This window comes from Pseudooceanicola sp. NS-SX8 (genome assembly GCF_057380755.1).
Map to the genome: position 1 here is coordinate 3,776,160 of NZ_CM170819.1, position 114,647 is coordinate 3,890,806.

Sequence of the window (114,647 nt, forward strand, 5' to 3'; positions counted from 1 at the left end):
CAGAAGGCGCCGCATGACCAGAGCGATCATGATCCAGGGGACGGGATCCAACGTGGGCAAGTCCATGTTGGTGGCAGGGCTTGCACGTGCCTTTGCCCGCCGCGGCCTGGCCGTGAGGCCCTTCAAGCCCCAGAACATGTCGAACAATGCCGCCGTCACCCCGGATGGCGGAGAGATCGGGCGCGCCCAGGCCCTGCAGGCCAGGGCCTGCGGCGTGTCGCCCTCAGTTCACATGAACCCGGTCCTGCTGAAGCCTGAAAGCGAGCGCGGCGCGCAGGTGATCATCCAGGGCCAGCTGGCGGGCAGCACGGCGGCAAGCGACTACCCCGCCCTGAAAGCCCAGCTGATGTCCCGCGTGCTGCAAAGCTACCGCCAGGTGCAGCGCGATGCGGACCTGGTCCTGATCGAAGGGGCCGGCAGCCCGGCAGAGATCAACCTGAGGCGCAACGACATCGCCAACATGGGCTTCGCCCAGGCCGCGCGCGTGCCGGTGATCCTGGTCGGCGATATCGACCGGGGCGGCGTCATTGCGCAGCTGGCCGGCACCCACCGGATCCTGCCTGCCGAGGATCTGGCCCTCATCCGCGCCTTCGCCATCAACAAGTTCCGCGGCGATCCCGGCCTTTTCACCGAGGGCTACCAGGCCATCGAGGCATTGACCGGCTGGCCCGGCCTAGGCGTGATCCCCTGGTTTGACGAGGCCTGGCGCCTGCCTGCGGAAGACGTCCTGGATCTGGATCGCCGCCCGCCCCAAGGCGGCGACGCAGCGCTCGAAATCGCCGTACCGCTTCTGCCCCGGATCGCGAACTTCGACGACCTGGACCCACTTGCAGCGGAGCCCGGGGTGCGCCTGACGCTGGTGCAGCCGGGAACGCCCCTACCCGCCTCGGCACGGCTGATCCTGCTGCCCGGTTCGAAATCCACCATCGCCGATCTGGCATTCCTGCGGGCGCAGGGCTGGGATATCGACCTGCTGGCCCATGTAAGGCGCGGCGGTCATGTGCTGGGCCTTTGTGGCGGGTACCAGATGCTAGGCCAGAGCCTGTCTGACCCACAGGGACTTGAGGGCCACCCGACACAGGTCCCGGGGCTGGGCCTGCTGGACATCACGACCGAGATGAGACCGGAAAAGCGGCTCGCGCTAGTCCAGGGCTATCACCCTGCCAGCGGCGCGACGATTTCCGGGTACGAGATCCACCTTGGTCATACGACTGGCCCGGATTGCGGCAATGCATGGCTGCAACTGGACGGCAGGGCCGAGGGGGCCGCCACGGCCGAGGGGCGCGTCAGGGGGAGCTACCTTCACGGGTTGTTTGGCGATGACGCCTTCCGCTCTGCCTTCCTGTCTGACCTCGGCGCACCTGCGACACAGGCCTACGATAGCGGCGTCGAAGCCGCGCTGGATGCGCTCGCCCTGCACCTGGAAACCCACATGGATCTTGATCGTATCTGGGAAATCTCCGCCGAGGCCGGCACCGGCTGATGCCGGCGCCGCTCAGATGTAATCCTGGCTCTGCAGAGCGCGCTGGATCTCCCTGCGGACCAGCTTTCGGACATTGCGGGTGATCCGTTCCCCCAGGGCGCCCTGAAGCTCCTGACGAATGATCTCGGACACGAGCTCCCGCAGCATCGCCTCGTCCATCGTGGCGCCGCTTGCCTCGGCCGCGGGCTCTTCCAGGCTCAGATCGGCGGCTTGCGCCAGCGGCTGAGCGATACTGTCGTCACCCTGCCCTTCGACTGCGGCCATGTCATCCTGTGCATCGACGGCCACTTCTTCGGGATCTTCGTGTTCGGGACTCGGCTCTGCAGCCTCCTCCACGTCGGAGAGGGGGGTGCGGCCGGCATCCTGACGGAAGAGACGCTCGAACGTATCAGCGGCAGAGCTTTCCTCCAGCACCTCAGCGTCCTCGACCTCGGCCCGGAAGCTTTCGACCTCGAATTCCTGTGCGGGCGCGGGATCGAAATCGAGTGAGCTCAGCACGGACTCAAGCTCATCGAAGCGCGCATCTTCGTCCTCTGGGCCTTCGGCAGCCATTTCGGCACCGTCCAGGCTCTCCTCATCCAAGGCAGCCTCACCCAGACCGGTTTCGTCCGGACCAGCCTCTTCGGCCTCGGCCTCTGCCTGCGCCTCGTCGGCGAACTGGGCGGAGGCGAGCGCCTCGGCCGCGCCATCACCCCAGTCGCCGAAATGCTCGGGATCGTCTTCGGGTGCGACGGCTTGCCAATCGGCAGGCGCCTGGGTCGCCGGTTCTTCGGAGAGGTCGTCGCTCAACGCGGCGATGACAGCGTCGATCCCAAGATCGTCGGAGGCGTCATCGGACAGATCGCCGGGCTCCTGCGCCGTGACGAACGGCGCCTCTTCCGCGGGCTCGGTTTCGGGCTCTTGAAACTCAGAGGTATGCGCCCGGAAATCATAAACCTCTGCTTCTTCTGCAAAGGTCTGCTCCGGCGCGGCCTCGAAGGGGGCGGCGAACAGCTCATCCCCCGGATCATCGGCGGCGATGTCGGAAACCTCGTCATCGGCGACCCGAAGGTGCGGCGCCAGGACGAGCTTTTCGACCACGGGCTCTTCCGCCACAGGCTCATCATGCGCAGCCAGATCCTCGGATCCCTGCACGTCCTCGGACGGGTCGGCGTTCACGCGGTCGTCTTCGGCGCGCGTCTGCGCGCGCACTTCTTCAGACACCAGCTTTCGAATGGATGCCAGAACATCCTCGATCTGGATGTTCGATACCGGGTCGGTCATCTGCTCACACTTCTCTTGTCCCTGCCCAAGTCTATCCCGGGCAGGGACATCCGACAATGGATGTGCGGGGTTTTACTCTTTGCCGATGCGGCGCAGCACCGAGTCGAGCTGCCGACCCTGCTTGGAAATCCCGGCGGGCGCGGATTTCACCATGTTGTAGTAGGCCGCCGGATCATAGATTTCGACGTTCAGGCCAAGGTTTTCGGCCGTCAGCAGCCCCATGGTGGAGAGCAGGGTGTAGCGCGCCTCGACCTCGTCCACCTGAGCGGAGAGGTAGCTGACACGCGCATCCAGAAGGTCCTGTTCCTGGGTCAGCACGTCCAGCGTGGTGCGGGAACCAAGGTTGGCCTCTTCGCGGACACCGTCGAAGGCAACCTCTGCGGCACGCACCTGCTCCTTGCCGGAGACCGTCGCCGCCCGAGCGATCTGGATGGCGGAGAAGGCATTGCCCACGTCCAGCGTCACGTCGCTGGTCACCACGCGCAGGTTCGCGACCTGGGCTTCGCGGTTGATCAGCGCCTGGCGACGGCCGGAGGCAACGGCACCGCCGCTGTAGATCGGCGCCGACATGCTGAGCCCGACAGAACCGCCCCGGGTATTGCTGGAGGCGTCCAGGTCACGGCTGAGCGCATAGCTGGCGGACAGGTCGATCGAGGGCTTCATCGCCGCATCGGCCTGGGAGACATAGATGTCGGTCAGGTTCACCTGCCGGCGGGCCACTTCCATGCTGGGATGGGTCTGGATCGCGACATTGATCGCGTCGTTGACGCTGGACGGAATCGTGCCGAGGTTGGATGCCGGGGCCAGATCGCCCGGCTTGTGACCGACAGCCGCCTCATATTCCAGGTTTGCCTGGATCAGGGAGCCCTGGGCGGAGGTCAGGTTGCTGCGGGCCGCGGCCAGGGCGGCCTCTGCCTGCGAGACATCGGTGCGGGTCACCTCACCCACGTCGAACCGGTCCTGCGCGGCGCGCAGTTCCTGGCTCAGCAGGCGAACGTTGGCCTGGCGCAGGTCGACGGTCTGCAGCGCACGGCGCACTTCCATGTAGGCGGTGACGGCACGCAGCAGGATCTGCTGTTCGTAGGCCACCAGCTGCTGACGGGTCAGCAGGACCGTTTCCTTGGCAAGATCGACGTCCAGGTCACTGACCCCGAAATCGAACAGCGTATAGGTGAGCGACAGCGCGAGCGACGCGCTGTTGGAGGAGGTGTTGTAGGTATCGCTGAAGTCATGGTCCGCGCTTGCGGACCACGACAGGACGGGACGCAGGGCGGCAATCGCCTGGGCGGCATCTTCGTCCGCGGCCTTGAGAACCGCGCGGTTCTGCTCCAGCAGGCCGCTGCTGTTGTAGGCGTCCGCCAGGGCCTGGCCCAGCGTTTCGGCGCTGGAAGCGCCGGGCAGCGCGGCAAGAGCCATGGCACAGGCCGCGCTCGACAGCAGCGACTTCGCAACTTTGCCGATCCCGCCTGCTCGTGTTTTGCGGGTCAGCGACTTCGCCAATTCCATCATTGCGATACTTCCTCGTTCCGCCGGTCGCCCCGGCTTGTCATTTTCAAGTCGCGGCGGCCAACCGACCGGAGGGGGTCAGAGCGTGAACGCCGCGTGCCGTTCGAAACCGGGCAGCACGGGGGCCCCGGCATTGAAGGCGAATCGCCAGTTCACCTTACCGTCGATCTTGTAGCCGATACGTACGACACCCAGATGGCCCTCTGCGAAGAGAACGGCGATCCGGCCGCCCTCCTTCAGCTGCTCCAGAATGGCATCGGGAAGGTGTTCGACGGCGCCTTCAATGAGAATCACGTCGTAGGGGCCATGTTCCGGCGCTCCATCGGCAAGTTTTGCCTCATGCAGCACGACATTGTCCGCGCCCAGGTCGCTGAGAACCTGCTGGCTGTCCGCAGAGAGCTCCGCATCTTCCTCGACCGCGATCACGGCCTCGGCCATACGGGCGATGACCGCCGCGGAGTAGCCCTGTGCCGCGCCCAGGTCGAGAACCAGCTCTTCCGGCTGAATATCCAGCGCGTCCAACATCTTGGCAAAGGTCCGCGGCTCCAGCAGGACACGGTTGCCGCCCAGCGGGATGTTTTCTCCCAGGTAGGCCGCTTCCTGGCGTTCCTGGGGGACAAAAAGCTCTCGCGGAACGGAGAGCATCGCCTCGATGATCGGGAACTTGGTCACATCGGAGGGACGGACCTGCGCATCGACCATCATCGTGCGGCGGGCAGCATAGTCGGACATAACTAGACTCGTTCGTTCAGAATCCTCTTGGGACGGTTGTGCCACAGAGAATCCCCGGCAGCAACGACGCGATGCGACGCATTCGCTCATTGCTCCCGCAAAGCCACATTTCCGGGCTAACCCGCAGCAGGCTTGTCAGGATGTTAACCCTCCCTCCCCCATCGTGCCCGGGTCGTCGCCAACCCGGCCGCTCCGGGTGTTCCAGAAGGAGGCCCGCATGCAGGAAATCGATGGCTTGACCGCCTTTCGCCAGACCCTCGCAAACCCCGACCGCCGCTTTCCCGGCCGGGACACAGCCCGCCATGCCGACGGAATGCTGATCCCCGAAACCTGCCCCGGCTTCACCCTGCGACCGGGCGACAGCGTGTTCACCATCGGCTCCTGCTTTGCCCGCAACGTCGAAGATGCCCTGCTGTCCCACGGGCTGGCCGTTCCCACCGCCAGCTTCACCGCGCCGCAGGAGGAGGCACCGGGACGGGCGAACAGGATCCTGAACCAGTACAATCCCGGGACCATGCTGCAGTGCCTGACGATGCTCGACGAGGCGGAAACAGGCGCCAGCCTCTACCCCGTGGCGGAGGAAGAGGTCATGGATTGCCTGCTCGCCACCGGATCGCGCGCCGTCCACCGCGACCGCGCGATGCAAAGGCGGGGCCAGATCAGGTCGCTCTATCTCGACGGGCTGGACGCCGCGGGCGTCGTGGTGGTGACCCTGGGCCTCGTCGAATGCTGGTTTGACCGAGCGACGGAGCTCTACCTGAACGAGGCGCCGACCCGCCGCCTGATCAACGCCGAACCCGCACGGTTCGCCTTCCGCCAGCTCGGCGTCCAGGAAAGCGCCACGATGGTGAACCAGCTGCTCGACCGGCTTTGCGACAATGGGCGTCGCAGGGTGATCCTGACCGTGTCCCCCGTCCCGCTGCAGGTTACCTTCGCCGGAGGAGACGCGGTGCTGTGCAATGGCTACTCCAAGTCCGTGCTGCGCGTCGTGGCAGAGGACGCCGCGCGGCAAAGGGACGATGTGGACTATTTCCCCAGCTACGAAATGGTCCTTTCCATGGGCCTCTCCGCCTTCGGAGAGGATAACGTGCACGTGCGACCAGCGGTGGTGGATCGGGTGATCGCCCGCATGGTCGACCGCTACCTTCTGCCCGAAGCCGCGCAAGGCGCCGCCTGAGACGCCCGCCTTCTGTGCAGGCAGCAGGCAGAAGCGAGGCCGGAACCGGAACCGGCCCAGCCGACTATGGCCAGGACAGACACCGCAAGGCACTCTCCGCCGGGAGTGATCCCCAAAGAAAGTCAGTGCCTTGGACTGGAAGACCTACCTGGAAGAGAACCAGGCTCGTTTCACCGACGAGCTGCTGGACCTTGTCCGCATCCCCTCCGTCTCTGCCGTGCCGGAGCATGCCCCGGACGTGATGCGCGCAGCCGAATGGGTTGCCGCGCGACTGGCGGCCGCCGGTGTCGACGGGGCGGAGATCCTGCCGACGGACGGCCATCCCGTGGTCTGCGCCGAATGGATGGGGGCGGGGCCGGACAAGCCGACGATCCTGGTCTACGGCCATTTCGACGTGCAACCGGCGGAACCCTTCGATCTGTGGATCAGCCCGCCGTTCGAGCCGGAGATCCGCGACGGCAAGGTCTGGGGCCGCGGCGCATCCGACGACAAGGGCGGCATGCTGATCCCGATCCTCGCGGCCGAGGCGATGCTGAAGACGGAGGGACGCCTTCCGGTAAACGTGAAGTTCTTCTTCGAGGGCCAGGAAGAGATCGGATCCCCCGACCTGCCGCCCTTCGTCGCGGCGGAGGCGGAGCGCCTGAAAGCCGACATGATCTTTTCCGCCGACGGGTCGCAGTGGGCGCCCGGCCAACCCCAGATCGTCGAGGCCCTGAAGGGGCTGGTCAGCCTGGAAATCCACGTGAAGGGGGCGAAGGGCGATCTGCACTCCGGCATGCACGGCGGTGGCGTCGCCAACCCCGGCATGGCCCTTGCGCAGATCCTGGCGACGATGAAGGCCACCGACGGGTCGATCACCGTCGAGGGCTTCTACGACGACGTGCTTCCGCTGGACGGGGACACCCGCGCCGCCATCGCCCGCGTGCCCTACGACGAGGCCGAGTACCTGGCTGAAACCGGCGCCCCGGCGACCCATGGCGAGCCGGGATACAGCGTACGCGAACGGCTGTGGGCGCGCCCGACGCTGGAGGTGAACGGGCTGACCTGCGGCTGGCAGGGGGCGGGCACAAAGACGGTGCTGCCGGCAGAGGCGAGTGCCAAGATCACCTGCCGCCTGGTCGCCAACCAGTCGCCTGCCGCGGTGTTCGAGGCGATCCGCGCCCATGTGGAGAAACATTGCCCCGACGGCGTGACCGTCGAAGTGGTGCAAAACCCCGGCCAGGCCGACCCTTTCCAGGTGCCTTCCGGCCACAATGCCACCGGCGTCGCGGCGCAGGTGCTGGAAGAAGTCTACGGTACCGCGCCCTTCCGCACGCGAGTCGGCGGGTCGATCCCCGTCATGACCACCCTGCTGAACGAACTGGGCGTGCATGCCGTGATGTACGGCTTCGGCCACGGCGACGAAAACATCCACGCCCCGAACGAGTTCTTCCGCCTCGAGGCCTTCCACACCGGCCAGGTCGCCTATTGCCGGCTGATGGAAACCCTGGCGCGCGGCGCATGACGATGGGGCGGGCCCGCAAGCCCGCCCTCCCCTGGCCTGCCCTGTACTAACGGGTCAGCCGCCGAAAGGCTGCCAGCGTTCGACATCGACGGGATTTTCCCGGTTGGCGGATACGATCAACGGAAAGCCCGGCGTCGCCGGCGCGTACCCCGGTGTTCCGCCGGCCCAGGCAGCCCCGCCGCATTCCTCGACCACCAGAACCCCCGCCGCGTGATCCCAGGGCTTGACCATGGGCGACAGCATGACGTCCGCATGGCCAAAGGCCATCAACCGGTATTCATGGCAGGAGCAGCGCAAGGTAAAGGTCCTGCCGAAGTCCTGCGACAGTTCGGTCAGCGCCAGCTGTTGCCCGGACGAATAGGCGTAGAGCGGCAGCAGGGCCTGCAATTCGTCCTGCCTCCGTTGGGGCGCGCCGGTCAGCCGCCGCGGCGCCTGATCGGGGCGACAGAACCACGCTCCGCCTCCCTTCGTGGCCATGACCCAATCGTCCAGCACCGGATCGTAGAGCAGGCCGAACACGGTCTGTCCCTTCTCCACCACGGCAAGGATCACCCCGAAGGTCGCCAGGCCGCTGGCGAAGTTCCAGGTCCCGTCAACGGGATCGATGATCACCGCAAGTTCCGCATCGCGAAGCCGGTCGAGGATCGTGGGATCCTCCTCCACCGCTTCCTCTCCCACGACCAGGGCCTCGGGCAGCAGGCGGTTGGCAACGGAGGTCAGGCGGCGCTCGGCCTCCTGGTCGGCCTCGGTCACCAGGTCCTGCGGCCCGGACTTCGTGGCGATCTGATCGGGCGAGAGGTTGCGGAAACGCGGCAGGATTTCCTCCCGCGCGACTTCGCGCACGGCCTCGATCAGGCCGGTGATGATGGTGTCTTCAATTGGCATGGGATCTCCGGCGCTCAGACCAGCGCTTTGAGGGGTTCGAAATGGTGCATGGTCTCGAAGCTGCAGAACTCGACCGCGCCCAGGTTAACGGTTCCGACCGCATCACGGTAGCGTTCCGTCAGCTGGGCCGAAAAATCGACGATTTCGCGGGCAGTTGCCGGAGAGACATAGCTGACAAGGTAGGACAGCGTGACGTGGAACACGTAGTCCTCGAACCCCGGGAGGGTCAGCCCCGTGGCGTCGAGGATCTGGCGACGGATGTCACGCAGGCGCGCTTCCTCGGCCTCGTCCGCGCCGGCCATGGTCAGGCTGTTGCCGCAATACAGATCCACCATGCGCGCCCTGGGCGGGTCGAAACGCAGGGCTTCGGTCTGGGCCAGCATATGCGCGGTCAGCGCATCGCGGGAGGGACGCCCCTCCACCCCCTTGGGCCAGAGGTCGTTTTCCCGGGTCGAGGGGGAGACACCCTGGAAGATCGTCATGTGGAAGGAGGACGGCGGGAGGTAGGTATAGAAGCGTGCAAAGGGGCTCATCTTCACCTGCTCCTGCAGCTCCCGGATCGCGGCATGGGCGGCGGAGGCCGGCGGCACGTGGCAGATGAAGGTATTTCCGGGCCAGCTTTGCACCGTTCCGTCGGTCCAGAATTTTTCGCCCCCCCCGGGCAGGGAAATGCCGTTGGGTTGAGGAGCGCCGGACTTGGTGCCGGTCAGGACGGCAATGGGATCGGGACGTTTGGGGGCCATGGATGGTCTCTTTCTTGGTCTTGGGAAGGGATCACTCGGCCAGCCGGAGGCCGGTTTCGGGATCGAAAAGGTGGATATGTTCGGGCGGGAAACCCAAGGACAGGTCGCTGCCGCCCACGAGTTCCGCCCCGTGGGAGGTCGCGACGTTGATGCGCGGCCCGCCGGGCAGCTGCGCCACGAAGGAGGAGTGCGACCCGAGGTCCTCGCGATAGACGACCTCGGCGGGCAGGCCGCGACCGATGGCGATCTTCTCCGGCCGAATGCCCAGGGTGAAGCGCCCCTGCCGCCGGGTTTCGGCAATGGCCGATCCGTCGGGCAGGAGCAGCAGGCCACCCTGCGCGGACACCTCGAACAGGTTCATCGGCGGTGATCCGATGAAACCTGCCACGAAGGTGGAGGCGGGGCGGTGGTAGATTTCCTGCGGGGTATCGAATTGCTCGATCCGGCCCGCGTTCAGGATCATCACCCGGTCAGCCAGGGTCATGGCTTCGACCTGGTCATGGGTGACGAAGACGGAAGTGGCGCCGATCCGGCGGTGCAGGCCCGCCAGTTCCATCCGCATCCCGTGGCGCAGCTTCGCATCGAGGTTCGACAGCGGCTCGTCAAAGAGAAGCACTTCGGGTTCGCGCACGATCGCGCGGGCAATGGCAACGCGCTGACGCTGGCCGCCCGACAGTTCCGACGGTCGCCGGTCGAGGTAATCCTGCAACTCCACCAGCCGGGCGGCTTCCGCGACACGGGCCTCCCGTGTCGCGCGCGGCACGCGGGCGACCTTCAGCGCATAGCCGATGTTCTGCCCCACCGTCATATGCGGGTAGAGCGCGTAGTTCTGGAACACCATGGCACAGCCGCGATCCTTGGGCTCCCGGTTCTGAACCTCCTGCCCGCCGATAAGGATGCGGCCCGAAGACACGGCCTCAAGCCCGGCGATCATGTTCATCGTGGTGGACTTGCCGCAGCCGGAGGGGCCGAGGATCACGGTGAACTCGCCCGCCCGGATCTCGGCCGAGAGGCCGGGGATGACATCGGTCTTGCCGTAGGATTTCGACACGTCGTCGAAGACGATGGACTTGGCGGTCATGGTCACTTCTCGGTCAGGGTGAAGCCGCGCACGATATGGCGCTGCAGCAGGGCGATGATCGCCAGCGGGATGATGCAGACCATCAGCGCGCCGGCCATGATGGCGGGGTAGTTGGGCACCACGCCCGGATCACCAGGGGACAGCCGGGCCAGGCCGACGACGGCGGTCTGCATTTCCGGGGTGGAGGCCGCGACCAGCGGCCAGAGGTAACCCGTCCAGCCGGACAGGAACATCACGACGAAGAGCGCGGCGAAGGTCGATTTCGACAGCGGCATCAGGATGTCGATCATGAAGCGCACCGGCCCCGCCCCGTCCATCCGTGCGGCCTTGGACAGGTCGGCAGGCATGGTGCGGAAATGCTGGCGGAAGAGAAACGTCCCGGTGCCGTTGGCCAGCGTCGGGGCGACCAGCCCGAAGTAGGTGTTCAGCAGGTTGAGTTCATAGTGCGGATGATGACCCGTCAGCGCCTCGATCACGCGGGCCAGCCCCGTAACCTCCAGCAGGGCGTTCAGCGGCATCATAACGTTGGAGGCGACCTGGTAGGTGGTGATGAAGCGCAGATCGAGTGGCAGCAGGTTCGTGACCAGCACCATGGCGAAGAGAAGCCCGGCATAGCGGATGCGGAAGTAGACGATGGCGAAGGCCGTGCCGAAGGCGATGACGCATTTGATCGAGGCGGTCAGCAGCGCCACGATGAAGGAATTCAGGATCTGGCGGGGCAGCTGCGTTGTTTCCACCACCAGGCGGATGTTGTCGAAAAGGTGCCGGCCCGGCAGGATCGACATGCCGTCACGCACGAAGTCCTCGTAGCTCTGTGTCGCGGTGATCAGGGTCATGACCAGCGGGAACAGGATAAAGGCCAGTCCCGTCAGCAGGATGATATTGGCCGCGCGGTCGATGGAGCGGGTGTTTTCGATCATGGTTCAGCGCTCGTACTTGATCTTGCGTTCGAGGAAGTAGAACTGCACCCCGGCCATGATCAGCACGGTGACGATCAGCAGGGTCGTCTGGGTCGAGGCCCCGGAGAGGTCGTAGCCGCGGAAGCCGTCGTTGTAGATCTTGTAGACCAGCAGAGTCGTGGACCCGCCCGGCCCGCCGCCCGTCATCGCGTCGACCAGCCCGAAGGCGGAGGTGACGCTTTCGGTCAGTTCCAGGACGAAGCAGAGGAACAGCTGCGGCACCAGCAGCGGCAGCTGGATGTCGCGCACCCGCCGCCAGGGGCTGGCCCCGTCCAGGGCGGCGGCCTTGTGCAGCTCCTGCGGGACGGATTGCAGCCCTGCGAGCAGGACGATGAAATTGAAGGGGATGCCGTTCCAGGCATGGGCGACGATCAGCATGACCCAGGCGTCGAACCCGTCGAGGCCCGGGTTCCAGATGCCCGGAAACCAGCTGTTCAGCGGTGCGAGGATGCCGACGAAGGGGTTGAAGATGAAAAGGAACACCACCCCGATGGAGGCCCCGGCGATCCCCTTGGGCCAGACCATGACATTGCGCGCCAACCCCGACAGCCGCACCTTCCGGTCCGCCGCCAGGGCAAGGAAGATGGGCAGCACGACGGCCAGGATCGAGGCCGTCATCATGAAGATCAGCGTCCGCCCGGCGGCCATCCAGAACTCCGGATCCTGCAGCACCCGCGCGTAGTTCTGCAGGCCGACGAATTCGGACCCGCCGCCGAAGGGCCGCTCCAGCGTCAGGGACCAGAAGAAGGCCATGTAGACCGGCACGTAGAAGAAGAGGAATATCACCAGGAGCTGTGGCATCGACAATGCGAGGGGCAGCCACCGGCTCTTGTACTGGGAATTGGACATGGAGGCACTTTCGGGAAGGCGAACCGCAGAAAGGGTGCCGCCCCCGGGGATCCGGGAGGCGGCGGGTTAGGGCGGCCAGGAGCAGGCCGCCCGACCGTTCTGCGCTCAAGGCAGTTCGACACCCTGGTAGGTCTGTTCGAACCGGCGCAGCAGCTGATTGCCGCGCGCGGCGGCGTTATCCAGTGCGGCCTGCATGGTCTGTTTTCCGGCAAAGGCCTTCTGCGTCTCTTCCTGGAAGATGCTGCGGAACTGGACGTAGAAGCCCAGGCGAATGCCGCGGCTGTCCTCGGTCCCGGGCTCGTTGAGAGAGGCGACGCCAAGCTCGGCCGTGGCGAACTCCAGATCCTCGGCCTTGCCGCTTTCCAGCAGGGTCTGCATCGCGGACTGGGTGACAGGCATGTAGCCGGTCATGCGCGTGAACTCGATCTGCTGGTCATCCTGGCGCAGGAAGTTCAGGAAGGCGCGCGCGGCATCGATCTCTGCGTCCGAATGGCCTTTCATGATGTAGATGGAGGCACCACCGATGAAGGTGTTGTGGCGCTCATACCCTTCGTACATCGGCGCCTCGGACAGGGCGACCTTGTCCCCGAGCGAGGCGAAGGCAGCACCATAGGATCCGGTCGATCCTTCCATCATCGCGCATTCGCCGGCGTTGAAGGCGTCGGTGTACTTGCCTGCGCGGGTGTCCTCGTTCAGCTTGACCAGCCCCTCTTCACGCCAGGCGGCGAGGTTGTTCAGGTGGTCGGCAACCGGACCGCTGTTGAAGGTATATTCGGCGTCCAGGCCATCGTAGCCATTGTGATTGGATGCGATCGCCAGCCCATGACGGGCCGAGAACTGCTCCAGCACGCGCCAGGGGTGGGCATCGGTGGTGAAGGGGCAATCCATGCCCGCATCCTTGAGCTTCCGCGCGGTGTCGATGACGGCCTCCCAGGTCTGGGGCACCTCGGTCACGCCGACCTTACCCAGCATTTCCATGTTGGCGTAAAACAGCAGCGTGGAGCCATTGTAGGGCTGGGCGTAAAGCTCCCCCTTGGAGGTTTCGTAGTAGGATCGTGCGCCGACCAGGTAATCGGACCAGTCGACTTCCGGCATGACTTCCTGCACCGGAACCACGGCGTCGGACAGCATCAGGTCCAGGGTGCCGGCATCGAAGAACTGGATCAGGACCGGGTGCTCACCGGAACGATAGGCGGCGATGGCTTTCTGCATGCCGATCTCGTAGCCGCCCTGCCCGACGCAGGTGACATGGTTTTCGGTCTGGCCTTCGTTGAAGGCGGCGCAGGCATTTTCGATCGCCTCGGCGGGGCGGCCGTCATTGCCGTACCAGAATTCGATATCGGCAGCCTGTGCCGCCGGCAGGGCAGAGCAGAGCGCCAGGGCGGAAGCCGCGAAATGAGTGAACTTCATGGGAACCTCTCGGGTGTCGGAATCAGGCGGAACGGGGTGTCCGCGCACTAGTTACACTTTGCGCGTGACAATCATGTTACAGGCTGCCTGTATCTTCCATCCGGGGCGCATTCGGATAGAGTGCGCCGAATGACGACACCCGCGCCCTACGACCCGGTTGCCCTGATCCCCCAGCGTTTTCATCGTGATGCCGGGCACCCCCTGCCCGTTTCCGACAACGAGCGAAGGGTTCTGGCAGAGGTCTGGGATTCACGCGGCCTGACCCGTTCCGCCCTTTCGCACAAGCTGGATCTGACACAGCAGAGCATACACCGGCTGATCGAACAGCTGCGCGATCGCGGCATGCTGCAACTGGGAGAACTTGAGCCGCCCGTCTACAAGGGAAAGCCCAGCCCCCGCCTCGAACTGGCACCACGTCACGCTTGCACCTACGGGATATCCATCAACACGGACACGGCCGGGCTGGCGCTGATGGATTTCTCAGGCGCGGTCACCACGCGCACCCTGGACATCGACGGCATCGCGATGCCGCCCGCGCTCGACATCATAGCGGCCGAGCTGACGCAGATGCGCACCGCCGCGGGCTTCACGCCGGAGCAGGTCTTCGGCATCGGCTTTGCCATTTCCGGCTTCCTGGTCGATGGCACACGCTACAACGCGCCCGAACCCCTTACGGGCTGGTCGGAACTGCAGATGGGCCCCTATCTGGCGGAACGCTTCGCCCTGCCCGTCTGGACGGAAAACGGCGCCAACACCGGCGCCCTGTGCGAACGCATGCTGGGCATCGGCCGGGAGGTGGAGGATTTCGCCTACCTCTCCTTCAACTACGGCTTCGGTGGCGGCATTATCACCGGTGGCAACCTGCTGCGGGGCGGGTTCGGCAACGCAGGGGAGCTCTCGGGCATATTCACGCCCGAGGAGTCGGACAAGCGCCCCGCGCTGCGCTACCTGCTGCAGCGACTGCGGGAGAACGGCATCGACCTTGGCACGATCAACGAGCTGTACCAGCGCTTTGACCTGAACTGGCCGGGGGTATCGGATTGGCTGGACACCGTCGCGCCCTACCACAGCCGGGTCGTGAACGTGCTGAGCGCGACGGTCGACCCGCAGGTCATCGTACTGGGCGGTCAGATCCCGCGCAGGCTGGCGGAGGCCCTGATCGAAAGAACCGAGTTCTGGCAGGTCCCGCGCCACGGCGTGCACCGCCGGGTCCCGACCCTGCAGGTCTCTGGGATAGAGGGCGAAACCTCTGCCATCGGCGCGGCCAGCCTGCCCTTGAAGAACGGGTTCTTCTGAACGCCCTCAGCCACCAAGAGCCTTGCGCAGGGCGGCGGCCAGTTCCGACGGCGGACACGGCTTTTGCAACATCGGTGCCTGCACCGCGCCCATGTCCGCCTCCAGCAGGCCGGAATAGCCTGTCATGTAGATCACCGGCACGTCGGGGCGGCGCTTGCGCACTTCCTTGGCCAGTTCGAAACCGCCGATCCCACCGGGCATCACCACATCGGTCAGCAACAGATCGAAGGTTTCCCCTGCCTCGACAAGGTCAAGCGCCTCGCGGCCCGAATTGGCGGCGACCACATCGTAGTTCAGCGACTTCACGACCTCGGTCACGATGGTCAGCAGGCTGACTTCATCTTCCGCGATGAGGATCTTCTGACCGCTCCCGGATACCATCGGCGCCTTCTTCAGCGGCGCCTCGCGCTGGTTGTCCGGTGTGCCCCGGGGCAGGACCAGGCGGACGGTCGTGCCATGGCCAAGCTCGGAATAGATTCGCATCTCTCCGTTGGATTGCTCGATGAAACCGTAGACCATCGATAGGCCAAGACCGGTCCCGGAATTCTGCCCCTTGGTGGTGAAGAAGGGATCGGTCGCCCTGCGCCGCACTTCCTCCGTCATCCCCGGGCCGTTGTCGGAAACCGAGAATTCGATGTAGCGCTGGCTGTCGTCCCCCTCCCCTTTATAGAGGCTCGAATGCAGGTCGACCTCCGACAGGCTGCGGACGGAAACGGTGATCCGGTTCCCCATGCCCGAGGCCTGTATCGCGTCACGGCTGTTCAGCACGAGGTTCAGAAGCGCGTTTTCCAGCTGGCCCAGCTCACAGAAGACAAAGGCATCCTCCGCCTCGTTCTCGAACCGGAGGTCGATGCTCTTCTCAAGCACGGTGCCACCGAGTTCCCTGAACTCGTTCAGGACCTCCACCGTGGAGACCGAGGATTCCATCCCCGGCTGGCGCTTGGCGAAGGCAAGCAGACGCTTCGTCAGCTCCGCCCCACGACGGACAGAGGTCTGTGCCGTCTTCAGGAACGGCTCCGCCTCGGTTGGCGTGTCGGGCTTTACCAGCTGCAGGGCGTATTCGATCGTCGCAAGGATGTTGTTGAAATCATGCGCAACCCCGCCAGTCAGCTGACCAAGGGCATCCAGCCGGCTGGAACGTTCCATCTGCTGGCGATTGCGCTCCTGCTCCGTGATGTCGTCCAGGATGAAGACGGTCGAAACCTCTTCGCTGGCGGCGCGGTCGAGGGGGGAGCTGGAAACCCGGGCGTAGAAGGGTAGCTTGCTGCCCGTCCGGATCATCGCTGCCGTCTCGCCACGCAGGGCTTCACCCCGCAGGGCGCGTGCAAGGGGCGTGCTGTCGTCACGCACCGCCTGCAGGCGTTCCGGATCAACGAAGGTCAGGGAAGCGGGCCAGTTGAAGGGTGTCGCGACGTCCTCGGCCACGCCCAGCATTTTTCGCGCACTGGGATTGGCTGCGCTGATCTCTCCGGCGGCGTTCAGGCCGATCACGCCACTGTAGGCAGCATCAAGGATCGTGGTCAGGCGGTTGCTGACCGTGCGCGTTTCCGCCGCCAGTTTTTCTGCATTGCGGCGGGCAAGAATATTCTGGATCAGGAAGGCCGCAATGATGGCGATCGAAAGAACGACCACCCCGAGAAGCGCATAGCGCACACGCGCCGGGGTCCAGAAATCCGGTTCGCCCAGCCACTCCTCCCGCAGGGCGAGATATTCTTCGGACCCGAGGTATCCGGGGACAACCGCGTTCAGCTGTTCCCGGACGATGGCCAGGCCCGGGCGCAGGGCGACGGCCCGTTCCGCGTTGTAGAACGGCGGCGTCACCTCCTGCACGTCTTCCGAAAGCTTGAGATCCGCAAGCAGGCCACGCGCGGTCATCGTCGGATAGAGCGCCGCGTCGACGCGTCCGGCAGTCAGGCCGTTCCACATTTCCTTGGCGGTCTGAAAGACCACCAGTTCAAGCCCGCCATGCGCCTCGGCCACCTCTCGTGCCAGGTTTTCTTCGACCACGCCCACGCGCCAGCCCGTCAGATCGTCCAGGTCATGCACTTCCTCGTCGAGGCCCGACCGCAGGAAGATCGAAAACGGCGTCTGCTGCACCGGCAGGGTGAAATCCATCCTCTCGCGACGTTCCGGGCTGATGCTGATCGGCGGAAGGATGTCATAGTCACCGCTGCTAGGTCCCCTGGCCCAGTCGTCGATGGAAATCACCTTGAAGCGGACATCCAGCCCGGCACGCTCGGCCAGGGTCCGCAGGGTCTCCACCCCGAAACCGGTTACTGTGCCGTCCTCTTTCACGACCTGGTAGGGCGGGAAATGCGTCACGCCGACGGTCAGGACATCCGGCACGGGATCGGTCGTGCCAATGCTCCAGTCGGAGCGCAGGGCCTCAAGCACCTTTGTCGCCGCCAGCGTCTGAATTGCCAGGTTGATCCGCGGCAGCAGCTCCGCCCGGCTTTCATGCAGCGCCACATAGTGCAGATCGCGCCGCAATGGCGGACCGGCGACGCGTACCATGTGATCCACCCCGCCCCGACGCAGGGTGTCCGAAGCAATGCGTTGCGCCGTGACGACCCCGTCGACCTCCCGCATCATCAGCGCGCCGAAGGCATCGGGGGCCGTCGCGAAGGTCACCTTCTCATTGGTTTCCGCCAGGTCCCCCAGGTCACTGGCCAACGACCCCACGATTACCCCGATCCGCGCCCCGCTGAGCTGGTCCAGCAGGTAATTATCGACAGAATCGGCCCGCACGTAGAGGTAGGAGGAACTCTCGGTCACCGGGATGGAAAAGACGTTGGAGGCCTGCAGCGCCGGAAGAAGACCCACCCCTGCGAGCATCGTCGCCTCGCCCCGTGCCTGTGCCGCGATAACGGCGGGGATAGACGGATATTCCCTCAGTTCCAGCTGCAGCCCGGCTTCCTCTGCCACCACCCGCGCGAGCTCTGCAAAGTAGCCCGTGATCTCACCATCAGGAGTGCGATCGTAGATCCCCGGGATCGGGGTCCATGCGACCACGACCTTTTCGGAAGGGTCCTGGGCGCTTGCGGCGCCGGTCAGAAGCAGGGTCAGCGCGAGGATACCCCCGCAAATTCGAAGTATCGGGCCGAGCATGGGCACCCCAGGAAAGACACACCGACGATTTCTAGTTGAGTTGTCGTGGATTGCCTACACCGTAAAACAGATCACTCGCCGGAAGGTAGGGTTTTTTCCTGCAAACCCGGCCCCTTGACCGCCAAAGTTACAGTTGGGCAGCCGACGCATTCCGCAAGTCCTGCCTTCCGCATGGTCACCGTTCGACAGAGTGTGGCGCATCCCGCCCGGCAAGGGCCCAGCGAAGGGCGCCGGTTTGGAGCCGAAAATCGCGGCCGCCCCTGCAGCTGCGGAGATCGGCAACCGGCGCGGCACGATGACCAGGCATGCAAAACGCCCGGCAGATTGCTCTGCCGGGCGGTTGCGACGCGTCGGACGCAGATGCTTCAGTCCGTCGTGACGGTGGTCTTGGCATGCAGCGCCGCGATGATGTCCTGGTTGTCGATGCGCCCGCATAGCGCGCCCTTCGCATCCTGGACGCCGATGACCGACGCAGGCCCGGTCAGCAGGCCGATGATCTCCGCCACCGGGGCTTCTTCGGGAACCATGACATCGGGGGCCGCCCCTTCAGGCGCCGACATCACGTCGCAGGCACGCAGCACGTTCAGCGGGTTCATATGCGTCACGAAATCATCCACGTAGTCATTCGCGGGCTTCGCGATGATCTCCTGCGGCGTTCCGGACTGGACGATCCGCCCGCCTTCCATGATGGCGATGCGATTGCCCAGCTTGAAGGCCTCATCCAGATCGTGGCTGACGAAGATGATGGTGCGCTTCAGCTTCTGCTGCAGTTCAAGCAGTTCATCCTGCAGGCGGTTCCGGATCAGCGGATCAAGCGCGCTGAACGGTTCGTCCATGAGCAGGATAGGCGCCTCGGTGGCAAAGGCACGGGCCAGGCCCACGCGCTGCTGCATGCCGCCTGAAAGCTCTCCGACCTTGTTGTCGGCCCAGTCCGTCAGGCCGACAAGGTCAAGCTGCGCGCGGGCGCGCTCTTCCCGTTCCTTGCGGGACAGGCCCGACAGTTCGAGGCCGAGCGCCACGTTGTCCAGCACGTTGCGCCAGGGCAGCAGGCCGAACTGCTGGAAGACCATCGCGACGTTTTCGCGCCGCAACTTCAGCAGATCCGCCTTGGAGCAATTCGTGGGGGAGGTCGTCGTCCCGCCGGCATGCACGCGGACTTCGCCACGCACGACCGGGTTCAGCCCGTTCACGGCGCGCAGAAGCGTGGATTTGCCCGAGCCGGAGAGCCCCATGAGCACGAGGATTTCGCCCTGGTCGACCGAGAGGGAGCAATCGTGCACCCCCAGGACCTGCCCCGTCGCCTGCTGAATCTCGGGCCGCGACTGGCCCTCGTCCATCAGCGGAAGCGCCTGGTCCGGATTGTCGCCGAAGACAATGGAAACGTTCCTGAATTCTACTGCTGGCTTGCTCATTTGCGGCCTCCGATCCTCAGCATCCGGTCAAGGATGATGGCGACGACGACGATCACGAAGCCGGATTCGAAGCCGAGCGAGGTGTTCACCTGGTTCAGCGCCCTGACAACCGGCACGCCCAGACCGTCCGCACCGACAAGCGCGGCAACGACGACCATGGAAAGCGACAGCATGATGGTCTGGTTCAGACCCGCCATGATCTGCGGCAGGGCATAGGGCAGCTCGACCTTGGTGAGCGTCTGCCACTTGGTGCCCCCGAAGGCCTCCGATGCTTCCAGCAGCGGGGTCGGCGTGGACGACACGCCGAGGTAGGTCAGCCGGATCGGGGCCGGGACCACGAAGATCACCGTTGCGATCAGGCCGGGCACCATGCCGATGCCGAAGAAGACGATCGCCGGGATCAGGTAGACAAAGGTCGGCAGCGTCTGCATGAGGTCCAGCACCGGCTGCAGGAACGCATATAGCTTGGGCCTGTGTGCGGCCCATATGCCGATCGGCACCCCGATCGCCATGCAGACGATACAGGAGGAAATGACCAGCGTCAGGCTTTCGGTCGTCGCTTCCCAGTAGTCCTGGTTCAGGATGAACAGGAACCCGAGCGCCACGAAAAGGCAGGTTTTCCAGCTGCGTTGCAGCAGCCAGGTCAGCGCCACGAAGACGGCGATGACCACCAGTTCAGGCGGCTCCTGCAGCACCCAGAGCAACCCGTCGATCAGGTTCTCGGCACCATCAGCCAGGACGTCGACGACGCCTTCGAAGTTGTCCCTCAGCCAGTCGAAGAAATCGCTGGCCCAGTCCCCTACGGGTATCTTGTTATCTGTCAGCCAATCCAAGGCGGACCTCCGTTTTGGAATGCGGCGGTTTCGGCAATAGTCCTAAATGAAAGGCCCGGTCGCGGGGACCGGGCCTCCAACATCTGCGGATCAGAGACCGAAGGCGGCCTTCACCGCTTCGGTGCCATCGGCGCCATCCGCGGTGGTGACGCCGTCCAGCCAGGACATGACAAGATCGCCATGTTCCTTCATCCAGGCCATGGTGGCGTCATCGGCATCTTCGCCGTCGTTAAGGATCTTGCCCATGATCTCGTTTTCCATGGGCAGGGTGAACTTGAGGTTGGTGAGGAAGGTGCCGACGTTCGGGCACTCTTCGGCGTAACCCTTGCGGGTCACGGTGTTGACCACGCCTTCACCGCCGAAGAAATCTTCGCCGCCGGGCAGGTACTTCAGCTCGAAGTTGGCGTTCATGGGGTGGGGCTCCCAGCCCAGGAACACGATGTCTTCCTGCTTGTCGTAGGCGCGGCGCACCATGGAGAGCATGCCCTGTTCGGAGCTTTCGACCACGTCGAAGTCTTCCAGGTCGTACTTGTTCTCCTCGGTCAGGGAGACGAGGTAGGCGTTGCCCTCATTGCCCGGCTCGATGCCGTAGATCTTCTCATCCAGGCTGTCGGCGAACTTGTGGATGTCCGCGTAGGACTGCAGGCCCTTCTCGTAGGTGTAGGCCGGCACGGCCAGGGTGTACTTGGTGCCTTCCAGGTTGGTCACCACGGTCTCGATCTCACCGGACTCGAGGTAGGGACCGATGGCGCCGTTCTGTGCCGGCATCCAGTTGCCCAGGAAGATGTCCACGTCGTCGCTTTCCAGCGACTTGAAGGTCACCGGCACCGACAGGACCTTCACATCGACATCGTAGCCGAGCGCTTCGAGGACCTGCTTCGCCGCGGAGGTGGTGGTGGTGATGTCGGTCCAGCCGACGTCGGAGAAGCTCACGTCACCGCAATCGGCCATCGCGGTGCCTGCGGTGAGCGCAACTGCTGCCGCGCTGGTCATCATCATCTTGAAACGGGTCATGTCGTTTCCTTCCGTTGGACTGAGGGTTGGTTTTTGTTGATTGATGAGTTAATCAAAAAACAACTGGTTCGAAATGTAAAGCATTCAGTCGCGAGGACAACCAAGATGCCAAAGGTCGGGATGGAACCGGTGCGAAAACAGGCGCTGATCGAAGCCTGCATCACCGAAATCGGCCAAGCAGGCACGCTTGACGTGACCGTCAGCCAGATCGCGAAGCGCGCCGGAATGTCCTCTGCCCTCGCCCATCACTACTTCGGATCGAAGGAAAAAATCTTCCTCGCGACCATGCGGCACGTCATGAAACTTTGGGGCGAAACGGTCCGCACCAAGCTTGAAACCGCCCAGACGCCGGTGGAACGCATCCTGGCCATCACCGATTCCTCGTTTGAATCCCACCAGTTCGAGAGAGAGGTCGTGGCCGCCTGGCTGAACTTCTACGTCCGCTCCCTCCACTCGCCGGAAACGCGCCGCCTTCTGAACGTCTACGCCCACCGGCTGCAGTCGAATCTTTTGTATAACCTAAGGAAAATTTTCCCCACCGACATCGCCGTAGAGGTCGCGCAGGGAATCGCTGCGCTGATCGACGGCTTCTACATCCGCTCCGCCCTGCAGGATTCGGTCCCCGGGCGGGATGAGATCAAGGCGACCATCGCCGACTACCTGACCCTCTGGCTCGAAAGGACAACCCGTGACTGACATCGCGGCACAGACCGGGGCGCGCCGCCCCAACATCCTGATTCTCATGGTCGACCAGCTGAACGGGACCCTCTTCCCGGACGGCCCCGCGGACTGGCTCCATGCGCCCAACCTGAAGGCGCTTGCCGCGCGCTCGACCCGCTTTGCCAACACCTACACCGGCTCCCCCCTCTGCGCGCCGGGCCGGGCCAGCTACATGTCCGGCCAGCTGCCGCGCCGTACCAAGGTCTATGACAACGCTGCCGAATTCGGCAGCGACATCCCGACCTATGCCCACCATCTGCGCCGCGCGGGTTACCAGACCTACCTGTCGGGCAAGATGCACTTCGTCGGGCCCGACCAGCTGCATGGCTTCGAAAAGCGCCTGACCACCGACATCTACCCGGCCGACTTCGGCTGGACCCCGGACTATCGCAAGCCGGGCGAGCGAATCGACTGGTGGTATCACAACATGGGCTCCGTCACCGGAGCGGGCGTGGCCGAGATATCCAACCAGATGGAATACGACGACGAGGTCGCCTTCCAGGCCACCGCCAAGGTCCGGCACCTGGGCCGCCGGCTGGATGACCGGCCGTGGATGATGACCGTCAGCTTCACCCATCCGCATGACCCCTACGTCGCACGGAAGAAATACTGGGACCTTTACGAAGACTGCGACCACCTGCTGCCGGAGGTCGCGCCGATCCCCTACGAGGAGCTGGACAACCACTCCAAGCGGATCTTCGACGCCAACGACTGGCGCAACTTCGACATCACCGAAGAAGACGTGAAGCGGTCCCGCCGCGCGTACTTCGCCAATATCTCCTACCTTGACGACAAGATCGGCGAGATCCTGGAGGCGCTCGACAACACCCGCCAGACGGAAGAGACCATCGTCATGCTGGTGTCGGATCACGGCGACATGCTGGGCAACAAGGGTCTGTGGTTCAAGATGACCTTCTTCGAAGGCTCTGCCCGGGTGCCGCTGATGATCGCCGCGCCGCAGATGGCGCCGGGGCTGGTGGAAACGCCGGTGTCGACCATCGACGTGAACCCGACCCTGGCCGACCTGGCCGGCATCGACATTTCCGAAATCGCCCCCTGGACCGATGGCGAAAGCCTGGTGGGCCTGTCGAACGGCACCCCCCGCACCACGCCGGTGCGGATGGAATACGCCGCCGAAGGCAGCTACGCGCCCCTGGTCGGCCTGCGCCAGGGCGACTGGAAGTACATCCGCTGCGCGCTTGATGCGCCGCAGCTGTTCAACCTAGCGCAGGACCCGAACGAGCTGACGAACCTGGCGGGCACCCCGGAGGTGGCCGAGGTCGAAGCGGAATTCGCTGCCATGGCAGACGATTACTGGGACCTGCCCTCCTTCGACGCAGAGGTGCGCGAAAGCCAGGCGCGCCGGCTGATCGTCTACGAGGCGCTGCGCAACGGCGAGTATTTCCCCTGGGACTTCGAGCCGCTGCAGAAAGCCTCCGAACGCTACATGCGCAACCACATGGACCTGAACGTGCTGGAGGAAAACCAGCGCTATCCCCGCGGAGAATGACCATGAAAAACGTACAGCCTGCGGGCTCCCACTACATCGACGGCGCCTATGTGGACGATACCACCGGGCGCGAAATCCCCTGCGTCTATGCCGCGACTGGGGAAACCGTGGCCACCCTGCATGCCGCCACCCCCGCCATCGTGGACGCGGCCCTGGCCTCGGCCATGAAGGCGCAGAAGGAATGGGCCGCCATGGCCCCCGTCGCGCGCGGCCGCATCCTGCGCCGCGCGGCCGACCTCCTGCGGGAACGCAACGAGGAACTGTCGGAGCTGGAAAGCATCGACACCGGTAAGCCGATCCAGGAAACCCTGGTGGCCGACGCGACCTCTGGCGCGGAAGCGCTGGAATACTACGCCGGCCTCGCCGCGACCGTGACGGGCGAAACCGTGCCCCTGGGCGGCGATTTCGTCTACACGATCCGCGAACCCTTGGGCGTCTGCCTGGGCATCGGCGCCTGGAACTACCCCACCCAGATCGCCTGCTGGAAAGCGGCGCCCGCCCTGGCCTGCGGCAATGCCATGGTTTTCAAACCGTCCGAGGTGACGCCCCTGTGCGCGCTGAAGCTGGCAGAGATCTTCGTCGAGGCCGGCGCGCCCGCCGGCCTGTTCAACGTCGTCAACGGCTACGGCGATGCCGCCGCCAGCATGGTCAGCGATCCGCGCGTCGCCAAGGTCTCCCTCACCGGGTCGGTGCCGACCGGCAAGAAGGTCTATGCCGCCGCGGCAGAGGGGCTGCGCCACGTGACGATGGAACTGGGCGGCAAGTCGCCCCTGATCGTCTTCGATGACGCGGACCTGGAAAACGCGATTTCCGCCGCGATCAACGGCAACTTCTACTCCACCGGCCAGATCTGCTCCAACGGGACCCGTGTCTTCGTGCACGAGAACATTGTCGAGGATTTCATCGAACGCCTGGTGGAACGGACCCGCAGCGCCATCACCGGTGATCCGCTGGATCCCGAAACCCAGATCGGCCCGATGATCACCGACGTGCAGCGCCAGAAGGTGCTGAACTACATCCGCATCGGCCAGCAGGAAGGTGCGGAACTGGTGCTGGGCGGCGGCACGCCCGAAGGCCCGGGTTACTTCATCGAACCGACGATCTTCCGCAATGTCACCGACGAGATGACCATCGCCCGCGAAGAGATCTTCGGCCCGGTCATGTCGATCCTGACCTTCCGCGAGGAGGACGAGGTGATCGCCCGCGCCAATGCCACCGAATTCGGCCTGGCTGCCGGGCTCTTCACCCGCGACTTCACCCGCGCGCACCGGGTCGTGGCGCAGCTTGAGGCCGGCACCTGCTGGATCAACGAATACAACCTGACGCCCGTCGAGGCGCCCTTCGGCGGCGTGAAGATGTCCGGCGTCGGGCGTGAGAATTCGAAGGCCGCGATCGAACACTACAGCCAGGTCAAATCGGTCTACGTCGCCATGGGCGATGTGGCTGCGGCCTTCTAAGCCACTGAAAGGACGACCAGATGGAAGCTGACTACGTCATCATCGGCTCCGGCTCGGCCGGCTCTGTCATGGCCGCGCGGCTGTCGGAAGACGGCAAGCACCGGGTGCTGGTGCTGGAATTCGGGGGGACCGACGCCGGTCCCTTCATCCAGATGCCCGCCGCCCTTTCCTACCCGATGAACATGAAGCGCTACGACTGGGGCTTCATGTCGGAGCCGGAGCCGGGCCTGGGCGGGCGCCAGCTGGTCACCCCGCGCGGCAAGGTCGTGGGCGGGTCCTCCTCGATCAACGGGATGGTCTACGTGCGCGGCCACGCCCGCGACTACGACCACTGGGAAGAACAGGGCGCGGCGGGCTGGGCCTATGCCGACGTGCTGCCCTACTTCAAGCGCGCCGAGACCTGGCACGACGGTGGCCACGGCGGTGATCCGGACTGGCGCGGCCAGGACGGCCCGCTGCACGTGACCCGGGGCCCGCGGGAAAACCCCCTCTTCCACGCCTTCGTCGAGGCCGGCCAGCAGGCCGGGTTCGAGGCGACCGCCGATTACAACGGCGAGAAGCAGGAGGGCTTCGGCCCGATGGAACAGACCGTGTGGCAGGGGCGCCGCTGGTCGGCGGCCAATGCCTACCTCAAGCCCGCGCTGAAGCGCGAGAACCTTGAAATGATCCGCTGTTTCGCCCGCCGGGTGGTGATCGAGAACGGTCGCGCCACGGGTGTGGAGATCGAGCGGAACGGCAAGATCGAGGTCGTGCATGCCCGGCGCGAGGTCGTCATCGCGGCCTCCTCGATCAACTCGCCCAAGATCCTGATGCTGTCGGGCGTGGGCCCGGCCGCGCATCTGAAGGAACACGGGATCGAGGTCGTGGCCGATCGCCCCGGCGTTGGCCAGAACCTGCAGGATCACCTGGAGCTGTATATCCAGCAGGCCAGCACGCAGCCGATCACGCTCTACAAGCACTGGAACCTTTGGGGGAAGGCGATTGCCGGGGCGCAGTGGATGCTGACCAAGAAGGGTCTGGGCGCCTCGAACCAGTTCGAAAGCGCGGCCTTCATCCGGTCGAAGGCCGGGGTGGACTACCCCGATATCCAGTTCCACTTCCTGCCCATTGCCGTACGCTACGACGGCAAGGCTGCGGCCGAGGGGCATGGTTTCCAGGCCCACGTGGGGCCGATGCGCTCTGCCTCCCGCGGGGCGGTGACGCTGAAGTCGGGCGATCCGAAAGAGGCGCCGCGGATCTTCTTCAACTACATGTCGGAGCAGTCCGACTGGGAAGATTTCCGTCACTGCATCCGCGTCACGCGGGAGATCTTCGGCCAGAAGGCCTTTGATCCCTATCGCGGCAAGGAGATCCTGCCGGGCGACCACATGCAGACGGATGAAGAGCTGGACCAGCACATCCGCGAGCATGCCGAAAGCGCCTACCACCCCTGCGGCACCGCCCGCATGGGCGCGGCGAGCGATCCGATGGCGGTGGTCGATCCGGAATGCCGGGTGATCGGGGTCGAGGGGCTGCGCCTTGCCGACAGTTCCATCTTCCCGCGGATCACCAACGGCAACCTGAACGGCCCGTCGATCCTGGTGGGCGAAAAGGCGTCCGACCACATCCTGGGCCGGACGCCCCTGGCCCGCGAAAACGTGGAGCCCTGGATCAACCCGCGCTGGCAGGTCAGCGACCGCTGATCCCACCCGCCGGAACGGCCCGAAAATATTTGATGGCGGCCCGTATTAACGGGCCGTTACCCCCGCGCACTGCCCGCCGGAGAGGCGTTTTTCGCGCCCGAGGCCCGCAAAGGGCCCTTGCGACCATGGTCGCGGCCCGGGGAAGTATACAGGGGCTTCCCTGCTGTCGTGGTAGTTTTGTACAGTTTCCTTACAACAAGGTGATCTCCGCGCGCGGAAAGATCATCGCGGGCAGGACCAAGAGCAACCAGGCAACTCCGTGACGGCAGACATGCAGACCCGTTTCCAGCTTCCCGGTGTGGGCGGCGCGCCCGTCCGGACGCAGTACGCGGCGCTGTGCTACCGCGTCGTGAAGGGGAAACCGAAGATCCTGCTGATCACCTCTCGCGGGACGCGGCGCTGGATCCTGCCTAAGGGCTGGCCGATGAAGACCCGCACCCCCGGGCAGGCCGCCCTGCAGGAAGCCTATGAGGAAGCCGGTGTGATCGGCCAGGCCTCCGAGGTGCCCATCGGCGTGTTTTCCTACCGCAAGGTGCTCGACTCCGGGCGGGAGGTGCCCTGCGTCGCCATGATCTACCCGGTGCGGGTCACCATGCTGAAAGCCAACTACCCCGAGGCAGGCCAGCGCAAGCGCGACTGGTTCAGCCGGAAGAAGGCCGCGAAACAGGTGGCCGAACCGGAGCTTGCACGGCTGCTGAAGACCTTCGATCCGCGTCACCTGTCCCAGTGACCGCCTGCGGGGCGGCGGCGCCCCTGCCGCCGGGATCTTGCATCCGCCTGCGATGACACTATTTTCAGAGGATACCTCTTCGGCTTCCCCTGAGACCCCACCGATGATCCGCTTCACCCTGAAATGCACCGAAGGCCACAGCTTCGAAAGCTGGTTCCAGTCCTCCGATGCCTTCGACAAGCTGCTGTCCGCCGGGCATGTGGCCTGTTCGGTCTGCGGTAGCACCGAGGTGGAAAAGGCGCTGATGGCCCCCCGGGTGCAGCCGGCCCGCAGGGCGGCCCCCGCAGCCGAGGGCCAGGCCTCCGAGGAGGGCGGCAAGGGCGCGCTCAGCGCCCCCGGGTCGGAGGCGGAGCAAGCCCTGGCGGATCTGCGCCGCAAGGTGGAGGAAAACGCCACCTATGTCGGCGGCGGCTTTGCCAGGGAGGCCCGCGCGATCCACGAGGGCGAGAAGCCCAATCGCCCCATCTACGGCGAGGCCAAGCCGGAAGAGGCCCGTGCCCTGCTGGAAGACGGCGTGCCCGTTCTGCCCCTGCCCTTCGCCCGCGGCCGCAAGTCGAACTGAGCCTCCGCACCGCCCTTTCGGCGCCCCTGGGGTGCCCCCACGTTGCCCTCTTGGCGGCGGGGCTGTAGCGTCCCGGCAACCAACGGAGGCCCCCATGCACATCCTGATCACCGGCGCGAGCCGCGGCATCGGCGCGGAACTGAAACGCCAGTACGAGTCCCGGGGCGACCGGGTCACCGGCACCTCGACCCGGGGTGGCGGGGACCTTCTGTCGCTGGACCTGGAACAGCCGGGCGCCCCTGCGGCCCTGGCGGCGCAGGTCGCCGATCCGGTCGACCTGCTGATCTGCAATGCCGGGCTCTACCTCGACAAGGGGCAGGCACTGGAGAGCGGGTACGATGCGCAAACCTGGGCGCGGCAGTTGCAGGTCAACATCGCGGGCCCCTTCCTGACAGTGCAGGCCCTGCTGCCGCAGCTGCGCGCGGCAGACGGCGCAAGGATCGCCATCATCGCCTCTGCCATGGGCAGCCAGGAACGGGCGCCGGGTGGCTCCTACATCTACCGCGCCTCCAAGGCGGGTGCGGTGAACCTGGCCCGCAACCTTGCAACTGACCTGAAACCCGAAGGAATTTCCGTCGGGGCCTATCACCCCGGCTGGGTCCGGACCGACATGGGCGGCGCGGGCGCGGATATCGACGCGCCCACCTCTGCCGCCGGGCTGATCGCGCGGTTCGATGAACTGTCGGCCGCCACGACCGGCTGTTTCGAAGGCTATGACGGGACATTGATCCCCTTCTGATCTTGCGAAATCAACGGGTGCGGAAGGCGCAATCCACCTTGCGCCCTGCGCCTTCCATGCGTAAACCACCGCGCAGTTTGTCCCAAAGACGGGGTGGTGAGACGGCATGCCTGTTCTCGTTATGAAATTCGGCGGCACGTCCGTCGCCAACCTGGACCGGATCCGCCGCGCGGCGAAACGCGTGGGCGTGGAAGTTGCCAAGGGCTATGACGTGATCGTCATCGTCTCGGCCATGTCCGGCAAGACCAACGAGCTCGTGGGCTGGGTCAACGAGACCTCTCCGATGTACGACGCGCGGGAATATGACGCCGTGGTGTCGAGCGGGGAGAACGTGACCGCCGGGCTTATGGCCCTGACCCTGCAGGAGATGGACGTGCCCGCACGGTCCTGGCAGGGCTGGCAGGTGCCGCTGATCACCAACAGCGCCCATTCCCAGGCCCGGATCGAAGAGATCCCGAGCGAGAACATCACCGCCAAGTTCGCCGAGGGCATGAAGGTGGCCGTGGTCGCGGGCTTCCAGGGCATCTCGCCCGAGGGCCGCATCACCACCCTGGGCCGGGGCGGGTCGGACACGACCGCCGTGGCCTTTGCCGCCGCCTTCGATGCGGAGCGTTGCGACATCTACACCGACGTGGACGGGGTCTATACCACCGACCCGCGCATCTGCCCCAAGGCCCGCAAGCTGGACAAGATCGCCTTCGAGGAAATGCTCGAACTGGCCTCTCTGGGCGCCAAGGTCCTGCAGACCCGCTCGGTCGAACTGGCGATGCGTTACAATGTCAAACTGCGCGTTCTTTCGAGCTTCGAGGAACAATCCGATACAGCCGGCACCCTGATCTGTGCCGAGGAGGACATCATGGAATCCAACGTTGTCAATGGCATCGCCGCCTCCCGCGAAGAAGCGAAGATGACCCTCGTCACCATCCAGGACAAGCCGGGCATCGCCGCGTCGATCTTCGGGCCGCTTTCGGATGCGGGGGTGAACGTGGATATGATCATCCAGAACGTCTCCGAAGAGGGCGTGACGGACATGACCTTCTCCTGCCCGATCGACCAGGTGAAGCGCGCCGAGAAGGCCCTGAACGACGCCAAGGACGCGGGCGATCTGATGTTCGACGAACTGGCCGTCGATACCGAGGTCTGCAAGGTCTCCGCCGTGGGCATCGGCATGCGCAGCCAGTCCGGCGTCGCCGCCAAGATGTTCAAGGTGCTGTCCGACGAAGGCATCAATATCAAGGTCATAGCCACCTCCGAGATCAAGATCTCCGTCCTGGTGGACCGCAAGTACATGGAGCTGGCCGTGCAGGCGCTGCACGACGCCTTCGAGCTGGAAAAGACCGCCTGAGAGGGGCCCAGCCCCCGCAGGTTAAGCAAATGTTGAAGGGCGGGCCGCAGGCACCGCCCTTTTTGCTGCGAATCGCGAATTCGCACGGGTTAACAAGGCCATGAGCTCGAAATCGCCATGTCGGTAGGACGTCGGTATCACGTCGGTATAGCGTCGGTGCGTATTATTTCCGGAGCCCATGGTTAACGCATCGTGCGCACAGAGGCCTACCCGGGGGCGCCTTGGTCACGACAGCCGGCGCATCTGTGCCGCGATCCCGTCCAGCCAGGCACGGCGACGCGCATCGCTGGCGGGTTTCACCCCGGCAAGGTTGATCCAGCGGCGGCGGGGCACGCCGATCTTCCAGAAGGTGCCCAAAAGCAGCGCCCGCCGGATCGCATCGCCGAAAAGCAGCCGGTAGATCAGCCGGGGCGTGTTCATGGTGGTGATCATCGTCACCCCCGAAAGCCGGGGCAGCCGCAGCGCCATGGCGCGCAGCCCGGACGTGTTGTCGTAGACGAAGCCCGGGAAGACGACCTTGTCGATGAAGCCCTTGGTCAGGGCCGGCATCAGTTCCCACCAGATGGGGAAGATGAAGACCAGGTGATCGGCCTGTTCCAGCCGCGAGATGTAATCGAGCGCCTGGGGGTCGAGCATGGCGGCAGCCGCATTGCGATCCCGCGGGGCGGTGACGAAGGCGCGCAGGTCCTGCGCACGCATGACGGGGTCGAACCCGTCGTGATCAAGGTGGATCAGATCGGCCTGGTGCCCGGCCTCTGCCAGGGAGGCAAGGACGGTGTCGCGGATGGCCGCGCAGTAGCTGCCTTCGTAGGGATGGTTGTAGACGACGAGAACGCGCATGGGGGTCACTCCTGTTTCAGTGTCCCGCCCGATTTGCCGCCTGGCGCGCGCCCCCGCCTTATCCCTTGTTAAGAGCAGGTAGGCTTTTTCGCCGTCCGCCGCTTTTCCACCCCGCGCGCCAGCCGGGCCGGCAGTGCCGCCCTACCCTTCCCGGCCATCCCTTTCAGCCACCTTCCTGGCGATCCGGCTGAGCGAGACCGGCGTCACCCCGAGGAAGGAGGCGATGTAGTGTTTGGGCACGCGTTCGAAGAGCTCCGGCTGGTGGGCCAGAAGGTGGCGGTAGCGCCGTTCGGGACTGTCCATGATGCGGTTGAGGAAGAGCGCCTGGTAATCGGCCATGCGCGCGACAAGCGCCTGCACGAGGAGGGCCTGGATTGAGGAGGACTGAATCGGGGAGGCCTGAATTGGGGAGGCCTGCACATCCCTCCCATCCGGCTGCGCGAGGCGGGCATCGAAGGTGGCGCGATCCATCCGGGACACGGTGCCGGGCAGCACGGCTTCCAATCCGAAAAGGCTGGGCTTGCCGCCAAGGAAGCTTTCGAGCGAGGCGACGAATTCCCCGGCAGGAAGAATTGCACCGTGATGTCGCGGCCATCGTCATTGTGCCAAAGGCGCAGGCAGCCGCTTTCCACCAGGTAGATATGGCGGCTGACATCGCCCTGCAGCAAAAGCGTTTCACGCTTGCGCAGGGTCATCCGGGTCATCAGCGGCCCGAGGGCCGCGCGCATGTCCTGGCTGGTTTTCATGTCGCCTCCGCCCCCCTTCACGTCCCGCCGCCCCCCGTTGCCGCCACGCAGCCTATCGCCCCGCCCATTGCCTGCCAACTGCCCCCGGGCCATCACCCGGTGATCGCAAAGTGCCCACAGGGGACTGGCCTGGTGCTGGCAGGTTCATGCGCGGGAGCCCGCGCCCTTGGCGCGGTTTGGCGTCCTTCTGGCCTAAAGGGTATTTAGGTTCCGGCCCGCCTGTGGTCTATTCGGGCCGATCCGCAGGGAAGGGACCAACCAGGGGATGGCGGAAGAATTTCAGACCGATAGCCGCAGGATGCTTGGCCGCCTGCGCGAGGTCATGGCCGAGGATGGCCACGGCCAGGCCCGACTGGACCGTATCACCAAGCTCATCGCGGGATCCATGCGCACCGAGGTCTGCTCGGTCTACCTGTTCCGCGACGCCGAGACGCTTGAACTTTGTGCAACCGAGGGCCTGAACCCCGAGGCGGTGCATCACACCCGCATGCGCCTGGGCGAGGGCCTGGTGGGCCGGGTGGCGCGCACGGCAAAGATCGTCAATTCGGCCAATGCACCGCAGGAAATCGGGTTCCGCTACATGCCGGAGACCGGGGAGGAGATCTACAGCTCCTTCGCGGGCGTGCCGATCCAGCGCCTGGGGGAAACGCTGGGCGTGCTGGTGGTGCAGTCCAAGGAAGCCCGCAAGTACAACGAGGACGAGATCTACGCGCTGGAAGTGGTGGCGATGGTTCTGGCCGAGATGGCCGAGCTGGGCGCCTTCATCGGTGACAGCGCGGCGCTGTCGGCGCGCCATACCAAGCCGGTGCTGTTCCGGGGCACCTCTGCCCAGGAGGGGTCGGCCGAGGGGCACGTCTGGCTGCATGAACCCAGGGTGGTGATCACCAACCCCATCGCAGACGATCCGGCCAAGGAGACCGAGCGCCTGACCGAGGCGGTGGACCGGCTGCGCATTTCCGTCGACCAGATGCTGGAGGGGGCCGGCGCGGATGCCGAGCACCGGGAGGTGCTGGAGGCCTACCGGATGTTCGCCAATTCCAAGGGCTGGATGCGGCGCATGCTGGCCGACGTGGACAGCGGCCTGTCGGCCGAAGCGGCGGTGGAAAAGGAGCAGACCCAGGCCCGCCTGCGGCTGACCACGGCCACCGACCAGTATCTGCGCGAGCGGCTGCATGACCTTGACGACCTGTCGAACCGGCTGCTGCGCATCCTGACCGGCCAGGGGTCGCAGACCGGCGCCGACATGCCCGCGGATCCGATCCTGGTGGCGCGGAACATCGGCCCGGCCGAGCTGCTGGATTACGGCCGCAACCTGCGCGGCATCGTCCTGGAACAGGGCAGCGTCGGCAGCCATGCCGCCGTGGTGGCCCGGGCGCTGGCGATCCCGCTGGTGATCCACGCCAAGGACATCACCACCGAGGCGCTGAACGGCGATCACATCATGGTCGACGGCGACCAGGGCATCGCCCACCTGCGCCCAGAGGACACGGTGACCACCGCCTTCCGCGACAAGATCGCCATGCAGGCCAAGGCGCAGGAGCGCTATGCCTCCATCCGCGACATGCCGACGGTCACCGCCTGCGGCACGCAGATGAGCCTGACGATGAACGCGGGCCTGATGGCCGACCTGCCCAGCCTGGAGAATTCCGGGGCGGAGGGCGTGGGCCTGTTCCGGACGGAGCTGCAGTTCCTGATCCGCAACAAGATGCCCACCCGGTCGGAGCTGTCGTCGATCTATTCCCACGTGCTGGACAGCGCACAGGGCAAGCGGGTGGTCTTCCGCACGCTGGATATCGGGTCCGACAAGGTGCTGAGCTACATGAAGCCCGCCGACGAGCCGAACCCGGCGCTGGGCTGGCGGGCGATCCGCGTGGGCCTGGACAAGCCGGGCGTCATGCGGATGCAGCTGCAGGCGCTGATCCGGGCGGCCAACGGGCGGCCCCTGACCATCATGTTCCCCTTCGTGGCGCAATATGACGAGTACCGCGCCGCCAAGGCGGAGCTGGACCGCACGGTGGAGCGGGAGCGGATCCTGGGCCATGTCCTGCCCGAGAGGATCGAGGTGGGCGCCATGCTGGAGACCCCAAGCCTGGCCTTCGCCCCCCGGGCCTTCTTCGAGGAGGTGGAGTTCCTGTCGATCGGCGGCAACGACCTGAAACAGTTCTTCTTCGCCGCCGACCGGGAAAATGAACGGGTGCGCAAGCGCTACGACACGCTGAACGTCAGCTTCCTGACCTTCCTGCAACGCATCGTCGAACGCTGCGAGGAGACCGGCACGCCGCTGTCGTTCTGCGGCGAGGATGCGGGGCGCCCGCTGGAGGCCGTCTGCCTGGCGGCCATGGGCCTGAAGGCGCTGTCGATGCGGCCTGCCTCCATCGGGCCGGTGAAATCGCTGCTGCTGCGCACCGACCTGGGCGCGCTGCGCCATGCGATCGAGGATGCCGCCTCCCGCGGGGAGCAGAGCGTGCGCCGGTCCGTCATCGACTTCTTCCGAAACCAACCGACGTGATGCCATGTCCCCCCAGCTGACCGCAGCCGGTGACGCCCTTGCGGCGCGCCTGCGAGAGATCCTGCCCGAGAAGGCCTTCCGGCAGGATACCGACCCCTATGTGACCGAGATGCGCGGCGCCTACCGCGGCCAGGCCGGGCTGGTGGTCGCCCCCGGATCGACCGAGGAGGTTTCGGCGGTGCTGGCCGCGGCCAATGCCGCCCGGGTGCCGGTGGTGCCCTACGGCGGCGGCACCGGCCTGGTGGCGGGCCAGGTGATGCCCGAAGGGCCCGCGCCGCTGATCCTGTCGCTGGAACGGATGACGCGCATCAGGCGGGTCGATCCGGCGGAGAATGTCATCATCGCCGATGCCGGCTGCGTGGTGGAGGAGCTGCAGCGTGCCGCCGAGGGCGTCGACCGCCTGTTCCCGCTGACCTTCGGCGCCCAGGGGTCCGCCCGCATCGGCGGCAGCCTGTCGACCAACGCAGGCGGCGTGAACGTGCTGCGCTACGGCAATACGCGCGAGCTGTGCCTGGGGCTGGAAGTGGTGCTGGCCGACGGCCGGGTGATGAACACCCTGACCCGCCTGCGCAAGGACAACACCGGCTATGACCTGCGCGACCTGATGATTGGCGCCGAGGGCACGCTGGGCGTGATCACCGGCGCGGCGATGAAGCTGTTTTCGCGCCCCACCCGCCGGGCGGTGGCGATGCTGGTCGTGCCCTCCCCCGCGGCCGCGCTGGAGCTGCTGGCGCTGGCGCGCAACCACGCGGGCGAAAGCGTGACCGGGTTCGAGCTGATCTCCGGCCAGAGCTTCGCCTTCCTGGAAGAGAAGCTGCCGGAGATCCGCCGCCCCTTCGATCCCGCCCCCGACTGGGTGGTCCTGACGGAGCTGGGCCTGTTCGGCGATGCCGATGCGGAGGCCGTCATGGCCACGATCCTGGAAGAGGCGATGGAGGCGGAGCTGGTGAGCGACGGGGTGATCGCCCAGTCGGAGGCCCAGGCCGATGCCCTGTGGCACCTGCGCGAGGCGATCCCCGTGGCGAACCGGGCGATCGGCGCGATTTCGTCTCATGACATCTCCGTCCCGCTGTCGGCGGTGCCGGATTTCATCCGCGAAGGCATCGACAAGCTGGCGCAGATGGGCCCCTACCGGCTGAACTGCTTTGGCCACCTGGGCGATGGCAACCTGCATTACAACGTCTTCCCGCCCCGGGGCGAGGACCGCGCGGATCACCTGGGCGCCAAGCGGGCGATCATGGACATGATCCACGACCTGGTGGCGGCGCACGAGGGATCCTTCAGCGCCGAACACGGTGTCGGCCGCCTGAAGGTGGAAGACCTGGAACGCTACGGCGACCCTGTGAAGCTGGAGATGATGCGGGGCATCAAGCAGCTGTTCGACCCCAACGGCATCCTGAACCCCGGCGCCGTGCTGCGCGCCACCTGACGCCCGCCCCCGGGTCGTCGCGACGCGGGGCCAGTTGGCAGGGTATTTGGGCCGGTCTTGGGGCTGGCTCTCCATACAGGTCGTCTGGCCCGCACAGTCTGGCCCGCGCAGTCTGGCCCGCGCAGTCTGGCCCGCGCAGTCTGGCCCGCGCAGTCTGGCCCGCGCAGTCTGGCCCGCGCAGTCTGGCCCGCGCAAGATCAGCGCGGGCCGCCGTTCTTCTGCGTGCTCCCGACCTGCCTTTGCCCTGCTGCCTGATCCCTGCACCCTGCCCCCCCTTGCCCTGAAGCCCGTTGCGGGATGGGTCCCGCATCCACGGGAGCCTCTTCGCAGGTGCAGCCCCATAGTTGCACTAGCAACTAGTTGCTATATAAACGCAGACAGGAGGAGGACCAAATGACCCGAATCGTGTTCAGAACCGCGCAGGGGGAGGAGCATCCGGTGGATGTGCCCGCAGGCACCAGCCTGATGCTGGCCGCCGTGAGCAACGGACTGGAGGGGATCGTCGGCGAATGCGGCGGTTCGGCCATGTGTGCCACCTGCCATGTCTACCTGGCGCAGGACTATGCGCCCCTGTTGCCACCCCGCGCCCCGATCGAGGACGACATGCTGGAAAGCGCCGCGGCGGAGGTGACGGCGCAAAGCCGGCTGGGTTGCCAGATACCGGTCACGCCCGAGATGGAGGGCATGGTGGTGCAGATGCCGGACCGGCAGTACTGACCGGGACGCGGGATCATGATCCGCCAGCGCGCCCCCATGCCCGGCCGCCAATGCCCTGCGCCCGGGGTTCAGCGGCCCATCAGCTCGCGGTCGACGGCTTCGACCTTGGAGAGGTTTTCCGTCATCCGGCGCAGCAGGGCAAAGAGGGCCTCACGCTCCTCGCCCTCTATCCCGTCCAGCAGGGCGGCTTCGCGGCGCAGGGCGATCTGGATGATCTCGTCATGCATTTGTGCGCCCCTGGAGGTGAGCCAGAGCCGCCGCTTGCTGCGTTCCAGCCGGGCCACGACAAGGCCCAGCTCTTCCAGGCGGCGGGTGGAGCGGCTGACGACGGATTTGTTCATCGCCACCATCTCGCTCACCCGGAGGGCCTGGATGCCGGGTTCGTTGCGCAGCGCCGACAGGATCCGCCATTCGTTCAGGCCAAGATCGAAGAGCGACAGGTACAGCTGTGACGCCCCCCAGGAGAGGCGGTTGTTGATGAGGGAGAGGAAGTAGGGCGCATAGGTGTCGGCGTGAACGGACAGCTGCCCCTCGGTGACAAGTCCTTCGTCGGGTCCCTCATCGGGCATGGCGGCGCTCCTGCTGCTGTCGGCCTTGCGGGTTCGGCCGGATGGTTCCGGGACGGGTAGCGGATCCGAGTTTAATTGCAAACTGCATTGGGAGGAAACCATGAAGAAACTGATCAACGAGGTGGCGGATGTCGTGCCGGAGGCCCTTGCCGGCTATGTGCGCAGCCAGCCGGGGCTGCGGCTGATCGCGGGGCAGACCATCGTGCTGCGCGCGGATCTGGAGGCGGTGACCGCTGCGGGCAAGGTGGCGCTGGTTTCCGGCGGGGGATCGGGGCACGAGCCGGCCCATGCGGGATTCGTCGGGCGGGGCATGCTGACGGCGGCGGTGGCGGGGGATGTCTTTGCCTCCCCCTCCACCGATCAGGTTCTGGATGCGATCCGGGCCGTGGCCGGGCCCGGCGGGGTGCTTCTGATCGTGAAGAACTACACCGGGGACCGGCTGAACTTCGGCCTGGCGGCGGAGATCGCCCGGGGCGAGGGCATCGAGACGGAGCTGGTGGTGGTGGATGACGACTGCGCCCTCGGCACGGCGGAGGAAACGGCGGGGCGGCGCGGGATCGCGGGCACGGTCCTGGTGCACAAGGTGGCCGGGGCGGCGGCGGAGGCCGGGAAGAGCCTGGCGGAGGTGCGCGCGGCGGCGGAGGCGGCCATCGCCGCGACGGGGTCGATGGGGGTGGCGCTGTCGCCCTGCACGGTGCCCGCCGCGGGATCGCCCAACTTCGACCTGGGCCCTGCGGAGATCGAGCTGGGCCTGGGCATCCATGGGGAGGCCGGGCTGGAACGGGGGCCCCTGCGGCCCGCGCGCGCCCTGGCGGATGAGCTGATCGGCCGGATCGCCGCGGATCGCGGCCTGGGAGCGGGCGCCCGGGTCGCGCTGCTGGTCAACAACCTGGGCAGCACGCCCCCGATGGAGCTTTCGATCGTGACCGGCAATGCGCTGGACGCTTGCGCGGCGCTGGGGATCGAGGTGGCGCTGGTCCTGTCGGGCACCTACCTGACGGCCATCGACATGGCGGGGGTGTCGCTGTCGCTGATGGCGCTGGACCCGGAGCGGGAGGCGGCGCTGCTGACCCCCGGCAGCGCCCCGGCCTGGACCGGGGCGGTCACGCCCGCCGCCGCCTTCACCCTGCCCGCCCCGACGAACGACGCGGCCCCGGCCCCGGGGTCCGGCCCGACCGGCGCACCGCAGGGCCCCGGCGCGGGGGCCATGCTGGAGGTGACGCTGGCCTGCTGCCGGACGATCATCGCCGCAGAGCCGCAGCTGACCCGGATGGACCAGATCACCGGGGACGGCGACATCGGCCGGTCGCTTGCCTCAGGCGCGGCGGAGATCATCGCCCGGGAGGCGGAGCTGGCAGGCCTTTCGGGCGCCGGGTACTGGCGCCATCTGGGCCTGATCGTACGCCGGGCGACCGGGGGGACGTCCGGCCCGCTCTACGCGATCCTGGCGACCGCGGCGGGCAATGCCCTGGAACAGGCCGCCCCGGACCCTGCAACCGCGCTGGCCCGCGCCTTTGCCGCCGGGGTGCAGGCCCTGCGCGCCCTTGGCGGCGCCGCCCCCGGGGACCGCACGATGGTCGACGCCCTGGAACCCGCCGTCCTGGCGATGGAGGGCGCGCCCACGGTCGGCCAGGCGCTGGAACGCGCGGCCCAGGCCGCCCGGGTCGGCGCCACCGCGACAAAGGACATGTCGCCGAGGCGCGGGCGGTCCAGCTACGTCGGGGACCGGGTGCTGGGCCATGTGGACCCCGGGGCCGAAGCCGTGGCGATCTGGCTGGCCGCCGCCAGCCGGGCCTGCAACGGCACCTGACGCCGAAAAACAAGGGGCGGGCACCAGCCCGTCCGACAAGAGGCCGGCGACAAAACACCCGACCCGCCAGATATAAGTTGCAAATTAAATTTGTTGCATAATAAACTAAAAACAGGAGGAGACCCGGAGATGACACTGACCGACAACAGGCCCGTGCTGGACCTGGACCCGTTCAGCCACGAGAGCCGCGAAAACCCCGATGCCTTCGACCGCGCCCTGCGGGAGGCGGGCCCGGTGGTCTGGCTGCCGCGCTACAGGCTTTGGGCGACGGGCCAGGATACCACGGTGAGAGAGGTCTTTTCGGACTGGCGCCGGTTTTCCTCGGCCATGGGGACGGGGCTGACCAACGTCGTGCGGGAGGAGCCCTGGCGCAAGCCTTCGGTCATCCTGGAGGCCGATCCGCCGGTCCATACGCCCAACCGCAAGGTGCTGGCCCGGGTGCTGTCCCCCGCCGCGCTGCGCAAGCTGGCCACGGGGTTCCAGGCGGAGGCCGAGAGGATGGTCGACGCCCTTGTCGAACGGCGCCGTTTCGACCTTGCGGCCGACCTGGCCTTTGCCTTTCCGTTCAAGGTGCTGCCCGATGCCGCCGGGCTGCGCCCCGAGGGGCGGGAGCATCTGATGCCCTATTCGACCCTCAACTTCAACGCCATGGGTCCCCGCAACGCGCTCTACCAGGAAGCCCGCCGCGTGGTGGAGGAGAACGGCACCTTCGACTACGTGACCGAGCAGATGCGGGAGGAAAACATCCTGCCCGGCAGCTTCGGCGCGGAGATCTATGCCGCAGCCCACGCGGGCGAGATCAGCCTTGAAGACGCGGGCATGCTGGTGCGGGCCTTCATCTCTGCCGGGATCGACACGACGGTCTTCGGGATCGGCATGACCCTGATGGCGCTGATCGAACGACCCACGCAGTGGGACATGCTGCGCGCCGATCCGGCGCTGGCCCGCCCCGCCTTCGAAGAGGGGTTGCGGTTCAACGCCCCCAGCCCGGTCATCGGGCGCACCACCACCGGCGCGACGGAGCTGGCCGGGGTCCACCTTGGCCCGGAGGAGAAGGTCATGATGTGGCTTTCGGCCGCCAACCGCGACCCCGCCCGCTGGCCGGACCCGGACAGCTACGACATCACCCGCCGCCCCGTCGGCCACCTGGCCTTCGGCACCGGCATCCACGGCTGCGTCGGCCAGATGGTCGCCCGGCTGGAAGCCGAAAGCGTGCTGACCGCGCTGGCCGCCCGGGTGCGCCGCATTCACCTGACCGGCACGCCGGAACGGGTGCATATCAACTGGCTGCGCGGCTACCATTCGATCCCGGTGGAGGTGGAGCCCGCCTGATGCCGTGATCACCCGCAGATCAAGCCGCGTCGGAGGAGGGCGCGGCGGTCCGGACCGGACCATGTCAAGGTCATCTATAGGGAGGAGACCCAGATGAAGACGACCCTAGCCCTTGGGGCGATTGCCGCGCTTTGCGCGGGCAGCGCGCTTGCCCAGTCACCGATTTACGGTTCCTGGCCGCCCGCATCGGACTACCTGAACACCGACACCCTGCCCGAAGCCTTCGCCCAGATCGAGGAGGAGACGGGCGGCGCGATCAAGTGGGAGCTGATCGCGGGCGGGCAGCTGGCCGATGGCCGGGGCACCCTGGCCGCCGTCGGCGACAACCTGATGCAGGCGGGCCTGGCCATTCCCGTCTACACGCCCGAAGCGATGCCCTCTCTCACACTGATGTATTCCGTCGTGGTGCCGGGCGATGACCCGGTGGCCGTCGCCGGTGCCGCGGCCGAGACGATCTTCCTCGACTGTCCGGAGTGCCTGGCGGAGGCGCGGGACAACAACGTGCTGCCGCTTGGCGGCTTCGCCTCTGCCTCCTACCGGCTGATGTGCACCAGGCCCGTCGGGACCATGGCGGATTTGAAGGGCATGCGGGTGCGCGCCACCGGCGGCTACGGCGAGATGGCCGCGAAGGGCGGGGCGACGCCGATGTCGGTCACCCTGACCGAGGCGGTCAGCCTGCTGCAACGCGGGGGGCTGGACTGCCTGATGGCCTCTCGCGAGTGGCTGCAGACCTATGGCTACGGCGAATATGCCAAGTATGTCACCGACCTGCCCCTGGGCGTGGCTGCCCCGGCCGTGGGCCTGCTGATGAACCGCGACACCTTCCTGGACATGAGCGCAGGGGAACAGGAGGCCACGCTGAAGGCCTCTGCCCTGATCACCGCGCGCCATACCATCGGCAACTACGTGCTGCGTGACCAGGCCAGCTTCGAGAACCAGCAGGCCGAGATGGGCGTGCAGCTGGTGCCCGCGGGCGCGGATCTGACGGCCATGGTCGACGGCTTCGTCGAGGCCGACCGGGCCCGCCTGCTGGAAAACGGCGCCAAACTGGGGGTCGAGGATCCCGCCGCCCTGATCGACACCTACCTTGCCAATGTCGAGAAATGGCGCGGCTATTCGGCCGAGATCGGCACCGATGTCGACAAGTTCTCCGCCAGGCTGTGGGACGAAGTCTTCTCGAGGGTCTCTCCCGGTTCCCTCTGACCCGTTCGCGGCCTGCCCGGCCGGGGCGCGCGCGTGATGCGTGCCCCGGCCCCCTTCCCTTTCCCATATGCACCCTTCCGGAGGCGCAATGCTTCGCCTGAACCGAACCATGTCGCGGGTGGCGGACGTCCTTTTCTACGTCGCCCTGCTCGCGGGGGCGCTGATGATGACCCATGTCACCGTCGACGTCATAGCCCGTACCGTCTTTCACCACCCCCTGCCCGGCACGGGGGAAATCACCGCCAGCTACTACATGATCGCCGCCGCCTTCCTGCCGCTGGCCTGGGTCACGCGGCGCAACCAGCATGTCAGTGCCGATATCTTCGTCGAGGCCCTGTCACCGCGCATGCGCCGCCTGTCCGAGGTCTTCGTGGACCTGCTGTCGATCCTCTACGTCTCTGCCTTCGTGTGGCAGACCTGGCTTTCCGCCCTGTCGAAGACCCGCCGGTCGGAGGTCTGGGAAATCTTCGGGGGCTACCTGCCGATCTGGCCCACCCGCTGGCTGCTGCCGGTGGCGGGCGCGGCCATGGTGCTGGTGCTGGTCCTGCGGCTGGCAACCCGGCTGACCGACCCCGAGGCTCTGGCCCGGATGGAGGAGGAGTGACATGGACAGCCTGATCTTCGGCCTGGTCACCCTGGCCATCCTGCTGACGCTCATCGGCCTGCGCACGCCCATCGGGGTCGCCCTTGGCGTCGTCTCCGTCTGCGGGCTGGCCTATGTCCGCAACTGGCCCATTGCCCTGTCGATCCTGCGCGAGACGCCGTTTTCCTTCGCGGCCAGCTGGGACCTGACGGCGATCCCGATGTTCCTGCTGATGGGGGCCATCGCCAACCAGACCGGCATTTCCAGCGCCCTGTTCCGCGCCGCGCGCCTGTGGTTCTCGGCCCTGCCGGGGGGGCTGGCGGTGGCGGCCAACATGGCCAGCGCGGGCTTTGCCGCCGCCTGCGGATCCTCCCTCGCCTCCGCCGCCGCCATGGGGCGGCTGGCCATCCCCGAAATGCTGCGCGTGGGCTACGACAAGGGCCTGGCGACCGGCGTCGTTGCCTCTGCCGGGACGCTGTCGGCGCTGATCCCGCCCTCGATCCTGCTGGTGCTCTACGGGGTCTTCGCCGAGGTCTCCATCTCCCAGCTGCTGATCGCCGGGGTCATCCCGGGGCTGCTGACGGGCGGGGCCTACGTGATCATGATCCTGATCCGCTGCCGCCTGAACCCCGCCCTGGCCCCCCGCCTGGACGAGGCCGACCTGGCGACGCTGAAGCGGGACCGGATGTCCTCCCTCAGGGAGACATGGCCGCTGGCGCTGCTGATCCTGGGCATCATCGGCGGGCTTTACGGCGGCATCGTCACCCCGACCGAGGCCGGCGCCGTCGGCGCGGCGCTGGCCCTGGCCATCGCGCTGGTGCAGCGGCGGATGACGCCCCGGCGCTTCCTTGCCGCGCTGCAGGAGACGATGGCGGTCACCGCGCAGATCTTCTTCGTCGGCATGGGCGCGGTGATGTACACCCGCCTGCTGTCACTGACCGGCGTGTCGTCGATGCTGGTGGACATGGTGGGCGGCTGGGCCGCGGACCCGCTGCTGGTGGTGCTGGCCCTGTCGATCATCTTCCTGATCCTGGGCATGTTCCTGGACCCGCTGGGGATCATGCTGATCACCATGCCGGTCTTCCTGCCGATGATGAAGGCGCTGGACCTGGACCTGATCTGGTTCGGCATCATCGTGGTCAAGTACATCGAGATCGGCATGATCACCCCGCCCATGGGGATGAACGTCTTCGTGGTGAAATCCGTGGTCGGCAACGAGGTCGGCATGTGGACGATCTTCCGCGGGGTCGGCTGGTTCCTGGTCTGCGAGGTCTTCGTGATGGCTCTGCTGATCGGCTTCCCCTCCATCACGCTGTTCCTGCCGGGGCTGATGCGATGAGCGGGGTGGTCATCATCGGCAGCGGACAGGCCGGGGTGGACTGCGCCTTTGGCCTGCGCCAGCAGGGCTACGAGGGGCCCGTCACCCTGCTGGGCGACGAGGCGGAGCTTCCCTACCAGCGCCCGCCCCTGTCCAAGGAGGTGCTGAAATCCCGCGGCGCGGCGGGCTGGCTGCCCCTGCGGGGCGAGGCGCTCTATGCCCGGCAGCAGGTCACGCTGCGGCAGGGGATCACGGCCCGGCGGATCCTGCGCGACCGGGCGGAGGTCGCGCTGAGCGACGGCACCACCCTGCCCTATGAACGGCTGGTGCTGGCCACCGGGGCGCGCAACCGCCTGCCCCCGGTCCCGGGGCTGCAGGACGCGCAGCCGCTGGCCCTGCGCAATGCCGCCGACACCCGCCGCCTGATCGCAGCACTCGGGAAGGTGGAGGGCGGAGCCGCCGCCGCAGGCAAGATCACTGGCAAGATCACTGGCAAGACCACTGGCAAGATTGCTGGCAGGACCTCCGGCCCCCCTTGCGGAGGGCGTCTTGCCATCATCGGCGGTGGCTTCATCGGGCTGGAAACCGCCGCCGCCCTGCAGGGTGGCCCCCTGCAGGTGACCCTGTTCGAAGCCGCGCCGCGGCTGATGGGGCGTTCGGTCAGTGCGCAAATGGCGGACTGGGTGCACCGCTACCATGCCGCCCGGGGGACCGATATCCGGCTGGAGGCCCGGATAGAGGCGGTCACGCGACAGTGCCTGCAGTTGTCAGATGGCGAAAGCCATGACTTCGATCTGCTGCTGCTGGCGGCGGGCGTGGTCCCCAACGTGGAACTGGCCCGCGATGCGGGGCTGGAGATCGGCAATGGCATCCGCACCGACGGCACCCATGCCACCAGCGATCCGGCGATCTTCGCCATCGGCGACTGTGCCGAGGCGCCGACGCCCTTTTCCCCCGGACCGGTACGGCTGGAATCCGTGGCCTCTGCCTCTGAACAGGCGCGGCGGGTGGCGGCGATCCTGGCGGGCAGGACGCCGCCGCCCCAGGGCGTGCCCTGGTTCTGGTCCAACCAGGGGGCGGCGCGGTTGCAGATCGCGGGCCTGGCGCGGCCCGGGGACACGGCGGTGGTCACGGCCGGCGACCTGTCGGACCTGTCCGACAATGCCACGCTGGAAATCGCGCGCCACCGCGACGGCAGGCTGGTCGCCGTGGAGACGGTCAACGCGGCCCGCGCCCACATGCAGGCCCGCAAGAGCCTGCAGCCGGAAGGGTGATCGCGCTTCCTGCCCCGCCCCTGCCCCGTCGCTGCCCCTGCCCCGTCGCTGTCCCGTCCTGATCCCGCCCCAGGCCAGATCAAACCAGGCCTTGCGGCCAGGCCGGAACCGCCCCGGCAGCCGCCGCTGGCAGAAACCCGCCCCGCGCCGGGCAGATCCCCGCGATCTTTCTGACATATAGATGACTATGCAAGCTTGCACCGGGCGCGGGCCTCCCCCAAGCTGACCCCGCACAGCGCGTAAGGAGCGCGCTGGATTGGGAGGATAATCCATGTTCAAGCCTTTCGGGCTCGGCGCGCTTGTCGCCGGCACCATCGCCTTTTCCGCCCCGGCCGCAATGGCCACGGAATTCATCAACGTCCTGACCGGCGGCACCTCGGGGGTCTATTACCCGCTGGGCGTGGCCCTGGCGGACATCTACGCCCAGGACATCCCCGACGCGAAGACCCAGGTGCAATCCACCAAGGCCTCGGTCGAGAACCTGAACCTGCTGCAGCAGGGCCGCGGCGAGATCGGTTTCGCCCTGGGTGACTCGGTCAAGGATGCCTTCGAGGGCAACGCCGACGTCGGCTTCTCCAAACCGCTGGACAAGCTGCGCGCCATCGCCGCCATCTACCCGAACTACATCCAGATCGCCGCCACCGCCGCATCGGGCGCCGTGACCGTGACCGACCTGGCAGGCAAGTCCGTCTCCGTCGGGGCGGCCAAGTCCGGGACCGAGGTCAACGCCCGCAAGATCATGGGCGCGCTCGGCATGTCCTATGACGACCTGGGCAAGGTCGAATACCTGCCTTTCGCGGAATCGGTCGAGCTGATGAAGAACCGCCAGCTGGATGCGACGCTGCAATCCTCCGGGCTCGGCTCCGCCGCGCTGAAGGACCTCAGCTCCACCCAGGACGTGACCTATGTCTCCGTACCGCCGGAAGTGGCGGAAACCCTGGGCGCGCCCTATGCGGCAGGCGTGATCCCCGCCGGCACCTACCCCGGCCAGGACGCGGACATCCCGACGCTGGCGATCACCAACATCCTGGTGACTTCCACCGACGTGTCGGATGAGCTGGCCTACCAGATGACCAAGCTGCTGTTCGAGAACCTTGACCACCTGAAGGCGGCCCATGCCGCGGCGGGTGCGATCGACATCGCCAATGCCGTCAAGAACTCTCCGATCCCGCTGCATCCCGGCGCGATCAAGTACTACAAGGAACAGGGCCTGATGTAAGATCAGGTCCACGCGGAGACGGCCCGGGCCCTGCCCGGGCCGTTGCCACGACGGGAGGACATCCATGACCAATGCACCGCAGCCGGCCGCAGCCGCCGGCGATTCCGCCGATCATCACGATCCGCTTGCCGATGGCTTCCCGGTCTCGCTGATCGGGCGCTTCCTGTTCTGGCTCGCCGTGATCTTCTCGGCCTACCAGATCGCCATTGCCGCCCATGTCATCGACCTGCCCAGCCAGGTGATGCGCGCGGTGCACGTGGGCTTCCTGATGGCGCTCGGCTTCCCGATGCTGGCCATCGGGCGCGGCTTCGGCCCGCTGGGCCGCACCCTGTGCTGGCTGCTGGCCGCCGCCGGCGTCGCCGTGGCCGCCTACCAGTGGATCGAATACACGCCGCTGCTGTTCCGCGCGGGCGATCCCAACACCGCCGACCTCGTCTTCGGCTGCCTCGCCGTGGCCTGCGTCTTTGCCGCCGCCTGGATGCTGATGGGCCCCGCCCTGCCGATCATCTGCGGCGTCTTCCTGGCCTATGCCTTCTTCGGGCAATACGCGCCGGGCGCCATGCAGACCCGGGGCTATGCCTTCGAACAGGTGGTCGAGCAGATCGCCTATGGGACCGAGGGCATCTACGGCATCCCGACCTATGTGTCGGCCACCTATATCTTCCTCTTCATCCTCTTCGGGTCCTTCCTGGAAAAGGCGGGGATGATCAAGCTCTTCACCGATGTCTCCCTTGGCGTCGTGGGCCACCGCATGGGCGGGGCCGCCAAGGTCTCGGTCCTGTCCTCCGGCCTGATGGGCACGATCTCCGGCTCGGGCGTGGCCAACGTCGTCACCACGGGGCAGTTCACCATCCCGCTGATGAAGCGCTTCGGCTACCGCAGCGCCTTTGCCGGCGGGGTGGAGGCCACCTCCTCCATGGGCGGGCAGATCATGCCGCCGGTGATGGGCGCCGTGGCCTTCATCATGGCCGAAACCCTGGGCGTGCAGTACATCGAGGTCGTGAAGGCCGCGCTGGTGCCTGCCATCCTCTACTTCGCCGGGGCCTTCTGGATGGTCCACCTGGAGGCCGGCAAGCGCGACCTGCGCGGGCTGAGCGGGGACGAGATGCCTTCCGCCCGCAAGGCGCTGAAGGAGGGCTGGTACCTGATCCTGCCCCTGGCCGTGCTGGTCTGGCTGCTGTTTTCGGGCTACACGCCGCTGTTTGCGGGCACCATCGGGCTGGCGCTGACGGGGCTGCTGATCCTGGGGATGTCCATCGCCATGGGCTTTTCCTCCAACGTGATCCGGGTGGTCTTCTGGATCGCGCTCGGGCTTTGCGCCTCGGCCTTCTTCAAGTTCGGCATCAACGCGCTGCTGCTGGTGATCTTCGTCATGGTGCTGGTTTCGGCCATCACCAAGGGCGGGCGGGAGACGCTGGCCGTCTGTCGCGACAGCCTGGCGGACGGGGCCAAGACCGCCCTGCCGGTCGGCATCGCCTGCGCCCTGGTGGGCGTGATCATCGGCGTGATGACCCTGACGGGGGCGGCCAACACCTTTGGCCAGTTCATCGTCAGCGTGGGGCAGAGCAGCCTCTTCATTTCCCTCATCCTGACGATGATCACCTGCATCATCCTCGGCATGGGGATCCCGACGATCCCCAACTACATCATCACCTCCTCCATCGCGGGGCCGGCGCTGCTGGACCTGGGCGTGCCGCTGATCGTCAGCCACATGTTCGTCTTCTACTTCGGCATCCTGGCGGACCTGACGCCGCCGGTGGCGCTGGCCTGCTTCGCCGCCGCCCCGATCGCCAAGGAAAGCGGGCTGAAGATCAGCTTCGAGGCGATCAAGGTCGCGGCCGCGGGCTTCGTCGTGCCCTTCATGGCGGTCTATACCCCCGCCCTGATGCTGCAGGACGGTGGCGCGCTGGCGGGCGAAATCGGCTACTGGCCGGCTGTCGCCTATGTCATCCTGAAGGCCCTGCTGGCCATCGCGCTCTGGGGTGCCTGCGTCATCGGCTGGCTGGGTCGCCCGCTGGCGATCTGGGAACGGGTGATCGCGGTCGTCGCGGCCTTCACCCTGGTGGCTTCCCTGCCGATCACCGATGAAATCGGCTTTGCCCTGGTGGTGGTCTTCGGCCTGCTGATGTGGCTGCGCCGGACGCAGCCGGTGGCCTCGTGACCGGCTGCGTCCTGGCAGGCGCCATGGTCCTCGCCCTGGCGGGCGGGAACCACTTCACCCTCGAATGGACCCATTCGGTGGAAAAGGAAGACTGGCGCGAAACATGGGAGGTGACCGACGCCGGTCGCCTCCACCTCATCCGGGCCTCGGTCAAGGGATCGGGCGCGGGGATGGAACCGGGGCCCGGCGGCCATTTCGAGGACGGCTGGTGGATCTGGGTCCCCGACCTGCCGCCGGTGCCCGAACTGGTGCTGGCTGCCTCCGGCGAGACACCTTCCGCATGGACGCTCTGCGGGGCCGGATGTACCCTGCTGGGCGCCACATCCGAGGCGCCGATCCATGTCACCCCCTGCCCCGCAGACTGATCCCCGCAGCGCCCTGCTGACCGCCCGCCGGCGGCAGGCCCTGACGCGACGCATGCGCTCCGTCTGGTGGACGAGGCTGGCCGTCGTCTCCTTCTGCGCGCTGCTTTGTGCCGCGCTCAGCTGGCAATGGATGCTGCTGCAGGTGCGCCAGGGGCTGGAACAGACCCTGCAAGTCAGCAGCCACGCCCTTCAGACAGAGGTCGACCGCTTCCGCTACCTGCCGCGCGTCGCGGGCGAGGATGCCCGCATCGCCGAGGCCCTGCGCCACCCCGACGACCCCGCCGTGGTCGATGCCGCCAACCGCTACCTGCAGGCCGTGACCCGGCATTCCGACAGCGGGCAGCTTTACCTGCTGGGGGCCGATGGCGTCACCATCGCCTCCTCCAACTGGCAGGACGCCGAAAGCTATGTCGGTCATGACTACAGCTTCCGCCCCTATTACACCGATGCCCTGGCCACCGGCAGCGGCGCCGTCTACGCCATCGGCGTGACCACCGGGGAGCCGGGGTATTTCATCTCCGCCCGGATTGGCGGGACGATCGGCGGAACGGATGCGGACATGCCCACCGGGGTCATGGTGGTCAAGATCGACATGCGCCCGCTGGAGGCCGCCTGGATCGAAACCACGCAGCGGGTTGCGGTGACCGACCGCGACGGCGTGGTCTTCCTCAGCTCCCTGCCCGATTGGCGCTATCGCCCGCTCTACCCGCTGGCCGATCCGGCGCTGGACCGGCTGCGCGCCTCCCGGCTCTATTTCAACACGCCCCTGGGCAGTGCCGATCCCCTGCTGCCCCCCGGCGGCAGCACCCTGGAGGTGCCGGGCCTGGGCCGTGCCACCGTGCTGCGGTCCACCGCCTTCGAACATGGCTGGCGCCTGATCGCCGCCGCGCCGCTCTGGCCGGCACAGGCAGCGGCGGGGCTGACCTTCGTGCTGGTGCTGCTGACCGCGCTGCTGGGTCTTGGCCTGGCCGACATGCGCCGCCACCGCGCCCGGCTGATCTCCCTCCGGCTGCGCCAGACAGAGGTGATGGAGCGCAAGGTGACGCAGCGCACCGCCGAGCTGGCGCAGGAGATCGAGCGCCGGCGCGAGGTAGAGGCCGACCTGCGCGCGACGCAGGAAAACCTGGTGCAGACGGCGAAGATGGCCGCGCTTGGCCGGATGTCGGCGGCCATCGTGCATGAGGTCAGCCAGCCGCTTGCGGCGATGGAGGCCACGCTGACGGCGGCCGAGTTCAGCCTGTCGCGCGCCCCCGAACAGACCGCGCAGCGCCTGCAATCGGCGCGCGGGCTGATCCGCCGGATGCAGCGGATGACCAGGCACCTGAAGAACTTCTCCCGGCGCGAAGTGGCGCCGCTGAATCCCGTGGCGGTGGTGCCCGTCGCCCGCTCGGCCCTGCAGCTGGTGCAGCCGCGCGCCGATATCGCGGGCGTCGAACCCCGCTTCGAAGCACCGGCCTTCGATCCGGTCGTCATGGCAGGCCAGGTGCGGCTGGAACAGGTGCTGGTGAACCTGCTGGGCAATGCGATCGAGGCGGTGGAGCCGGGCCATGGCGAGGTCACCCTGTCGCTGGCCGAACAGGGCGGAGAGCTCTGGATCACCGTGCGCGACAACGGGCCAGGCATCGACCCGGAGGTCCTGCCGCGCATCACCGAACCCTTCGTGTCGACCAAGATGGGCGGAGAGGGGCTGGGCCTCGGGCTTGCGATCTCCTCCGAGGTGGTCCAGCAATTCGGCGGGCGGCTCGACATCCGCTCCTGCCCGGAGGGGGGCGCGGTGATCTCCGTCGTGCTGCCGCTGCTGGCGGGCAAGGCGGATGCAGGAGATGAAGGACGGGAGGCTGCGGAATGACCGCGCTGATCCACGTGGTGGAGGACGACACCGATCACCGGCTGGCGCTGGTGGACCTGCTGGAGGCGGCGGGCTTCCGTGCGGCGGGCTTTGCCGGGGGCAGCGCCGCGCTGGCCGCGCCCGACCGGCCCGACCTGGTGGTGAGCGACCTGCGCATGCCCGGCATGGATGGCGAGGCGGTGCTTGCCGCCTGCCTCGACCGTGATCCCGATTGCCCGGTGGTGCTGATCTCGGGCCATGGCGACCTGCCGCAGGCGGTGCGGGCGATGCGTGCGGGCGCCGAGGATTTCCTGGAAAAGCCCTATGACGGCATGCACATGGTGACGGTCGTCGAACGTGCCCTGCGCGGCCGGGCGCAGCGGGCGGAAATCACCCGCCTGCAGGACAGCCTGACCCGTGGCGCCGAAGATCACGGGCTGCTAGGCCAGTCCGCCGCCATGCGCGCCCTGCGCGAGCGGATCGCGGTGCTGGCGCCCACCGACCTCGACCTGGTGATCACCGGGGAGACCGGCACCGGCAAGGAGCTGGTGGCGCGCGCCCTGCACGCGGGATCGGCCCGCGCGAAGGGCCCCTTCGTGGCGATCAACTGCGCCGCCCTGCCCGAAACCCTGTTCGAGATCGAATGCTTCGGCCATGTCGCCGGCGCCTTTCCGGGCGCGGGCGACAAGCCTGGCAAGCTGGAGGCCGCCTCGGGCGGCACGCTGGTGCTGGACGAGGTGGAGGCGATGCCCAAGGCCCTGCAGCCCAAGCTGCTGCGCGCGCTGCAGGAACGCCAGGTCGAACGGCTGGGCGAAAACCGGCTGCGCCCGCTGGACCTGCGCATCCTGGCCCTGTCGAAAACCGACCTGCGCCCGCTCACCCTCGACGGCAGCTTCCGCGCCGATCTCTTCTACCGCCTCGCCGGGGCGGAGATCGCGGTGGAGCCTCTGCGCGCCTTGGGCGACGATATCCTGCTGCTCTTCAGCCATTACGCGGGGCTGGCCGCCGCCCGTTACGGCCGCGAGGCGCCCCAGCCCGACTATGCGCTGAAACAGGCCCTGCTGCGCCGTCCCTGGCCCGGCAACGTGCGGGAGCTGAAGGCCCTGGCCGAACGCTTTGCCCTTGGCCTCGACATGCCGGAGGCCCCCGCCAGCCCCGCCGCCCCCGCGACGGAGGCCGAGAGCCTGCCCGACCGCGTCGCGGCCTTCGAGGCCCGCGAAATCCGCCTGGCGCTGGAACGCTGCCGCGGCAACACCGAACGCGCCGCCCGCGCCCTGGGCATCGCGCGACGCACCCTGAACGACAAGATCAGCCGCTACGGCATCCGCGTCTGACCGCCGGCCGTTCACCCTAGCGCCCCCACCCGTCTACGGCATCCTCACGCCTGTCACGGGCGCCCCGCCCCTCCCATTTTTTGGCCAAAAATATCCTGGGGGGAGCCTCCGGCACGGAGGCGGGGGGCAAAGCCCCCCTTCCTTTTCACATTGTCGCCTCCGCCGACGGGCGGACAAAGCCCCCCTTCCTTCTCACATTGCCGCCCTCCGGCGACGGGCGGGCAAAGCCCCTCCCCCTTCACCACCCGCGCAACGAAAAGGCCGCCGGGATCTCTCCCGGCGGCCCTCTTTCCTGGCGGTTGCGGCTGCGGCAACCCGGGCGGTCAGTGCCCGCCCAGGATCCCCGTGCGCACGCCGTAGTCCACGGCAAGCTCGTAATCGGGGTCGTCGTCGCTGTCGACCATCAGGTGCCCCGCCTTCTTCAGCAGCTCATGGCAATCCCGGCTCAGGTGGCGCAGCTGGATCGCCTTGCCCTCCGCCTCGTACTTGGCGGCCACCGTCTCGATCGCCTGCAGGGCGGACTGGTCCACCACGCGGCTGTCGTTGAAGTCGAGGATCACCAGCTCCGGATCGGTCTCCGGCTTGAAGAGCTCGACGAAGCCGTCGGTGGATCCGAAGAAGAGCGGCCCGGTGATCTTGTAGACCTTGCCCTCTGCCGTTTCCTCGGTGCTGGCGGAGATGCGGCGGGCGGCGTTCCAGCTATAGGCCAGGGCCGACACGATGACGCCCGCGACCACGGCGGTGGCCAGGTCCGTCATAACGGTGACGACGGTCACCAGGACGATGACCACGGCATCGGTCATGGGCACGCGCGTCAGGATCTTGAAGCTGTTCCAGGCGAAGGTGCCGATGACGACCATGAACATCACCCCCACCAGCGCCGCCAGCGGGATCTGCTCGATCAGCGGCGAGGCAAAGAGGATGAAGCCCAGCAGGCAGAGCGCGGCAAAGATCCCGGCGATCCGCGTGCGGCCGCCGGATTTCACGTTGATCATCGACTGGCCGATCATGGCGCAGCCGCCCATGCCGCCGAAGAATCCGGTGATGACATTCGCGGTGCCCTGGGCCACGCATTCCTGGCTGGCGCCGCCCTTCTGGCCGGTCATTTCACCCACCAGGTTCAGGGTCAGCAGGCTTTCGATCAGGCCCACGGCGGCCATGATGACCGAATAGGGCAGCACGATCTTCAGGGTTTCCCAGGTGAAGGGCACCATGGGGATGTGGAATTCCGGCAGGCCGCCCTTGATGGAGGCCATGTCCCCCACGCGCGGCACGTCCAGGCCGAAGGCGATGACGATCACGGCGGTCACGAGGATGCCGGCCAGCGGCGCCGGGATGATCTTGGTGACGCGCGGGATGAAGTGGATGACGCCCATGGTCAGCACCACCAGCCCCAGCATCAGCAGAAGCGGCCCGCCGGACAGCCATTCCCCGCCCGAGGTGCCGTGGCCACCGGCCTCGGCCGTGCCGGGCACCTTGAACTGGGTCAGCTGCGCCAGGAAGATCACGATGGCCAGCCCGTTGACGAAGCCCAGCATCACCGGGTGCGGCACCAGCCGGATGAATTTCCCCCATCTCATGAAGCCGACGAAGATCTGGATGATCCCCATCAGGACCACGGCGGCAAAGAGGTACTCGACCCCATGGGTGACCACCAGGGCCACGATGACCACCGCGATGGCCCCCGTCGCGCCGGAAATCATGCCAGGCCGTCCCCCGATGAGCGAGGTCACCAGGCCGATGATGAAGGCGGCGTAAAGCCCCACCAGCGGGTTGACGTTGGCCACGAAGGCAAAGGCCACTGCTTCGGGCACCAGCGCCAGGGCCACGGTGAGGCCCGACAGGAGCTCGATCCGCAGGCGGTCGGGCGACAGGGCGTCGCTCGTCGTCGGGGCGAGGCGCAGGTCGGGCAAGGTGATGCGTTGGGCGAATCTCGCCAGTATGGCTTTGCGCATGGCTGGTCCTGTCCGGGCAGTTGAGAGGGGGCAGTTGAGAGGGGAGGTAGGATTTGGCCCCGGATAGCCGTTTTGCCCCAAGGCGGCAAGCGCGGGGGCCTTGCGGGAAGGCTTTGCAGAGGAAATGCAACACTCCGCCACGCCATACGGCACCGCCCGTCGGCGGCATTGCCAGGCGCGTCTGCGGGCTGTCTTCTGCCCCGTATAGTGACCGCATTTTCAACACGCGCACGATTTCAATACGGGGACGATTTCAATACGGGGACGATTTCAATGCCGATCTGGAGAGAAACCCATCACGCCTGGTTCTGGTACGGGTTCGAACGCAAGGACATTGCCAGCGAGACGCGCAAGTTCAAGAAAGGGATCCACGACATCCACTTCTTCAACCCCAACTTCGAACGGCTGCAGGATGCCGTGCTGGACTTCACCCGCGAAGCCAACCGCATCCAGGCCGAGATCAAGGGCGTCGTCCCCCTCAGCGGATCGGTGGCGGAAACCTACTCCCATGCCGACTGGTACAGCAGCGCCACAGCCAACCATGCCCATGGCTACGGCTGGGGCCTGGGCCATGGCTTCGGCGCCTCCTACACCGGGGGCTTCCTCGTGATCTTCCAGCGCAGCGAGGAGATCACCGGCGAAGAGTTCGACAGCCGCATGGCCGCGCTCGACCAGGCCGACAGGCTGGCAGAGATCGACGGCAGGATCCGGGAGGTCGAGGCGCGCAGGGCGGAGGCCGCAGCCAGGCTCGGCCAGCTGCCGGGCTCCGGCGCGCCCCTGCCCGAGATCCAGGAGAAGAAGCCCCTGATCGGCGGCGTGAAATACCATGTCGGCGACAAGGTCTTCGACGCCCGCTCCACCGCGACGGCCTATATCGACAAGATGACAAAAGAGCCCCTGGCCCTTCAGGAGCAGATCGCGGAATGCGACGCGGAGCTGGCCCGGCTGGCCGACGAACGGCAGGCCGCGAAGGGCCCTTGAACTCCGGCCGGGGGTCCGCCCATAGTCCGCCCATGATCCGCCGACAGTCCTTTGGGGGGCAGCCCCCGAAGGCGCGGCACGAACGGAGAGCATGACATGGTGAAACTGGCAGTGATCGGCGGCTCGGGGATCTACGATATCGAGGGGCTGGAAGACCGCGCCTGGGTCGCCGTGGAGACGCCCTGGGGCGCGCCCTCGGACGAGGTGCTGACGGGCCGGCTGCAGGGGCTGCAGGTCTGCTTCCTGCCCCGCCACGGGCGCGGCCACGTGGAAACCCCGACCTCCGTCCCCTACCGCGCCAATATCGCCGCGCTGAAACAGCTGGGCGTGACCCATGTCCTGTCGGTCTCCGCCGTCGGCTCCTTCCGGGAGGAGATGGCGCCGGGTGATTTCGTCGTGGTGGACCAGTTCATCGACCGCACCTTCGCCCGGGAGAAGAGCTTCTTCGGCCCGGGCCTCGTCGCCCATGTCTCCGTCGCCCACCCGATCTGCGCCGATCTGGCCGCCATGGCGGGCAAGGCCGCGCGCACGGCCGGCGTGACGGTGCACGAGGGCGGCACCTACCTGGCGATGGAGGGGCCGCAGTTCTCCACCCTGGCGGAAAGCCGGATGTACCGCGAAAGCTGGGGCGCCGACGTGATCGGCATGACCAACATGCCCGAGGCAAAGCTCGCCCGGGAGGCGGAACTTCACTATGCCTCGCTCGCCATGGTCACCGATTACGACAGCTGGCACCCCCATCACGGAGAGGTCGACGTGACCGAGATCCGCCGCGTCCTGGCCGCCAACGGCGCCCATGCCCGCGCCACGGTGGCAGCCCTCGCCGCCGCGCTGGCCGCGGCGCCCTTCACCGATTGCAGCACCGGGTGCAACCGCGCGCTCGACTTCGCCATGCTGACCGCGCCCGACAAGCGCGATCCGGACATGGTCGCGAAGATCGAGGCCCTTCTGGGCCGCACGCTGGCCTGAGGCCGGTGGCGAACGGGGGCGGTCGGACGGTGGATTTCATCCACCCTACGCGTCCCAATGACGCCGTAGGGTGGATGCCAATCCACCAATATCCCCCCCCTAATCACCGCCCCCTAATCCCCCATCCTCTCCGCCCGAAACCGCCCCTCTTGCCGGCACCTTCGCGCATGCCCATGGTCCCCCGGCCACACCCGCCCGGCCATCTCGGCCCGTCCCGGGGTTTTCCTTGCCCGGCCACCATGCCCTTGTCAGACCTTGGGCAGACCATGCGCCCGCGCCCCCGAAGGCCCGAAGGAGACCCCGGTGAAGACCGTCAAGGACTACATCCGCACCATCCCCGACTTCCCGCACGAGGGGATCCTGTTCCGCGATGTCACCACGCTCTTCGGTGACCCGCGCGGCCTGCGCCTGGCCATCGACCAGATGCTGCACCCCTACGCCGGTGTGCCGATCGACAAGGTCGTGGGGCTGGAGGCGCGCGGCTTCATCCTCGGCGGCGCCATCGCCCACCAGCTGGGCCTGGGCTTCGTGCCCGTGCGCAAGAAGGGCAAGCTGCCCGCCGCCACCATCGGCGAAAGCTACCAGCTGGAATACGGCGCTGCAGAGGTAGAGATCCACGACGACGCCATCCATCCCGGCGAACGCATCCTGCTGGTCGACGACCTGCTGGCCACCGGCGGCACGGCAGAGGCCGGGATCAAGCTGGTGGAACGGCTGGGCGGCGAAATCGTCTCCTGCGCCTTCCTCGTCGACCTGCCCGAACTCGGCGGCCGCCGCCGGCTGGAAGAGCTGGGCATGGACGTCGTCACGATCTGCGAATTCGAAGGCCTCTGATCCCGTCTGGGTGCGACGGGGTGCGAGAGGGGCGGGTGACCGTCCGACAGGACCCCGCCCCCCAGGACGCGGCCGCGCCGCGCCGCGCACAGGCCCACGGGACATAGGCGGCAGGGAATCTGCAGACAGAATACACTCCGCCAAGGCATCGCTCGGCAAATCAAAGGTCGGCAAGTCACAGGCCTGCAAGTCATAGGCAGGCAAGTCATAGGCAGGCAAGTCACAGGTTCCAACATCTTACCGTTCGGTCCGGGAAAGGTTCCGGTAACATCTTCGCGCTAGGACAGGGGCGTCGGCCCTGGGAAAGCCGGCGCTGCTTGCATCGGTTCCGGAGGGAGCCCCTTCCCCGCGCCCTGTCCGTCCCCCGGCAGGGCGCGTTCACTTTTCCCACCGCCGCGTTTCCACGTCATTACGGCAAGACATTACTGCACCACGTCATTGCCTCCCGCTGTCATTACCTCCCCACATGACCTCCCCGCGTCGCCCCACCGGGATCGTCCACCAAGTTTCGCGACCAGATCAAACGCCACATCCCTCTGCCACATCCCTCTGCCGCGTCCCTCTGCCGCCTCCTCACGCCAATCTCGACGCCAACGCTCCAGCCCCATTCTTCGGCCCCCTTCTTCCGGCCCCTTCCCCGCTCCCACCGGCTCCTTGAGCGCCCGGTTCCCCCGCCCCTGCCCCCGCTCGCCTTTCCTGCCCCCCATTCCACCACCGCCCGGCACCGACGCATGGCGCCTGCCACGCCGAAGGCCCCGCGCAAGACCCTTCGCCCACGGCTCTGCCCCCCTTGCCCCTCTCCCATGTGCACTCACGCCTGCCATCCGGGGATCCCTCCATCCCCGCCCGCACCACGGCCTGCCGCGGCGCGCCCCGCCCCTCCCATTTTTTGGCCAGAAATATCCCGGGGGTCCGGGGGCAGCGCCCCCGGCCTCTCCGCCCTCGCAGCCCCCGGCACGATGCACATCCCGCGCGACCATGCGCCGGCGCTCCGTCATCAAAGATCACATTCCCCCGGCACCTCGGCGGACCCGATCAGGAAAACCCGCGCTGGAAAACCCATGCCGGAAAACCCATCGCGAAGAACGCGCGGTGCGAAACAACCGGCCGGGGCTGCTCCATAATGGCCCCCACTCAGATACACCCCACAGGCACACAGCGCCGTGTCAGGACGTCCATTTCACGAAACCACGTCTGGAAACCGGGTCAGGAAAACCGGGTGACCTCTCCGGCCACACCCGCCCAGGCGCCTTCCTGCAGCTCCAACCCCAGCACCCGGTCGGGGTTGGTGGGCGGCGGCATCACCACGTCCTCCAGCTTCGAGAAGCCGAAGCGCGAGTAATAGGGCGCATCGCCCACCAGCATCACCCGCTCCCAACCTGCATCCCGCGCGGCATGCAGGGAGGCATTGATCAGCAGCCCGCCCAGCCCCTCGCCCTGGTGCGTCGGGTGCACGGCGACGGGGCCCAGGAGCAGCGCACGCTGATCGCCCACGCGGATCGGCCAGTAGCGGATGGCCCCCGCCAGGATGCCTTCGCGGTCCCGCGCCAGCTGGCACAGGCCGGGCACGGGGGCTACGTCATCGCGCAACCGGTAGGAGCTCAGCGCGGTACGCCCCGGCGCGAAGCAGAGGTCGTAGAGCGCCTCGACCTCCCACCAGTCATCCGTGGTTTCCGGGGTCAGCGTGAACATGGGGCTGCTGCTCGTCTGGTCGGTTTTTGGTTGGAAAGGGGCCTAGCACGGGATTAGGTCATCGGCAAACCTATGGAGGCACCCATGTTCTACACCCCCGCCGACGGCCACCCCCTGCCGCACAATCCCTTCAAGGCCATCGTCGCGCCCCGGCCGATCGGCTGGATCTCCACCCGGGGCGCGACGGGGGACAACCTGGCGCCCTATTCCTTCTTCAACGCCGTGGCCGACACCCCGCCGCAGGTCATGTTCGCCTCCACCGGCACCAAGCCCGACCGCGAGGGCAGCAAGGACAGCGTCAGCCAGATCCGCGAAACCGGGGTCTTTTGCTGCAACATCGTCAGCTATGCCCTGCGCGATGCGATGAATGCCTCCTCCGCCAGCCTGCCCGCGACGGAGGATGAATTCGCCACGGCCGGCCTGGAAAAGGGCGAATGCCTGCAGATCGACTGCCCCCGCGTTGCCGCCGCCCCCGCCGCGCTGGAATGCCGGATGACGCAGATCGTGCCCCTGGCGGGCGACAACAACGTCATGGTCATCGGCGAGGTCGTGGGCGTGCATATCGACGACGCGGCGCTGAAGGACGGCATCTTCGACGTCTCCGCCATCGCCACGCTGTCGCGCCTGGGCTACCGCGACTATGCCGCCACGCGGGAGCTCTTCTCGCTCAACCGTCCCGGCCAGAAATGACGCCGCCTTCCGTGACAGGCTGCGCCGTGCTAGGCTGGGCGCCGAAACCGGATCGCAGATGATGGAGGGCGCGATGGACCAGCACCTTTGAAACCCTGAAAATCTCACGTGTTTCGAAGGAGGTTCCATGCCTTTCTCCCTTCCCGATCCGGGCTGCGCCCATCCCATCCGCCTGCCCGATGGCAGCGCCGTCACCGGCACGGCCTACCTCAGGCCGCTGATCACCCATCCGCAGTTCGAGGTGGGCGACTACACCTATGCCTCCGACTTCGATCCGCCCGCCGACGGGGCGGACTGGGCCGGGCGGCTGGCGCCCTACCTCTTCCCCTTCAGCCGCGAAAGGCTGGTGATCGGGCGGTTCTGCCAGATCGCCCACGGGGTGCGCTTTCTCACCTCCTCGGCCAATCACGCGATGACCGGGCCTTCCACCTATCCCTTCCCCGTCTTCGGCGCCGCCGTGCCCGAAGACTACCAGCCCGACCGCCGCGACACGGTGATCGGCAATGACGTCTGGCTGGGCCATGGCGCCACGGTGCTGCCGGGGGCGCGGATCGGGGACGGGGTGATCGTGGGGGCGGGCGCGGTGGTAGGCGGCCGGGTGCCGGACTACGCCGTGGTCACCGGCAACCCCGCCCGCGTCCTGCGCCTGCGCTTTGCCGAGGCGGAGATCGCCGAGCTGAAGCGCCTGGCCTGGTGGACATGGCCGGCAGAGAGCATCGCCGCCGCGCGCGAGGCGCTGGAAACCGGCCGCGTCGCGGACCTGGCAGCCTTCGCCCCCAGCTGACGCAACCGGGCCGACCGCCGCACCCTCCGTCGGTCGGTCAATCCATGGCGTGTCTATCCCAGGCGTGTCTATCCCTGACCGGTCGCCCCCTGCTCTGCACGGTCTTCGGCGATCAGGGTGGCGATCAGCGCCTCCGCCTGCCCGGCGGTGGACTGATTGCCATCGGTCCCCGCCAGCACCTTGGCCGCCTTCCAGAAGGCCCAGCCCCGGGCCCGGGCCCATGCCCCCGCATCCAGGCGCGCATCCCGTTCCAGTGTTGCGCGGAAGGCCTGCCGCGCGGGGCCGTCGAAGCCGGTCCAGGCGATCACCAGGTCGCAGGCCGGATCGCCGAAGGACAGGTTGCCCCAGTCGATCACCGCCGCCAGCCGCCCGTCACGATGCAGCATGTTGTCCGGCGCCAGGTCGCCATGCACGAAAACCGGCGCCGCCGTCCGGCGGGACCCGAGCGCGCGATCGAAGAGCGCCGCCCCCGCCGCTCGGTCAATGCGGCCGGAAAGCCGCGCAAGCGCTTCCTCCACCTCGGCGGCATAGACCGACAGCTCGCCCCCGCGGTGAAAGTTCAGCGCCCCCGGAACCGGCAGCGCCACGCCTTCGGGCGGAGTCGCGGCCTGCAGCCCGGCCAGGAAACCCGCCAGGTCGACCGCGAAACGCACGAGATCCGGCAGCATCTCCATGACCGCGCCGGGGCGCAGGGCCGTGCCCTCGATCCAGCCGGTGATCAGCCAGGACCAGGGATAGCCCAACCCCCGGGTGCCCAGGGCGATCGCATCGGGGATCTTTACCGGCAGCTGCGGCGCCAGCAGCGGCAGCCACAGCTTTTCCCGCGCCGGCAGTTCGCTGTAGCCATGGGCCGTGGGCAGCCGCGCCAGCTTCGACGCCCCCAGGCGGAAGGCGCGGTTCGTCCAGCCGCCCGGCTCGACCGGGGTGACGGGTTCGTGCCGCCATTCGGGGAATTGCGCCGCCACCAGCCGCGCCACGAAGGCGGCGTCAGGCGCGATGCGCCCGTCCCTGTCTGCCTGGAATGCCCCGGTGCCATATCTCATGGGAACATGAGCTAGCGCTCCGGCGTGACGGAGCAAAGACATGACGCTGCGAAAGACGGGCGGCGTGGCGCGATCACCCCGCCGGATCATCCGCCCCCGCCCTACGCCCACACCCTTTCCTTTCGCCCCCGCCGCCCCCATCTCTGTCCTGACGGAGGACCAGATGACCCAGACCGACACCGCCCCCCTGCCCCCGGCCCTGGCCGATGAAATCACCGCCCTCGCCCGCCTGCACCGGCGCGCCGGCGGGCCGGGCCTGCAGGTGCTGACCCTGCTGGGCACCCGGGCCGAAGGCCTGCTGGACAGGCTGCCCGAAGGGGTGCGTGGCCGACTGGACCGGGCCACGGAAACCGCGCTGGAAACGGCGATGAAGGCGGCAGAGGGATCGCGCGGGCTGGTGCGGGATCAGCCGGGCTGGCTCAACCGGGCCGTCACCGCCGGGCTGGGCGCAGCGGGCGGCCTGGGCGGGCTGCCCTCCGCCCTGGCGGAGCTGCCGGTGACGACGACCGTGCTGCTGCGCACGATCCAGGGCGTCGCGGCGGAAGAAGGCTTCGATCCCTCGGCCCGCAACGTGCAGTTCGACTCGATCCGCGTCTTTGCCTCCGCCGGGCCGCTGTCGTCGGACGACGGCGCCGATGCGGCCTTCCTGGCCACCCGGCTGACCCTGACGGGGACGACGCTGCACGGGCTGATATCCTCGGTCGCGCCGCGCCTGGCGGCCTCCCTCGGGCAGAAGCTGGCGGCCCAGACCGTGCCGGTGCTGGGCGCCGCCGCCGGGGCCGCCGTCAACTATGCCTATACCAGCTATTACCAGGACATGGCCCGGGTCCACTTCCGCATCCGTCGCCTCGCGATAGAGGAAGACCGCCGGACCGAGGACCTGATAGAGGCGCTGCGCGCCGAGCTGACCCGCGCGCCTAGCCAGGCACCGCAACCGGAAGACCACAGCTGAACAGCTGCCCCGGCCCCGGCGCGTCGATCCCCGCCAGCCGCATCATGTGCCAGGCCAGGACCTGGTTGGACGACAGGACCGGGATCCCCAGTTCCTCTTCCAGCAGCGGGATCAGCGACAGCGTGCGCAGGTTGGTGCAGCTGAGGAAGATCGCATCCGCCTTGCCCTGCCGGGCCAGCTCTGCCGCGCCGAACAGGATCGACCCGCTGTCGATGCGCACCACCATCGCCTCCCGCGGGACGGAGAAGGTGCCATGCACCCCCACCGACAGGCCCTGCCCCTCCAGCGCCTCCAGCAGCCGGGCGGCGACCTCGGGCTCGTAAGGCGACAGCACGCCAAGTGAGCGTATCTCCAGCGCGGCGCAGGCAGCGACAAGCGCGCTCAGCGGGTTGGTCACGGCCCGTGTCTTCGCCGCGGCGGAGACCAGCGCCTCCACCCGGTCCGCGCCCAGTTCCGCCGTGCCCGAGGTGCAGGCATAGCCCAGGGCGGCAAAGGGCACCCCCGTCGGGAAGAGCGATGTCGCCTGGCTCAGGTGGTTTGCGATCTCTGCCAGGTTGGCGCGCGTCAGATCATCCCCCGCAGGCACCCGCGACACCATCAGCTCCACCTCGCGCGGCAGCAGGTCGCGGAAATCGCGCTCCACCGTCTCGTCGCTTTTCAGAACGACAAGGCCGAACTGGGGGGCATGGACCGGGTCCAGGCGATGCGGGAAGATCTCGTTCATATTTCGGTCATCTCCGGCGATGCAGGGGTCGTCAACCATTCGCTGCCGTCCCCGACGATAACCAGATTTTCCTCGTGCACCAGCATTTTCCCCGGCGACAGCTCTATCCCCGGCTCCAGCGTCAGGACCATGCCCGCTTCCAGCACCCGATCCTCCGCCGCGATGAGCGAGGGTTCCTCCGTCAGCTGCATGCCCAGCCCGTGGCCCAGCCGCCCGGTGTCCGACCCGCCCTTGCCGCCGGTCACGATCCTGTCCATCGCGTGGAACAGATCGCTCACCCGGGCGCCCGGGCGCGCGATGTCGCGGGCTGCGGCACAGGCCTCCACCAGGGCCGCATGCCCCTCCGCCACCGCCCGGTCCGGCGGGCCGAGGCTGAAGTTGCGGTCGAAATCGCAGAAGTAGCCGTCCCACATCAGGCCGGTGTCCAGCATCAGCACGTCCCCCGCCGCCAGCGGTCTTTCCGTCGCGGGGGAGATCACGTCGCCGTACCCACCCGGCGCCGCGGCCCCGGCCAGGTAGGGTACCCAGTCGGCACCCTCCTGCAGGCACAGCCCCTGGAACCGGCGGAACACCTCGTCGAGCGCGAGCCCCGGGCGGGCGATTTCCCCCACCCTGTCGAAGGCCCAGCCGGCAATGGCGCAGGCCGTGCGGATCTTTTCGATCTCCGCCAGGGACTTGACCATGCGCAGCCCGGTCACCAGGCCGCTGTCGCCGGTCACCGCCCGGCCCTGGGCCGTCAGCATCTGTTCCAGCAGGCGGAAATCTTCCAAAGGCATGCGCAGCCAGGTCCCCGTGCCCTCCGGCAGGGCAATGCGCCCGCCGGCCGGAACCAGCTCGCACAGGGTCGACAGCAGCAGCGACACCCCGTCATCCCCGGGCTGCGGCGCCCGCCAGGTACGGATGTCGCGGATCCAGCCCTGCCCCATCAGATGCGCCCCGATGGAAGGGATCACCGCCACCGGGTCCCCCTGCTGCGGCACCACCAGGAACCAGGGCCGCGACGGGCTTTCCCAGAACCGGGTCAGGAAGCCCGAGAAATAGCGCAGCTCCGCCTCGGTGCTGATCAGCAGCGCCGAGAGCCCCGCCCGTGCCAGCCCCGCCTGGGCCCGCGCGACCCGGTCGCGGAATTCATCCTCGGCAAAGCCGCGTTTGGGAGTTCGGAACATCAGGTTGCGGGGCATCACGCGGCCTCCGACAGGATGCAAAGCACCCGCGCACCGCCCCCGGGCGCCAGTGCATGCCCCATCCGCGACAGCGCCAGCACCCCGGCCAGCCCGGCTGCCCCGGAAGCAGAGGTCTCGTACCCCGCCGCCGCCGCCCGCGCCACCGCGGCCTCGGCCTCTTCCTCGGTCACCGTCAGGAACAGATCCGCGTCGCGGGCCAGCCCCTTCAGCGCGATCAGCGAGGGTTCCTTGCAGTCCAGGCGCCCCATGATCGAAACAGGCCCTTCTGCCGCCACCGGCGCGCCGGCCTCGATGGATCCCTGCAGCGCGGGGGCAAAGGCGGGCTCCACCACCGCGATCACCGGCGCCGCACCCCAGCGGGCGCGCACGAAGGCCGCCACGGCCCCGGCCAGGCCACCGACACCGGCCTGCACGAAGACATGGGTCGGCGCATCGGGGATCTCTGCCGCGACCTCGGCCATGAGGGCCAGGTAACCTTCCATCAGCACGTGGGGCCGCTCCATGTAGCCGGGCCAGGAGCTGTCGGACAGAAGATCCAGCCCCTCGGCCTCGGCGGCGCGGGCGGCGGCCTCCATGCTGGCCTCGTAATCGGCCCCCTCCCGGCGGACCTCCGCCCCCTCGGCCCGCAGCCGTTCGGCAAAGCTCTCGGGCACGGTTTCGGCGATGTAGACACGGGCCTGCGCCCCGAAGACGCGCGCCCCTGCGGCCACCGACAACCCGTGGTTTCCGGCGCTGGCGGTCACATAGGTGCGCCCCCGGGCCAGGCCGGCCTCGGCATCGCGGGCAATCACATGGGCCGCGCCCAGGGCCTTGAAGCTGCCCAGCCCCATGCGCGCCCGTTCATCCTTGATCCACAGGCTGCCCACCCCACCGGCCAGCGCCAGTTCCGGCACCGAAACCAGCGGTGTCGGCGCCGCCGCCGGGCAGCGTGCAAGCAGGGCCGTGACCCGGGCGGGATCATCGGCAGGATAGGGAACGGCGTCCAGATCGGGATGCGGCATCCCGGCGGGGCGGAAGGGATTCTGGTTCAAATTCATGACCGTACTGCTGCATGCACCCCGCCCCCGCGTCAATTGTCGCAGCTTACTTACCCAGAGGTAAATTTCACAACGGACCGTCCGCATGATGGACTTTTCCGGACACGCCCATCAAACGGGCGTTAGCGCAATCAACGCAGCCCCGGTCAGGCACCGCCGGCGCCAAACGGCCCCCGTGAGGGTCCGAAGACCCGCCCCGTCACTGCGCCGGATCGCTCAGCGGCCGGGGGCGCAGAACCACCACCGTGGGCCGCTCCGGCAGGTCCCTCAGCGACAGCTCCAGGCTGCTTTCCTCCCGTACCTCGATGGCGAAACTGCCCTGCACCCGGTTCAGGAACAGCTCCAGGCTCGCCCCGGAAAACCAGTGCATCGGCAGCACGACGGAGCTCTTCATCCGCTCCACCACCCGGCTCATGCTCTCCAGGTCCAGCGTCATGCCCCCGTCCACCGGCACCATGACCACGTCCATCCGGCCGATCGCGGCATATTGCTGGTCGTTGGGTTCGTGGTGCAGGTGGCCAAGGTGGCCGATGCACAGGCCCGCGACCTCGAAGATGAAGATCGAATTGCCGTTCTCCTCCACCGTGCCGCGCGACCGGATGTCGGTGGAGACATTGCGGATCAGCATGTCCCCCACCTCCAGCGCGTGATCGGCGGGCATGCCGAAGGTCTCAGACCAGCCCCGCAGCACATGGGGGATCTCCGGGTCGGGGAAGGCGGTGAAATGGCTGGAATGGGCGTGGTTCATGGTGACCACGTCGGGGATGTAGTCGGCGCTGCCGATCCAGCCGGGGTAGTCGGTGACGGCGCCCACGCCGCCGGGCGACTGGATCAGGAAGGCCGAATGGGTCAGGTAGCTGATCCGCACGGTGTAATCGGGCAGCGGATCGCGGAAGCTGGCCAGCTGGACATAGCCCACCCCCGGCGTGTCCCGGGCAATGGCGATGCAATGGCTGACCGGCACCTGCGCCGCGACCGGCGCGGGCGTCGCAAGCAAGACCGGAAGCAGCAGGGGCAATACCGCCGGCACCACCCACGCGACCAGCCGCGCCGGCAACCGGCCATCCCCCAGGCCATTCCCTCGGCCATCCCCCGGGGCAAACGCCTGCCCGAAACGGCAGACAGGGGGCTCATCTCCCGGGTGCGAAGCGTGGCGGCGGGACAGTCTGACAGGCATCATCGGCAGTTCCTCCTGCCCCAGCCTATCACGGGTCCCCCCGCGCCCCGCCCTCACGCCCGCGTGAAACCCTCCCGAAGCGCACCGACCTGCCCCATCTGCCACCCAACGGCCCAAATTCCCGCCAAACCGAAGCCGCCGCGCGCCCCGCCCCTCCCATTTTTTGGCCAAAAATATCCTGGGGGGAGTCTCCGAAGGAGGCGGGGGGCAAAGCCCCCCTCTTCTTCTCATTGACGCCTCCGGCCTCGGGCGGGCAAAGCCCCCCTCTTCCCCTTATTGTCGCCCCCAGCATCGGGCCGGAGACAAAGCCGTCTCACCATCCCCGTAGGGCGGGCAAAGCCCGCCGTCCCAACCCCGCACCGTCCCTACCCCGGACCGCCCCCGCCTACCCGGCCTCGGTCTTGCCGCGCCGGTCCATCCGCAGGGAGGCGTAAAGCACATGGGTCCGCCAGCGGCCGTTGATCTGAAGGTAGCTTTGCGCCACGCCCTCGTACTTGAAGCCGCAGCTTTCCAAGAGCTGGCGCGAGGGGGTGTTCTCGGGCAGGCAGGCGGCCTCGATCCGGCTCAGGTCCATGCGGTGGAAGGCATGGTGCACCACGCCCTGGATCGCCTCGCGCATGTAGCCGCGCCGCTGGAAGCGTTCGCCGATCCAGTAGCCCAGCGTGCCCGACAGCGACGGCCCCCGGCGGATGTTGTCCAGCGTGATCGCCCCCAGCAGCGCGCCGTCCTCCCGCCGTTCCAGGAACAGCGGCAGGGCGGTGCCGCCGGTGATCGACCGCTGAACCCAGTAGACCCGGTTGGTGAAACTGCGGCGCGTCAGGTGATCGGCGGACCAGGCCGGCTCCCAGGGGACGAGAAAGCCGCGGCTCTCGTCCCTGAGCGCGGTCCAGGCGTTGAAATCCGCGTGAACCGGCGGGCGCAGGATCATGCGCTCGGTGTCGATCCGGACCTTCCGCCTGGTCCTCAGCATCAGGCGGCGCGGCGCGCCTGCAGGCCTTCGAAGGCCGGCGCCCCCCCGACGGGTCCGTAAAGCGCCAGCGCCATCGGCGCGCGGGCTGCCATGTCCTCTGCGTGGCGGCGCAGGTCGGCGGCGGTGACACCGTCGATCTTCTCCACCATCTCTTCCAGCGCCGGCACCCGGCCCCAGATGTCGATCATCCGCGCCAGCCGTTCGGCCCGGTTGCTGGCGCCTTCCAGCCCCATCAGCAGCCCGGCCTTCATCTGCGCCCGCGCCCTGTCCGTCTCCGCCACGGTCAGCCCCTCGGCCGCGCGCGCCATCTCGTCCAGGATCAGCCCGGTCAGATCCCCCACCTTGTCGGCAGAGGTCCCGGCGTAGATCGTCATCATCCCGCTGTCGGAATAGGCGCCCGCCTGGCTGAAGACCGTGTAGCACAGGCCCCGCTTCTCCCGCAGTTCCTGGAACAGGCGCGAAGACATGCCCCCGCCAAGCGCCCCGGCATAGATCTGCGCCGCATAGGCATCCTCGGACCGGTAATCCGGCCCCTCGAAGCCGAAGGTCACATGGGCCTGCTCCAGCTCCTTCACCCGGCGGATCTCTCCGCCGACGAAGCGCGCGGGCACCAGCGAGGGCTGCCCCCGGGCCACCATGTCGCCAAAGAGCGCCTCTGCCGCCTTCACGATCTCACCGTGGTCGACGGCACCGGCGGCGGAGAGGATCATCTGCCCCGGTCCGTAATGCTCAGACACGAAACCCGACAGGTCCTCTCGGGTGAAGGCGCGGACGCGCTCGGCCGGGCCCAGGATGGTGCGGCCCAGCGGCTGCTCCGGATAGGCCTGCTCCTGCAGCCAGTCGAAGATCACGTCATCGGGGGTGTCCAGCGCCTGGCCGATCTCCGACAGGATCACGCCGCGTTCCAGCTCGATCTCCTTCGGGTCGTAGACGGAGCGGCGCAGGATGTCGGCGATCACCTCCATCGCCAGCGGCACATCGGCCTGCAGGACCCGGGCGTAATAGGCCGTCACCTCGCGAGAGGTATAGGCGTTGATGTAGCCGCCCACGTCCTCGATCACCTCGGCGATGTCCAGCGCGCTGCGCTTGGTCGTCCCCTTGAAGGCCATGTGTTCCAGGAAATGGGCGATGCCGTTCTGTTCGGGGCGTTCATGCCGCCCCCCGGCGCTGACCCAGATCCCGATAGAGGCCGACTGCAGCCCCGGCATGTTCTCGGTAACGACCCGGAAGCCGTTGCCGAGGGTGGTCAGTTCGACGCTCAATGCGCCCTCCTTTCGCGGATCAGCGCCTCGATGGCGTCAAGGTCATCCGCAATGCGTGTCACGCGCTCGTCGCGCTCGAAAAGATCGGCCATGCGCTCGGGCAGGCCCGGTCGGATATGGCTGGCCTGTTCCACCGCGTCGGGGAACTTGGCCGGATGGGCGGTGGCAAGGCTCACCATCGGGGTGGCCGGATCGCGCATCTCGCGCGCGACCTTCACCGCCACGGCGCTGTGCGGGCACAGAAGCTCGCCGGTCAGCGCCTTCATGTCCCTGATCGTCGCCAGGGTCTCTTCCTCGGAACAGCGGCCCGAGGCGAACTGCTCCTGCAGCGCCTGCAGCGCGCCCTGCGGCACGCTGAAACCACCGGCCTTCAGCTCCTCCATCAGCTGGCTGACGGCGGCGCCATCCCGGCCCAGGGCATCGAAAAGCACCCGTTCGAAGTTCGAGGACACCTGGATGTCCATCGACGGGCTGATCGAGGGCACGACGCCATCGGGCGTATAGGCGCCCGTGCTCAGGCAGCGGTGCAGGATGTCGTTCTGGTTGGTCGCGACCACCAGCTTGTCGATGGGCAGGCCCATCTTCTTGGCCACGTAGCCCGCGAAGATATCGCCGAAGTTGCCCGTGGGCACGGTGAAGCTGACCTTGCGGTCGGGCGCGCCCAGGCTGACGGCGGAGGTGAAGTAATAGACCACCTGCGCCAGCACCCGCGCCCAGTTGATCGAGTTCACGCCCGCCAGCCCCACTTCATCGCGGAAGGCGAAGTCGTTGAACATGTCCTTCACGCGGGCCTGGCAGCCGTCGAAATCGCCATCCACGGCCAGCGCATGCACGTTGCTGTCGGCGGGCGTCGTCATCTGGCGGCGCTGCACTTCCGACACGCGGCCATGCGGGTAGAGGATGAAGACATCCACGTTGTCGAGCCCCCGGAAGGCCTCGATCGCGGCGCTGCCGGTATCGCCCGAGGTCGCGCCGACGATGGTGATGCGGCGGCCGTTCTTGGCCAGCGCCGTCTGGAACAGCTGACCGATCAGCTGCATCGCGAAATCCTTGAAGGCCAGGGTGGGGCCGTGGAACAGCTCCAGCAGGAAATGCCCCGGCTCCAGCTGCACCAGCGGCGCGCGGGCGGCATGGCCGAAGCCCTCGTAGGCGCGGGCGATGCAGCCGCGGAACTCGTCTTCGGTGAAGGTGCCACCCAGGAAGGGCCACATGATGCGGAAGGCCGTCTCTTCGTAGGAAAGGCCGTGCAGCGCGCGAATTTCCTCTTCCGACAGGGTCGGAATCTCAGACGGCACGTAAAGGCCGCCGTCGCGGGCCAGGCCGGTCAGCATGGCCTCTTCAAAGCTCAGCTCTGGGGCGGTGCCCCGGGTCGATACGTAGATCACGTCGTCTCGCCTTCGTCCTGTTTCCGCATGCGATAAATCAGATAGGCGGACATGACCAGCCATACCGCGGCCATTGAGAACCAGGTGATGGCATATTCCAGGTGATCGTTGGGGATTCCGGCGGTGCTGACGGGCAGCGGCAGCAGGGCGGCATCCTCACCGGACCCGGCGGGCGCACCGGTCGCGGGGCCCGTTTCCTCCTTCGCCGGTTCAGCCGCGGGATCCCCCGTGCCCATCCCCGTGCCCATCCCCGTGCGCGCGCCCATGCCCGTGCCGGCATCCTGCCCCAGATCCGGCGCCAGATCCTGCCACCCATCGGGCCGCCGCACGATCAGCAGGGGTTCGGTGCCCAGTTCGGCGGCCAGCGCGGGCAGGTCGCGGGCATAGAACAGGCCCTGCGCCATGTCGGGCGCGGGGGTGAAACTGTCGACCTCCTCGGGCCAGGCCAGGTTGCCGGTGATCTCCACCAGGCCCTTGGGCGCGGCGGGCAGCGCATCGGCGCGGTAGATCCGCTGGGGCAGGAAACCGCGTTCGACGATGACGCGCCGGGCGCCGGTGACGAAGGCCTGTTCGATGCGATAGCCCGCACCCTGCCCCTCCATCGCCGATTGCACCCGCACCGGCGTGCCGGTGAAGCGGCCCATCAGGCGCACCGACAGGTAGCGGTCGCGGGTCGGATCGGGGTTTTCCGGCAGGGCCACCGGGGCGGCGGCGATGCGCGTCTCGATCTGGGCCAGCACGCCTTCCTTCCAGTGCAGGCGGCGCAGCTGCCAGCTGCCCAGCGCCAGCAGGATCGCCACCCCGGCGATGCCGATCACCAGCGCCCCGATCAACTTGCCCCGCATGCCTTGCCTCCTTGCACGAACAAGGGCGCGGAACCCCGCGCCCAGTGGTGTCTTGCCTGTCCTGTCCCGCACGGCGGGGTGAACCCCGCCCTACGGATGTGGCGCCTGATCCCTGCTTGCCTGTCCGTCTCGCGTGGCGGGGTGAACCCCGCCCGACGGATGTGGTGCCAGGCCTGCCGCCCTCGCCATCCGTCCCGATCCACCGTGCCCCGTAGGGCGGGGTTCACCCCGCCACCGCCACACGGCCCAAGGCGCCCCGCCATCCGGGCGATGCCCCCCGGGGCTGACGTTCAGCCGCCCCAGATGTAGATCGAGGCAAAGAGGAACAGCCAGACCACGTCGACGAAGTGCCAGTACCAGGCCGCCGCCTCGAAGCCGACGTGGTTTTCCGGGGTGAAATCGCCCACGTTGGCCCGGATCAGGCAGACCGCCAGGAAGATCGTGCCGATGATCACGTGCATCCCGTGGAAGCCCGTCGCCATGAAGAAGTTCGCGCCGTAGATATTGCCGCCGAAGCCGAAGGCGGCGTGGCTGTACTCATAGGCCTGGAACGCGGTGAACAGCACCCCCAGCGCAATGGCGATCAGCAGACCCGCCTTCAGGTCCTTGCGGTTGTTCTCATGCACCAGCGCATGGTGCGCCCAGGTCGCCGCCGCACCCGAGCACAGCAGGATCAGCGTGTTGATCAGCGGCAGGTGCCAGGGGTCGAAGGTCTCGATCCCCGCGGGCGGCCAGACGCCGTCGACCGCCGGGCTTTCGGGCCCCATGGGATAGAGCGCATGCTTGAAGAAGCTCCAGAACCAGGCGGCGAAGAACATCACCTCGGACATGATGAACAGGATGAAGCCGTAGCGCAGGCCGATCCGCACCACCGGGGTGTGATCCCCGGCCTTGTTTTCCAGCACCGTATCGCGCCACCAGCCGAACATGCAGTAAATGATGGCCAGAAAGCCCGCCAGGAACAGCCAGGGCCCCGCGCCGTGCATCCATTTCACCGCCCCGAAGAGCATCACGAAGGTCCCCGCCGCCGCGATGAACGGATACACCGAGGGTTGCAGGATGTGGTAGTCGTGGTTCTTCGCGTGTGCCATCTCTCTCCTCCGTGGCGCAGCCATCTTTCGGGACCCGGCCGGGTCCTCAGTTCACGTCCCTGTTGTCCTGCACCTGCAACGCGGCCTGGTCCTCCGCCGCGTCGCCCTCGGGCAGGTCGATCTCGTAGAAGGTATACCCCAGCGTGATCGTGTGAATGTATTTCGCGTCCCGGTCCTCGACGATGGCCGGATCGACATAGAAGGTCACCGGCATGTCGACGCTCTCCCCGGGGGCAAGCACCTGTTCGGTGAAGCAGAAGCAGTCGATCTTGGTGAAATAGCCGCCCGCCTCGTAGGGGGCGACGTTGTAGCTCGCCTGGCCGGCGATCGGGCGGTCCGTGGGATTGGTCGCGCGGTAGAAGGCCAGCCCGGTCTCCCCGATGCGCAGCTCCACCTCGCGCTGTTCCGGCTTGAACTGCCAGGGCATGTCGCGGTCGGTGGAGGCATCGAAGCGGATCTTGATGGTCCGGTCCAGGATCAGGTCCGATCCCGCCTCGGCCTCCTGCGTCACGCCGCCGAAGCCGGTGACGGCACAGAAATAGTTGTAGGCGGGCACCGCGGCCCAGGCCAGCGCGCCCATGGTGACGATCACGCCGCAGGTCTGCAGAACGGTTCTCGTCTTCGGGTCCATCTCAGCCCCCCGTCGCCACGGGTGGGGCATCGCTGCCCGGCAGATCCTCGGGGAACTGCATGTTCTGCTGCGTGACCTTGGCAAAGGTCAGGGCAAAGACCAGCACCACGAAGGCGCCCAGCACAAGGCCCAGCCCCATGTTCAGCCCGCGCTTGCGCCGATGCACCTCGTGCTCATGCGCCAGCGACCGGCGCGCGGGCGCCGCGTCCTGCGACGGCACCTGCGCGGAGGATGCGGGCGCGGAGGATGCGGGACTGTGGGCGGGCCTGCGGCTCATGCCTTACCAGCCTCCCAGCCCGTAGGGCTTCAGCAGGGCTTCCGCCATGATCGCGGCGAAATGCAGGAAGGTGTAGATCAGCGACAGCTTGAAGAAGCTGCGTTCGACCTTGAAGTTGTCGGCCTCCGACATGACCTCGTCCCGGCGCCAGATGCGCACCGCGCCGATGAAGAACAACACGTTCAGCACCACGGCCACGGCCAGGTAGATCGGCCCCCCGATGGAGGTGAAGGCGGTGCCGATGGCCACGGCGGCCAGCAGGGCGGTATAGACCAGGATGTGACGGCGCGTGGCCGGGCGACCATGTGTCACGGTCAGCATCGGCACGCCCGCGTCGTCGTAGTCGTTGCGCATGAACAGCGCCAGCGCCCAGAAGTGCGGCGGCGTCCACATGAAGACCAGCAGGAACATCAGCACCGATTCGACGCTGACGCCGCCGGTGGCCACGGCCCAGCCGATCATCGGGGGGAAGGCGCCCGCCGCGCCGCCGATGACGATGTTCTGCGGCGTCGAACGCTTCAGCCACATGGTGTAGACCACGGCGTAGAAGAAAATCGTGAAGGCCAGGAACAGGCCGGAGAAGATGTTGGCCGCCAGCGCCAGCATGACGCAGCTGAAGCCCGCCAGCGCCAGGCCCAGCGCCAGCGCCTCGTCCCGGCCGACCCGGCCAGAGGGGATCGGGCGCCCCTTGGTGCGCTTCATCACCGCGTCGATATCGCTGTCGTACCACATGTTCAGCGCGCCGGAGGCGCCGCCGCCCACGGCGATGAACAGGATCGCACAGAAGGCGACGATCGGGTGCACGGGCACCGGGGCCGCCACCAGCCCGACAAGGGCGGTGAAGACGACGAGGGACATGACGCGCGGTTTCAGCAGCGCGACGTAATCGCCGAACTGTGCGTCTCCCTCGTTGACTTGCGTATTGATGCTGGCGTCGGTCATTCGTCTCTTTCTTTCGCAGGGCCCCCGCGGGGGTCAGGTGTCTTGGTCGCGGGCTCGCGCGGGCGCGATCCCATCCTCCCTGATCCTCCCGTCGGGGCGGGGCTCTCCCGGCCCCGGTCCCTTGCTGTCTCGCGGCGCCTTCTGCAGCGCCCTGCGGCCCGCGTCCAGCCCCTTCGCCGTTTCCGCCCTCCGGCAGACCGGCTTCAGCCCGTGATCCGGCCCATGATCTGGCCCATGATCCGGCCCGTCAGCCCGGGCCCTTTTCGGACCCTGCCGAGGGCGCGTCCCTAGCCCGTTCAGGCCTGTCTCGGGCCCGCCTCAGGCGCCGCCGGGGACATATCCCCGGCCCGCTCCCCGGCGCGCGGCCTCAGACCGCCGAAAGCTCACCCAGCGGAACGAATCCGCCGGCCTCTTCGCTGGCGGCGATCCAGGCGTCGTAGGTTTCCTGGCTGACGACCTTCACCGTGATGGGCATGTAGGCGTGATCCTTGCCGCACAATTCCGAACACTGGCCGAAGTAGATACCTTCTTTTTCAGGCTTGAACCAGAGCTGCGCGAAACGGCCCGGCACGGCGTCCTGCTTCACCCCGAAGGCGGGCACGGTCCAGCTGTGGATCACGTCGGCGCCGGTCACGGTCATGACCACGGTCTTGCCCACCGGCACGATGACGGCGGTATCGGTGGCCAGCAGGTATTCGTCGTCGTTGTAGCCATAGGAGGCCAGCTCCTCCCGCGGCAGAAGGAAGCCCTCGTACTCCAGCCCCTCGGCATCGGCGTATTCGTAGCCCCAGTACCACTGGTAGCCGGTCACCTTGATGTGAATGTCGCCCTCGGGGATGACCTGCTGCTTGAACAGCGTCGGCAGGCTGAAGGCGCCGATGAACATCAGGATCAGGATCGGCACGATGGTCCAGACGATTTCCAGCGGCGAGTTGTGGGTGAAGGTCGCCGGGGTCGGGTTGGACTTGCGGTTGAACCGGAAGATCACGGTCAGCAGCAGCGCCACCACCAGGATCACGATGGGCACGATGATCCACATCAGCATGCCTTCCAGCCACTGCAGATCCCGCGCCAGCTCCGTCGCCGCGAACTGGAAGCCGGTGCCCCCCGCCTGCGGCTTGCCGATCGTCTCAAGCTCCTGCGCGGTGGCAGGCAGGGCCGCACCCAGGATGGCGGCGACGGTCGCAAGACCGGCTGTCCCAGGACCCGTCATCGGGCCCGGCAGAATTCTCATCAGTCGCATCGGTTCCTCCACGAGTGCGGCTAATCGCACGTGATCGTCGGCCTCCTCCCCACCCGGCCTCCCAACCGGGCAGGAACGCCCGATGTCCACGGCGCTCCCATTGTTTGTCTCAACCAGAAATCATATTCTTGCCTTCACGACAATAATCGCAGCTGCGGCAAAGGGACACTTTTTTGATCCAGATCAAGAAAACATGTCGCAGGTGCAACGCCCCGGCGCCCTGCCGCCCCCGGCGCAGCCCGTCCCGCCCCATTCGCTGAAAGGCCCGCTCATGACCGCAACCGCCCCGGAAAGCCCCTTCCGCCCGTTCGAGACCCTGCTGGACGAAGACCGCGCCCTCGCCCTCCTGCGCGAAGCCGTGGCCGGCGCCGATGACGGGGAGCTCTACCTGGAGCGTCGCCGGTCCGAGATGCTGCAGTTCGACGATGGCCGCATCCGCAACGCCGCCTATGACGCCTCCGAAGGCTTCGGCCTGCGCGCCGTGCGCGGAGAGGTGGCGGGCTATGCCCATGCGACCGAGATTTCCGAACATGCGCTCAAACGGGCCGTGTCCACCGCGCGGCTGGCCGTGGGCGATGGCGGGGGCACCATGGCGCCCCCGCCGCGGGCCACCAACCGCCACCTCTACGCCGACCTCGACCCGATCGCGGGCCATTCCTTCCCGGTGAAGGTCGACACCCTGCGGGAGATCGACGCCTTCGCCCGCGACCTCGACCCCCGCGTCGTCCAGGTCTCCGCCACCATCGCCGCCTCCTGCCAGGAGGTCTTCATCCTGCGTCCCGAAGGGCACATGGTCTCCGACATCCGGCCGATGACCCGCGTCAACGTCTCCGTCATCGTGGAGGACAAGGGCCAGCGCCAGACAGGCACCGCCGGCGGCGGTGGCCGCATCGCCCTGGACGGGCTGATCGCGAAGGAAGACTGGCAGGCCAAGGTCCGCGAGGCGCTGCGCATCGCGCTGGTGAACCTCGAAGCCATCCCCGCCCCCGCCGGCCAGATGGACGTTGTCCTAGGCTCCGGCTGGTGCGGCGTCATGCTGCACGAGGCCGTGGGCCATGGCCTCGAAGGCGATTTCAACCGCAAGGGCGCCTCGGCCTTCTCCGGCCGGATCGGCGAACAGGTCGCGGCGCGCGGGGTGACCGTGCTGGATGACGGCACCATCCCCGACCGGCGCGGCTCCCTCACCGTGGATGACGAGGGCACGCCCTCGGGCAAGAACGTCCTGATCGAGGACGGCATCCTTGTGGGCTACATGCAGGACCGCCAGAACGCCCGCCTGATGGGGGTCGAACCCACCGGCAACGGGCGGCGCGAAAGCTATGCCCACGCGCCGATGCCGCGCATGACCAACACCTACATGCTGGGCGGTGAGGCCACCCCCGAAGAGGTCGTGGGCGAGATGAAGGACGGCATCCACGCCGTCGGCTTCTCCGGCGGCCAGGTCGACATCACCAACGGCCAGTTCGTCTTCAACTGCACCGAGGCCTACCTGGTGAAGAACGGCCAGCGCGTCGCGCCGGTGAAGGGCGCCACGCTGATCGGCTCCGGCCCGGCGGCGATGAAGCAGATCAAGGCGCTCGGCAATGACCTGGCGCTGGATCCGGGCATGGGCAACTGCGGCAAGGCGGGCCAGTGGGTGCCCGTGGGCGTGGGCCAGCCGACCGTGCTGATCGGCGGGCTGACCGTGGGCGGCTCGGCGACCTGATCCGGGGTACCTGTTTCAGGTCACCTGTTTCTGGCCATCCCCTCAAACAACAAAGGCGCGCGCCCCCGGCACGCGCCTTTTTCGTTGCACCGACTTCCTTGGGCCGGCCCCATTCCCTAGGCTGGCCCCATTATTCCAGCCGTTTCAGAAATCGGCGGCGATGCGCATCTCCCGGCGCGGCTTCACCAGGTCGATCGACTGCTGGTAGAGCGGATGCGCCTTGTAGGCGGCCAGGGCCTCGGCGCTCTCGAACTCTCCGTAGACGACGAAATCCACCTCCCCCGACCAGCTGTCGACGCGGCGGTTCTCCACCACCTCCAGCAGGCTGGCGTGGGGGTTCCGCTTCAGGATCGAAAGCCCCTCCAGCACCGCCTGCCGCTCCTCGGGCGACTTCGCGCTGAAGAAGACGACGTGTCGGATGAAACTGCGCTCTGCCATGGGGCCTCCGCGATGCTGCCTGATCCCCGTTCCGGGGCCGTCGCCCCGTCCTGCCCTCCGCCAGCGGGGACTGCAACCCTTGCGCCCTCACTCAGACGCCGGGCCTCATCCGCCCGCCTCAGACGCTCGACTTCAGCGCATAGCGGTCCGCCTCGGCAAAGACGTCGATCACCCGGGTGCCCGCCTTGATCTGCGCGCCGTGCATCACGCCCTCGCCGATGTCGTAGGTGTCGCCCGGGCCGCAGACCCGCGTTTCCCCGCCGATGGTAAAGGTGATCTGCCCGGCCACCACAGTGCCCCACTGCGGGCCATGGGCATGGGGCGGAAGCTCCATGTCCTTCAGGAAGGTGAAGAACACCACCAGCCCCTCGGGCGACTGCACCGCCCGGGTCTGCACCACGTCTTCGGCGAAAGGCACGTCCAGCGCCGGAAGCCCCATGATGAACTCCGGAAAGGTCTCCCCGGCAAATGCGCTCCCGTGATCGGTCATCCCCTGCTCCCGCTCTATCCTGCCGTCGGTCCGGCGGGGCCAACCTGCACCCTGCCCGCCCGAATGGAAAGCGCCCTGCTGCGGGCCGGTCCCTGCCGCCGTAGGGGGCCGCGGCGAATCTCCCGTTCCTGCAACGGCCGATCCGTTAACTCTGCCGCACCGTCGCAATACCGATGAAATACCGACGTGATACCGACGTACCGAACGCTGAATTCGCAGGCAGCGTTAACCAGACCACCGTTCCACCCTTCACGCTTAATTAACCAGCCGTCCGCTAAACACGATTCTGCAAGCAGGCGGAGTCACGATGGTCGTGGACAAGAAGTCTTCCACTCACCCCCCACTCCCACCCACCACGGAAGATGAGCGTCTGTCGTGGCTTCGTCTCTTGCGCTCTCGCCGCGTCGGCCCCGGCACCTTCTGGCGCCTCATGGATGAACACGGCAGCGCCGCCGCGGCCCTTGCCGCCCTGCCGGAACTGGCCCGGTCTTCCGGCGTCCGATCCTACGAAGCCTTCCCGAAACACCTTGCAGAACAGGAACTTGCACGCGGCGACGCTGCGGGCGCACGGCTGGTGACGGCCCGCGACCCCGACTATCCCGCGGCCCTGAAGGATCTGCCCGATCCGCCGCCGCTGCTCTGGCTGCTGGGCCGGGCCGACCTGCTTTCGCGCCCCTGCATCGCGCTCGTCGGCTCGCGGGAGGCCTCCTCCCTCGGCCTGCGCATGGCGCGCACCCTGGCTTCGGATCTGGGGCGCACGGGGCGTGTCGTGGTCTCCGGCCTGGCGCGCGGAATTGACGCGGCCGCCCATCAGTCGGCCCTGCCCCATGGCACGATTGCCGTCATGCCGGGCGGTGCGGATGTTGCTTACCCCAATGAAAACAGAGGCTTGCATGATCAGATCCGCGCCGAAGGCCTGCTCCTGTCGGAACAGCCGCCGGGGCTTGCACCCCTCGCCCGGCACTTTCCGCTGCGCAACAGGCTCGTCTCCGGCCTCTCCCGCGCCGTCGTCATCGTAGAGGCAGAAGCCAAGTCCGGCACGCTGATCACCGCCCGCCACGCGCTCGACCAGGGGCGCGACGTCCTGGCGGTGCCCGGCCATCCTCTCGACCCGCGCTCGGCGGGGTGCAACATGTTGCTGCGCGATGGTGCGCCGCTGGTCCGCAACGCCCGCGACATCCTCGAAGCCCTTGGGGAACCCACTGAAATCCCGCCGAAAATCACCGAACTGGCGGAGCCTCCGGCGCCCGCGCCCACGCCGCCGCCCAATCCCCTGCGCACCGCCGCGCGGTTGCACCGGCGGATCCTGGACCGGCTCGGCGGCAACCCCGTCGCCGAAGAGGATCTGCTGCGCGATCTCAAGGCGCCCTCGCGGCAGGTCAGCCCGGCGTTGACCGACCTCGAACTCGACGGCCGGATCGAACGCCGCCCGGGCGGCATGATCCGCCGCGCGCGCTGATCACCGATGCCGCAATGCAGCACAGACGGGCCCCGCGCCCGGCTGGAGTTTGGCCAAGGTCTGGAACGCCTCCATTGACATTGCCCCCATGCAGCCCACATGTTCCGCCGCCAAGGCGCGATTTCCGAGTCGAGCCGCCCAGCGAAAGGAACCCACATGCCCGTCGTCGTTGTCGAGTCCCCGGCCAAGGCCAAGACAATCAACAAGTATTTGGGTTCCGACTACACCGTTCTCGCCTCCTACGGGCACGTTCGCGACCTGCCGCCGAAGGATGGTTCGGTCGATCCCGAGCATGAATTCGACATGAAGTGGGAGGTGGCCAGCGACAGCAAGAAGCATGTGAAGGCCATCGCGGACGCCCTGAAGGACGACAACGCCCTGATCCTCGCGACCGACCCCGATCGCGAAGGCGAAGCGATTTCCTGGCACCTGGAAGAGGCCCTGCGCAACCGCAAGGCCCTGAAGAAGGACACGCCCGTCAGCCGCGTGGTCTTCAACGCCATCACCAAGTCCGCGGTGACCGAGGCGATGAAGAACCCCCGCCAGGTGGATGAAGACCTGGTGCATGCCTACCTCGCCCGCCGCGCGCTGGACTACCTGGTGGGCTTCAACCTTTCCCCCGTCCTGTGGCGCAAGCTGCCCGGCGCCAAGTCCGCCGGCCGCGTGCAATCGGTCTGCCTGCGCCTCATCGTCGAGCGGGAGATGGAGATCGAGGCCTTCAAGGCCCGTGAATACTGGTCGGTGAAGGCGATCCTGCAGACCCCGCGCGGCCAGGAATACGAGGCCCGGCTGACGGTTCTGGCCGGTGACAAGCTCGACAAGTTCTCGATCGAGAACCAGACGCAGGCCGAAATGGCCGTGCAGGCCATCACCTCCCGCGCGCTGACGGTCCAGTCGGTGGAGGCCAAGCCTGCCTCCCGCAACCCGTCCCCGCCCTTCATGACCTCGACCCTGCAACAGGAAGCCAGCCGGAAGTTCGGCATGGGCGCCCGGCAGACCATGAACGCGGCGCAGCGCCTTTACGAGGCCGGCCACATCACCTACATGCGGACCGACGGCATCGACATGGCGCCCGAGGCCGTGACCGCCTGCCGCGACGCCATCGGCGACCGCTTCGGCAAGGAATACGTCCCTGCGTCCCCAAGGGTTTACAAGAACAAGGCGAAGAACGCCCAGGAAGCCCACGAATGTATCCGCCCCACCGACATGACCGCGGATGCCGAAAGCCTGCGCCTGTCGGAACCCGATCAACGCAAGCTCTACGATCTGATCTGGAAGCGGACGCTGGCCTGCCAGATGGAAGGCGCCCGGATGGAACGGACCACCGTGGACGTGGGCTCCGAAGACCGCCAGGTCGTGCTGCGCGCCACCGGCCAGGTGGTGCTTTTCGATGGTTTCATGCGGGTCTACGAAGAGGGCCGCGACGATGTCGTGGATGACGACGACAAGCGTCTGCCGCAGATCCACCAGGGCGAAACGGCCGAGAAGAAGGGCATCACGCCCGAACAGCACTTCACCCAGCCGCCGCCCCGCTACACCGAAGCCACGCTGGTCAAGCGCATGGAAGAACTGGGCATCGGCCGCCCGTCCACCTATGCCTCCATCGTGACGACGATCCAGGATCGCGGCTACGTGGTGAAGGACAAGAACCGCCTGATTCCCGAAGACAAGGGGCGTCTGGTGATCGCCTTCCTGTCCAACTACTTCAAGAAATACGTCGAATACGATTTCACCGCCGACCTCGAGGAAGAGCTCGATGACGTCTCGGCGGGGGATCGCGATTACAAGGACGTGCTGGCGCGTTTCTGGCGCGACTTCTCGGCGGCCATCTCCGAAACCTCCGAGCTGCGCATCACCGACGTGCTCGACAAGATCAACGAGGTGCTGGAACCGCATCTCTTCCCCCCGACCGAGGACGGCTCGGACCCGCGGCTTTGCCCCAACTGCGGCAAGGGTCGCCTGTCGATGCGCACCGCGCGCTCCGGCGGCGCCTTCATCGGCTGCTCCGAATATCCCGAATGCCGCTATACCCGCCCCTTCGGCCCGCCCAACCCCGAGGCAGAGGCCAGCGCGATCCCGCCCGAAGGCAAGCTGCTGGGCGAAGACGACGGCGACAAGATCTACGTCATGAAGGGCCGCTTCGGCCCCTACTGCCAGCGAGGCGAGGTGACGGAAGACAACAAGAAGCCGCCGCGCCAGTCGGTGCCGAAGGAATGGGCGCCCGAGGATCTGACCCTGGAAGAGGCGGTGAAGCTGCTGTCCCTGCCGCGCCTCATCGGCCCGCATCCCGAGGACGGGGTGAACGTCTGGGCCAATATCGGGCGCTACGGGCCCTACCTGAAGCACGCCGAAAGCACCTCTGACCGGGGCGGCACCAACGCCAACCTGGAAAGCCTGGACGAGGTCTGGACCGTGGGCATGAACCGCGCGGTGCAGCTGCTGGCCGAGAAGGTCGCGGCCCGCAAGGGGCGCAACACCGCCAAGGTGCTGAAGGAGCTGGGCGAACATCCCGAGGTCGGCGGCCCCGTGCAGCTGATGGAAGGGCGCTATGGCCCCTACGTGAAGTGGGAAAAGATCAACGCGACCCTGGCCGATGCGGATGATCCCGACAGCCTGACGATGGAACGCGCGGTGGAACTGATCGCCGAACGCGCCGCCAAGTCGGGCAAGAAGATCGCCAAGAAGAAGGCTTCCGCCAAGAAGGCAGCGGCGAAAAAGGCACCGGCCAAGAAAACCGCGGCGAAGACGACCACCGCGAAAAAGCCCGCCGCAAAGCAGACCGCCGCAAAGAAGACCACGGCCAAGGCCTCCTCTGACGAAGAGACCTCTGACTGATCGCGCCGGGCGCGCGGCACACCGCTCAGATGGCGGCCGATCACCTGCGGTAAACCGCAAGTGATTGGCCCCATGGCCCCGGGCACTGCAGGTTGCAGTCAATCTGCACAGCAAGGAGCCAATCATGACACCTCGACTGACCCGGCGCCGCCTTCTGACGACTGGCGCGGCGGCGACGCTGATCCCCGCCACCGCCCATGCGCAGGAGGTTTCGGCCCCGACGGCGAACGGCTATGTCCCCGCCGAACCTCTGCCCGCGACGCGCCGCAATGCCTCCAGCTTCGTCAGCCAGCGCTGGCAGGACCACTTCGATGAGCTGACGGATGTCGCCATCGTCTGCGATATCTCCTCGCGCGCGCTGCACTACTGGAAGGCCGACGGCACCTACCGGATCTTCCCCACCTCCGTTCCCCGTACGGAGGAACTGACCCGGCGCGGCTACACCCGCATCGTGCGCAAGAAGGAAGGCCCGGACTGGACCCCGACCGCCAGCCAGAAGGAACGTTTCGGCTGGGAATACATCCCCCCCGGCCCCGACAATCCCATGGGCGCCTACGCCATGTACCTCAGCTGGCCCGCCTATGCGATCCACGGCAACTACGACACCCGCAAGGTCGGGCGGCAAAGCTCTGACGGCTGCATCGGCCTCTACAACTCCGCGATCGAGGAGCTTTTCGGCATGACCCCGGTGAACACCCCCGTGCGCGTGATCTGATCACCCGGTCTGGTCCGGTCATGGCGGCCCTCAGGCGCTGCCTCTGGTCCCTGTCCCCGTATCCGCCTCTGGTTCCTGTTTCCAGTTCCCGGCCGGCCGCGCGCTCCTTGCCGCGCAACTGGCCAGGCAAAGAGGCAAATACGGGGCCAGTTACGGGGGTAGGCCAGGGGTAGTGAAAACCCGTATAGCCCCCCTTCCGTTTGACAGGGCCCTTCCCCGGCGGCATGACAGAGGCATCTGGTCTGAGGAGGATTTCGATGAAGAAAGTGTATGGCTCGGCCGCGGAGGCGCTGGATGGGCTGCTCTTCGATGGCATGTTGATTGCCGCGGGCGGCTTCGGCCTTTGCGGTATTCCGGAGATGCTGCTGGAAGCGATCAAGCAGGCCGGCACGAAGGATCTGACCTTCGCCTCCAACAACGCGGGCGTGGACGACTTCGGCATCGGGATCCTGCTGCAGACCAAGCAGGTGAAGAAGATGATCTCCTCCTACGTGGGGGAGAATGCGGAATTCATGCGCCAGTACCTGAGCGGAGAGCTGGAGCTGGAATTCAACCCGCAGGGCACCCTGGCCGAGCGTATGCGCGCCGGCGGCTGCGGCATCCCCGGTTTCTATACCAAGACCGGCGTCGGCACCCAGATCGCCGAGGGCAAGGAACACAAGGACTTCAAGGGCGAAACCTACATCATGGAAGAAGGCATCTTCGCCGATCTTTCCATCGTGAAGGCCTGGAAGGCGGACACCACCGGCAACGCGATCTTCCGCAAGACCGCGCGCAACTTCAACCCGCCCGCCGCCATGTGCGGCAAGACCTGCGTGATGGAGGTCGAGGAGATCGTCGAACCCGGCGAACTGGACCCCGACGCCATCCACCTGCCCGGCATCTACGTGCACCGCATCATCAAGGGCGACCACGAGAAGCGGATCGAGAAAGTCACCACGCGCAGCCGGGAGGAGGCATGATGCCCTGGGATCGTAATCAGATGGCGGCCCGCGCCGCGCAGGAGCTTGAAGACGGCATGTACGTGAACCTCGGCATCGGGATCCCGACGCTGGTGGCGAACTACGTGGGCGACAAGGACATCACCCTGCAGTCGGAAAACGGCATGCTGGGCATGGGCCCCTTCCCCTACGAGGGTGAAGAGGATCCCGACCTGATCAACGCCGGCAAGCAGACGATCACCGAACTGCCCCGCACGTCGTATTTCGACAGCGCCACCTCCTTCGGCATGATCCGGGGCGGCAAGATCGCCGCGGCGATCCTGGGCGCCATGGAAGTGGACGAAAAGGGCGACCTGGCGAACTGGATGATCCCGGGCAAGCTGGTCAAGGGCATGGGCGGCGCCATGGACCTTGTGGCGGGCGTCGGCCGCGTCATCGTGGTCATGGACCATGCCAACAAGCACGGGCAGTCCAAGGTGCTGAAGGAATGCACCCTGCCGCTGACCGGCGCGGGCGTGGTCGACCTGATCATCACCAACCTTGGCGTGCTGGAAGTGGTCGAAGGCGGTCTGAAGATCGTCGAACTGGCCGATGGCGTGACCGAGGAAGAGCTGCGCGCGGCGACCGAGGCGACCATCGTCTGACACCGCCCCCAACAGGTGAAGAAAGGCCCGGGCGCGCGCTCCGGGCCTTTTGCATGTGTCCTGCGGCGCCTCCGGCCCGGGGTCCCCTGGCCTCAGTCCGGCAGGCGGAAGACACATCCGTCGGAAATCAGCTCCGGCGGGGTGATGCACAGGCCCCGCGCCACGGCGAAGGCCGCCAGGACCTTGGGCACGTAGTCCCGCGTCTCGGCAAAACCGGGCACCCCGTCGTGCAGCTCCAGCTGGGTTTCCCCGGCGTTGTACCCCGCAAGCACCAGGATCGGATCCCCGGCATAGGCCGCCATCAGGTCATCGAGAAAGGCAATGCCGCCCCGGATGCTCTGATCCGCATCGAAGGGATCGGAGACGCCGTAGCGGGCCGCCGTCGCGGGCATCAGCTGCATCAGGCCCTGGGCGCCTGCCTTGCTCTGCGCCGCTGTCTGCCCGGCCGATTCCACCGCGATGACCGCAAGGGCCAGGGCGGGCGAGACCTGGGTGCCCGCGCTGTACATCAGCAGCGGCACCATATCCTCCCGCGCGATCGCCATCAGGTCGGCCAGGCGGGGGGCCGGAACCTCCTGCCCCTCGGGCGCCTGGGACAGCGCCCGCAGTGCCGGCTCCAGCCGCCCCGGCCCCGTGTCCGCCTTCAGCGGAGAGATCGCCTCCCAGAACCACGCGTAGCGCCCCGGAGAGGTCCCCTGCGCTCCAACCTGACCTGCCACCTGATCCGACGGCGTCACGGGGGCTGCCGTGCCGCCGCCCGTCGCCTGTTGGTCCTGCGGGGTGATCTGCACCGTGATGCGCTTCCGGGTGTCCGCGGTTGGCGGGCGGACCGTCTTGAAGGTGAAATCCGGGAAGGGCTGCGGATCCGCCGCGAGGGCCGGGGCGCCCGCAAGCGACAGCAGCGTCAGCGCAAGGGCCCCCGCAGGCACAGGCTGGCCCCGCCACCTGCGGAATCGACCGCACCCCTGCGGCCGGGCAATCGTTATACCCGATACTTTTTCGCCGGGAATTGGCAGATTCACCCCCCCAAAGGCCGCATCCGGGGGCCCGAATTGGGCCGCCCGAGCAGGCAAAAACCCCCTCACCAAGCGGAAAACGCGGGCCGCGAACTTTTTATATCCCTTTATTTCCAACAGGATAAACCATGCCCCCGGGCAATCATGAACAAACTCTTTTTTCGCTACAAAGGTGCCCAAATCCTGCCCGAATCCAAGAGCTATAAATAACCCGTGCCGCAGAGATGGTGACCCAAGAGAGAGAGCAACGGGCCACGCCAAACATCGAAGCGGATCACGTGAAACCTAGTGATCCTTTGGAGGGACAAACAATGATCAACTTCTTCAAGAACTTCCGCAAGAACGAATCCGGCGCCGTGACCGTTGACTGGGTCGTGCTGACCGCAGCCGTCGTCGCCCTGGGTGGCGCAGCTTACACCGCCATCAACAACGGCACCACCGGCATGGCGTCCAACATCGCCTCCGAGATGACCGGCCAGACCCCCGACGCCAGCCTGCAATAATCCAGCCTGACGTTCCGACGGAATTGGCATGGGGCCGCGTCCAACCGGGGCGCGGCCCTTTTGCCATGCCAGCCGATCCCCATCGGCCGGGCCATGGAACCCCAGGGTAGGACAAGGCCCCCAGTGCAATCCCGCTACAAGTTCAACAGAAGGCGAGACAGCATGCCCGGGAAATCCCCACATCCTGCGATACGTCGTTTCCTGAAGGGAGAGGGCGGCGCGGTCACGGTGGACTGGGTTGTGCTCTGCGCGATGGTCATCGCGCTTTGCATCCTCAGCGCTATGGCGATGAAGAATGCCAGCACGGCAATCACCGACCAGACGACCTCCCAGATGACCGGAGCAGAAATCTCCCTTTAAACCATCCAGACTCCCCCGGAATTCCCTGATCTCGTCACAATCCCGGGTGAGACTGCAGTCGTCGTCAGAAGTACCCCGCCGCCTGCCGTCAGGCGTGCCGGGCAACACCAAGAGGTAACCCCCATGCGGCTCGTTTTCGGATTGGTCCTGCTCGTCGGCCTCGCCCTTGCGGGCACGGCTGTCTACCTGTTCAACGAAAACCAGGCAGAGTGGAACGCGGCCCTGCAGGCCGAGCGGGCAAAGAACGTCCCTTCGGTGCAGACGACGCCGGTCCTGGTTGCCACGCGCACCCTGACCTACGGCGAACGGCTCAACACCGATGACGTGAAGGCGGTGAACTGGCCCAAGGGCGCCCTGCCCGAAGGAGTCTTTACCGACACCGACACGCTCTTCCCCGACGACAATGCCGCCCCCCGCTACGTCCGCCGCGCCATGGAAAAGGGCGAGGCGATCATGGAAGTCAAGGTGACCAAGCCGGGCGTCGAGGCCGGCATCGCTTCCCGTCTTGATCGTGGCATGCGGGCCTTCGCAATCTCCGTCGATGTCGCCACCGGCGTTTCGGGCTTCCTGCGCCCGGGCGACCGCGTCGATGTCTACTGGACCGGCCGCGTCGACGGCATGATGGGCGATTTCACCAAGCTGATCGAAAGCGGCGTCGAACTGATCGCCATCGACCAGAGCGCCAATTCCGACACCACGGAAACCACCATCGCCCGCACCGTCACCGTTGCCGTCAACCCGCAGCAGGTGGCCGCCCTGGCCCAGGCCCAGTCGACCGGGGAACTGTCGCTCTCCCTCGTCGGGCACTACGACGATACCGTGGCCGAGGCGATCGAGGTCGATCAGCGCAGCCTTCTGGGCATCCCCGTCGCAGATACCCCTGCCCCCGTCGCCCGGGCGGAACCCGAACCCGAAGATCGCGTCTGCACCATCCGCAACCGCCGCGGCTCGGAAGTGGTCGAAATCCCGATTCCCTGCACGAACTGAGGCCACGCAACATCACGAATTCGCGCGAGTTGCGCAGGGGGCGGCCTTCGGGCCGCCCCTTTTCGCACCCACGCCGGCCCCAACCCTGCCCCTGCCCCGGCCCCTTGCCTGCCGCGCGGCTGCGACCGGGGGCAATCCAAATCACCTGCTGCCCGCCTGTTGCGGTTTATCCACATCCACTTTGGTACGGAAATCATTGATTCTTGCATGAAAAGCGGAATTGAAGCAGGATGATCGGCAATACCGGGCGTCAGACCCGGACGGCCCGTGATCCGAGAGGCAGGTCACATGACAATCGTTCGCTTACTCAAGGTCGCCCTGCTGGGCGCCACGGCACTGGCTTTCCAGCTGCCGGATCCCGCCATGGCAGACCAGCTGCGCGTGGTGAACCAGAGCGCCGATTCGGATCTCAACGTAGCGATGAACCGGGCCGTTGTGGTCGAAAGCGACGTGCCCTTCGCGGAGCTCTCCATCGCCAACCCCGCGATTGCCGATATCTCCTCCCTCTCCGACAGGTCGATCTACGTGCTGGGCAAGAGCCCGGGCATCACCACGCTGACCCTGCTCGACGCAGCGGGCCAGCTGATCACCAATGTCGACGTCGTCGTCACCGCCGACGTGACCGAATTCAAGGCCCGGCTGCAGCAGATCCTGCCCGGAGAGAAGATCGAAGTGCGCACCGCCAATGACGGCATCGTGCTCTCCGGCGTGGTCTCCTCCGCCGCGAAGATGCAGCGCGCACTGGACCTGGCCGAACGCTACGCCCCCGATCGCGTGTCCAACCTGATGTCCGTGGGCGGCACCCAGCAGGTCATGTTGAAGGTCCGTTTCGCGGAAATGCAGCGCTCGGTCTCCAAGTCCCTGTCCTCCTCCCTCGGTGTCAGCGGCAGCGCCTTCGGCGGCAGCCTGGGGCTTTCGGGCGGGACGGGCAGCGGCAGCAACAGCTCCGGCCAGACCAACCTGCTCGGCGGCACGCTGCCCTCCTCCAACGACAACCAGGGCGCCATGCTCTTCGGCTTCGACGTCGGCTCGGTCGAGGTCGGCATGCTGATCGAGGCGCTGGAATCCAAGGGCGTCGTGCGCACCCTGGCGGAACCCAACCTGACGGCGCTGTCCGGCCAGGAAGCCAAGTTCCTCGCCGGCGGCGAATACCCCGTGCCCGTCTCCTCCTCCGACTCCGGCATCACGGTCGAATACAAACCCTTCGGGGTCGAGCTCGACTTCGTGCCCCGCGTGGTCGACCAGGGCGTGATCAACCTGGAGCTTTCCGCCGCCGTCTCCGCCATCGACAGTTCGAACGGATACGAGGTCGACGGCTTCAGCATCGATGCCTTCACCCGCCGCGAGGCCTCCACCACCGTGGAACTGCGTGACGGCGAAAGCTTTGCCATCGCCGGCCTCCTGCAGGACGACTTTACCGACAGCAGCAGCCAGCTGCCCTGGCTGGGCGACATCCCCGTGCTGGGCGCGCTCTTCCGCAGCGCCGACTACCAGCGCAACCAGTCCGAACTGGTGATCATCGTGACCGCGCATCTCGTCTCCCCCACCCGGGGAGAGGCGCTGGCCCTGCCCACCGACCGGGTCAAACCCCCGTCGGAAAAGGATCTTTTCCTGTTCGGCAAAGTCGCCAGCGAAAAGGGATCCAGCCTGTCCGGCGCCGCCGGCGAAGTGGCCCGACAGGACTTCAGCGGGTCCTACGGCTACGTGATGGAGTGATGGCCCGATGACCTTCACGCCCAGGCCCCTCCCCCCCCGTCTTTCCCGCGTCCTGTCCGTATCGAGTACCCAGATGTCCCGGCCCTTCCGCCCCCTGCCCGTCCTGCTGGCCACCGCGCTTCTCGCCGGTTGCACCAGCGACGGCTATTCCACCTTCACGAAGGAGGCCGGCGCCATCGTCGACCGGTCCGACTTCGGCAATGCCACGATGACCAACACCATGGTCCAGACCGGCGAACGCGACTACGTCGTCGACCTCAACGGCCGCTTCGCGCAGCAGGTGCCCACGACGGTGAACTTCGCCTTCAACTCCGCCCGGCTGGAACCGGCCGCCATGCAGGTCCTGTCGAAGCAGGCCGCCTGGATCCGCCAGTTCCCCGAAGTGCGCTTCCGCGTCTATGGCCACACCGACCTCGTCGGCTCCGACGCCTACAACAAGAGCCTCGGCCTGCGGCGCGCCCAGGCCGTCGTCAGCTACCTCGTGTCCCAGGGCATCAGCCGCTCCCGGCTGGAGGCCGTCGCCTCCTTCGGGGAAACCCAGCCGCTGATCTACACCCAGGGACCGGAACGCCAGAACCGCCGCACGGTGACAGAGGTGTCGGGCTTCGTCAGCCGCCACCCCAACGTGCTGGATGGCAAATACGCGCAGATCGTCTATCGCGACTACGTGGAAAGCGCGGCGGTCGGCTCGACCCTGACCGGCGGGGCCATTTCCGGCATCGACTCGGGCGGCTCGGAATAATGCGGCGGACCGCCGGACCCGGGCCGCATCAGCGGCAAGGGACCGGTGGAGCCTGCGGCGGAACCGGCGCGATCCCCGGCGCCCCTGAATGGGGGCCTGCCCGCCAGCGGATCGGACCCATGTTCGGCCCCATGTTCGGACCCTTGTGCGGCGCGAATGCGCCCGGAACGTGCCGCTGCCCGGTCAGCCCCCCGGAACCCCCTGATTTCCGCCGGTTTTCCCAACCCGGCGCGCCGGAGAACCCGGCGCTAAATCCGCAACAATTCGGTTTTTTGGCCGTATTGTCGCCCAACTTGACCCGCAGTTTCGACCATGGATCGCTGCGGAAGATATGAGTCGTCCCGGGGCCGCCAGTCCCATAAGCGCCCGCTCCAAGGCGGGTATGGTTACCGGGCCGCAGCGAAGTGAGAGGTAGTGAAACAATGAGCGCATCTGCGACTCTACAGGCTGATCCCAGCCCGATCGTTGCATGCACCATCCGGCGGGAGCCGGACGGGTTCGAGCTGCTGATCGAGGACATGGAAGCCGTCATGGGTGACAAGTGGGGCGATCTGGGCTTCGCCGAAGCCCTGATGTTCTTCAGTCAGCCCGAGGCAGAGACGCTCGAGTTCATTGCCATGGCCATCGACGCGGAGGACGAGGAAAACCTCGCCCTGCTGGGAGAGGTCATCACCCAGGCCCGCGCCCGGGGCATCAAGGTGATCCTGATCGCCGAAGATGTCAGCCCCGCGGCCCTGCACCAACTGCTGCGCAAGGGCGCGGACGAGTTTGTCCCCTATCCCCTGCCCGAGAACGAGCTGGCCGCCGCGATCAGCCGCGTCCAGCAACCCGAGCCGGAACCCGAACCCGAACACGACGGCCACATCGTGGCCCGCACGGGCGGCGGCAAGGGCGACCGCAACGGCGCCGTTCTGGTCTGCCAGGGCCTGGCCGGCGGCACGGGGGCCACGACGCTCGCCGTGAACCTGGCCTACGAACTTTCCGCCGGCTCCACCGCCAAACCCTCCCGCCGCGCCCGCAAGCGCGAGGGGGAGAAGCCCAAGCCCAAGGTCTGCGTGCTCGATCTCGATCTGCAGTACGGCTCCATCGGCACCTACCTGGACCTGCCGCGCCGCGAAGCCGTCTACGAACTGCTGTCGGATACGGAGGCGATGGATGCCGATGTCTTCAAGCAGGCCCTCCTGGGGTTCGAGGACCGGCTTTCCGTCCTCACCGCCCCGACGGAGATGCTGCCGCTCGACCTGCTGACGGCCGACGACATCAAGCGCATCATCGACATGGCCCGCTCGCACTTCGACTTCGTCGTCATCGACATGCCGAAGACGGTCGTTCAGTGGACGGAAACTGTTCTGAACGAAGCTCAGGTCTACTTCGCCCTGATCGAGATGGACATGCGCTCCGCCCAGAACACCCAACGTCTCAAGCGGGCCCTGCAGGCAGAGGACCTGCCCTTTGAAAAGCTGCGCTATGTGCTGAACCGCGCGCCCAAGGGCACGGACCTGTCCGGTCGCCAGCGGGTGAAGCGGCTGGCGGAAACGCTGGATATCGCGATCGAGGTGCAGTTCCCCGACGGTGGCCGCCAGGTCACGCAGGGGGCGGATCACGGGGTGCCGCTGGGATCGGCCGCGCCCAAGAACCCGCTCCGCAAGGAGATCCAGAAGATGGCCCAGTCCCTGCTGGAACTCGACTACGCCGCCGAGGCGGAAGAAGCGTAAGACCCAAGGATAAGTCATGTTTTCACGGTACAAGAAAGACGCTGCGACCCCTCCGGCCCGGAACGCTTCCGGGGCCGGATCCGCGCCCGCAGCGCCGCGGCCCAAGCCCGCCCCCGTACCGAAACCCGCAGCCGCCCCGGCGCCGGCCCCCGTTCCCTCCCGCGCGGATGCCCCCCGCGTCATGCGCAAGCCGCAGCCGAACGCCCCCGCGGCCGAACCCGTCGCGGCGGACCGCAGCCGCAAGCGCAAGGAACGGATGCTGGAAATCAAGCAGGAGCTGCACCGCGCCCTGCTCGACAACCTGAACCTCTCCGCGCTGGAAACCGCCGCCGAAAACGACCTCAAGATGGAGATCAACGCGATCTCCACCGAGGTGCTGCAGGAAAAGGGCATCGTCCTCAACCGCGACGAACGCGCTCTGCTCTCCCAGGAACTCTACGACGAGGTGAAGGGCCTCGGCCCGCTTGAGAGCCTGCTGAAGGACGACACGATCTCGGACATCCTGGTCAACGGCCCACACCAGATCTTCATCGAACGCTCCGGCAAGCTGGAGCTGTCGGATGTCACCTTCAAGGACGAAAAGCACCTCTTCCGCATCATCGACAAGATCGTCTCGGCCGTGGGCCGGCGTGTCGATGAATCGAACCCCTATGTCGACGCCCGTCTCAAGGACGGATCGCGTTTCAACGCCATGGTGCCGCCGATCGCGGTGGACGGCTCGCTCGTCTCCATCCGTAAGTTCAAGAAGGACAAGCTGGGCATCGACGACCTGGTGAAGTTCGGCGCCTTTTCCGAGGAAATGGCCGCCTATCTTCAGGCCGCCGTCGCCTGCCGCCTGAACGTCATCGTCTCCGGCGGTACGGGCTCCGGCAAAACCACGACGCTCAACGCGCTCTCGTCCTTCATCGACAACTCCGAACGGATCCTGACGATCGAGGATACGGCCGAACTCCAGCTGCAGCAGACCCACGTCGGCCGCATGGAAAGCCGCCCGCCCAACGTCGAAGGCAAGGGCGCGGTGACGCCGCGCGACTGCCTGAAGAACGCCCTGCGGATGCGCCCCGACCGCATCATCGTCGGCGAAACCCGTGGCGAGGAAGTCATCGACATGCTGCAGGCCATGAACACCGGCCACGACGGCTCGATGACCACGATCCACGCCAACTCCGCCCGCGACGGCATCTCGCGTCTGGAAAACATGATCGCCATGGCCGGCATCGAAATGCCGCTGAAGGCCAGCCGCGCCCAGATCTCCAGCGCTGTCCACCTCATCGTGCAGGCCTCGCGCCTGCAGGACGGGTCCCGCCGCATGACCTCCATCACCGAGATCACGGGCATGGAAGGCGAGGTCATCTCCATGCAGGAGATCTTCCGCTACCAGCGCACCGGCCTGACGCCGGAAAACAAGATCATCGGCCACTTCACCGCGACCGGTGTCCGCAGCCACTTTTCGGAACGCTTCAAGATGTGGGGCTACGATCTGCCGCCCCAGATCTTCGAACCGGCAAGGGAGTAAGCCCGATGATGTCCATCGCAATGGATCCAATCGTCTACATTCTGATCTTCGTGGCCGTCTTCGGCCTGGTCGAGGGCCTCTACCTGACGGTCTTCGGCAAGTCGATCAGCCTCAACAAGAAGGTCAACCGCCGGCTGGAAATGCTCGAAAAGGGCTCCAACCGCGAAGAAGTGCTGGAAAAGCTCCGCAAGGAGATGGAACTGCACATGGCCTCGCGGGAAATCCCGCTCTACTCCCTGCTGGCCGAAAAGGCGCAGAAGGCCGCCATCGCCTTCACCCCGAACCAGCTGATCATGATCATGGTGGGCCTCTCGGTCGTGGCCTTCATCGGCCTGTCCATCGGCACCCAGACCGCCGTGCCCGTGCGCGCGGTGATCGCCATCGGCATGGGCATCGGCGCCGTCTACATGTGGGTGAACAAGAAGGCCGCCAAGCGGATCGGCATGATCGAGGAACAGCTTCCCGATGCCGTCGAACTGATGGTGCGCTCCCTGCGCGTCGGCCACCCCTTCTCCTCCGCCATCGGCATCGTCGCCAAGGAAGTGCAGGACCCGCTGGCGACCGAGTTCGGCATCGTCGCGGACGAAGCCTCCTACGGCCGCGACATGGGCGAGGCGCTGAAGGACATGGCAGACCGCATCGGCCTGCAGGATCTGCGCTTCCTCGCTGTCGCCGTCACCATCCAGCAGCAGTCGGGTGGTAACCTGGCAGAGGTCCTCGCGGGCCTGGCCCAGGTGATCCGCGCCCGTTTCAAGCTGTTCCGCCGGGTCAAGGCCATCACCGCAGAGGCCCAGTGGTCGGGCAAGTTCCTCTCGGGGTTCCCCGTCATCGCGCTGATCCTGACGCTCGTCGCCGATCCGCACTATTACGACGCGGTCCTCGACCACAAGTACTTCATCCCCTGCTGCATCATCGTGGCCGTCTTCCTGACGGCGAACCTCTTCATCATGCGGCGCATGGTGAACATCAAGGTCTGATCCAACCAGCCCCGCCCCTTCGGACCGGCCCCTTCAAGGAGCAAGAACATGCAAGCCATCATGCAGTTCCTCACCAACAGCTTCGGCCCCGCAGGGCCGCTCTATGCCGTCGGCGGCCTGGGGCTGGTGCTGATCCTGGCGACCCTGCCCTTCATCCTGAACAAGAAGGATGATCCGCTGGACAAGCTGAAGGCCTCCAACGACAGCAGCAGCGCCAAGGCCAGCGGCAACCGCGAAGCCCTGCGCGCCAAGCAGGCGAACGAGCGGCTGGAACGCTACTCCAACTTCCTCGAACCGCAGAACGAGGAAGAATATTCGGCCATCAAGCTGAAGCTGCTGCAGGCGGGCTACCGCTCCAAGGACTCGGTGCGCTACTTCTACTTCGCGCAATTCGCGCTTGGCCTGCTGGGGCTGGCGGCAGGCTCCATCTACTTCACGCTCTTCGTCGCCCAGACGGACCCGGACACCCAGAAGACGCTGATGTACATCCTCGGCCCCGGCGCGGCGGGCTACTACCTGCCCAAGTACTGGGTCAACAAGCGGCTGGAGGAACGCAAGCAGCAGATCGAGGAAGGCTTCCCCGACAGCCTGGACATGCTTCTGGTCTGCGTCGAGGCGGGCCAGTCCATCGACCAGGCGATCATCCGGGTGGCCAAGGAACTGCGCGCCTCCTACGAACACCTGGCCGATGAGTTTGAAATGGTCAGCTGGGAAATCAAGGCGGGCAAGGACAAGGCGGCGGTCTTTCAGGACATGGCCGAACGCTGCGGCGTCTCCGACATCTCCTCCTTCGTGACCGTGCTGATCCAGTCGGCCACCTTCGGTACCTCCATCGCAGAGGCGCTGCGCGTCTACGCCGCCGAAATGCGCGACAAGCGCGTCATGCGGGCAGAGGAAAAGGCGAACAAGCTGCCCACCAAGATGACGCTGGCCACCATGGGCCTGACGGTGCCGCCGCTCTTGATCATCCTCGTCGGCCCCTCCATCGTGAACATCGAGAAGCTCGGCCAGTAACTGCGCCCGGGCGCCCCCCGATCCGGAGCCTTCATGCCCTGCTGCCGCCCTTTCCGGCCGCTCTCCCTGCTTGCCCTGCCCCTGCTGCTGTGTGCCTGCGTGGGCACGGGCAGTGACCAGATCGACCTTTCCTCGCCCTATGCGCCCGGCATCGACCCGCAGGGCGAAGCCGTGGACGGTCTGGTGGTGGGCGAACGCCTGCTGGCCGCCGGCGAATACGAACTGGCGATCGACGCCTACACCCGGGCCGCGCTGGACCACGGGCTGACCCCCGAAATCTACGCCGGCATCGGCACCGCCAACCTGCAGCTCGGCCGTCTTGGCCAGGCCGAAGAACAGCTGCGCCGTGCGGCCGAAGCCCCTGACACGCCACCTGAAATCTGGAACAACCTCGGCCTGGTCCTGATCGGCAAGGGGGAGATCCAGGAAGCCGTGGCGATCCTGCGGCGCGCCTATGCCCTCGACAATGGCGAAAGTGACGCAATTCGGGACAATCTGCGCTTGGCGCTCGCCATGCTGGGGGAAAGACCCTATGATCCTGACCAAGAACAAGAGTTCCAGGTCGTGCACAGCGGGCAAGGTTTCTACGAGATCCGCGACACGGACCAGGATTAGGACGAGCAGTGCAAAGGACGCAAAGATGCGCCACTTCCTCCAGCGTCAGCCGGTGACGCGGTCCCGCAGGGCCGTGCTCCTCGTGTCGTTCTCCGCCATCACGGCGCTTTCCGCCTGCGCGGATCAGACCGACAAGGAGGTGGAGCGCGCCTTCCAGACGGTCAACGTGATCGAGGAAAGCAACCTTTCGGATGTCATGCTGACCGTGGGCGACCCGAACGAGGCGGTGGCCTATTTCACCCGCACCTCCAAGGAAAACCCCGAAAAGCTGGAGCTCAAGCGCGGGCTGGGCAAGTCGCTGATCCGCGCCAAGCGGGCGGATGAGGCCGTCAAGGTCTGGGCAGAGGTCGCCGCCGATCCCCGTGCCACCAACGAGGACCGCGTCGATTACGCCGATGCGCTGATCCGCACGGGCGACTGGACCACCGCCGATGCGACGCTGGATTCCATCCCGCCCACCTTCGAAACCTACAAGCGCTACCGGCTCGAAGCGATGGTCGCCGACAGCAACCGCGAATGGAAGAAGGCCGACAGCTTCTACGAAATCGCCGCCGGCCTGACGACGAAGCCCGCGGGCGTGCTGAACAACTGGGGGTACTCCAAGCTGACGCGCGGCGATTTCGCCGATGCCGAACAGCTCTTCGCAGAGGCGATCCAGCAGGATCCGACCCTCTTCACCGCCAAGAACAACATGGTTCTCGCCCGGGGCGCACAGCGCAAGTACACGCTGCCCGTGATGGAGATGACCCAGATCGAACGCGCCCAGCTGTTGCAGACCCTCGCCCTTGCCGCCGTCAAGCAGGGCGATATCGAGACCGGCAAGGCGCTGCTGCGCGAAGCCATCGAAACCCACCCCCAGCACTTCGAAGAGGCCGTGCGCTCCCTGCGCGCGCTCGAAGGCGCCTGATCTGGCGGGTCTGACCGGATGAGCATGCCCCCGTTCCTGCAGCCGGAGGTGGCCCTGTCCGCGCACACGGCCCTGGTCTTCGCGCCCTTCGTCTGGCCGATCTGCTTCCACGTCGCCTGGACCGATCTGTCGGCGATGCGGATCTCCAACCGGGCGGTCACCCTGCTGGCGGCGGTCTTCGTGCTGCTGGGGCCATTCCTCTACCCGCTCGACGTCTACGGCTGGCGGGTGCTGACCCTTTTCGTGGTGCTGCTGCTCGGGGTGCTGGCCAATGGCATCGGTGCCATGGGCGCGGGCGATGCCAAGTTCATCGCCGCCGCGGCGCCCTTCGTCGATCCCGCCGACGCGATGTTCGTGCTCATGCTCTTCTGCGCCCTGCTGCTGGCGGGCTTCGCCACCCATCGGATCGCCCGGCACACCGCCCTGCGCCGGCTGGTCCCGACATGGCAAAGCTGGACGCGCGACGGCGACTTTCCCATGGGCTTCCCCCTCGGGGCGACCCTGGCCGCCTACCTTTTCCTGGCCATCGCCTGATCCCTGCCGGGCCCGGGTCCGGACAGGGCGCCGGGGCGGCATGAAAAGGCCCGCTCGCGGCGGGCCTTCCGATCAGCGCCGGATCTCGTAGAGCCGGTAAAGCGGGTCTTCCTCCACCAGGGTCAGCGTCGCGGGGTCGATCTGATCCAGGATCATCTTGCGCTTGCCCACGTCGACCGGACAAAGCGGGACAAGCAGGTGACTTGCCGCCTCGTAGCCCGGCAGCCCGGTGTAGTACCAGGGCGTCCCCCCCGGCAGCGGATCCCAACCGGCGAACAGCCATTCCAGCGCGAACTGGTCGGCCACGTAGGGCTGCTGCCCGTCGGTGATATGGCCCCCCGCCTTCAGCCGCTCGGCATTGGTGGCCAGGTAGCGCAACAGGCCCCGTTGCTGGGCACATTGCGGCAAGGGCGCCCCCGCGAATTCCGACGGCGGCAGGGCCCCGCCCTCCTGCTGTTCCTTCGGCAGCTGGATCGTCGTGCTCTCCTCCTCCGCCGGGATCAGGTACTGCCGCGTCTGGCTGCGCCGCCACATCCGGTCCGCAACGCGCAGGTCCTCCGTCCCCGGCAGCGCGGCCAGCGACGGCGCGGGCTTGGCCAGAAGCGGCCGCAGCGGGCTGTAGACCAGGTTCAGCAGAAGCGGCCCGATCAGCAAAAGCATCACCCCGCCCAGGGTCCGCAGCAGCCTTTCGCGATCCGCATCCGCCACCGGCCCCGGCAGCCCCAGCAGGCAGATCCCCAGCGGCGCCAGCCACAGCGGATCATTGCCCGAGTTCTGGTAGGTGATGTACATCAGCCCCGGCACCAGCAGCATGAGCGTGATCCGCATCTGGCGCCGCCCCGGGATCGTCCGCAACAGCATCACCGCCCCGATGACGGCCAGCGTGCCCAGGGTATAACTGGGCGAAAAGATCGTCAGGAAGAACGGCAGCCCCGGGTGCGTCCGCGTCGACGACATCACCGTCAGCAGGTCCGTCACATAGGCCGGCCAGTAGCCCACCCCATGTTCCAGCGTCACCAGGACAAGCGGCACCAGCCCCAGCAGCACCCCCCGCAGCAGCACCCGCGACCGGCCGGAGATCAGCAGCCCCACCACGGCGCCCGGCAAAAGCGCCACCACGTAGGTCACCTTCACCATCACCAGCACGCCCATGGCCAGGCCCAGGATCGTCGCATCGGCCCAGTCCCCGGCCCGGCCCTGGTCCGGCGGCAACAGCAGGATCGCCAGCACCGGGATCGTCAGCGCCCAGGCCCAGCGGTTGTAATGCATCGACAGGGTCAGCGCGGTGTCGGTGCCCCCGGGCGTATCCGTGCCCCCCGGCAGCAGCGCCACCGGCAACATCAGCGTCAGCACCGCCAGCGCCACGGCGGGCCAGAACCGGAACCGGCTCCAGCAGACCCAGCCGATCGCGGGCGCCAGCAGCAGCGAAACCGCCCACTGCCCCCACCGCAGGGCATGGCCCAGCCCCTCGGGATCGGCCACCGCATGGTCCCCGCCGCCGCGCAACAGCTGCAGCATCAGCGCGAAGGGCCTGAAGGCCCATTCGCCGATCGGAGTGGAGTAATCCAGGTGCGCCACCTGCCCTGCCGCGCTGCGCAGGATCAGCGCCACCATATGCAGGGTGTCACCCTCGTGGTAGTCGAACCGGAACACCCCGCGGCCGGCGATGATCAGCACCGCCTCCACCAGAAGAACCGCGACCAATATGCCCCAGAATCTGCGCGTCTCTGCCTTATTCATTCTGCCCTCGTGTTTTTTGCTGCACTCTAGGCAGAGCCTTTTTCCAATGCACCGCTTTTCTGACTGAAAACACTGCGGAAACAGGCTACACATGCCCGAAAGACACGAGAAGCCGCGACCATGAACATGCAACCGCAGACGCAAGGCGTCACGCCGCCCCCGATGCCCCGCACCCTGCAGGACATGCGCCTGTCCATTGTCATGATGCGCGATATCGTCATCAAGACGATGTACCGCAAGAATATCGACAAGGTGACGGAACTGGCGCAGGCCGTCTGCCTGCCCGTGGCGGTGACCCAGGAACTCGTCGATCTGTGCCGCGAACAGCTGCTGCTGGAAGCGACGGGCAACATGTCGGCCTCCGCCTCCGCCGAAATGGGCTACCAGCTGACGGACAATGGCCGGGCACGCGCGCTGGATGCGCTGGCGCAGTCGGAATATTTCGGCGCCATGCCCGTCCCGCTGGAGATCTACCGCGAACAGGTCGCCCGCCAGTCGGTGCGCAACATCGCCCTGACCCGGGACCGGCTGGAACAGGCCATGGGCCACCTGATCCTGCCGCCCGACCTGATCTCCAACCTCGGCCCCGCGATCACCTCCGGCCGGTCGATCCTGATGTACGGCCCGCCCGGCAACGGTAAATCCTCCATCTCCAACGGGATCCGCGATGCGATCGGGGATCGGATCTACGTGCCCCGCGCGGTGGAATACTCGGGCCAGGTGATCACCGTCTTCGACCCCATCGTCCATTCCTCGGCCGAGGAGCAGGCGCAGGATCCCAACCAGCTGCGCCTGTCCGCGGACCGCTACGATGCCCGCTACGTGCGCTGCGAACGGCCCACCGTGATCACCGGGGGCGAACTGACCCTCGACATGCTCGACCTGAAGTACAACTCCGTCGCGCGCACCTACCAGGCCTCGCTGCAGCTGAAGGCAGCAGGCGGGGTCTTCATCGTCGACGACCTCGGCCGGCAGGCGGAACCGCCGCAGTCGCTGGTCAACCGCTGGATCGTCCCGCTGGAAGAAAACAAGGACATCCTCGCCCTGCAATCGGGCGAGAAGTTCGAGGTGCCCTTCGACACGCTCGTCATCTTCTCCACCAACTTCCACCCGAACGAGATCTTCGACCAGGCGGCCCTGCGGCGGATCTTCTTCAAGATCAAGATCGACGGGCCGACCCAGGAAAACTTCCTGAAGATCTTCGCCCTCGTCGCCAAGAAGAAGAAGATGCCCCTGTCCGAAGCCGCCCTGCGCCACCTGCTGAAGAACAGGTACCCGGAAATCGGCAACAATTTCGCCAACTACCAGCCGGTCTTCCTGATCGACCAGATGATCTCCATCTGCCAGTTCGAAGGCATCCCGAACCAGATGACCCCGCAGCTGATCGACCGCGCCTGGGCCAACATGTTCGTCCGGGACGAACAGATCACCCGCTGACGCGCCCCCCGATCTAACCCCCTACGCAAACGGGCCCGCCCCTGGGGGCAGGCCCGTTTTCTTGTCTACGCACCCCCGGAACCCCGAAAGGCCCGGCAAAGGGCGTGTCACTCCGCCGGGGCCAGGCCCGTGCCCTCTTCCGGCTCCGAGTTGCGCAGGGTGGGGCGGCCGCCATCCAGCGGCTTTTCCTGCAGGCACAGGCTGGCGATGCAGGCCAGGCCCGCCGCCACGGCCCCCACCAGGAAGACCGGCTGCAGCGCATCGGCAAAGCCCTGGACCACCGTGGCCTTCACCGCCGGTTCCAACCCGGCGACCAGCGTCGTGGTGATGTCCTGCACCCGTTCCACCTGGGGCAGCAGCGGCTGCACATGCACGCCCAGCCCGTGGTTGAAGATCGCCCCGAAGACAGAGGTCCCGACGGATCCGCCCGTCAGGCGGAACATGTTGGCGCTCGCCGTGCCCACGCCCAGGTGCTCACGCGGGACGGAGGTCTGGATCGCCACCACGCCCACGGCCATGGTCGGCCCGATGCCAAGGCCCACGCAGAACAGGTTCAGCGTGATCTGCCACAGCGGCGTCTCCGGCCCGATGGTCGACATCATCAGCAGCGCCAGCACCAGGATGACGGTGGAGATATTGGGCAGGAACTTGTAGCGCCCGGTATAGGTCATGACCCGGCCCGCGGTGATGCTCATGCCGATCAGCCCGGCCATCATCGCGATCATGTAGACCCCGCTCTCCGCCGGCGGCACGCCCTTCACCACCTGCAGGAACATCGGGATGAAGCTGATGGTGCCGAACATCGCCATGCCGATCAGCAAGTTGACCCCGTTGGCCGCCAGGAAGTTGCGGATCCGGAACAGCGACAGCGGCAGGACCGGCTCCGCCGCCCGCGCCTCGGCCCAGATGAAGCCCACCAACGCGACGGCAACCACCGCCAGAAGCACGTTCATCGGGCTCGATCCCCAGGGCAGGGTCGACCCGCCCAGGCTCGCCACGATCACCACCGACGACAGCAGCGCCATCAGCGTCACCGCGCCGAGGTAATCCATCTTGTGCTTCACACGCTCCGTCGGGCGTTTCAGCACCCGGCTCAGCACCACGAAGGCGGCCACGCCGAAGGGGATGTTGACGAAGAAGATCCAGTGCCAGCCCGCCGTCTGCACCAGGAAACCGCCCACCAGCGGCCCCAGCACCGTCGACACCCCGAAGACGCCCGACAGCATGCCCTGCGCCTTGGCCCTCTCGCGCGGCGGCAGAAGGTCCGCCACCACGGCCATCGACACCACGATCAGGGACCCACCGCCAAAACCCTGCACGATCCGCCCCAGCACCAGCACCGGCATGTTCCAGGCCACGCCCGAAATCCAGCCGCCCACCAGGAAGATCCCGATGCCGAACTGCAGCACGATCTTGCGGCCGTACATGTCCCCCAGCTTGCCCGCGATCGGCGCCCCGATGGTCGAGGCCAGCAGATAGGCCGTCACCACCCAGGTGATATAGCTCAACCCGCCCAGGTCGCTGACGATATCGGGCAGCGCGGTCGACACGATGCTCTGCCCGGTGGAGGCAAGGAACAGCGTCAGCGCCACGGTGATCATCGTCACCCGGCGCAGTTTCGGATCGGGAAGGCCAAGATCGGCATCGGGTCGGGCGGGCGCCGCCGTGGCGCCGCTGGTCTGCGTTGTCATATCTGTCGTCTTTTCGTGCGGTCGGGCAGCCCGTTCCGCCGACTGTGTAATGACAGGGGGATCGCCGCCTTGCTAAACTGGATTACGTCTCATATATGAAAATGGCATATACATGTCAACAGCACGCATATGACAAGACAACGAACATAAGGCCCGAAGGGCCAGCCGACACACGGCACTGGACACGGCAAGGGACCATCTGCCGGGCCAGCTATTGGGACAAATTCGGAGGGTAGACCCATCGGTACGCGTGAAGAGGATCTCGTTTCACTCCTCGCCAAATCGGGAATTCCAGAGGGCACGACGCGTCACGCCCTGGCAATCGACGCCATCCTGCAACGCTGGCGCCGCCGCGTCGGGCGCCGCGAACTGGGCCGCATGGCCCTGGACCGGCTGCAGCTGGACATCGACCTGCCCAAGCTTGACGTGCTCATGGCGACCCGCGCCCCCTCCAACGAATTCGGCCAGGAAGAGGGGGAGACGATGGTCTCCACCATTGCCTGCCGCCTGTCGATCGACCCCTCCCGGGCCTCCCGCCTCGTGTCCGACCTGATCGGACAGGGCTACCTGCTGCGCGGCGTCAGCCAGCAGGACGCGCGGCGCACCATTGTCGAACTGACCGAAAAGGGCCGGGTCACGGTGGATGCGGTGCGTACGCTGAAATTCCTGATCCTGGGCGACTACCTGAAGGGCTGGGACTCCGAAGAGGTGGACCGCTTCATCCCCCTGCTCGACCGTTTTTCCAACTGGTCCGACGAAGCGGCCGAACGCGGCCAGACCCGTTTCGATCCCACCATCGCGGAACTGCGCGAACAGCTCGGCACCGCCGACGACCCGGATCAGGACGGCCTGGACAAGACCGGAGACGCCTGAACTCCAGTTGCCTGAAAGGCCATCGCCTGGAAAGCAGGGAAGCCCCCCGAACGGCCCCGACAGGGCGCCGGGGGAGGCACCGGCCTCAGCCGACTTCCTCCAGCAGGGCCTCCCGGAAGGCCGCCAGCCGCGCATGGCGTGCGGCGGCCATCCTCTGCCCCTCCGCCGTGGTGAACCCTTCGGCCAGCCGCAAAAGCTTCACCTCGAAATGGTCCAGTGCGAAGGCCCCGTCATCCAGCGGCCGATCCTTCGCCGCCGGATCGGCGCTGTCGTGAATGGCCCGGCCGCTCATGCCCGCCACGTAGAAACACCGCGCCACGCCGATCATTCCGATGGCGTCCAGCCGGTCGGCATCCTGCAGGATCCGCGCCTCAAGGGTCTCCGGCGCGATGCCTGCCGAAAAGCTGTGCGCGGCAATGGCATGGCAGACCCGCGCCCGCGCCTCCGCGTCCCATCCCAGCTCCGCCAACAGCCCCTCGGCCTTCTCCGCCGCCATCCGCGACGCCCGCGGCCGGTCGGGCGACCGCTTGTCGACCCAGACGCAATCATGCAGCAGCACGGCGGCCTGCAGGATGCGCAGCTCGCCCCCCTCTACCGCCGCGATCCGCGCCGCATTGCGCCAGACCCGCAGCAGATGCGCGCCGTCATGCGCCCCGTCCGCAACCGCCGGATCCACCGCATGCGGGATCAGCGCGCAGGCCAGGTCACGGTCCGGGAAATCCTCTGCTCTCATGCCATCCTCCGTTTTCCCCTCGCTACCCCGCCCTGCCCGCGCCGTCACCCCTCGCCAAGCCGCCCCTGCGCGCCTATCTCTGTGCCATGACCCTCCCCGCCCGTTTCCAGGACTGGTTCTCTGCCCGGGGCTGGCAGATCCACCCGCATCAGCAGGACATGCTGGCGCGCAAGGACGACCCGTCGCTCCTGCTCATCGCGCCCACCGGCGGCGGCAAGACCCTCGCGGGCTTCCTGCCGACCCTCGTGGAACTGGCCGACGGCGGGCATGACGGCCTCCACACCCTCTACATCTCGCCGCTGAAGGCACTGGCCGCCGACATCCGCCGCAACCTGCAAACCCCGGTCGAAGAGATGGCCCTGCCCATCCGCATCGAGGACCGCACCGGCGACACCTCCTACACCACCAAGCGCCGCCAGCGCGCCGACCCGCCCCATATCCTGCTGACCACGCCCGAAAGCCTGGCCCTGCTGACCTCCTACGAAGACGCCCCCCGCATCTTCGCCGGGCTGCAGCGCGTCGTGGTCGACGAAATCCACGCCCTGGCCGAGTCAAAGCGCGGCGATCAGCTCATGCTGGCGCTGGCCCGCCTCGAAACCCTCTGCCCCGGCCTGCGCCGCGTGGGGCTTTCGGCCACCGTCGAAGACCCGCCCGCGCTGGCCCGCTTCCTCGCCCGCCACCCCGACCCCTGCGCCATCCTGCAGGCCGATCCCGGCCCCGCGCCGGACATCTCCATGCTGGAAACCTCCGCGCCGCCGCCCTGGTCCGGTGGCGGCGGCGCCTATGCGATTCCGGCGGTGCTCGACCAGATCCGCCAGCACCGCATCACGCTCATCTTCCACAACACCCGCGCCCAGGCGGAAATCTTCTTCCACAACCTCTGGATGGCCAATACCGACGGCCTGCCCATCGGCATCCACCACGGCTCCCTCGACCGGGTGCAGCGTGAACGCGTCGAAAAGGCCATGGTGCAGGGACGCCTGCGCGCCGTGGTCTGCACCGGCTCGCTGGATCTGGGCATCGACTGGGGCGACGTCGACCTCGTGATCCAGGTCGGCGCGCCCAAGAACGTCAAACGGCTGGTACAGCGTATCGGCCGCGCCAACCACCGCTACAACGCGCCCTCCAAGGCCCTGCTGGTGCCCGCCAACCGCTTCGAGGTGGTGGAATGCGTCGCAGCCCTGGAAGCGGTGAAGGACAACGACCTCGACGGCGACCCGCGCGGCCCGGGCCCCCGCGACGTGCTCTGCCAGCAGATCCTCATCGCCGCCTGCTCAGGCCCCATCGACGCCGACGCGCTCTATGCCGAGGTGACGACCGCTGGCCCCTATGCCGCCCTCCCCCGCCCCGATTTCGACGCCTGCCTCGATTTCGTCGCCACCGGGGGCTACGCGCTCCGCGCCTACGACCAGTGGCAGCGGCTGAAGCAACGCCCCGACGGCACCTGGGCGCTGCGCGACCCCCGCGCCACCCAGATCATCCGCATGAACATCGGCACGATCCAGGACAGCGACACCCTCAAGGTCCGGCTGAAACGCGGCGGCGGCAAACCCCTGGGCGAGGTCGAGGAAGCCTTCGCCGCCTCCCTCACCCCCGGCGATACCTTCCTCATCGGCGGCCGCATCGTGCGCTATGAATCCCTGCGCGAAATGACGGTGGAGGTCTCCCGCGATCCGGGGCGCAAACCCAAGGTGGCGGTGTTCTCCGGCACCAAGTTCGCCACCTCCACCCAGCTCTCCCACCGCATCCTGCGCATGTTTCAGCAGGAGACATGGCCCGAACTCCCCACGGCCACGGCAGACTGGCTTGCCCTGCAACGGGAAGTCTCCCGCCTGCCCGAACCCGGGCGGCTGCTCTGCGAAAGCTTCCCCCACGACGGGCGGCAACACCTCGTCACCTACGGCTTCGCGGGTCGCAACGCCATGCAGACCCTGGGCCTTCTGCTCACCAAGCGGATGGAGGAGATGGGCCTCGCCCCCTTAGGCTTCGTCGCCACCGACTACGCCACGCTGATCTGGGGGCTGGAACACGTGACCGACCCCGCCCCCCTCTTCGACGCCACGGCCCTGCGCGACGGGCTCGACGGCTGGCTGGCGGGCAACGCGGTGATGAAACGCACCTTCCGCGCCTCGGCCACCATCGCGGGCCTGATCAACCGCAACACGCCCCAGGCGAAGAAATCGGGCCGCCAGGCGACCTTCTCCTCCGACATCCTCTACGACACCCTGCACCGCTACGACCCCGACCACCTGCTGATGCGGATCACCCGCGAGGAAGCCATGCGCGGCCTCGTCGACTTCGGCCGGATCGAGGAAATGCTGGCCCGCACCACCGCCATCGACCACCTGCGCCTGCCCCGCGTCACGCCCCTGGCCGCGCCCCTCTTCCTAGAGGTCGGCAAGGTCCCGGTGGAGGGAGAGGCCCGCGCCCGCCTGGAAGAGGCCGAAGCAGAACGCCTGATGCAGGAAGCCGGCCTCGCCTGACCAGAGGGGTATCGGCCTCTCGGCCGATGGCCTCCGGCGGGAGTATTTCCGGCGGGTTGAAGACCCGGGGCCAGCCCCTCGGGCGACCTACTTTTCATCTGAGAGCGTGCACGCCCTCCACGGCAAAACGAGGCCAGCCAGTCCGGCACCGCCTCCCATGCTTCAACCCGCCCGAAATACTCCGGGGGGAGTCGCGCCAAAGGCGCGGCGGGGGGCAGCGCCCCCTTGCCTTCGCCCTCTCCCCTTGGCAAGAACACAGCATGAACGGATACGCCTTCACCCTTGCGGGGGCCGCGCTGCTGGCCCTGCCCTCCGGCGCGCTCTGGTGGGGCGCGGAACGGCTGCTCTGCGTCTCCGACCTGCACCTGGGCAAGGCCGAACGTGCCGCGCGCCGGTCCTACACCGCCCTGCCCCCCTATGAGACCCAGGACACCCTCGCCCGGCTCGAAGCGGAGGTCGAACAGCTCGACCCCGCCACCGTGGTCTGCCTCGGCGACAGTTTCGACGATGATGCCGCCGCCCGGGCCCTGCCCGCGAAGGACCGGCTCTGGATCGCCCGCCTCCAGGCCGGGCGGCGCTGGTGCTGGATCGAGGGCAACCACGATCCGGGTCCCGTCGACCTGGGCGGGGACCACTTGGCAGAGCTCGCGCTCGGCCCGCTCACCTTCCGCCACATCGCCGAAGCTGGCGCGGTGGGAGAGGTCTCGGGCCATTATCACCCCAAGGCGGGCACCCGGTCCGGCCCGTCCCGGCCCTGCTTCCTGCTGGATGCCAGGCGGCTGATCCTGCCCGCCTTCGGCACCTATACCGGCGGCTTGCGCACGCGTGATCCGGTGCTTTCCTCGCTGATGGCGCCGGGCGCCCTGGCCATCCTCACCGGGCCCGCAGCGCGCCCGATCCCGATGCCGCGCCGCTGATCCCGGATTCCCCTTTCCGGACATTTCCGCACCCCGACCGGAAAATCGCGGCTAACCTGCTCTCAGGACTCAAAAAGAGAATCGTGACGACGTGCCCGCGGGCCCGACAAGCAGGAAAGTGAATTGGCTTTCCATGGTATTCCGCGCCAAAGCTGCGGCGATCCTGCCAGTACCTCTCCCGCCCTCAAAAGTTGAGAAAGTGACTCTGCATCACCACGCAGAAAGGCGCGAAACTTTCAGATTCCGCGCCTTTCTCCGATCCAACCGGTGATCTTTCCTACCTCAGAACAGCCCCTCGACCTCGCCCTCGACGTTCAGGCCGATTGCCTCGGCTGCCGGGTGGCGCGGCAGGCCGGGCATGGTCATGATCTCCCCGCAGATCGCCACGACGAAGCCCGCGCCCGCCGACAGCCGCACCTCGCGCACCGGCACGCGGAAGCCCTCGGGCGCGCCGTGCAGCGTGGGGTCGGCGCTGAAACTGTACTGGGTCTTGGCCATGCAGACCGGCAGGTCGCCGAACCCCGCCGCCTCCCACTCCGCCAGTTGGGCGCGGATCTTCGGATCGGCATCGACGCCCTCGGCGCCGTAGATGCGGGTCGCCACGGCCTCGATCTTCTCCATCAGGCCCATGTCGTCGGGGTAGAGCACCCGGAACTCCGCCTCGCCCGCGCGCACCACCTCGGCCACGCGCCGCGCCAGCGCCTCGGTACCCGCGCCGCCCTCTGCCCAGTGGGTGCAAAGGAACACCTCGGCGCCCTGCGCCTCCACGTAGGCGCGCAGCGCCGCCAGTTCCGCCTTCGTGTCGCCGTCGAAACGGTTGACCGCGACCAGCACCGGCAGGCCGTAGCCGCGCAGGTTCTCCAGGTGGCGACCAAGGTTGGCGCAGCCGCGTTCGACCGCCGCCACGTCCTCCGCACCCAGATCCCCCTTGGCCACGCCACCCGACATCTTCAGCGACCGGACCGTCGCCACCAGCACGGCGGCATCGGGCGCCAGCCCGGCCTTGCGGCACTTGATGTCCAGGAACTTCTCCGCGCCGAGGTCGGCGCCGAAGCCTGCCTCGGTCACCACGATATCGGCCAGCCGCAGCGCGGTCTCCGTCGCGATGACGGAATTGCAGCCGTGGGCGATATTGGCGAAGGGCCCGCCGTGAACGAAAGCGGGCGTATTCTCAAGGGTTTGCACCAGGTTCGGCTGCAGGGCCTCGCGCAGCAGGACCACCATGGCCCCATCGGCCTTCAGATCGGCCGCCGTCACCGCACGCTTGTCGCGGGTGTAGCCGACGATGATCCGCCCCAGCCGCGCCTGCAGATCGCCCAGGTCGGTCGCAAGGCAGAGGATCGCCATGATCTCGCTCGCCACGGTGATGTCGAAGCCGCTCTGGCGCGGGAAGCCGTTGCCCACGCCCCCCAGCGACACCACGATATCGCGCAGCGCCCGGTCGTTCATGTCCATCACCCGGCGCCAGACCACCCGGCGCGCGTCGATGTCCAGCGCGTTGCCCCAATGGATGTGGTTGTCGATCATCGCCGCCAGCAGGTTGTGGGCGCTGGTGATGGCGTGGAAATCGCCGGTGAAATGCAGGTTCATCTCCTCCATTGGCACCACCTGGGCATGGCCGCCGCCCGCCGCACCGCCCTTCATGCCGAAACACGGGCCAAGCGAGGCCTCCCGCAGGCAGATCGCGACCTTCTCGCCGATCCGCGCCAGGCCGTCGCCCAGGCCCACGGTGGTGGTCGTCTTGCCCTCCCCCGCAGGCGTCGGCGTCACGGCGGTGACCAGCACCAGCTTGCCTCGTGGCCGGTCGCCCAGCCCCGACAGGAAGTCCCGGTCGATCTTCGCCTTGTCGCGGCCATAGGGCAGCACGGCCTCGCCGGGGATCTCCAGCCGGGCGGCGATCTCTCCGATGGGGCGCTTGCGGGCGGCGCGCGCGATCTCGATGTCACTGGGCTGGGGCATGGACCTCTCCTTTTCTGCGCCCATCCCTTCGCGGACGGCGCCCCCGCACCCTAGCGTCAACCCCGCTCCTGCCAAGGCCCGCCCGCGCCCCGGGCCGGACACACCTGGCGCCCGTCATGAAAAAGCGACATGACAGGCATTCCATTCGGTCGGGTATTCCATACTGGCGCCCCGGCCGGGAAAGTGAAAAAGACTGCGGAACTTATTAACCATACGGCGCGTTACTTCCCCATACGGATGATTACTCACCGCTGCCAAGGAGAGAGAACATGAGATCCGCTGCCCTCGTCGTCTTCCCGAGCTTCGCCGCCACCCTGGTGCTGGCCGTGGCGCTCTTCGCCTGACGACTTTCCCCCGAACTCAGTCTGACTTGCCGGCAGGTGCCCCTCGCATCTGCCGGTTTTTTATGGCCAAATCGCCCCCTGCCCCCGCGGACCACCGGGCAGGCCACCGGGCGGATCAGTCGCGCGCATCCGCATAGGCACGGTCCAGATGCGCCCAGACCGGCTGATGCGGGATATGCAGGCGCAGCTCCTCGCCCAGCTCGAACGCGCCTTCGCGCTCCACCCAGGCGGTGACACCGCGCAACCCGTGGGCCGCGCGCTTGAAGGGCTTGCCGTGGCCCGGCAGGACCTGTTCGATCTCCCGCGCGGGCAACAGGCAGGGGCGGTTTTCCATGTCCACGGTCACCGTGGCACCGCCCGTGCCCTGCAGCCGGGACGACGGCGGCACATGGCTGAAATCGGGGATGCCCTCGATCACCATGGTCGCCCCCAGAAGCGCCGGATCCAACGCCTCCAACCCGCAGCCCGCGGCGATCTTCGCCAGATCCTCCGCCGAAAGGATGGTCAGCTGTCGTACGTTGCGGATCTGCGTGCCCCGCGTGGGATACTGGGCCAGAACCCGCGAACAGCTGGGCCGGGTCAGCCCGCCGTGATCCTCCCCCACCGGTCCGGCGAACCCCAGCTCCAGCCGGTCCCGCGGGACAGAGGGCAACCCCGCCTCCCGGTCCGGAACGGTGCCGAGCCAGGTGATGCGGGCGGTGTACTCGGTGGCGATCAGGGCGGGCATGGCACTCTCCGTTTGCAGCTCGAAGCGATCCTCCCCGGATTGCGGGCCAACTGCAAGTCACGCCGAGGGAGGGGGGCGCTGCTCCCCGCCGCGCGTGCCGCGCGTCTCCCCCCGGAGTATTTTCAGCCCAGTCAAAGACCAGGTCGGCGCATCGAAGCGGCCGACTTTCCCAAAGGCGCCTGGCCGTTCTCCATCAGCGCCCGGTCTCCATCAGCGCGCGGTCTCCGTTTCGGCGCGCCCCTGCTCTTTCACCGGGCCCAAATACTCCCGCCGGAGGCCGCCGCCCGCCAAAAGCAAAAGGCCGGCGCTTTCGCACCGGCCTTTCAGATCTCTCCCCTCGCGGATCAGGCGGAGGGTTCGGGCTCCATGCCGCCACCCGCCTTGGGCTTGGGCTTGGTCTTCGGGATCGAGGCGACAGAGGGGGCGGACCCGGAGGTATCGCTCTTGTCGTCTTCGCTGTCATCGGCGTGGGGCGGTTCGCCCCGGATGACGCGCTCGATCTCCGCGCCGGTCAGGGTCTCATACTCCAGCAGGCCCTGGGCCAGCCGTTCCCATTCCTCTTCGCGCTCTTCCAGGATGCGGCGGGCTTCCTGGTAGCCTTCGTCGATGATGCGCTTGACCTCGGACTCGATCATTTCCTTGGTCTGGGCCGAGATGGAGAAGCCCCCGGCACCGCCCCCGCGGAAGGCCTCTGCGGCCTCCTGGTAGTCGATGTTGCCGACGCGGTCGGACATGCCCCACCGCATCACCATGGCGCGCGCAAGGTTCGACGCCTGCATGATGTCGCCGGACGGGCCGTTGGAGACATGCTCCTCGCCCCATTTCTTGATCTCGGCGGCCTTGCCGGCCATCGTCATCGCGATCTTTTCTTCCAGCTCATCCTTGAAGTAGTTCAGCTGGTCCATTTCCGGCAGCGACATCACCATGCCGAGCGCCTGGCCACGGGGGATGATCGTCGCCTTGTAGACCGGGTCGCACTTCGGCAGCGTCAGGCCGACAATGGCGTGACCGGCTTCGTGGTAGGCGGTCATTTCCTTCTGCGCCGGGGTCATGACCATCGAGCGGCGTTCCGCGCCCATCATGATCTTGTCCTTGGCGTTTTCGAAATCGACCATGGTCACGAAGCGGCGGCCGACACGGGCGGCCATCAGCGCGGCCTCGTTCACCAGGTTGGCCAGGTCCGCGCCCGAGAAGCCCGGCGTGCCGCGCGCGATGATGCGCAGGTCGACGTCGGGGCCCAGCGGGGTTTTCCGGGCATGCACGCCCAGGATCTTCTCGCGGCCCTTGATGTCGGGGTTCGGCACCGTCACCTGGCGGTCGAAACGTCCGGGGCGCAGCAGCGCCGGGTCCAGCACGTCGCGGCGGTTGGTGGCGGCGACGATGATGACACCCTCGTTGGCCTCGAAACCGTCCATCTCGACCAGCAGCTGGTTCAGCGTCTGTTCGCGTTCGTCGTTGCCCCCGCCGTAGCCTGCGCCACGATGGCGGCCCACGGCGTCGATCTCGTCGATGAAGACGATGCAGGGCGCGTTCTTCTTGGCCTGTTCGAACATGTCACGGACACGGCTTGCGCCCACACCCACGAACATTTCCACGAAGTCGGAGCCGGAGATGGTGAAGAAGGGCACGCCGGCCTCGCCTGCGATGGCGCGGGCCAGCAGCGTCTTACCGGTGCCCGGGGGGCCCACCAGCAGCGCGCCTTTCGGGATCTTGCCGCCCAGGCGGGAGAATTTCTGCGGGTTGCGCAGGAATTCCACGATCTCTTCCAGCTCTTCCTTGGCCTCGTCGATGCCCGCGACGTCGTCGAAGGTCACGCGGCCCTGCTTTTCCGTCAAGAGCTTGGCGCGGGACTTGCCGAAGCCCATGGCCCCGCCCTTCCCGCCGCCCTGCATGCGGTTCATGAAATAGATCCACACGCCGATCAGCAGCAGGATCGGCAGCAGCGAAATGATGAAGGCCTGGAAGCCGTTCTCTTCCTGGCTCTTGGCGGTCACCGGGATGCCGTCCGCGATCAGTTCGCTGGTGATCTCGGCATCGGCCGGCTTGATGGTCACGTAATCCTTGCCGTCGGATCCGCGATACAGGACCTTTTCCCCGTCCAGCGTGACCGAAGTGACGAAGCCGTCGTCAACCTCCTGCACGAAGGTGGAATAGGGCCTGGACTGGCTCTGCAGAGCCGAGTTCGAACCGCCGAACAGGTTGAACAGCGCCACGATCAGCAGCAGCAGCACAGCCCAGAAGGCGAGGTTTTTTGCGGTGCCCACGAAAGGTCTCCCCTAGATCTTACTCGTCATGCGCCTAGCATAAGGGCGTCCGGGTTTAAATAAGCGCTATCCGCCCCGGTTCAATGCGACGCATCACTGCGTCAGCAGAGCCGCATGGAAACTGTCTTCTCCCCGGACCAGCTCGGCCCGCCACCCCTGTGCGTAACCCGCATGAGGCGCAGCCACCAGCTTATCACCCGTCCAGACCGAAGGGTAGCCCAACAAGGACCGGTAAGGCAGTCCGCCCGCGCGCCATTCCGGCAGGGCCTTCAGCCCCGCCTCGCCCAGGGCGCGGATCTCCGTTCCGGCCTCGCCCAGGGTCTTCTCCCAGGGGGGCACCAGTCGCCAGCGGCCATCCCAGGTGCCGTCCGGGGGGCATGTAACCCCTTCCACCGCCGCAACTTCCCGGCTGACACGGACCTCCCTCGGGGTGACGGTAATGGCGCAGCCATGCAGGGTCATGCCGGTGCCGGTCCGCACCGCTTCCAGCGCCAGCGACAGGGCCCGGCCCCGCGGCGGATACTCGCTCCCCGAGACCCAGATCAGCGCCTGCGCCATCAGGCGGCGGGCGATCTCGGGCTGCAGCACCCGGTAGCCGCTGCGCGCCATCACCAGGTCACCGGCCTGGAAGGTGACCAGCTTCTGCGCCTCGGAAAAGGCATACCACCCAAGGGTCGCCCGGACCGAGGCCAGGTTCTTCGCCGTGCCCGCCACGGCCGCCACCGTCAGGCCCAGCGGCTCCAGCGCGCTCAGCGCCTGGCGCGCCCGGACCCGGTCATAGCGCCTGTCCTCGTTGGACGGATCCTCGGCCCAGTCCACCCCGCGCGCGCGCAGCAGATCCCGCAGGCAGCTGCGCCGGATGTCCAGCATCGGCCGCACGAAGGTGATCGGGCCGATGCGCCGGCGCGCGGCCATGCCCGACAGCCCGTCGACCCCGGCCGAACGCGACAACCGCATCAGGAAGGTCTCCGCCTGGTCGTCCGCCGTGTGGCCAAGCGCCACCTGGCGGATCCCCCGCGCCTTCGCCCAGTCGCCCATCAGGCGATAGCGCGCGCGGCGAGCCTGGTCCTGCAGGTTGCCCTGCCCGTCCCAGCCTTCCCAGCGCAGCACGTCATGGGGAATGCCAAGCGCCCCGGCGGCCAGGCCCACCTGGCGCGCCTCCTCCGCCGCCTCCGGGCGCAGACCGTGGTCCACCGTCACCGCGCGCAGGCGCAAGGCGCTGTCCGCGGCGATATCGGCCATCAGGTGCATCAGGGCGATGGAATCCCCCCCGCCCGACACCGCAAGCCCGATCTCCTCGGGCGGGCCGGGCAGGAAATGCCCTGCCACCAGCTCTTTCAGAAGGGAACTGCCCTCGGTCATCCGTCAGCCCCCCGTCAGGAACATCCCTTGCTCTGACGGGCTGTCTGCGCCTGGTCGGCCCAGGGGGTGGCGGGGAAGCGGTTGCCCACCTCGCCCAGGGTCACGCAGGCCTCGGTGTTCTGACCCAGCTGCGACAACTGCATGCCCAGCCGGTAGAGCGATTCCGGCGCGTTGTCGCCCGTGGGCTCGGCCGAGAAACTGTCGAGGTAGGCACGCGCCGCGCCCTTCACATCGCCCGCCGCTTCCAGCGCGCGCCCCCGGCCCAGGTCGGCCGCAGGGGCCAGCGGGCTGCCGGGATAATTGCTCTTGAAGGTCTCGAAGGCGCTTTTCGCGGCGGTGAAATCACCGGCATCCAGCTTCTCCTGCGCGGCCTGGAAATCGGCCTTTTCGCTGACCGCAAGCTGCATCTCGTTGCCGCCGCTGCTCGCAGTCGGGCCGCCACCGATGCCGCCCACGCCCGCAGCGGGGGCCGCAGATGCGGTGACAGAAGACGGCTCTGCGCCGCCCAGGGTAGAGGTCTGGCCAAGCTGGCTCAGATCGCCACCTTCCAGCTCCACCAGGCGGAATTCCAGGTCACCGATGCGGTTGGTCCCATCGGCCACCACGCTGTCGATCCGATGTTCCAGCTCCTCGGTCTTGTTGGTCAGCCGGCGCATCTCCTCCTCGATGGCGTTGATGCGTTCCAGCTGCGTCCCCGCCCCCGAAAGCTGCGACGGCGCCCCGGTGGTCGAAAGCTCCCGCTTCAGGCCCTGGACCTCGGAATTCAGCAGGGTCAGCTGCTGCCGGATGTCGGCCAGCGTTTCCTGCCGGTCCTGCGCCAGGGCGGGGTGAACGCCCCCGGCCAGCGGTGCCACAACGCAGGCCAGCGCACAGGCAAGGCCCAGCGATGCCAGCCGTCGGCGCAGGCCACCGGCCCTCGGGTCCTGCACATTGCGGGTCTGGTGGTTGCGGAATTGGCCAAGGGACATCGTCCCGCCGGGAATTGCCATCGTACTCGTCCCCATTTCGATCCTCTTGCACCGATCCCCCCAAAGGGCCGGCCGGGCGACCGACTGCCACCCTGTCAGGGCCATCGCCCCATGTCCTGGCCTCCCCCTCCCCAGAGGGCCGCCTTTGCGCGCCGTCTCCGGCTGCGCGGTCAACGGGCCCTGTCCTGCCCGTCACCTTCCTTGCGAAACTGCCAGTCTCCGCCCACCCCGGCAACTGAACAGCTCCGTACAGGATTATACGCGACGAAGCTGCGGCTCCGTCGCGTCATTTTCAGCCTGCCTTACAGGCCTGCCCCCGCCTGCAACACGGTCACCGCGCGGCGGTTCTTGGCATAGCACGCCTCGGCAGAGCAGATCTCGATCGGGCGCTCCTTGCCGTAGCTGATGGTGCTCAGACGGCTCGGCGCCACGCCCTTGGACACCAGGTAGTCACGCACGGCGGTCGCACGGCGCGCGCCCAGGGCAAGGTTGTATTCCCGGGTGCCCTGCTCGTCCGCGTGGCCCTCGATGCGCACCTGGAAGCCCGGGTTGGACATCAGCCACTGCGCCTGCCCGTCCAGGACGGCCTGCGCCTCGGCGCCCAGCGTGGACTGGTCGACGGCAAACAGCACGCGGTCACCCACCGCCTGCTGGAAATAGGCGGGCGAGGCCGGATCGGACGCCGCGCCGTTGGCGCCATAGGCGCCGTTTGCCGCGTTCAGGTCGGTCACGTTGTCGAAACGGTCCGCCCGGGTGCTGCCGCACCCTGCCAGCCCAAGGCTCGCGATGGTGCACAGGATGGCGGCTTTGGCCAGATGGTTCATGTCATGCCTCTCGTATTTGTCTCAAATTATATTCGTTCCGGGGGCTGTCCCGCAAGCGGCCCCGGCAGGGCCCGGACCGGTGCGGATGGACCCCCGCCTGCCTTATTGAAGCGGGCCCCATGCGGGGTCCGATGCGCCCTGGGGCGTGTTCACCGCCTTCAGGTTCCGCCCGGTAATGTCGACGGAGTAGAGCGACGAACTGCCAAGCTCCCCCTGGGTTTCCCGGGCGAACATGATGACGCGGCCATTGGGCGACCAGCTCGGTCCCTCGTCCAGGAAGGACGCCGTCAGCAGGCGCTCTCCCGATCCGTCGGTGCGCATCACGCCGATGTGGAACCGGCCCTTGGACTGCTTGGTGAAGGCGATCAGGTCGCCCCGCGGGGACCAGACCGGCGTGCCGTAGCGGCCTTCGCCAAAGCTGATCCGCTGCGCCTCGCCGCCCGTGGCCGGCATGATGTAGAGCTGCTGGGTGCCGCTGCGGTCGCTCTCGAACACGATGCGCGACCCGTCCGGGCTGAAGCTCGGCGCCGTCTCGATCGAGGGCGCATCGGTCAGCTTGCGGCTCTGCCCCGTGGCGATGTCCATGCGGTA

Annotated in this window: 99 protein-coding genes and 1 pseudogene (1 of these 100 only partly in view); 54 read left to right on the forward strand and 46 right to left on the reverse strand. The window is 67.1% G+C overall.

Translation table 11 applies throughout. The annotated features are described in order from the left end of the window. Positions 1-13: 13 nt before the first annotated feature. Complete coding sequence (locus AC2IR1_RS17260) at positions 14-1,483, forward strand: cobyric acid synthase (RefSeq protein WP_486473204.1); 1,470 nt, start codon at positions 14-16, stop codon at positions 1,481-1,483. Positions 1,484-1,495: 12 nt separating this feature from the next. Here the strand turns inward: AC2IR1_RS17260 and AC2IR1_RS17265 are convergent, their stop codons facing one another. The 3 genes from AC2IR1_RS17265 to AC2IR1_RS17275 form a co-directional block, all read right to left on the reverse strand. Further along, complete coding sequence (locus AC2IR1_RS17265; RefSeq protein ID WP_486473205.1) at positions 1,496-2,746, reverse strand: hypothetical protein; 1,251 nt, start codon at positions 2,744-2,746, stop codon at positions 1,496-1,498. 72 nt (positions 2,747-2,818) lie between these two features. Next, complete coding sequence (locus AC2IR1_RS17270; protein ID WP_486473206.1) at positions 2,819-4,255, reverse strand: TolC family outer membrane protein; 1,437 nt, start codon at positions 4,253-4,255, stop codon at positions 2,819-2,821. Positions 4,256-4,330: 75 nt separating this feature from the next. Then, positions 4,331-4,984: a protein-L-isoaspartate O-methyltransferase family protein gene (locus tag AC2IR1_RS17275; RefSeq protein WP_486473207.1), complete on the reverse strand. Its 654-nt coding sequence runs from the start codon at positions 4,982-4,984 to the stop codon at positions 4,331-4,333. 217 nt (positions 4,985-5,201) lie between these two features. Here AC2IR1_RS17275 and AC2IR1_RS17280 point away from each other — a divergent pair, with 217 nt between their 5' ends. Both AC2IR1_RS17280 and AC2IR1_RS17285 read left to right on the forward strand, forming a co-directional pair. After that, positions 5,202-6,161 (forward strand): GSCFA domain-containing protein, encoded by a 960-nt coding sequence (locus AC2IR1_RS17280; RefSeq protein WP_486473208.1) that lies wholly within the window; start codon positions 5,202-5,204, stop codon positions 6,159-6,161. 130 nt (positions 6,162-6,291) lie between these two features. Further along, a complete protein-coding gene (locus AC2IR1_RS17285) occupies positions 6,292-7,665 on the forward strand; it encodes a dipeptidase (RefSeq protein ID WP_486473209.1) in 1,374 nt (457 codons plus the stop codon). Between the two features lie 54 nt (positions 7,666-7,719). Here the strand turns inward: AC2IR1_RS17285 and AC2IR1_RS17290 are convergent, their stop codons facing one another. The 6 genes from AC2IR1_RS17290 to AC2IR1_RS17315 all read right to left on the reverse strand — a co-directional run bounded on the left by AC2IR1_RS17290 (position 7,720) and on the right by AC2IR1_RS17315 (position 13,592). Beyond that, positions 7,720-8,550 carry an inositol monophosphatase family protein gene (locus AC2IR1_RS17290; RefSeq protein WP_486473210.1) on the reverse strand — a complete coding sequence of 277 codons (831 nt, stop codon included), beginning with the start codon at positions 8,548-8,550 and terminating at the stop codon, positions 7,720-7,722. A 14-nt stretch (positions 8,551-8,564) separates the two neighbouring features. Beyond that, positions 8,565-9,293: a DUF1868 domain-containing protein gene (locus AC2IR1_RS17295; RefSeq protein WP_486473211.1), complete on the reverse strand. Its 729-nt coding sequence runs from the start codon at positions 9,291-9,293 to the stop codon at positions 8,565-8,567. 31 nt (positions 9,294-9,324) lie between these two features. After that, on the reverse strand, positions 9,325-10,374 hold the full coding sequence (locus AC2IR1_RS17300) for an ABC transporter ATP-binding protein (protein WP_486473212.1): 1,050 nt from the start codon (positions 10,372-10,374) through the stop codon (positions 9,325-9,327). Between the two features lie 2 nt (positions 10,375-10,376). Then, positions 10,377-11,294 carry an ABC transporter permease subunit gene (locus AC2IR1_RS17305; RefSeq protein ID WP_486473213.1) on the reverse strand — a complete coding sequence of 306 codons (918 nt, stop codon included), beginning with the start codon at positions 11,292-11,294 and terminating at the stop codon, positions 10,377-10,379. A 3-nt stretch (positions 11,295-11,297) separates the two neighbouring features. Further along, complete coding sequence (locus AC2IR1_RS17310; RefSeq protein WP_486473214.1) at positions 11,298-12,182, reverse strand: carbohydrate ABC transporter permease; 885 nt, start codon at positions 12,180-12,182, stop codon at positions 11,298-11,300. A gap of 105 nt (positions 12,183-12,287) precedes the next feature. Beyond that, positions 12,288-13,592, reverse strand: coding sequence for an extracellular solute-binding protein (locus AC2IR1_RS17315; protein ID WP_486473215.1), 1,305 nt, complete (start codon positions 13,590-13,592; stop codon positions 12,288-12,290). A 129-nt stretch (positions 13,593-13,721) separates the two neighbouring features. Here AC2IR1_RS17315 and AC2IR1_RS17320 point away from each other — a divergent pair, with 129 nt between their 5' ends. After that, complete coding sequence (locus AC2IR1_RS17320; RefSeq protein WP_486473216.1) at positions 13,722-14,888, forward strand: ROK family transcriptional regulator; 1,167 nt, start codon at positions 13,722-13,724, stop codon at positions 14,886-14,888. 6 nt (positions 14,889-14,894) lie between these two features. On the opposite strand, the gene AC2IR1_RS17325 is transcribed toward AC2IR1_RS17320, so the two are convergent. The 4 genes from AC2IR1_RS17325 to choX all read right to left on the reverse strand — a co-directional run bounded on the left by AC2IR1_RS17325 (position 14,895) and on the right by choX (position 21,255). Further along, on the reverse strand, positions 14,895-17,996 hold the full coding sequence (locus AC2IR1_RS17325) for a transporter substrate-binding domain-containing protein (protein WP_486473217.1): 3,102 nt from the start codon (positions 17,994-17,996) through the stop codon (positions 14,895-14,897). 365 nt (positions 17,997-18,361) lie between these two features. Then, positions 18,362-19,408, reverse strand: coding sequence for a choline ABC transporter ATP-binding protein (gene choV, locus AC2IR1_RS17330; protein ID WP_486473218.1), 1,047 nt, complete (start codon positions 19,406-19,408; stop codon positions 18,362-18,364). Continuing rightward, positions 19,405-20,241 (reverse strand): choline ABC transporter permease subunit, encoded by an 837-nt coding sequence (gene choW, locus AC2IR1_RS17335; protein ID WP_486473219.1) that lies wholly within the window; start codon positions 20,239-20,241, stop codon positions 19,405-19,407. The genes choV and choW overlap by 4 nt, the downstream gene beginning before the upstream one ends. Before the next feature lie 90 nt (positions 20,242-20,331). Next, positions 20,332-21,255 carry a choline ABC transporter substrate-binding protein gene (gene choX, locus AC2IR1_RS17340; protein WP_486473220.1) on the reverse strand — a complete coding sequence of 308 codons (924 nt, stop codon included), beginning with the start codon at positions 21,253-21,255 and terminating at the stop codon, positions 20,332-20,334. A 105-nt stretch (positions 21,256-21,360) separates the two neighbouring features. Here choX and betI point away from each other — a divergent pair, with 105 nt between their 5' ends. The 8 genes from betI to AC2IR1_RS17380 all read left to right on the forward strand — a co-directional run bounded on the left by betI (position 21,361) and on the right by AC2IR1_RS17380 (position 30,000). After that, positions 21,361-21,951, forward strand: a complete 591-nt coding sequence (gene betI / locus AC2IR1_RS17345; protein WP_486473221.1) for a transcriptional regulator BetI — start codon at positions 21,361-21,363, stop codon at positions 21,949-21,951. Continuing rightward, entirely contained in the window at positions 21,944-23,485 is a 1,542-nt protein-coding gene (gene betC / locus AC2IR1_RS17350) for a choline-sulfatase (RefSeq protein ID WP_486473222.1), read from the forward strand. Before betI ends, betC begins: the two co-directional genes overlap by 8 nt. Positions 23,486-23,487: 2 nt before the next feature. Further along, positions 23,488-24,942 carry a betaine-aldehyde dehydrogenase gene (gene betB, locus AC2IR1_RS17355; RefSeq protein WP_486473223.1) on the forward strand — a complete coding sequence of 485 codons (1,455 nt, stop codon included), beginning with the start codon at positions 23,488-23,490 and terminating at the stop codon, positions 24,940-24,942. Positions 24,943-24,962: 20 nt separating this feature from the next. After that, positions 24,963-26,624, forward strand: coding sequence for a choline dehydrogenase (betA, locus tag AC2IR1_RS17360; protein WP_486473224.1), 1,662 nt, complete (start codon positions 24,963-24,965; stop codon positions 26,622-26,624). 271 nt (positions 26,625-26,895) lie between these two features. Further along, positions 26,896-27,354 carry an NUDIX hydrolase gene (locus AC2IR1_RS17365; RefSeq protein ID WP_486473225.1) on the forward strand — a complete coding sequence of 153 codons (459 nt, stop codon included), beginning with the start codon at positions 26,896-26,898 and terminating at the stop codon, positions 27,352-27,354. 103 nt (positions 27,355-27,457) lie between these two features. Continuing rightward, on the forward strand, positions 27,458-27,916 hold the full coding sequence (locus tag AC2IR1_RS17370; protein ID WP_486473226.1) for a DUF1178 family protein: 459 nt from the start codon (positions 27,458-27,460) through the stop codon (positions 27,914-27,916). 94 nt (positions 27,917-28,010) lie between these two features. Then, entirely contained in the window at positions 28,011-28,655 is a 645-nt protein-coding gene (locus tag AC2IR1_RS17375; protein ID WP_486473227.1) for an SDR family NAD(P)-dependent oxidoreductase, read from the forward strand. Positions 28,656-28,761: 106 nt separating this feature from the next. After that, the gene (locus tag AC2IR1_RS17380) at positions 28,762-30,000 is read left to right on the forward strand and encodes an aspartate kinase (protein WP_486473228.1); all 1,239 of its coding nucleotides are present in this window, start codon (positions 28,762-28,764) and stop codon (positions 29,998-30,000) included. 225 nt (positions 30,001-30,225) lie between these two features. Here the strand turns inward: AC2IR1_RS17380 and AC2IR1_RS17385 are convergent, their stop codons facing one another. The 3 genes and pseudogenes from AC2IR1_RS17385 to AC2IR1_RS17395 all read right to left on the reverse strand — a co-directional run. After that, a complete protein-coding gene (locus AC2IR1_RS17385) occupies positions 30,226-30,840 on the reverse strand; it encodes an NAD(P)H-dependent oxidoreductase (RefSeq protein ID WP_486473229.1) in 615 nt (204 codons plus the stop codon). 141 nt (positions 30,841-30,981) lie between these two features. After that, positions 30,982-31,335 carry a cyclic nucleotide-binding domain-containing protein gene (locus tag AC2IR1_RS17390; RefSeq protein ID WP_486476462.1) on the reverse strand — a complete coding sequence of 118 codons (354 nt, stop codon included), beginning with the start codon at positions 31,333-31,335 and terminating at the stop codon, positions 30,982-30,984. Between the two features lie 71 nt (positions 31,336-31,406). Next, positions 31,407-31,679, reverse strand: a pseudogene (locus tag AC2IR1_RS17395) (cyclic nucleotide-binding domain-containing protein); the annotation flags it as partial. Between the two features lie 172 nt (positions 31,680-31,851). Here AC2IR1_RS17395 and ptsP point away from each other — a divergent pair. From ptsP to AC2IR1_RS17410, 3 genes are all read left to right on the forward strand, one after another. Next, complete coding sequence (gene ptsP / locus AC2IR1_RS17400) at positions 31,852-34,095, forward strand: phosphoenolpyruvate--protein phosphotransferase (protein ID WP_486473230.1); 2,244 nt, start codon at positions 31,852-31,854, stop codon at positions 34,093-34,095. A gap of 4 nt (positions 34,096-34,099) precedes the next feature. Next, a complete protein-coding gene (locus tag AC2IR1_RS17405) occupies positions 34,100-35,524 on the forward strand; it encodes an FAD-binding oxidoreductase (RefSeq protein ID WP_486473231.1) in 1,425 nt (474 codons plus the stop codon). Between the two features lie 393 nt (positions 35,525-35,917). Continuing rightward, positions 35,918-36,241 (forward strand): 2Fe-2S iron-sulfur cluster-binding protein, encoded by a 324-nt coding sequence (locus tag AC2IR1_RS17410; protein ID WP_486473232.1) that lies wholly within the window; start codon positions 35,918-35,920, stop codon positions 36,239-36,241. A gap of 68 nt (positions 36,242-36,309) precedes the next feature. Here AC2IR1_RS17410 and AC2IR1_RS17415 read toward each other — a convergent pair whose 3' ends face one another. Further along, complete coding sequence (locus AC2IR1_RS17415; RefSeq protein WP_486473233.1) at positions 36,310-36,810, reverse strand: MarR family winged helix-turn-helix transcriptional regulator; 501 nt, start codon at positions 36,808-36,810, stop codon at positions 36,310-36,312. A gap of 100 nt (positions 36,811-36,910) precedes the next feature. On the opposite strand from AC2IR1_RS17415, the gene AC2IR1_RS17420 reads away from it, so the two are divergent. From AC2IR1_RS17420 to AC2IR1_RS17470, 11 genes are all read left to right on the forward strand, one after another. Next, complete coding sequence (locus AC2IR1_RS17420) at positions 36,911-38,620, forward strand: dihydroxyacetone kinase family protein (protein WP_486473234.1); 1,710 nt, start codon at positions 36,911-36,913, stop codon at positions 38,618-38,620. A gap of 129 nt (positions 38,621-38,749) precedes the next feature. Further along, positions 38,750-39,952 (forward strand): cytochrome P450, encoded by a 1,203-nt coding sequence (locus tag AC2IR1_RS17425; protein WP_486473235.1) that lies wholly within the window; start codon positions 38,750-38,752, stop codon positions 39,950-39,952. Between the two features lie 93 nt (positions 39,953-40,045). Continuing rightward, on the forward strand, positions 40,046-41,155 hold the full coding sequence (gene dctP / locus AC2IR1_RS17430) for a TRAP transporter substrate-binding protein DctP (protein WP_486473236.1): 1,110 nt from the start codon (positions 40,046-40,048) through the stop codon (positions 41,153-41,155). 88 nt (positions 41,156-41,243) lie between these two features. Then, on the forward strand, positions 41,244-41,759 hold the full coding sequence (locus AC2IR1_RS17435) for a TRAP transporter small permease (protein ID WP_486473237.1): 516 nt from the start codon (positions 41,244-41,246) through the stop codon (positions 41,757-41,759). Position 41,760: 1 nt separating this feature from the next. After that, positions 41,761-43,077 carry a TRAP transporter large permease gene (locus AC2IR1_RS17440; protein ID WP_486473238.1) on the forward strand — a complete coding sequence of 439 codons (1,317 nt, stop codon included), beginning with the start codon at positions 41,761-41,763 and terminating at the stop codon, positions 43,075-43,077. Next, the gene (locus AC2IR1_RS17445) at positions 43,074-44,330 is read left to right on the forward strand and encodes an NAD(P)/FAD-dependent oxidoreductase (RefSeq protein WP_486473239.1); all 1,257 of its coding nucleotides are present in this window, start codon (positions 43,074-43,076) and stop codon (positions 44,328-44,330) included. The genes AC2IR1_RS17440 and AC2IR1_RS17445 overlap by 4 nt, the downstream gene beginning before the upstream one ends. Before the next feature lie 271 nt (positions 44,331-44,601). Then, positions 44,602-45,549 carry a TAXI family TRAP transporter solute-binding subunit gene (locus tag AC2IR1_RS17450; protein ID WP_486473240.1) on the forward strand — a complete coding sequence of 316 codons (948 nt, stop codon included), beginning with the start codon at positions 44,602-44,604 and terminating at the stop codon, positions 45,547-45,549. 64 nt (positions 45,550-45,613) lie between these two features. Then, on the forward strand, positions 45,614-47,710 hold the full coding sequence (locus AC2IR1_RS17455) for a TRAP transporter permease (RefSeq protein ID WP_486473241.1): 2,097 nt from the start codon (positions 45,614-45,616) through the stop codon (positions 47,708-47,710). After that, complete coding sequence (locus tag AC2IR1_RS17460; protein WP_486473242.1) at positions 47,707-48,075, forward strand: DUF1850 domain-containing protein; 369 nt, start codon at positions 47,707-47,709, stop codon at positions 48,073-48,075. The genes AC2IR1_RS17455 and AC2IR1_RS17460 overlap by 4 nt, the downstream gene beginning before the upstream one ends. Continuing rightward, positions 48,050-49,924 (forward strand): sensor histidine kinase, encoded by a 1,875-nt coding sequence (locus AC2IR1_RS17465; protein WP_486473243.1) that lies wholly within the window; start codon positions 48,050-48,052, stop codon positions 49,922-49,924. Before AC2IR1_RS17460 ends, AC2IR1_RS17465 begins: the two co-directional genes overlap by 26 nt. After that, the gene (locus tag AC2IR1_RS17470; protein WP_486473244.1) at positions 49,921-51,237 is read left to right on the forward strand and encodes a sigma-54-dependent transcriptional regulator; all 1,317 of its coding nucleotides are present in this window, start codon (positions 49,921-49,923) and stop codon (positions 51,235-51,237) included. Before AC2IR1_RS17465 ends, AC2IR1_RS17470 begins: the two co-directional genes overlap by 4 nt. Before the next feature lie 323 nt (positions 51,238-51,560). Here AC2IR1_RS17470 and AC2IR1_RS17475 read toward each other — a convergent pair whose 3' ends face one another. Then, the gene (locus tag AC2IR1_RS17475; RefSeq protein ID WP_486473245.1) at positions 51,561-53,192 is read right to left on the reverse strand and encodes a SulP family inorganic anion transporter; all 1,632 of its coding nucleotides are present in this window, start codon (positions 53,190-53,192) and stop codon (positions 51,561-51,563) included. Between the two features lie 273 nt (positions 53,193-53,465). Between AC2IR1_RS17475 and AC2IR1_RS17480 the strand changes: the two genes are divergently transcribed. From AC2IR1_RS17480 to AC2IR1_RS17490, 3 genes are all read left to right on the forward strand, one after another. Further along, positions 53,466-54,173: a hypothetical protein gene (locus AC2IR1_RS17480; protein ID WP_486473246.1), complete on the forward strand. Its 708-nt coding sequence runs from the start codon at positions 53,466-53,468 to the stop codon at positions 54,171-54,173. Between the two features lie 96 nt (positions 54,174-54,269). Beyond that, the gene (locus AC2IR1_RS17485; protein ID WP_486473247.1) at positions 54,270-55,142 is read left to right on the forward strand and encodes an S-methyl-5'-thioadenosine phosphorylase; all 873 of its coding nucleotides are present in this window, start codon (positions 54,270-54,272) and stop codon (positions 55,140-55,142) included. Between the two features lie 303 nt (positions 55,143-55,445). Further along, positions 55,446-55,976: an adenine phosphoribosyltransferase gene (locus tag AC2IR1_RS17490; protein WP_486473248.1), complete on the forward strand. Its 531-nt coding sequence runs from the start codon at positions 55,446-55,448 to the stop codon at positions 55,974-55,976. Between the two features lie 1,206 nt (positions 55,977-57,182). Here AC2IR1_RS17490 and AC2IR1_RS17495 read toward each other — a convergent pair. Continuing rightward, the gene (locus AC2IR1_RS17495; protein ID WP_486473249.1) at positions 57,183-57,668 is read right to left on the reverse strand and encodes a GNAT family N-acetyltransferase; all 486 of its coding nucleotides are present in this window, start codon (positions 57,666-57,668) and stop codon (positions 57,183-57,185) included. 84 nt (positions 57,669-57,752) lie between these two features. On the opposite strand from AC2IR1_RS17495, the gene AC2IR1_RS17500 reads away from it, so the two are divergent. Next, positions 57,753-58,358, forward strand: a complete 606-nt coding sequence (locus AC2IR1_RS17500; protein ID WP_486473250.1) for a flavin reductase family protein — start codon at positions 57,753-57,755, stop codon at positions 58,356-58,358. Positions 58,359-58,485: 127 nt separating this feature from the next. Next, positions 58,486-59,142 carry a CatB-related O-acetyltransferase gene (locus AC2IR1_RS17505; protein ID WP_486473251.1) on the forward strand — a complete coding sequence of 219 codons (657 nt, stop codon included), beginning with the start codon at positions 58,486-58,488 and terminating at the stop codon, positions 59,140-59,142. A gap of 68 nt (positions 59,143-59,210) precedes the next feature. Here the strand turns inward: AC2IR1_RS17505 and AC2IR1_RS17510 are convergent, their stop codons facing one another. After that, positions 59,211-60,185, reverse strand: a complete 975-nt coding sequence (locus tag AC2IR1_RS17510) for an aminoglycoside phosphotransferase family protein (RefSeq protein WP_486473252.1) — start codon at positions 60,183-60,185, stop codon at positions 59,211-59,213. A 163-nt stretch (positions 60,186-60,348) separates the two neighbouring features. Between AC2IR1_RS17510 and AC2IR1_RS17515 the strand changes: the two genes are divergently transcribed. Continuing rightward, the gene (locus tag AC2IR1_RS17515) at positions 60,349-61,137 is read left to right on the forward strand and encodes an EcsC family protein (RefSeq protein WP_486473253.1); all 789 of its coding nucleotides are present in this window, start codon (positions 60,349-60,351) and stop codon (positions 61,135-61,137) included. Here the strand turns inward: AC2IR1_RS17515 and AC2IR1_RS17520 are convergent. The 13 genes from AC2IR1_RS17520 to coxB all read right to left on the reverse strand — a co-directional run bounded on the left by AC2IR1_RS17520 (position 61,103) and on the right by coxB (position 73,875). Continuing rightward, positions 61,103-61,861, reverse strand: a complete 759-nt coding sequence (locus AC2IR1_RS17520; protein ID WP_486473254.1) for a maleate cis-trans isomerase family protein — start codon at positions 61,859-61,861, stop codon at positions 61,103-61,105. The genes AC2IR1_RS17515 and AC2IR1_RS17520 overlap by 35 nt on opposite strands. Next, a complete protein-coding gene (locus AC2IR1_RS17525) occupies positions 61,858-63,042 on the reverse strand; it encodes a M24 family metallopeptidase (protein WP_486473255.1) in 1,185 nt (394 codons plus the stop codon). The genes AC2IR1_RS17520 and AC2IR1_RS17525 overlap by 4 nt, the downstream gene beginning before the upstream one ends. Beyond that, entirely contained in the window at positions 63,042-64,082 is a 1,041-nt protein-coding gene (locus AC2IR1_RS17530) for a pyridoxal-phosphate dependent enzyme (RefSeq protein ID WP_486473256.1), read from the reverse strand. Before AC2IR1_RS17530 ends, AC2IR1_RS17525 begins: the two co-directional genes overlap by 1 nt. 199 nt (positions 64,083-64,281) lie before the next feature. Continuing rightward, positions 64,282-65,100 carry an MBL fold metallo-hydrolase gene (locus tag AC2IR1_RS17535; RefSeq protein ID WP_486473257.1) on the reverse strand — a complete coding sequence of 273 codons (819 nt, stop codon included), beginning with the start codon at positions 65,098-65,100 and terminating at the stop codon, positions 64,282-64,284. Positions 65,101-65,644: 544 nt separating this feature from the next. After that, positions 65,645-66,229: a GNAT family N-acetyltransferase gene (locus AC2IR1_RS17540; RefSeq protein ID WP_486473258.1), complete on the reverse strand. Its 585-nt coding sequence runs from the start codon at positions 66,227-66,229 to the stop codon at positions 65,645-65,647. Beyond that, a complete protein-coding gene (locus AC2IR1_RS17545) occupies positions 66,229-67,491 on the reverse strand; it encodes a M16 family metallopeptidase (RefSeq protein ID WP_486473259.1) in 1,263 nt (420 codons plus the stop codon). Before AC2IR1_RS17545 ends, AC2IR1_RS17540 begins: the two co-directional genes overlap by 1 nt. After that, positions 67,488-68,876: a threonine synthase gene (thrC, locus tag AC2IR1_RS17550; RefSeq protein ID WP_486473260.1), complete on the reverse strand. Its 1,389-nt coding sequence runs from the start codon at positions 68,874-68,876 to the stop codon at positions 67,488-67,490. The genes AC2IR1_RS17545 and thrC overlap by 4 nt, the downstream gene beginning before the upstream one ends. Beyond that, positions 68,873-69,721, reverse strand: coding sequence for an SURF1 family protein (locus AC2IR1_RS17555; RefSeq protein WP_486473261.1), 849 nt, complete (start codon positions 69,719-69,721; stop codon positions 68,873-68,875). The genes thrC and AC2IR1_RS17555 overlap by 4 nt, the downstream gene beginning before the upstream one ends. Positions 69,722-70,011: 290 nt before the next feature. Beyond that, positions 70,012-70,812 (reverse strand): cytochrome c oxidase subunit 3, encoded by an 801-nt coding sequence (locus AC2IR1_RS17560; protein WP_486473262.1) that lies wholly within the window; start codon positions 70,810-70,812, stop codon positions 70,012-70,014. A gap of 46 nt (positions 70,813-70,858) precedes the next feature. Further along, complete coding sequence (locus AC2IR1_RS17565; RefSeq protein ID WP_486473263.1) at positions 70,859-71,443, reverse strand: cytochrome c oxidase assembly protein; 585 nt, start codon at positions 71,441-71,443, stop codon at positions 70,859-70,861. Position 71,444: 1 nt separating this feature from the next. Then, positions 71,445-71,720 (reverse strand): hypothetical protein, encoded by a 276-nt coding sequence (locus tag AC2IR1_RS17570; RefSeq protein ID WP_486473264.1) that lies wholly within the window; start codon positions 71,718-71,720, stop codon positions 71,445-71,447. Between the two features lie 3 nt (positions 71,721-71,723). Continuing rightward, positions 71,724-72,662: a heme o synthase gene (gene cyoE, locus AC2IR1_RS17575; RefSeq protein WP_486473265.1), complete on the reverse strand. Its 939-nt coding sequence runs from the start codon at positions 72,660-72,662 to the stop codon at positions 71,724-71,726. A 367-nt stretch (positions 72,663-73,029) separates the two neighbouring features. Next, entirely contained in the window at positions 73,030-73,875 is an 846-nt protein-coding gene (coxB, locus tag AC2IR1_RS17580; RefSeq protein WP_486476434.1) for a cytochrome c oxidase subunit II, read from the reverse strand. 301 nt (positions 73,876-74,176) lie between these two features. Between coxB and tldD the strand changes: the two genes are divergently transcribed. Next, positions 74,177-75,610: a metalloprotease TldD gene (tldD, locus tag AC2IR1_RS17585; protein ID WP_486473266.1), complete on the forward strand. Its 1,434-nt coding sequence runs from the start codon at positions 74,177-74,179 to the stop codon at positions 75,608-75,610. Between the two features lie 144 nt (positions 75,611-75,754). On the opposite strand, the gene AC2IR1_RS17590 is transcribed toward tldD, so the two are convergent. Both AC2IR1_RS17590 and AC2IR1_RS17595 read right to left on the reverse strand, forming a co-directional pair. Next, positions 75,755-76,048: a Dabb family protein gene (locus AC2IR1_RS17590; RefSeq protein WP_486473267.1), complete on the reverse strand. Its 294-nt coding sequence runs from the start codon at positions 76,046-76,048 to the stop codon at positions 75,755-75,757. A 118-nt stretch (positions 76,049-76,166) separates the two neighbouring features. Continuing rightward, on the reverse strand, positions 76,167-76,538 hold the full coding sequence (locus tag AC2IR1_RS17595; RefSeq protein WP_486473268.1) for a cupin domain-containing protein: 372 nt from the start codon (positions 76,536-76,538) through the stop codon (positions 76,167-76,169). 307 nt (positions 76,539-76,845) lie between these two features. Between AC2IR1_RS17595 and dprA the strand changes: the two genes are divergently transcribed. From dprA to AC2IR1_RS17620, 5 genes are all read left to right on the forward strand, one after another. Continuing rightward, positions 76,846-77,997, forward strand: a complete 1,152-nt coding sequence (dprA, locus tag AC2IR1_RS17600; RefSeq protein WP_486473269.1) for a DNA-processing protein DprA — start codon at positions 76,846-76,848, stop codon at positions 77,995-77,997. A gap of 156 nt (positions 77,998-78,153) precedes the next feature. Beyond that, the gene (gene topA, locus AC2IR1_RS17605; RefSeq protein ID WP_486473270.1) at positions 78,154-80,832 is read left to right on the forward strand and encodes a type I DNA topoisomerase; all 2,679 of its coding nucleotides are present in this window, start codon (positions 78,154-78,156) and stop codon (positions 80,830-80,832) included. 124 nt (positions 80,833-80,956) lie between these two features. Then, positions 80,957-81,547 (forward strand): L,D-transpeptidase, encoded by a 591-nt coding sequence (locus tag AC2IR1_RS17610; protein ID WP_486473271.1) that lies wholly within the window; start codon positions 80,957-80,959, stop codon positions 81,545-81,547. Between the two features lie 257 nt (positions 81,548-81,804). Next, positions 81,805-82,509, forward strand: coding sequence for a CoA transferase subunit A (locus AC2IR1_RS17615; protein WP_486473272.1), 705 nt, complete (start codon positions 81,805-81,807; stop codon positions 82,507-82,509). Further along, positions 82,509-83,132 (forward strand): CoA transferase subunit B, encoded by a 624-nt coding sequence (locus tag AC2IR1_RS17620; RefSeq protein WP_486473273.1) that lies wholly within the window; start codon positions 82,509-82,511, stop codon positions 83,130-83,132. Before AC2IR1_RS17615 ends, AC2IR1_RS17620 begins: the two co-directional genes overlap by 1 nt. A 92-nt stretch (positions 83,133-83,224) precedes the next feature. Here AC2IR1_RS17620 and AC2IR1_RS17625 read toward each other — a convergent pair whose 3' ends face one another. After that, on the reverse strand, positions 83,225-84,061 hold the full coding sequence (locus AC2IR1_RS17625; RefSeq protein ID WP_486473274.1) for a lytic transglycosylase domain-containing protein: 837 nt from the start codon (positions 84,059-84,061) through the stop codon (positions 83,225-83,227). 398 nt (positions 84,062-84,459) lie between these two features. Between AC2IR1_RS17625 and AC2IR1_RS17630 the strand changes: the two genes are divergently transcribed. From AC2IR1_RS17630 to AC2IR1_RS17685, 12 genes are all read left to right on the forward strand, one after another. Then, the gene (locus tag AC2IR1_RS17630) at positions 84,460-84,651 is read left to right on the forward strand and encodes a Flp family type IVb pilin (protein ID WP_486473275.1); all 192 of its coding nucleotides are present in this window, start codon (positions 84,460-84,462) and stop codon (positions 84,649-84,651) included. Between the two features lie 162 nt (positions 84,652-84,813). After that, positions 84,814-85,011: a hypothetical protein gene (locus AC2IR1_RS17635; RefSeq protein WP_486473276.1), complete on the forward strand. Its 198-nt coding sequence runs from the start codon at positions 84,814-84,816 to the stop codon at positions 85,009-85,011. A gap of 123 nt (positions 85,012-85,134) precedes the next feature. Beyond that, entirely contained in the window at positions 85,135-85,998 is an 864-nt protein-coding gene (cpaB, locus tag AC2IR1_RS17640; protein WP_486473277.1) for a Flp pilus assembly protein CpaB, read from the forward strand. A gap of 288 nt (positions 85,999-86,286) precedes the next feature. Further along, entirely contained in the window at positions 86,287-87,714 is a 1,428-nt protein-coding gene (locus AC2IR1_RS17645) for a type II and III secretion system protein family protein (protein WP_486473278.1), read from the forward strand. 73 nt (positions 87,715-87,787) lie between these two features. Then, the gene (locus AC2IR1_RS17650) at positions 87,788-88,456 is read left to right on the forward strand and encodes an OmpA family protein (RefSeq protein ID WP_486473279.1); all 669 of its coding nucleotides are present in this window, start codon (positions 87,788-87,790) and stop codon (positions 88,454-88,456) included. Between the two features lie 422 nt (positions 88,457-88,878). Further along, the gene (locus AC2IR1_RS17655; RefSeq protein ID WP_486473280.1) at positions 88,879-90,171 is read left to right on the forward strand and encodes a CpaE/TadZ family protein; all 1,293 of its coding nucleotides are present in this window, start codon (positions 88,879-88,881) and stop codon (positions 90,169-90,171) included. A 16-nt stretch (positions 90,172-90,187) separates the two neighbouring features. Continuing rightward, entirely contained in the window at positions 90,188-91,687 is a 1,500-nt protein-coding gene (locus tag AC2IR1_RS17660; protein WP_486473281.1) for a TadA family conjugal transfer-associated ATPase, read from the forward strand. Between the two features lie 8 nt (positions 91,688-91,695). Then, positions 91,696-92,664 carry a type II secretion system F family protein gene (locus AC2IR1_RS17665; protein ID WP_486476435.1) on the forward strand — a complete coding sequence of 323 codons (969 nt, stop codon included), beginning with the start codon at positions 91,696-91,698 and terminating at the stop codon, positions 92,662-92,664. A 48-nt stretch (positions 92,665-92,712) separates the two neighbouring features. Then, entirely contained in the window at positions 92,713-93,678 is a 966-nt protein-coding gene (locus AC2IR1_RS17670; protein WP_486473282.1) for a type II secretion system F family protein, read from the forward strand. Positions 93,679-93,711: 33 nt separating this feature from the next. Continuing rightward, a complete protein-coding gene (locus AC2IR1_RS17675; protein WP_486473283.1) occupies positions 93,712-94,293 on the forward strand; it encodes a tetratricopeptide repeat protein in 582 nt (193 codons plus the stop codon). A gap of 25 nt (positions 94,294-94,318) precedes the next feature. Beyond that, positions 94,319-95,200, forward strand: coding sequence for a tetratricopeptide repeat protein (locus AC2IR1_RS17680; protein ID WP_486473284.1), 882 nt, complete (start codon positions 94,319-94,321; stop codon positions 95,198-95,200). An 18-nt stretch (positions 95,201-95,218) separates the two neighbouring features. Further along, on the forward strand, positions 95,219-95,734 hold the full coding sequence (locus AC2IR1_RS17685; RefSeq protein ID WP_486473285.1) for a prepilin peptidase: 516 nt from the start codon (positions 95,219-95,221) through the stop codon (positions 95,732-95,734). A 72-nt stretch (positions 95,735-95,806) separates the two neighbouring features. On the opposite strand, the gene AC2IR1_RS17690 is transcribed toward AC2IR1_RS17685, so the two are convergent. Next, the gene (locus tag AC2IR1_RS17690) at positions 95,807-97,474 is read right to left on the reverse strand and encodes a hypothetical protein (RefSeq protein WP_486473286.1); all 1,668 of its coding nucleotides are present in this window, start codon (positions 97,472-97,474) and stop codon (positions 95,807-95,809) included. 120 nt (positions 97,475-97,594) lie between these two features. On the opposite strand from AC2IR1_RS17690, the gene AC2IR1_RS17695 reads away from it, so the two are divergent. Further along, positions 97,595-98,911, forward strand: coding sequence for an ATPase (locus AC2IR1_RS17695; protein ID WP_486473287.1), 1,317 nt, complete (start codon positions 97,595-97,597; stop codon positions 98,909-98,911). A gap of 107 nt (positions 98,912-99,018) precedes the next feature. Here AC2IR1_RS17695 and AC2IR1_RS17700 read toward each other — a convergent pair whose 3' ends face one another. Next, positions 99,019-100,602, reverse strand: coding sequence for an MDR family MFS transporter (locus tag AC2IR1_RS17700; protein ID WP_486473288.1), 1,584 nt, complete (start codon positions 100,600-100,602; stop codon positions 99,019-99,021). Positions 100,603-100,980: 378 nt separating this feature from the next. On the opposite strand from AC2IR1_RS17700, the gene AC2IR1_RS17705 reads away from it, so the two are divergent. Beyond that, positions 100,981-101,475 carry a MarR family winged helix-turn-helix transcriptional regulator gene (locus AC2IR1_RS17705; RefSeq protein ID WP_486473289.1) on the forward strand — a complete coding sequence of 165 codons (495 nt, stop codon included), beginning with the start codon at positions 100,981-100,983 and terminating at the stop codon, positions 101,473-101,475. Between the two features lie 85 nt (positions 101,476-101,560). Here AC2IR1_RS17705 and AC2IR1_RS17710 read toward each other — a convergent pair whose 3' ends face one another. Continuing rightward, on the reverse strand, positions 101,561-102,208 hold the full coding sequence (locus tag AC2IR1_RS17710; RefSeq protein WP_486473290.1) for an HD domain-containing protein: 648 nt from the start codon (positions 102,206-102,208) through the stop codon (positions 101,561-101,563). A gap of 86 nt (positions 102,209-102,294) precedes the next feature. Here AC2IR1_RS17710 and AC2IR1_RS17715 point away from each other — a divergent pair, with 86 nt between their 5' ends. Together AC2IR1_RS17715 and pdeM are read left to right on the forward strand one after the other, a co-directional pair. Then, positions 102,295-104,691 (forward strand): ligase-associated DNA damage response DEXH box helicase, encoded by a 2,397-nt coding sequence (locus tag AC2IR1_RS17715; RefSeq protein ID WP_486473291.1) that lies wholly within the window; start codon positions 102,295-102,297, stop codon positions 104,689-104,691. A gap of 260 nt (positions 104,692-104,951) precedes the next feature. Next, positions 104,952-105,608 (forward strand): ligase-associated DNA damage response endonuclease PdeM, encoded by a 657-nt coding sequence (gene pdeM / locus AC2IR1_RS17720; protein ID WP_486473292.1) that lies wholly within the window; start codon positions 104,952-104,954, stop codon positions 105,606-105,608. Between the two features lie 282 nt (positions 105,609-105,890). Here the strand turns inward: pdeM and AC2IR1_RS17725 are convergent, their stop codons facing one another. The 7 genes from AC2IR1_RS17725 to tolB all read right to left on the reverse strand — a co-directional run. Further along, on the reverse strand, positions 105,891-107,567 hold the full coding sequence (locus AC2IR1_RS17725; protein ID WP_486473293.1) for a formate--tetrahydrofolate ligase: 1,677 nt from the start codon (positions 107,565-107,567) through the stop codon (positions 105,891-105,893). Between the two features lie 459 nt (positions 107,568-108,026). Then, positions 108,027-108,638, reverse strand: coding sequence for an MOSC domain-containing protein (locus AC2IR1_RS17730; protein WP_486473294.1), 612 nt, complete (start codon positions 108,636-108,638; stop codon positions 108,027-108,029). A gap of 344 nt (positions 108,639-108,982) precedes the next feature. After that, the gene (ftsH, locus tag AC2IR1_RS17735; RefSeq protein ID WP_486473295.1) at positions 108,983-110,902 is read right to left on the reverse strand and encodes an ATP-dependent zinc metalloprotease FtsH; all 1,920 of its coding nucleotides are present in this window, start codon (positions 110,900-110,902) and stop codon (positions 108,983-108,985) included. A gap of 93 nt (positions 110,903-110,995) precedes the next feature. After that, positions 110,996-112,264, reverse strand: coding sequence for a tRNA lysidine(34) synthetase TilS (gene tilS / locus AC2IR1_RS17740; RefSeq protein WP_486473296.1), 1,269 nt, complete (start codon positions 112,262-112,264; stop codon positions 110,996-110,998). Positions 112,265-112,278: 14 nt separating this feature from the next. Next, positions 112,279-113,268, reverse strand: coding sequence for a tol-pal system protein YbgF (ybgF, locus tag AC2IR1_RS17745; protein ID WP_486473297.1), 990 nt, complete (start codon positions 113,266-113,268; stop codon positions 112,279-112,281). Positions 113,269-113,534: 266 nt separating this feature from the next. After that, positions 113,535-114,056 carry a peptidoglycan-associated lipoprotein Pal gene (gene pal / locus AC2IR1_RS17750; protein ID WP_486473298.1) on the reverse strand — a complete coding sequence of 174 codons (522 nt, stop codon included), beginning with the start codon at positions 114,054-114,056 and terminating at the stop codon, positions 113,535-113,537. Positions 114,057-114,158: 102 nt separating this feature from the next. Continuing rightward, positions 114,159-114,647 carry the final stretch of a Tol-Pal system beta propeller repeat protein TolB gene (gene tolB / locus AC2IR1_RS17755; RefSeq protein ID WP_486473299.1) on the reverse strand. It continues 852 nt past the right edge of the window, so the window shows 489 of its 1,341 coding nt (coding positions 853-1,341); its start codon lies beyond the right edge, outside the window — the gene reads right to left on this strand; the stop codon is at positions 114,159-114,161.

Excerpts from the sequence above, each read along its gene's own strand:
- AC2IR1_RS17260 (WP_486473204.1), top strand. The coding sequence starts at position 14 with ATGACCAGAGCGATCATGATCCAGGGGACGGGATCCAACGTGGGCAAG.
- AC2IR1_RS17265 (WP_486473205.1), bottom strand. The coding sequence starts at position 2,746 with ATGACCGACCCGGTATCGAACATCCAGATCGAGGATGTTCTGGCATCC.
- AC2IR1_RS17270 (WP_486473206.1), bottom strand. The coding sequence starts at position 4,255 with ATGATGGAATTGGCGAAGTCGCTGACCCGCAAAACACGAGCAGGCGGG.
- AC2IR1_RS17275 (WP_486473207.1), bottom strand. The coding sequence starts at position 4,984 with ATGTCCGACTATGCTGCCCGCCGCACGATGATGGTCGATGCGCAGGTC.
- AC2IR1_RS17280 (WP_486473208.1), top strand. The coding sequence starts at position 5,202 with ATGCAGGAAATCGATGGCTTGACCGCCTTTCGCCAGACCCTCGCAAAC.
- AC2IR1_RS17290 (WP_486473210.1), bottom strand. The coding sequence starts at position 8,550 with ATGCCAATTGAAGACACCATCATCACCGGCCTGATCGAGGCCGTGCGC.
- AC2IR1_RS17295 (WP_486473211.1), bottom strand. The coding sequence starts at position 9,293 with ATGGCCCCCAAACGTCCCGATCCCATTGCCGTCCTGACCGGCACCAAG.
- AC2IR1_RS17300 (WP_486473212.1), bottom strand. The coding sequence starts at position 10,374 with ATGACCGCCAAGTCCATCGTCTTCGACGACGTGTCGAAATCCTACGGC.
- AC2IR1_RS17305 (WP_486473213.1), bottom strand. The coding sequence starts at position 11,294 with ATGATCGAAAACACCCGCTCCATCGACCGCGCGGCCAATATCATCCTG.
- AC2IR1_RS17310 (WP_486473214.1), bottom strand. The coding sequence starts at position 12,182 with ATGTCCAATTCCCAGTACAAGAGCCGGTGGCTGCCCCTCGCATTGTCG.
- AC2IR1_RS17315 (WP_486473215.1), bottom strand. The coding sequence starts at position 13,592 with ATGAAGTTCACTCATTTCGCGGCTTCCGCCCTGGCGCTCTGCTCTGCC.
- AC2IR1_RS17320 (WP_486473216.1), top strand. The coding sequence starts at position 13,722 with ATGACGACACCCGCGCCCTACGACCCGGTTGCCCTGATCCCCCAGCGT.
- AC2IR1_RS17325 (WP_486473217.1), bottom strand. The coding sequence starts at position 17,996 with ATGCTCGGCCCGATACTTCGAATTTGCGGGGGTATCCTCGCGCTGACC.
- choV (WP_486473218.1), bottom strand. The coding sequence starts at position 19,408 with ATGAGCAAGCCAGCAGTAGAATTCAGGAACGTTTCCATTGTCTTCGGC.
- choX (WP_486473220.1), bottom strand. The coding sequence starts at position 21,255 with ATGACCCGTTTCAAGATGATGATGACCAGCGCGGCAGCAGTTGCGCTC.
- betI (WP_486473221.1), top strand. The coding sequence starts at position 21,361 with ATGCCAAAGGTCGGGATGGAACCGGTGCGAAAACAGGCGCTGATCGAA.
- betB (WP_486473223.1), top strand. The coding sequence starts at position 23,488 with ATGAAAAACGTACAGCCTGCGGGCTCCCACTACATCGACGGCGCCTAT.
- betA (WP_486473224.1), top strand. The coding sequence starts at position 24,963 with ATGGAAGCTGACTACGTCATCATCGGCTCCGGCTCGGCCGGCTCTGTC.
- AC2IR1_RS17365 (WP_486473225.1), top strand. The coding sequence starts at position 26,896 with ATGCAGACCCGTTTCCAGCTTCCCGGTGTGGGCGGCGCGCCCGTCCGG.
- AC2IR1_RS17370 (WP_486473226.1), top strand. The coding sequence starts at position 27,458 with ATGATCCGCTTCACCCTGAAATGCACCGAAGGCCACAGCTTCGAAAGC.
- AC2IR1_RS17375 (WP_486473227.1), top strand. The coding sequence starts at position 28,011 with ATGCACATCCTGATCACCGGCGCGAGCCGCGGCATCGGCGCGGAACTG.
- AC2IR1_RS17380 (WP_486473228.1), top strand. The coding sequence starts at position 28,762 with ATGCCTGTTCTCGTTATGAAATTCGGCGGCACGTCCGTCGCCAACCTG.
- AC2IR1_RS17385 (WP_486473229.1), bottom strand. The coding sequence starts at position 30,840 with ATGCGCGTTCTCGTCGTCTACAACCATCCCTACGAAGGCAGCTACTGC.
- ptsP (WP_486473230.1), top strand. The coding sequence starts at position 31,852 with ATGGCGGAAGAATTTCAGACCGATAGCCGCAGGATGCTTGGCCGCCTG.
- AC2IR1_RS17405 (WP_486473231.1), top strand. The coding sequence starts at position 34,100 with ATGTCCCCCCAGCTGACCGCAGCCGGTGACGCCCTTGCGGCGCGCCTG.
- AC2IR1_RS17410 (WP_486473232.1), top strand. The coding sequence starts at position 35,918 with ATGACCCGAATCGTGTTCAGAACCGCGCAGGGGGAGGAGCATCCGGTG.
- AC2IR1_RS17415 (WP_486473233.1), bottom strand. The coding sequence starts at position 36,810 with ATGCCCGATGAGGGACCCGACGAAGGACTTGTCACCGAGGGGCAGCTG.
- AC2IR1_RS17420 (WP_486473234.1), top strand. The coding sequence starts at position 36,911 with ATGAAGAAACTGATCAACGAGGTGGCGGATGTCGTGCCGGAGGCCCTT.
- AC2IR1_RS17425 (WP_486473235.1), top strand. The coding sequence starts at position 38,750 with ATGACACTGACCGACAACAGGCCCGTGCTGGACCTGGACCCGTTCAGC.
- dctP (WP_486473236.1), top strand. The coding sequence starts at position 40,046 with ATGAAGACGACCCTAGCCCTTGGGGCGATTGCCGCGCTTTGCGCGGGC.
- AC2IR1_RS17435 (WP_486473237.1), top strand. The coding sequence starts at position 41,244 with ATGCTTCGCCTGAACCGAACCATGTCGCGGGTGGCGGACGTCCTTTTC.
- AC2IR1_RS17440 (WP_486473238.1), top strand. The coding sequence starts at position 41,761 with ATGGACAGCCTGATCTTCGGCCTGGTCACCCTGGCCATCCTGCTGACG.
- AC2IR1_RS17445 (WP_486473239.1), top strand. The coding sequence starts at position 43,074 with ATGAGCGGGGTGGTCATCATCGGCAGCGGACAGGCCGGGGTGGACTGC.
- AC2IR1_RS17450 (WP_486473240.1), top strand. The coding sequence starts at position 44,602 with ATGTTCAAGCCTTTCGGGCTCGGCGCGCTTGTCGCCGGCACCATCGCC.
- AC2IR1_RS17455 (WP_486473241.1), top strand. The coding sequence starts at position 45,614 with ATGACCAATGCACCGCAGCCGGCCGCAGCCGCCGGCGATTCCGCCGAT.
- AC2IR1_RS17465 (WP_486473243.1), top strand. The coding sequence starts at position 48,050 with ATGTCACCCCCTGCCCCGCAGACTGATCCCCGCAGCGCCCTGCTGACC.
- AC2IR1_RS17470 (WP_486473244.1), top strand. The coding sequence starts at position 49,921 with ATGACCGCGCTGATCCACGTGGTGGAGGACGACACCGATCACCGGCTG.
- AC2IR1_RS17475 (WP_486473245.1), bottom strand. The coding sequence starts at position 53,192 with ATGCGCAAAGCCATACTGGCGAGATTCGCCCAACGCATCACCTTGCCC.
- AC2IR1_RS17480 (WP_486473246.1), top strand. The coding sequence starts at position 53,466 with ATGCCGATCTGGAGAGAAACCCATCACGCCTGGTTCTGGTACGGGTTC.
- AC2IR1_RS17485 (WP_486473247.1), top strand. The coding sequence starts at position 54,270 with ATGGTGAAACTGGCAGTGATCGGCGGCTCGGGGATCTACGATATCGAG.
- AC2IR1_RS17495 (WP_486473249.1), bottom strand. The coding sequence starts at position 57,668 with ATGTTCACGCTGACCCCGGAAACCACGGATGACTGGTGGGAGGTCGAG.
- AC2IR1_RS17500 (WP_486473250.1), top strand. The coding sequence starts at position 57,753 with ATGTTCTACACCCCCGCCGACGGCCACCCCCTGCCGCACAATCCCTTC.
- AC2IR1_RS17505 (WP_486473251.1), top strand. The coding sequence starts at position 58,486 with ATGCCTTTCTCCCTTCCCGATCCGGGCTGCGCCCATCCCATCCGCCTG.
- AC2IR1_RS17510 (WP_486473252.1), bottom strand. The coding sequence starts at position 60,185 with ATGAGATATGGCACCGGGGCATTCCAGGCAGACAGGGACGGGCGCATC.
- AC2IR1_RS17515 (WP_486473253.1), top strand. The coding sequence starts at position 60,349 with ATGACCCAGACCGACACCGCCCCCCTGCCCCCGGCCCTGGCCGATGAA.
- AC2IR1_RS17520 (WP_486473254.1), bottom strand. The coding sequence starts at position 61,861 with ATGAACGAGATCTTCCCGCATCGCCTGGACCCGGTCCATGCCCCCCAG.
- AC2IR1_RS17525 (WP_486473255.1), bottom strand. The coding sequence starts at position 63,042 with ATGCCCCGCAACCTGATGTTCCGAACTCCCAAACGCGGCTTTGCCGAG.
- AC2IR1_RS17530 (WP_486473256.1), bottom strand. The coding sequence starts at position 64,082 with ATGAATTTGAACCAGAATCCCTTCCGCCCCGCCGGGATGCCGCATCCC.
- AC2IR1_RS17540 (WP_486473258.1), bottom strand. The coding sequence starts at position 66,229 with ATGCTGAGGACCAGGCGGAAGGTCCGGATCGACACCGAGCGCATGATC.
- AC2IR1_RS17555 (WP_486473261.1), bottom strand. The coding sequence starts at position 69,721 with ATGCGGGGCAAGTTGATCGGGGCGCTGGTGATCGGCATCGCCGGGGTG.
- AC2IR1_RS17560 (WP_486473262.1), bottom strand. The coding sequence starts at position 70,812 with ATGGCACACGCGAAGAACCACGACTACCACATCCTGCAACCCTCGGTG.
- AC2IR1_RS17565 (WP_486473263.1), bottom strand. The coding sequence starts at position 71,443 with ATGGACCCGAAGACGAGAACCGTTCTGCAGACCTGCGGCGTGATCGTC.
- AC2IR1_RS17570 (WP_486473264.1), bottom strand. The coding sequence starts at position 71,720 with ATGAGCCGCAGGCCCGCCCACAGTCCCGCATCCTCCGCGCCCGCATCC.
- cyoE (WP_486473265.1), bottom strand. The coding sequence starts at position 72,662 with ATGACCGACGCCAGCATCAATACGCAAGTCAACGAGGGAGACGCACAG.
- coxB (WP_486476434.1), bottom strand. The coding sequence starts at position 73,875 with ATGACGGGTCCTGGGACAGCCGGTCTTGCGACCGTCGCCGCCATCCTG.
- tldD (WP_486473266.1), top strand. The coding sequence starts at position 74,177 with ATGACCGCAACCGCCCCGGAAAGCCCCTTCCGCCCGTTCGAGACCCTG.
- AC2IR1_RS17590 (WP_486473267.1), bottom strand. The coding sequence starts at position 76,048 with ATGGCAGAGCGCAGTTTCATCCGACACGTCGTCTTCTTCAGCGCGAAG.
- AC2IR1_RS17595 (WP_486473268.1), bottom strand. The coding sequence starts at position 76,538 with ATGACCGATCACGGGAGCGCATTTGCCGGGGAGACCTTTCCGGAGTTC.
- dprA (WP_486473269.1), top strand. The coding sequence starts at position 76,846 with ATGGTCGTGGACAAGAAGTCTTCCACTCACCCCCCACTCCCACCCACC.
- topA (WP_486473270.1), top strand. The coding sequence starts at position 78,154 with ATGCCCGTCGTCGTTGTCGAGTCCCCGGCCAAGGCCAAGACAATCAAC.
- AC2IR1_RS17610 (WP_486473271.1), top strand. The coding sequence starts at position 80,957 with ATGACACCTCGACTGACCCGGCGCCGCCTTCTGACGACTGGCGCGGCG.
- AC2IR1_RS17615 (WP_486473272.1), top strand. The coding sequence starts at position 81,805 with ATGAAGAAAGTGTATGGCTCGGCCGCGGAGGCGCTGGATGGGCTGCTC.
- AC2IR1_RS17620 (WP_486473273.1), top strand. The coding sequence starts at position 82,509 with ATGCCCTGGGATCGTAATCAGATGGCGGCCCGCGCCGCGCAGGAGCTT.
- AC2IR1_RS17630 (WP_486473275.1), top strand. The coding sequence starts at position 84,460 with ATGATCAACTTCTTCAAGAACTTCCGCAAGAACGAATCCGGCGCCGTG.
- AC2IR1_RS17635 (WP_486473276.1), top strand. The coding sequence starts at position 84,814 with ATGCCCGGGAAATCCCCACATCCTGCGATACGTCGTTTCCTGAAGGGA.
- cpaB (WP_486473277.1), top strand. The coding sequence starts at position 85,135 with ATGCGGCTCGTTTTCGGATTGGTCCTGCTCGTCGGCCTCGCCCTTGCG.
- AC2IR1_RS17645 (WP_486473278.1), top strand. The coding sequence starts at position 86,287 with ATGACAATCGTTCGCTTACTCAAGGTCGCCCTGCTGGGCGCCACGGCA.
- AC2IR1_RS17650 (WP_486473279.1), top strand. The coding sequence starts at position 87,788 with ATGTCCCGGCCCTTCCGCCCCCTGCCCGTCCTGCTGGCCACCGCGCTT.
- AC2IR1_RS17655 (WP_486473280.1), top strand. The coding sequence starts at position 88,879 with ATGAGCGCATCTGCGACTCTACAGGCTGATCCCAGCCCGATCGTTGCA.
- AC2IR1_RS17660 (WP_486473281.1), top strand. The coding sequence starts at position 90,188 with ATGTTTTCACGGTACAAGAAAGACGCTGCGACCCCTCCGGCCCGGAAC.
- AC2IR1_RS17665 (WP_486476435.1), top strand. The coding sequence starts at position 91,696 with ATGTCCATCGCAATGGATCCAATCGTCTACATTCTGATCTTCGTGGCC.
- AC2IR1_RS17670 (WP_486473282.1), top strand. The coding sequence starts at position 92,713 with ATGCAAGCCATCATGCAGTTCCTCACCAACAGCTTCGGCCCCGCAGGG.
- AC2IR1_RS17675 (WP_486473283.1), top strand. The coding sequence starts at position 93,712 with ATGCCCTGCTGCCGCCCTTTCCGGCCGCTCTCCCTGCTTGCCCTGCCC.
- AC2IR1_RS17680 (WP_486473284.1), top strand. The coding sequence starts at position 94,319 with ATGCGCCACTTCCTCCAGCGTCAGCCGGTGACGCGGTCCCGCAGGGCC.
- AC2IR1_RS17685 (WP_486473285.1), top strand. The coding sequence starts at position 95,219 with ATGAGCATGCCCCCGTTCCTGCAGCCGGAGGTGGCCCTGTCCGCGCAC.
- AC2IR1_RS17690 (WP_486473286.1), bottom strand. The coding sequence starts at position 97,474 with ATGAATAAGGCAGAGACGCGCAGATTCTGGGGCATATTGGTCGCGGTT.
- AC2IR1_RS17695 (WP_486473287.1), top strand. The coding sequence starts at position 97,595 with ATGAACATGCAACCGCAGACGCAAGGCGTCACGCCGCCCCCGATGCCC.
- AC2IR1_RS17700 (WP_486473288.1), bottom strand. The coding sequence starts at position 100,602 with ATGACAACGCAGACCAGCGGCGCCACGGCGGCGCCCGCCCGACCCGAT.
- AC2IR1_RS17705 (WP_486473289.1), top strand. The coding sequence starts at position 100,981 with ATGGCCCTGGACCGGCTGCAGCTGGACATCGACCTGCCCAAGCTTGAC.
- AC2IR1_RS17710 (WP_486473290.1), bottom strand. The coding sequence starts at position 102,208 with ATGAGAGCAGAGGATTTCCCGGACCGTGACCTGGCCTGCGCGCTGATC.
- AC2IR1_RS17715 (WP_486473291.1), top strand. The coding sequence starts at position 102,295 with ATGACCCTCCCCGCCCGTTTCCAGGACTGGTTCTCTGCCCGGGGCTGG.
- pdeM (WP_486473292.1), top strand. The coding sequence starts at position 104,952 with ATGAACGGATACGCCTTCACCCTTGCGGGGGCCGCGCTGCTGGCCCTG.
- AC2IR1_RS17725 (WP_486473293.1), bottom strand. The coding sequence starts at position 107,567 with ATGCCCCAGCCCAGTGACATCGAGATCGCGCGCGCCGCCCGCAAGCGC.
- AC2IR1_RS17730 (WP_486473294.1), bottom strand. The coding sequence starts at position 108,638 with ATGCCCGCCCTGATCGCCACCGAGTACACCGCCCGCATCACCTGGCTC.
- tilS (WP_486473296.1), bottom strand. The coding sequence starts at position 112,264 with ATGACCGAGGGCAGTTCCCTTCTGAAAGAGCTGGTGGCAGGGCATTTC.
- ybgF (WP_486473297.1), bottom strand. The coding sequence starts at position 113,268 with ATGGGGACGAGTACGATGGCAATTCCCGGCGGGACGATGTCCCTTGGC.
- pal (WP_486473298.1), bottom strand. The coding sequence starts at position 114,056 with ATGAACCATCTGGCCAAAGCCGCCATCCTGTGCACCATCGCGAGCCTT.